This window comes from Enterobacter sp. D2, assembly GCF_034427575.1.
Taxonomy (GTDB): domain Bacteria; phylum Pseudomonadota; class Gammaproteobacteria; order Enterobacterales; family Enterobacteriaceae; genus Enterobacter; species Enterobacter cloacae_M.
In genome coordinates this window covers 1-114,599 of record NZ_JAXQPP010000004.1, presented here as the reverse complement: position 1 = coordinate 114,599, position 114,599 = coordinate 1, and the positions used below count along the sequence as shown (strand labels likewise).

Sequence of the window (114,599 nt, the reverse complement as noted above, 5' to 3'; positions counted from 1 at the left end):
CGTGAAACAGGCGGTTAAGCTGGCGCTCACTCAGCTTAACGTCCTGCGCGAGCCTGGCGGCGTTCAGCGGGTGAGTCAGATACTGTTCGACGATCGTCACCGCCCTGCGCAGCCGTGAATCAGGGATCATGGCGATATTCGCGGGCCGCGGCGTGGCGGCGTCATGCGGAGGAAGGGACAGCCGCCGGGAGGTGGTGGCCGCAATGTCGTCTCCCCCGTGGGCTCGGATAAGCGCCGTTACCAGGGTGAGCGTTGAGATCCCGCCCGGGCAGGTCAGCAAATCGCCTTCGTCGATAAAATCGAGGCCTTGCTCGGCATAAACCTGCGGAAAGCGTTGCGTGAAAACGTCATGGTGATGAGGATGAATCGAGGCGCGGCGCTCGTTCAGTAAGCCTTCCTCCGCCAGGATAAAGCTGCCGGTACCAATACCTATCAGGGGAACGTTGTTGTGATAAGCCTCCGTGAGAAACGCTCTGTCGCCACGGTGCCCCTGGTGAAGGTGCTCCAGGCCTCCACCAATTACCGCAATGTAGTCGAAGTCACCGGGCGGCGCATGGGCGGCCTCCGGCCGCAAGCTGAGCCCTGAGCTGCTCACTACCGGTAAGTCGGGATAAGTGCTTATATGACTGAGTCTAAAGCGTATTTTCTGGCTACGCTTCTGGACGCTGGATGCAATGCGTAACGCCTCTATTAATCCTGAATATGCGAAAAGCGAGAAATGGGGCCACAGGAGTAAACCCATATGCAGGGATTTATTCCGTGCAGGCGTCATTCTGACGCTATCATCAATTATATTTTTCATTAACTTGCCGAAGAATAATTACATTATCGCAACATTATTGTTGCTGTTATATTTTCCTAAGATAGGTCCTGGCTGTTAAATCAAGCATAAATGATGCCCGCAAAAACTTAAAAACATTTCTCCCTGTCGCTATCCGTTTTTTGACGTGTGGCACACATAGGTCGGCAGCGTCCCCAGAATAAATAAATAATTCTCATTCTGCTGTTTCTTAATACGCATATAAATATTCTTATTCGGATAGATAAAAAATAAGGGCTCGTACTTCTCCAGCCAGCTGTCGCTGATGTTGTCGTCCGGAAATTTCATATTGCGTATGGACGTCAGATTATAGACGCTGTCTTTGCGCTCAATCTGAAAGAAAACTTTGCGATTCAGGGTCTTCGTGGGATCGCTTTTCAACCGGCCATTCATGCTGAGTATTCCGCTGTTACCCTCCACGGTGTAATTCAGCCACAGAGAGAGCGTCTCATCACGGTGATGCTGAATAAAGTTCGCCTGACAGGAAAAGGGCTGGATGTAATGGCGATGCCAGAGGTAATACGCCGCCACGACAGCCCCCATCAGCAGGCACAGGCAGAGCGCAACAAGCGTTTGACGGTAGCGAACCATACTAGCGATCCTCTATAAAATAATCGGACATACAGCGGTTGGGTTCCGTCATCGGCCTGTCACAGCGAATGACCGACGCGCGAGGCAGCAGGATGTATCCGCTGACGTACACCCAGGGATAGTTCGCGCACTGGTCCTTAAACGGGGCGGCATAGGCCAGGGCTTTATCCCTGTCGCGCTGCGTTTCAATATCGCGAGAAAAATAGAGCTGACATTCGCCCATCTTCATCGCGAAGCGATACCCGTCGACGAAATAGCTGTCATGCAGCAGGTTATGGCTGATAACGCTCACGCCAGCCAGCATCAGCAATAGCACCAGCGCGCCCGGCAGCCAGAAGCGGCGTATCGGGACCGGCGGGGCGACGGTCTCTTCGCAGACATCCGGAGCAGCACGTTCTTCCTCATCAGCCTGCGGCTGCGTCTCTTTAACGGTGATTTGCGTATCGCTTGCGAGCGTCAGTCCAATCCGCGGGATAGTGACAATCGGATCGGTTTCAAACCCCACTTTCTTCAACCCCTTACGCAGAATAGAAATATTCTGGTAGTAGGTATTAGGCGAAACCAGCATCCCCCGGCGCTGCCAGACAATATCCATGCACTCCTGTTGAGTCACAATACTTCCGACTCTTTCTATTAATAACAACAAACAGCGCCCCGCCGGGGAATTTAATACCACCACCCGGTCAGGATTGTTGAGATCGCGTAATGTGCTGGCCGCTGGATGAAACTCTACCAGGCCATTAATAATGTAATGCTTATGCATAGAATGGGCTAAATACCTCCGGTCAACGCCTGTTGCTCCAGTAGATTCCCTTCACGGTTAACATGCGTATCCCTCGCCTGTGTAAGGATTAATGTGACGGATAAATGCGCAACTGTATATCCTGGCGCCTGGCGAAAATTCTTATTTTTCCTTTCTCTTTATCTGACGGGTCTAAAGTTTTCTTAACCGCTATTTAAAGCCGTCTTGACACTGACAAAACTCGACAAATCCGCCCGTTGAACGGTTTAGCCATCATTGTCTGAATTATTCAGCACCCTTAATTTGTTTTTTTAACAAAAAGGAGAGAGGACGGGCGTTCCCGGCGGGTTTCGAAATTATGCCCCATTCGAAACCTGTCGTCTTAATTAACAATTTCGGCACGGAACTGTTAGTCACCGTCAGTAACAACCCGCGTCGCATGACGTCCCCAGACTATTTCCTTACAAAACATTTATTAAAGCTAACTTTTCAATAAAAACTATCGGTATGATTATTTACAGGCAGATAAGCAAAAACCGGTTCAGCGAGGAGAAATTGACGCTACACCTAAACCGTACTTAAAACAAATTAAGATTAATTCAGGTTACCTCTTTTACGCCCTGAGTATAGTGGGCTCACACCGTGCAATGCTTAATTGCTTCGAAAATACAGGCATCGTTCTGCCAGACAGACGAGTCTCATTACAATTATAAATCGAGGGAATGACATGGCGAATAAGCTCAACAACACACGTCATTTAAATATCGCGCTATTGGGTGGAGATCACTTTGCGCGCCAGGGGATCGCCGCGTTATTAAAAAATATTGTCCCGGCTATGCAGATTACGGCATCGATCGATAATTACGCGGAGATCGAAACGATACTCGCGGCCGCACCTGTAGACGTGATTTTTTTATCCGGCATGGAGAAATATCACGCGGGATATGACTGCCTGAAATATATCAGGAAGATGAAAGTCCTTTATCCCGACGTACTTATTTGCATGTATTCCGCACCGGCAAATTCCTGGCTGTGGATACGCGGTGAAATAGACGCCTATCTCTCGCTGCAGGACCCGCTTTATCACTGGCGAGCCAGCGTATTAAAAATGGTCGATAGCCGTTATCGCCCAATAAAAAAACCCACGGCGTTATCGCTGACGCCGGGTGAATGGAGGGTATTGAAGGAACTGCGAAAGGGTCTGGATATGCGTTACATCGCCGAAACAGAGCAGCTTTCTTACCGTCGTGTCAGCGCGTTAAAAAGCTCAGCGATAAGAAAACTCGGGCTCAGGAACAAGACAGATTTGCTGGTCTTTTTAACCAGTTAGACCTGCTGCTTTCAGAGCAAATCTCGACATAACACCATAATGGAATCAGGACAATGAAAGCTCAATTCAATAATAAAACGCTGCTCGCGATCGCTATCGCGGCATTACTGCCAGCGGGCACGGCCCTGGCTGCCGGCACCAGCGGCGGCACGGTGAACTTTAGCGGCAAAGTGGTGACTTCCGCCTGCGCCATCAGCGCAGGAAGCGCCAACATTGACGTGGATATGGGTGAAGTGCGTACCGCAACGCTGGCGACCGCCGGCAGCGAAGCCAGCACGGCAAAAGCGTTTGCCATCACCCTGGAAGATTGCGAAATCGCCGATACCTCAGCCTCTACGGATGAGAACCCGATTGCCGCCACAACCGTGGCCGTCACCTTCACCGGCACGCCGGACACTTCCGATGTTAATAGCTTGTCCGTCGGGGCAAACGGCAGCGCCAACTCTGCGCAAAACGTGGCTATTCGCCTTTATGACGAGCAGGGCAACGTGGTGAAGCTGGGTGAACCCGCTTCGGCCATCCCTCTGCGTAAGGGTGCCAACACCCTGAACTTCAGCGCGAAATATTACTCGCCGAAGGGCGGCGCCACCGCGGGTGATGCCAGCGCCGTCGCAACCTACACAGTGACCTATTCGTAATCTTCAGACCCGGTCTGCGAGCCGGGCCTGTCTTATCTTTCAGGAGTAACACTATGCGCGTAAACACATGGATTTGCCTGGCGGGCGCGTTATGTTCCTCCGCCGTCTATGCCGGCGGCGTGGGGCTGGGCGCAACGCGATTGGTCTACTCCAGCGCCACCAGCCAGGCCATGATGCAGGTGAGAAACACCCATCCCGACGCCACGTTCCTCATCCAGTCGTGGATGGAGAATGAGAAAGGCGAACGTACCAACGACTTCGCGATCACGCCGCCGCTGTACGTCATGAAACCGGCCAGCGAAAGCGCGGTGAAAATCATGTTTAACGGCAAAGCCCTGCCAGAGGATCGGGAGACGCTCTACTGGATGACGGTCAAAGCCATCCCCCAGCAGGCGAAAAGCGGCGCCGGGAATACGCTGCAGTTTGCATCGGCTAACCGCATCAAGGTCTTTTATCGCCCCGAGGGACTCAGTGAGACCCCGGGAGAGGCGTGGAAAAAACTGGCCGGTGCCTACCGTGCCGGAAAAGTGACGCTCAGTAACCCAACGCCGTACTACCTCACCACCATCAACGTGAAAATTGACGGTATGCCGGTGCAGCCGGTGATGGTGCCCCCGAAAGGCAGCGTGACGCTGGCTGAACGCTTCAGCCACGCGAGCAGCATGAGCTATCAAACCATTAACGATTACGGGGCATGGACCCCCGCCACGCGCGCGTCGTTATCCCAATAATAAAAACAGTAAGGCGTGACCACGTGAAAATAAAAATCCTGTGCGCCACGGTGATCTCCCTGGTGATTCGGCAAGCCGTGGCTGCTGAAAGCGAGCTGCAATTTAATCCCGCGTTCCTCAACGGCGAGAGCGCAAACAGCGCCGATCTCGCCTGGGTCAACGCCGGGAGCGCGTTGCCGCCGGGTGATTACAATCTCAACGTGTATATCAATACGAATTATGCGTTCACGGGTAACGTCACGTTCCGCCTTGCTGAAGACAGCACGGGTGAAGCGCTGCCCTGCCTCACGCCTGAACAATTCGCCGCGCTGGGCATCGATAGCCATCAGGCGAAGGGCGGCGGCCTGCCGCTGGCGCAGCGCTGCATCTTCTTAACGAAGGCGTTTGCGGATACGCAGTTTGACCTGGACCAGAAGACGCTCACCCTGAGCTTCACCGTACCGCAGAGTGCGATGCGAAATTTGCCGCGCGGGTACGTCAGCCCGGAAAGCTGGGAGGCGGGCATTCCTGCCGCGTGGCTGAATTACGTGGTCAATGGCTCGAACAATGAGTATCGCGGCGAGACGCGCACGCGGGAGCAGCAGCTGTTTGCGAGCCTCAACAGCGGCGTCAACCTGGGCGCGTGGCGGCTACGTGATTTCACCACGTGGACCAAAGACAGCAATGAGCTTACCCACGTGCAGACCTGGCTGCAGCGCGATATTCACGCCCTGCGCGCGCAGGTGTATGCCGGGGAAACGTACACCTCGGCGCAGGTGTTCGACTCCGTGGGCCTGCGCGGTATCGCCCTGAAAACCGATGACAACATGCTGCCCGCAAGCCTCAGCGGCTATGCGCCTGAAGTCCGGGGCATCGCGCGCAGCAACGCCACGGTCACGGTTCGTCAGAACGGCAACATCATCTATCAAACCTCCGTCCCGCCGGGGGCGTTTGTGCTGAAAGATCTCTACCCGACCTCCTCGGGAGGCGATCTGGCGGTCACCATTCAGGAGAACGACGGCAGCAAAACGCAATACACGCTTCCCTTTGCCAGCGTGCCGAACCTGGTGCGTAACGGACAGGTGAAATATGCTCTCGGCGCCGGGAAATACCGTCCGACGGGCAATCAGGACGCGCCCTCTTTCGCGCAGGGCGAGCTGTTCTACGGCTGGCGATACGGCCTGACGTTTTACGGCGGGGCGCAGTTTGCCGATCGCTATAACGGCCTGGCCCTCGGGTTTGGGCAAAACCTTGGCCGCTTTGGCGCCTATTCCATCGACCTGACCCACGCCCGCAGCCAGCTGGCGGACGATCGGCACTATACCGGTGATTCGGTGCGCCTACGCTACAGCAAGCTGCTGAACGACATTGGCACGCGGGTTAACTTCTTCTCGCTGCGCTACTCCACGAAAGGGTTTTATACCCTCAGCGACACCACGTACAAAGGGATGTCGGGCGGATCGCCAAAGCAGACGGTGGAAGACGATGGCACCGTCACCACCCATTACGACACCGTGTACAACCTGCGCATGTCGCGCAAGGCAAAAAACCAGCTGCTGCTGTCGCAGCCGATGGGACAATATGGCTCGCTGTCACTGTCGTGGGATCAGCAGACCTACTGGAACACGTCAAATACCACGCAAAGCCTGCAGTTTGCGTGGAACGCCACTTTTCGCAACGTGTCGCTTGGCGTCAGCGTCCAGCGAAGCTCGAGCCTGTATGACGACAAGAAAGATAACATCCTGTCGATGTCGATTTCGGTCCCGCTGGGCAACCCGACGCTGTCGACCCGTGCGCGCTTTACCACGACCCATGCGGACTCCACCGGCACCACCACCAGCACGGGCGTGAGCGGCTACCTGCCGGGTGAGGAGAATCTGTTCTACAGCGTCAACCAGCGCTACAGCTCCCGACAGCACTACGGCGGCGATGCCACCCTGCAGTACGAAGGCGCGTGGGGAGACTACAACCTGGGCTACAGCTACGCCAGCGACTCCCGCAACCTCAGCTACGGCATCAGCGGCGGGGCGGTAGTGCATGAAGATGGCCTGACGCTGAGCCAGCCGCTTGGAAATACCAACATTCTGGTAAAAGCGCCGGGAGCCAGCAACGTCGCCGTGCTTAACCATAAGGGCATCAAAACGGACAGCCGGGGCTACGCGGTGATCCCGTATGCCACGCCGTATCGCGTCAACCAGGTCGCGCTGGACGTGACGACCGCCGGCAATGACGTGGAGCTGGAAAACGCCATCGCCAACAAAACGCCTACCGACGGTGCCCTGGTTCGCGCCACCTTCACCACGCACCAGGGGGCAAAAGCGATGTTTATCGTGCGTCACGGCAACGACGTGCTCCCCTTCGGCACGCTGGTCTCGCTCGATGATGACAAAACCAGCGGCATCGTTGGCGATGGCGGCAGCCTGTATCTCTCCGGTTTGTCAGAGAAGGGCACGCTGAACGCCGTGTGGGGCCGCGGCAGCCGCCAGCGCTGCGCCATTACCTACGCCTTAAACAAGCAGAACTATAACGCCCGCACCGGTCTTTATTCTCAGGAGGTGGTATGTCAGTAACGCTTCGGATCGGCTGCATTGCGCTGCTGCTGGTCTTCACGCTCCCCGTTCGCGGCTACGACGTGCTGGTTTCCGTCACCGGCAATTTGATCGGCAACACCTGCGTGGTAGCGCAGGACTCCGGGGAGCAAAACGTGCCGCTGGGCACCATTGGTATAAAACAGTTCAGCCGCGCCGGGGCCGTGAGCAATATCAAAACGCCCTTCACGCTGAGGCTTGAAGCGTGCGGGCCAACCTTTGCTGGCGTAAAAATTCGCTTCAGCGGTACGCCGGATGATGTCAACCCGCAGCTGCTGAAAATTGCCGACGGTGGCGCTACCGGCGTGGCGGTGCAGATCCTCGATAAAGAGAGCGTACTCATTCCCCTGAATACAAAGACCGCAGCCTACGGAACCGCGGGGGATGACAGCGTACAGATGACCTTCTACGCGCAGCTGGTTGCCACCGCTACGCCGGTGAGCGCCGGTGATGTGTCAGCCCTCGCCACCTGGACAACGGAGTATCTATGATGCGTTTAGCGTTTCTTCTCAGCGGATTACTTTTCTGCGCCAGCGTGCAGGCGCTGGACTGGAAATCGGACATTACGCTCTCCCCTCAGCCGATGACCTACAGCGGGCCGGCGGATTCCGTGGTGCCGGGCAGCATTATCGGCTCGACATGGAGCGCCACCGCCAGCGTGCAGCAGGTGTTCTGGTGCGGGATTGTTTTTACCTGCAACAAAGGCACGCTGCAGCCCAGCAGCAGCGCCATCACGAGCGGTGCGACGGTCACCGTCGACGGGGTGAACTACACCGTTTTTGAGACCGGCGTACCGGGCGTGGGGTATATCATCGGGCTGAAGGATTTTAAGGGAACAAAATACATTCCCCTGCAAACCGGTATCACGCAAAGCTACCCGGCAGAGGGCACCAGCGGGTTTGCTCAGGATCTGGGCTGGTCGGCAAAGGTCACCTTTATTAAAACCGGTGCCGCCCTGAAATCCGGCGTCTATAACATCCCGACCATCAACGCCGCGGTGCTCACCGCCTATAACAACGAGACGAAAACGGCGCAGGTGATTATCAGCCCGACCACCATCACGGTGACCGCCAGCGGGTGTACGGTCGGTAGCAAAAACGCCAGCGTGGCGCTGGGCACCATTGATATTCGCACTCTGCCCACGGTGGGAAGCACGTCGCCATCGGGAACGTTTACCGTCGGCCTGACCTGCGACGCGAACGTGGCGGTTCACGCCGTGATGACCGATCAGACCACGCCGTCGAACACCTCGTCGGTGGTGACGCTGACCGGAGACTCAACGGCGTCCGGCGTTGGGGTGCAGTTTTTCTACAACGGCAGCGGGCCGCTGACGATGGGGCCGGACAGCTCGGCCGCGGGTGCGACCGGCCAGTTCTTTATCCAGAGCACCACGGCGGCGCAGACGCTCACGCTACCGTTCCAGGCGCAGTACATCCGAACCGGTGAACTGGTCCCCGGCTCGGCCAACGCGCTGGCCAGCATTACGTTTTCCTACCAGTAGGGACTATTGCTTCACCCACACCAGCTGGTCAACCCGGAAGCCCAGACTGCGCGCGGTGTTCAGGTAATCCTGCTTCACCGCATCCGGGATGGTCGGCGTGCGCGACAGGATCCACAGGTAATCGCGGTTCGGGCCGCTGACCAGCGCGTACTGGTACTTATCGTCCAGCCTGATCACGTTGTAGCCGCCGTAGAACGGGCCGAAGAAGGAGACCTTCAGCGCGGCAGTGGTCGGTTCGCCGGTAAAGTACGCTTTCCCCTCGCTCTCGTTCCACTTGTTCTTCACCGGATCGTAGCCCCGGTTGAGTACGCTAATACCGCCGTCGCTGCGTTTGCCGTAGGTGGCGGTTACCTGCTCCAGCCCGCGTTCAAAGCGGTTTTCCAGCCGGGCGACTTCGTACCATTTGCCAAGATAGCGGCTGGCTTCGAAGTTGGTGATAGGCTGCACGCCTTTCGGCGGCGTAGGGGATTTACAGGCGACCAGCGTCAGCGCAATGGCAACACCGGTCACAACAGGCCATAGCTTCATGAGAATTCCTTTCATTTGCACGGTTGGATGTTAAGTGTAGTGCACCGTTTCGGCGCTTCATCCCGTTCGGGAAAATTCGTAGTATATTGAGAGTATTCCTCCACTCTGGACACGGACATGGCTTACTCCATCGGCGAATTCGCCAGACTCAGCGGCATCACCGCCACCACCCTGCGGGCGTGGCAGCGTCGCTATGGTTTACTCAAGCCACAGCGCACGGAAGGCGGCCACCGCCAGTACAGCGACGAGGACGTCCAGCAGGCGCTAAAAATTCTCGACTGGGTCAAAAAAGGCGTCCCGATCGGCCAGGTCAAACCGCTGCTGGAACGCCCGACGCCGGGACGGACCAACAACTGGCAAACCCTCCAGCAGAACATGCTGCAACGCCTGCAGGACGGCAAGGTCGAGTCTCTGCGCCAGATGATTTACGACGCCGGACGCGAGTACCCAAGGCCAGAGCTGGTCGCGAACGTGCTGCGCCCGCTGCGCAGCCAGGTCTCGGCCAATGTCGCCGCCGCCATGACCCTGCGCGCGATCCTCGACGGCATCATCATGGCCTACACCTCGTTTTGCCTCGAAGGCGATAAAAAAGCGCCGGGCGATAATATTCTGCTCAGCGGCTGGCACCTGAACGACCCGTGCGAGATCTGGCTCGAAGCCCTAACGCGCACCGGCCAGGGCCACCGCATCGACATCCTGCCGGTTCCGCCTGACGCGCTGGCACCGGAAATTTTCCCGGAGCGTAAATGGCTTCTGGTCACCAGCGGCAAGCTCACCGCCGCGCGGAAAAAGCAGGTGGAGCAGTGGCAGCAGCAGGTATCGCTTGAAGTAATTATCCTCTGATCATTTTCTCCTGCGGGAATCTTCACGAAAAGTTGAATATTTTCCCGCGCCGCAGATGCTAACGTTTTCCTGTGACGTATAACTCCACAGGAAAACACCATGAAAAAAACTGCCCCTCTGCTGATCCTGGCCTCGATGGCCTTTGCCCCTGCCGCCTTTAGCGCCCCTGCCGGCACGCTGAGCGTCCACATTCTCGACCAGCAAACCGGGATGCCGCCATCGGACGTGACCGTTACGCTGGAGAAACAGCAGCAGGACAAATGGACCCCGATCGCCAGCGGCAAAACCGACCACGACGGCCGCATCAAATCGCTCTATCCGCAGGATCAGGACATGCAGCCTGGCGTGTATAAAGTGACCTTCAAAACCGCAGAGTACTTCCACGGCAAAAAGCTGGACTCCTTCTTCCCGGAGATCCCGGTGCTGTTTACCGTGACCCGCACCAACGAGAAGCTGCACATCCCGCTTCTGCTGAGCCAGTACGGTTACTCGACCTACAAGGGTAGTTAAGACGAGTTGATTTTAAAGGAATAAAAAAAATAGTTCCGCTAATACTTGGACAAATTAGTCATGTTGTGTAAGTTTTAATTATATGAACGGGAGGACTACACCATGACAACGAAACCTGTGCTCGGTATTAGCGGATGTTTGACCGGATCCGCCGTTCGCTTTGACGGCGGACACAAGCGTATGGGCTTCGTCATGGATGAGCTGGCCCAGTGGGTGAATTTCAGGCCCGTCTGCCCGGAAATGGCTATCGGTCTGCCGACGCCTCGCCCGGCCATACGCCTGACGCTGACGGACAGCGGCGAAACGCAGCTCCGTTTCAGCAAACCGCCTCATGATGACCTCACGCAGAAAATGGCCGAGTTCACGGCGGACTATCTGCCAAAAATCGGCGATCTGTCGGGATTTATCGTCTGTGCAAAATCCCCAAGCTGCGGCCTGGAACGCGTGCGGCTGTACGATGAAAACGGCAACCGGGGCCGCAAGGAGGGCGTCGGGCTGTTCACCGCCGCCCTTCTTGAAACCTACCCGTGGCTGCCCGTCGAGGAAGACGGTCGGCTGCACGACCCGGTGCTGCGGGAAAACTTTATCGAGCGGGTATTTGCCCTGCACGAGCTAAACACGCTGCGCGCTAAAGGTCTCACGCGACGTGGGCTGCTGGATTTCCACAGCCGCTATAAATTGCAGCTGCTGGCGCACCATCAGGCGGGCTACCGTGAAATCGGCCCGTTCGTTGCCTCGCTGCACGAGTGGGAAGACCTGGACGCCTTCTTCGTGGCGTACCGGGAAAAGCTGATGACCATTCTGAAGAAACCCGCCTCGCGGAAGAATCACACCAACGTGCTGATGCATATTCAGGGGTATTTCCGTAACCAGCTCAACACCCGCCAGCGCGGCGAGCTGCGCGACGTGATCCTGCACTATCGCAACGGACAGTTGCCAATCCTCGCCCCGATCACGCTGCTGAAGCACTACCTGGCCGAATACCCCGACCGGTATCTGATGACGCAAAACTACTTTGATCCCTATCCTGATGATTTGGGTCTGCGTCTGGCAGTCAAGTGATGAAAAAAATGCGAAGGCCCCATTGACCCATAGAGGCCCAAAGCAGTACCCCGTTTAGACGACATCCTCACTGTCGTCTCTTTTTTGCATTTCATCTCAAAGACTGTGATTATATACAGGCCTATTCTGCAAAAAGGGGCCTGCATGTGATCCACACCCTGCACATTCAAAACTACCGCTCCATCCGCGACATGTCGCTGGAGCTGGAGCAGCTCAACATCGTCTTCGGCCCGAACGGCACCGGGAAATCCAATATCTACAAGGCGATACATCTGATGCACAGCGCCGCTCAGGGGCAGTTTTCCCAGGCGCTGGCGAACGAGGGCGGCATTCTGAAGGTGTTCTGGGCAGGCAAAACCCGCAGCGACCAGCTGCGGCGGATGAACCTCGCGGTGGAAACAGAGACCTACGAATACGAGCTGCAGGTCGGGTTTGTGGAGAAGCTGCCCTATCCCTCGCAGTTTCAGCTCGACCCGGTGATCAAAGAGGAGTCCATCTGGCTGAGCGGCCAGCACCGTCGTCCTTCGTCACAGCTGATGAAGCGTAAGAACCAGGCGGTGTTTCTGAACAACGTGCATCACGAGAAGGTGACCCACAGCGGCACGCTGTACGAGAACGAATCGGTATTCGGACAGCTCGGCGAACCACACCTTTACCCGGAAGTGTCGCAGATGCGCGAGTCCCTGCGTAACTGGCGCTTTTATCATGAGTTTTCTGTATCAATCGGCTCGGCGATGCGGGCCCCGCAGGTCGGTTTCCGTTCCCCGGTGCTGGCCAGCGACGGTGCAAACCTGGCGGCCGCGTTTCAGACTATCGTCGAGATTGGCGACGAGCTGCTGCTGATGCGCATCCTCGACCAGGCCTTCCCCGGCTGCGTGTTTTACAGCGACAACGCTGGCGGACGTTTTCGCATGATGATGCAGCGCGAAGGTCTAAGCAGGCCGCTGGAACCGGCGGAGTTCTCCGACGGCACCCTGCGCTTTCTGTGCCTGGCGGTAGCGCTGTTAAGCCCGCGCCCACCGGCGTTTATCGCGTTGAACGAACCTGAAAACAGCCTGCACCCGCAGATGCTGCCCGCGCTGGCGAGCTTAATTGCCGAGGCCAGCCGCTACTCGCAGATCTGGCTCACCAGCCACTCGCCGGAGCTGGCGAAGTTGATTGAGAAGCAGAGGTCGTTTTCGCTGTATCAGCTATCGATGGTTGAGGGGGAGACGAAGGTGGAGAGGCTGGGGTAGTTCTTTATATCTCACTTTCCCTGCCTTCAATGACTATTCTTTCGGTAGCCACCAACGACGAAAATGATTTTCGCCGGGATATGCCTTTGGCGCTTGCTGGCTCGCGATACATGCCCCAATTTATTGTTGCCAGTTTCTGCTGGAAGGATAATCTGTAAATATTAGTTATCAGATGAGAAAATTTAAATGGATATTGCACTTTTCCCTGGTCAAAACGCCCGTGCATGGGCTGAAACAATGATAAATCTTGAAGCCCGGAAGCTTATCAATACTGCGAATATTGTCGGAGGGCAACATCTCAGCGATGGACTCGCACGGATTAAGTTTATGGATGATATTCGGCAGTTTGTGATGCAACAATTTAGCGCTACCCGGGCGGCCAGAAGTCATGAGGAGTGCATGGAATGCCTGAAAAACATCCGGACAGAGAACGAAAGTCTTCTTGATCAAAGCAGAATGCTTCGCTCACGTACAGCTCAGCTTTTTGCTCAGATTGAACTGGTTAAAGAAAATAACAAAGTCGTCGGTTATGTTATCTCGTCGATTAAGGCTTTCAGGATTACAGATTGTTGCAGGTGTAGGTGCAATGATGACAATGAACCCAGTGGGTGCGCTTGCAGGAGCGATTCTGGTTATGGATGGTGCAAATGCCATTTCAAAAGAAATTAACAGAACGCTTCAACATCAACCAAATTCCGAAGGAATGCTGGCAGATGGCGTCATGGATATCGCTCAGTTTATGGGATTTAAACGTGAATCAGCACTGGGAGTATTTAACAGCGTAAGCCTGGCCGCAAGCGTCTATACGGTATTTGGCGCCATCCGAAAACCCGAATCATGGCGTCTGTTTCGCTATCTCCCGCTGGATTTCTACCGCAAGGTTGACGGAATGAATCGCGCAGCGCTCACTATGAAAATTGCCGGCTGGGGTGTGTCTGCAAAAGTCTCGTTTGATTTAATTTCTAATGCGTCTGGCCAGAACTAATGTATTTCTTTCTGTAGCGCCAGGCTTTGTAGGTAATGACCGGCGGTTGAAAAAACCAGACAATCACCAACACGATGAAAAGAGAAATGCCTCCGGAAACAATATTGTAATGCTCAGCGAAAAAAAGAAGCGCCAGAAAAATCAAAGCCACAACCGCAGTAAGAAACAGAACCATGATAAATCGCTTACCTAACTCAAGTACTACCTCGAGCAAGGATGAACCATAACGGCTAATGTTCCGGTTCAGATACGCTAATTCTTTTACGGTGAAACCTGATTCTAGTAACTGCGTTTCAATATTGTTCATGCCACTACCTTTTCTCTGGAAAGTAACGTGGAATATCTTAACCGGAAGAGAGGCGTCTTGTAACCATTCTGATGCATCAGCATTAAACAGCAAAAATCAGGATCACGCTAAAAAGACACTGGCGGCTAAAGTAAAAAAACAAAAGATTACGGGATTTAAGACGCGCTCGTCAGGGACGTTCGTAACCATCAACAAATAGATGCCGCCCACGGCTTTTCACTCCAGCGCAACAGAATTATCATTTTCTGAAGACGGCTGAATGCGAAACGTCTTTCGCCACTCCGCCGGACTGACCCCAAAACGCGCCTTAAACTGCTGTCGCCAGGTGACGGCGGAATTAAATCCCACCAGCTCGGCCACGCGCTCAATCGGCATATTTCCGGCTTCAAGCAGGATCTGGCTGCGCCGCAGGCGTTCGGCGGTCAGCCAGTCGGAGACGCTCATTCCCGTGGCTTTAATAAAATGGCGGGTCAGGGTGCGGCGGCTCATCGAAACCACCTCTGCCAGCGAGTCCAGGCTATGCGGTTCGGTGATGTGCTGCTGAAGATAATCGATCAGACAGTTAATACGTCCGTCGCGGGTATCTTTGGGTACCGGCTGGGCGATGAACTGCGCCTGCCCGCCTTCGCGGTAGGGCGGAACAATCATCCGGCGGGCAATCTGGTTGGCAACCACGCTGCCAAAGCGCTGGCGAATGATATACAGGCAGCAGTCCAGCGCAGCCGCCGTTCCAGCAGAGGTGATGATATTGCCGTCATCCACGTAAAGGGCATTAATATCCAGCTGAACGTACGGGAAAAGCGACTGGAACTGATGCTCGAACTCCCAGTGGGTGGCCGCACGTTTGCCGTCGAGGAGCCCCGCCCAGGCCAGCACAAACGACCCCAGACACAGCCCGACGATTTCCGCGCCGTTGTCTCTCGCCTGCACCAGGCTGTCGAGCAGCGTCTGGGGCGGTCGTTCAAGGACGTGCTGCCAGTAGGGAACGACAACAATATCGGCCTGGCCAATGGCGGTGTAATCCTGCGTGGCGTTGAGGGCAAATCCGTCTTTTGAGGTGAGAAAACCCGGCGTTTCGGCGCAGATCGTCACGTTAAAGCGCTTTTCGCCGGAGACCGAATCGCCAAACAGAATGCAGGGAACGGAGTAGTGGAACGGGCTGAACCCGTCTACCGCGACAATCGCGACGTTGATTAGCGACATCTGTCTCTCCTTTCCCTTTAACGCACTCAGAATATAACGGTTTCGCCATCCTGGGGAATGCTCACCGCGTCACTCACCTGATTGGCTTCAACGTACTCACGCAGCGCGCTGCGGGTCAACAGGCAGTGGTTAATCGCCTCCATATGGATTGCCACAATGTTGGCCTGCGGCAGCAGGAAATGAACGTTGAGCACATCCTCCTGCCCCATAATAATGGGCCCAAAACCAATGACGTGGGCATAGCCCGCGTTCAGCACCACCACGTCCGGCTGGTGCTTTTGCAGGTCGGCCGCCACTTCGTCACGCCAGATGGTATCCCCGGCAAGATAAAGCGTCTTCTCATCGGGATGACGCAGCACCACGCCGCAGGCCTCACCCAGCCGCTCCGCCAGCTCCGGCACGGCGTAAGCGCGATCGGTGCCGTGCTGCCCGCCGTGGGTTTTCGTAATCTGAATATCGCCGAAGAAGGTCGCGTCGGTCATGACCGTCAGGTTGCTGAATCCCTGGCTTCGCAGCAGCGCGGCGTCACGATCGTTTTGCACGTAGATCGGTTTGTCTTTGGCGATCAGCTCCGCCGCGGCGCGATCCCAGTGATCGTCATGGGTATGGGTGACGATCACCGCGTCAGCATCCAGCAGCGTGTTGACGTCAACGGGGAGTTCGACAGTCGGGTTACGGCGTTCGGCATACGCCGTACCGGGAAAGCCCGGATAAGCCCCCTTCGGGGCCAGCATCGGGTCGATTAAAAGACGTTTTCCGGCGTAGGTAATCAGCTGGGTGGCGTTGCGAATATGGGTAATGTTCATGGGCTATCCTCCGGTTGGTGTGATAAGGAGGATAGCCAGCCGTCACAATTGACGCTGTGGGTTAAAGGGCGATTACCGATGGAATCGGGCCAAGTTAAGCAACCCGTTTTCCGTCAGATCGTTTACCAGCCCGGCACCGCCCCGCCGTTAAAGATCGTCTCCGCCGCTTTCGCTACCTCAGGCGATTGATACGACTGGATAAATTCCTTCACGTTCTCCGCGTCTTTGTTGTCTTCGCGCGTCACCACAATGTTCACGTACGGCGAGTTTTTATCCTCAATAAAGACGCTGTCATGCACCGGCGACAGCCCTGTTTGCTGAATATAGGTAGTGCTGATGATGGCGACATCCACTTTCGGGTCGTCCAGCACGCGCGGCAGCTGTGCCCCTTCCAGCTCCATAATTTTCAGCTGTTTAGGGTTGGCGGTAATATCCAGCGCCGTCGGCAGCAGCCCGGTGTCCGGCTTCAGGGTAATGAGCTTCTCCTTTTGCAGCAGCAACAGCGCGCGGCCAAGGTTGGTCGGGTCGTTTGGAATGGCAATGGTCGCCCCGTCCTTCAGGTCAGAGACGGATTTGATTTTGCGGGAATAGCCGGCCATCGGAAAAACAAAGGTGTTCGCCACGGCCACCAGCTTGTAGTTATGCGCCTTGTTATCCTCAGCGAGGAACGGGCGATGCTGGAAGACGTTAGCATCCAGTTCCCCTTGGTTGGTGGCATCGTTAGGCAACAGCGAGCCGCTGAAGCCCACCAGCTCCACGTCCAGGCCATATTTCTCTTTTGCCACCTTTTTGGCAACTTCCGCTACGTCCTGTTCAGCGCCGTTGATGACGCCCACTTTAATGTGTTTGGCATCGCTGCCACTTTGATCGCACCCTGCCAGCAGCAGGCCAGCAAGTACCAGAGCACCCAATCGACGTTTCACAAGACAGTTCCTTTTGCTAAATGTTGTAGTGACTATATCGACAACGAGGCGGTGAAATAAAAACCGAAAAAGAATCAATAAGAAGGATAAGTTATATGCGGGTATTGCCGGGTGGCGCTGCGCTTACCCGGCCAACAGATTCCGAGCTTAAAGCGCTTTCGCCAGGTAATGTCGCTGCATGCCCGGGTACGGATAATCCTGCAAAGACATCTGCAACTGGTACCCCTGTTTTTCATAGAACGGACGCGCCTGGAAGCTGGCGGTATCGACCAGCGCGTGTTTGCAGCCTTTGCGTCTGGCTTCCTCTTCGGCCGCTTTGATAAGCTGACTGCCCACGCCGGATCCGCGCACGGCATCGCTCACCCAGAGAAAGTCGATATTCAGCCAGTCGCCTTTACGCACCCCAATTAGCCCGCCGAGCATGACGCCTTTATCATCCCGCACGTAAACGCCTATATCCCCGCTGAAGGTGGATAGATCCAGAAACTGCGCATTGTAGGCTCTCAGGCCCGTGAGTAACTCTTCTTTTTCCTGCGCCGTAACCGCACGAGTAATGCTCAGCTGCATATTTTTATCTCCTTGTTATCTGTGCCGCTTCACTATCTCACACAGATCTCCTGGAGAAAATTCATACTTTCGGCTGGCGTCGCTACACTGAATGTAACGATATATTTCATGGGAAGCATGTGACTTCTAAAAGGGGGTTGTGATGAAAGCTGCGCACCTGGTCTGCCTGCTGGTTTGTCTGCTCTTCGCCGCGTTTGTCCATGCTCAGGAAAAGGATGACCCCGCGAAAGAGGCGCAAATAAAGCAGCAGGTCCTTAAAGATATTAAGAAAACCTGTACGCCACAGAAAAAGCAGAGCGATAAAGCCTGGCAGGAGATGATTTTGTCGTCCGAGGCCAATCAGCTGCTGATCAAAAATGCCATCACCGCCGTTAAGCGCGACAACCTGGATGCCTACTGGGGGGCGATTGGCCAAGTGGATTGTATGGAAGATTATTGAGTTCCCGCCGGGTGGCGCTGCGCTTACCCGGCCTGGAAAACATTTTTAACGCTTCCGCATGTCCGGAATAATCAAATCCCCGCGCAGAACATAGGACCCGAGCATCTGCGTTTTCTCCGTCAGCCAGCTCACAATCCGCGCCGCCATCGCGTCCATGGAATATTCAATCGCCGGGATCACCGGAATACCCGGCAGGTGCAGCGATCCGGCCAGGCTGAAGACCATGATGTCGTCCGGCACCGATTTGTTAAACGCCTGCAGCTGCGGGATCACCCGCTGGGCTTCCTGCTCGTCTGCCACCAGCAGCGCGTTGAAGTTCAGAGTACTGGCGTTATTAAGCAGCTCCTGTAGCGCAACGGACGAGGAGGTCGCGTCCATAAAGACCAGGCTGCGATTAAAGGGCAGGAAATTTTTCTCCAGCGCGTGCTTGTAGCCGAGCAGCACCTGATCGGCAAAACCGCTGCCGTGGGGGTGGATCAGCGCAATCTGGCGACGCCCCTGGCTGGTGAGGTAGTTACAGGCGGTCTCGGCGGCAAAGGCGTGATCGAACTGGATGCTGTTGGAATTATCAGTCTCCATGCAGTCCACCAGAATGACGTTTTCCATATCCACATCCAGCGGGAAACGGGCGCCAATCACCAGGATGTCATCGCACAGCCCGCAGGAGAGTTCTTCAAGGGCGTGCATCACTTCCGCTTTGCTGTGCGCGAAGCGCAGCAGGAGATGTTTTTGATGCTGGCTGAGCTGTTTTTCCAGCGCGTAGAGATAACCGGTGGTCTGGTTAATGTTTTCCTGCGCGCAAATTACCCCGATACAGCCCGTCGACTGGCTCAGCAGCGACTGGGCAATCACGTTAGGCCGGTAGTTCAGCTCATCCACCGCTTTTAATACGGCCTGACGGCTGGCTTCCTTAACGCCACGCGACCCGCTCAACACTCGCGATACCGTGGCTTTAGACACCCCGGCAAGACGTGATACATCATTGATTGTCGACATCTCTTTCCCCTGGCAGGCTTACCTCGCGCCTGCAAATTCCATGACCGCTTCGGCTCACATTATAGCCAGAACGGAGTATATCCGTTTCCGTTTTCCATGGAAACCGATTTTCCGTTTCCACTCAAAATGATGTCAAAACAGCCAAATTATGTGATGCACATCCGGTTAATTAGCCTCATAAGTAAGGGATCTTGATGGGTATCACACTTCTGTCTTTTATGAATGGAAACCGGTTTCCGTATCATGTCCAATCATCCTCGCAATAACTTTTTACATTTAGAGGATGGTTGTCGATGTTCAGAATTATGCTGTGCTGCTCTGCCGGGATGTCCACCAGCCTGCTGGTCAGCAAAATGATCGATGTCGCGAAAGAACGTGGTTTGCCGGTGAAGATTGATGCGTACGGTGTTTCCGAATTTGATACGCAGTTTCCGCAATACCAGGTTGTCCTTCTCGGACCGCAAGTGAAATACATGTTAAAGACACTCTCAGACAAGGCGGCTACGAAAGGCATTCCGGTGCAGCCCATCGATATGATGGACTACGGCATGCAGCGTGGCGATAAAGTACTGGACTATGCTCTGTCGCTCATCGAAGCGGCACACTAAAAGGTGTTCACATGAGTTCGTTATATCAATCCATGGTCGCGGTGATTGAGCAGTCAATTACCCCGCTGGCCGCGAAGCTCGGTCAGCAAAAGTATGTGATTGCCATCCGCGACGGCTTTACCGCCGCGCTGCCGTTTATGATCATCGGCTCGTTTATGCTGGTGTTCATCTTCCCGCCGTTCTCGGCGGATACCACCAACAGCTTCGCCCGCGGCTGGCTGGATTTCTCCCAGACCTATCGCGAACAGCTGATGCTGCCGTTTAACCTCAGCATGGGCGTGATGACCTTCTTCATTTCGGTGGGGATTGGGGCAAGCCTGGGGCGTCAGTTTAACCTCGACCCGGTGATGTCCGGCCTGCTGGCCTTTATGGCCTTCCTGCTGGTCGCCGCGCCGTATGCCGACGGCAAAATCTCGACCCAGTATCTCTCCGGCCAGGGCATCTTCACCGCGCTGATCACCGCCATTTACGCTACCCGCGTCTACGCGTGGCTGAAGCAGAACAACGTGACCATTCGCCTGCCGAAGGAAGTCCCAACCGGCGTGGCGCGCTCGTTTGAGATCCTGATCCCGGTGATGGTGGTGATCGGTACGCTGCACCCGCTGAACCTGTTCATCGAAGCGCAGACCGGAATGATCATCCCGCAGGCGATCATGCATCTGCTGGAGCCGCTGGTGTCCGCGTCTGACTCCCTGCCCGCGATTCTGCTCTCCGTACTGCTGTGCCAGATCTTCTGGTTCGCCGGTATTCACGGCTCGCTGATCGTCACCGGCATCATGAACCCGTTCTGGATGGCTAACCTCTCCGCAAACCAGGCGGCGCTGGCGGCCGGCGCGGCGCTGCCGCACGTTTATCTTCAGGGCTTCTGGGATCACTACCTGCTGATTGGCGGCGTAGGCTCCACCCTGCCGCTGGCGTTCCTGCTGCTGCGCAGCCGCGTTACCCACCTTCGCACCATCGGCAAAATGGGCGTGGTGCCGAGCTTCTTCAATATCAACGAACCGATTCTGTTCGGCGCGCCGATCATCATGAACCCGATGCTGTTTATCCCGTTCGTGTTCGTTCCGCTGGTCAACGCCTGCCTGGCGTACGGCGCAACCAAGCTCGGCTGGCTGGCGCAGGTCGTGTCGTTAACCCCGTGGACCACCCCTGCACCGATTGGCGCTTCGTGGGCAGCAAACTGGGCGCTGAGCCCGGTGGTGATGTGCCTGGTCTGTATGGTGATGTCCGCGCTGATGTACCTGCCGTTCCTGCGCGCCTATGAGCGTACGCTCATCAAAAACGAAGAGCAGAAGGCCCAGGCAACCGTCGGCGCCGCCGAGACCGCCAGCAATTAAGTCAAAGAGGAAGAGTCATGAAATACGCATTTCCCGATAACTTCTGGTGGGGCAGCGCAAGCTCCGCTCTCCAGACCGAAGGGGCAAGAGAGGGCGAAACCACATGGGATTACTGGTTTGCCCGCGAGCCGAACCGTTTTCACAACGGCGTGGGGCCGCAGCAGACCTCCACGTTCTATCAGCACTGGAAAACGGACATTCAGCTGTTAAAGCAGCTGAACCACAACAGCTTTCGCACCTCGATTAGCTGGGCGCGCCTGATCCCCGACGGTATCGGTGAAGTGAACCCGGAAGCGGTCGATTTTTACAATCAGGTCATTGATGAGCTGAATGAACAGGGCATCACGCCGTTTATGACCCTGTTCCATTTCGACATGCCGATGGCGATGCAGGAGATCGGCGGCTGGGAAAACCGCGACGTGGTGGACGCCTACGCCCGCTATGCGCAGATTTGCTTTGAGCTGTTCGGCGATCGCGTGCTGCACTGGTTTACCTTCAACGAGCCGATCGTGCCGGTGGAAGGCGGTTATCTGTACGACTTCCACTACCCCAACGTGGTGGATTTTCGTCGGGCGGCCACCGTGGCGTATCACACCGTGCTGGCCCATGCGAAAGCGGTGCAGGCCTACCGCGCCGGGCATTACGCGGGGGAGATTGGCATCGTGCTGAACCTGACGCCGTCGTACCCGCGCTCGCAGAACCCGGCGGACGTGAAGGCGGCGCACATCGCGGATCTGATGTTTAACCGCAGCTTCCTTGACCCGGTCCTGCGAGGGGAATACCCGGCGGACCTGGTCGCGCTGCTGAAATCCTGCGATCAATTACCCGCCTGTAAACCGGAAGACGGTTTCCTGATTGCGGAAGGGAAAATCGACCTGCTCGGCGTGAACTACTATCAGCCGCGTCGCGTGAAGTGTCGCGACAGCGCGGTGAACCCGCAGGCGCCGTTTATGCCGGAGTGGTTCTTTGATAGCTACGAGATGCCGGGCCGCAAGATGAACCCGTACCGCGGCTGGGAAATCTACGAGCCGGGTATTTACGATATTCTGGTCAACCTGCGCGACAATTACGGCAACCCTCGCTGCTTTATTTCTGAAAACGGCATGGGCGTCGAAAACGAGCAGCGCTTTATTGAAAACGGCCAGATTAACGATCAATACCGCATCGAGTTTATTTCCGAACATTTAGCCTGGCTGCATAAGGGTATTAGCGAAGGGTGCAATTGTCTTGGCTATCATATGTGGACGTTTATTGATAACTGGTCGTGGTGCAACGCGTATAAAAATCGCTACGGATTTATCCAGCTCGATTTAGAGACGCAGAAACGCACCATTAAGAAAAGCGGAGAGTGGTTTGCCGCCACCGCGTTAAATAATAGTTTTGATAAAGAGTAATGATGATGATCGCATTAGAAGAAGCCGTAATGGAAATTATCGTCAATGCCGGACAGTCCCGCAGCCTGTGCTTTGAAGCACTGCACGCGGCGCGCCAGGGCAACATTGACGAGGCCAAAAGCCTGCTGCGCGAAGCCGACGGCTACGCGCGCCAGGCGCACAAGATGCAGACCAAACTGATCGAGCAGGATGCGGGCGAAGGCCGCCAGCCGATGACGTTAATTATGGTGCACGCGCAGGATCATTTAATGAATTCCTTATTAGCGCGTGAATTATCCGAAGAAATTATTCATTTATATCAGAGATAGTCTATGGCGAAATAATTACTGTAATACCTCTGTACCCTAAATAGAGATCCACTTGTTCTGATGATAGCGACATACTCTGTCAGATCGGAGCGGGATGGTTATTGTCTGAATAAAATTAAACTATATTGAGATAACCATGAATACGATTAAAAAACTTCCATTAACCATGGCGGTTATCGCCGCGCTTTGCCCAATTTCCGTGCTCGCGCAGGAATTCACCCAGGAGCAAATCGACGCCATTGTGGCAAAAGCGGTGGATAAAGCCCTCGCCGAACGTCAGGCTAAAATGGATGCGGCGGTCGCGAAAAAAGCGGACGTGGTGACCGAGCCGCAAAGCGCGGCGCAATCTCCGGATATGGCGATCCCGTTCGGGATTAAATTTACCGGCTATGCCCGCTACGGCGCGCACTTCCAGGCCGCCGATCAGAAATACGTCGCGGTGGACGGCTCGTACAACGGCGCGTCGGCCATTGGTCGTCTGGGCAACGAAGGCAACGGCGGGGAATTCCAGCTCTCCAAGGCCTTTAAGGGTGAAAACGGCGCCATCTGGGACGTTAACGTGATGATCGACCACTGGGGCGACGAAGTTAACCTGAAAAAAGCCTACGCGGGGGTGACCAACATTATGGCCTCCAACCCGAACGCCTATTTCTGGGCCGGTCGTGACTTCCACCAGCGTCCACAGCAGGGCATCAACGATTACTTCTGGATGAACCACGACGGCCAGGGCGCCGGGGTGAAGAACTTCGACATCGGCGGCGTGCAGTTCGACGTGGCCGCCGTCGCGGCGGTGGAATCCTGTAGCCCGGAAGTGATGGAAGATGAAGCCAACCCGTCGCGCATCACCTGTACCGGCGGTTCCGGCACGGGCGACAAAGGCAACTACGCCGCGACCTCAAAAATCCACGGCATGAAGCTCGGCCCGATCGACATGGAGCTGTACGCTAACTACGGCTTTGACTCCAAAGCGGTGGAGAGCGACGAGCGTCTGAACGCGTGGCAGGGCGGCGTGGTGTTGAGCCACACCAACGACAGCGGCGTGAACAAGGTGATCGCCCGCTACTCCGATAACGCGGACAACAGCGTGTTCAACAAAACCGAGGATCTGACCACGGTCTACGCCAGCTTCGAAAGGCTGTACAAATTCACCCAGGCCACGCAGGTGGAGTACATCCTCGCCTTCCACGACTACGACAACAGCCGCGATAAGACCGACAACCGCAAGAACTACAACGCCATCGTGCGTCCGATGCACTGGTGGAACGACGTTCACTCCACCTGGCTGGAAGCAGGCTGGCAGCACGTTGACTACGACAACGGCGGCGACAACAAGGGCTGGAAGCTGACCCTGTCGCAGAATATGTCTATCGCCATGGGGCCGGAGTTCCGCCCGATGCTGCGCTTCTATGTGACCGGCGGCAAAGTGGATAACGAACGCACCGCGCGCGTGAACAACACCAAAGACGAAACGCTCGACGACTTCAACGTCGGCGCGATGTGGGAGGCGTGGTTCTAAGCAAGGTAGAAGCAAAACGGCAACGAGAGTTGCCGTTTTTAGTGTTTGCTCCCTCTCTCCCTGGAAGAGGGCCGGGGTGAGGGCATCAGGCCACACACAACCATGCTATGCTGTTGACCGAATTAACGACAACATCGCAGGGGAGAACATGGGTTCCACACGTAAAGGGATGCTAAACGTCCTGATCGCCGCCGTTTTATGGGGCAGTTCCGGCGTTTGCGCGCAGTACATCATGGAGAAAAGCCACATTTCTTCGCCATACCTGACCATGGTTCGCCTGCTGTTTACCGGCGTGATCCTCCTGACGCTTTCTTTCGTTCACGGCGACAAGATTTTCTCGGTGATCAAACATCGCAAAGACGCCCTCAGCCTGCTGTTTTTCTCGCTGGTCGGCGCGCTCACCGTGCAGCTCACCTTCCTGCTGACGATTGAAAAATCCAACGCCGCGACCGCTACCGTTCTGCAGTTTCTGTCACCAACCATTATCGTGGCGTGGTTCGCGCTGGCGCGGAAAAAGCGCCCTGGCGTGTTTGTTTTATCCGCGATTGTGACCTCGCTTGTCGGGACGTTCCTGCTGGTCACCCACGGCGACCCGACCTCGCTCTCCATCTCGCCTGCCGCGTTGTTCTTCGGTATCGCCTCGGCGTTTGCCGCGGCGTTTTACACCACCTATCCGTCAACGCTGATCGCCCGCTACGGCACATTGCCAATTGTCGGCTGGAGTATGTTGATTGCCGGATTGATATTGACGCCGTTCTACGCCGGGCGCGGGACGACCTTTGTGATTGACGGCAGCCTGCTGCTGGCGTTTTTCTATCTGGTGGTGATTGGTACGGCGCTGACGTTCAGCCTGTATCTGAAAGGCGCACAGACGATCGGCGGGCCGAAGGCGAGCATTCTGAGCTGCGCCGAGCCGCTGAGCAGCGCGCTGCTGTCGGTGATTTTACTGGGCGTGGCGTTCACCCTGCCGGACTGGCTGGGGACGCTGCTGATTGTGTCATCGGTGGTGTTGATTTCAATGGATTCGAGAAGACGGGTTCAGACATCGGCGTAGCCTGATGTCCCCTCACCCCAGCCCTCTCCCCAAAGGGGCGAGGGTGAAAAGACAGCACCGAGCAGTCCCCTCTCCCTGATGGGGAGAGGGAGAAAAGCACTACTTCGCCTTAACCTTCCCCGCCACCAGCAGCGCGGTCAGCAGCATCAGCGTACCGGAAATCACCAGCGGTGAGGTCAGCCCCAGATGGTCGAGCGCCACGCCGCCAATGGCCGCGCCGCAGGTGTTCGCCAGCTGGATCACCGCCACCTGAATCGACCCGGCTTTTTCAGCCTGATCGGCAAGCGAGCGGGTGATCCACGTCGACCAGCCCACCGGCACCAGCGCAAAGGCAAAGCCCCAGATAATCGCGATGGCAGACGCCACCCACTTATCGCTGCCCCACAGCACCAGCACCGCCGCGCTCGCCGCCAGCACCAGCGGCGCACCCGCCAGCACCAACTTCAGGGAGCGTTTCAGGAACTGAGACGACAGCGAGGTGCCGACAAAGCTGGCGATACCGAAGCTCAGCAGCACCAGCGTCAGGCCGTCCACGTCAAAGCCCGCCATGGTCATAAACACCGGGCGGATGTAGGTAAAGAAGGCAAACTGCCCGGCAAAGGCCATAAAGATGGCGGTCATCCCCGCCAGCACGCCGGGGCGCTTCAGCAGCGCGAACATATTCTGTTTGTGGTGCGCCGCTTCGCCCGGCAGGGACGGCAGCGCCTTCCACACCCAAATGATGCAGAGCAGGCCCATCACCGCCGCCGCGTTGAAGACGTTACGCCAGCCGATAATCCCGCCGAGGAAGCTGCCGAGCGGCGCGGCAATCACCAGCGCGATAGAGACCGCACCGAAGATAACGGAAAGCGCTTTTGGCACCGTCCGCGCGGGCACCAGGCGCATGGTGAGCGAGGCCGACATCGCCCAGAAGCCGCCTAACCCCAGCCCCAAACAGGCGCGCCCCAGCAGCAGCAGGGTGAAGCTTTCAGCAAAGGAGACCAGCAGGCAAGAGAGCGTCAGCAGCACGCTGAACAGGATGACCACCCTGCGGCGGTCGATGGTGCCAATCACCTGGGTGATAAACAGGCTGGCGAACATCGCCACAAACGCGGTGACGGTAACGGACTGCCCCGCCACGCCTTCGGAAATGCCCAGATCCTGCGCCATCGGCGTCAGCAGGCTCACCGGCAGAAACTCAACGGTAATCAGGCAGGCGACGCAGAATGCCACGGCGAAAACGGCCGACCAGTTGGGGCGTGAAACCTCTTTGGTCTGCGGTCTGGTCGTGGGCTGGATATGTTCTGTCATGGCGTCACCTGAAGATAAAAACGTGCGGAAAAGTCGCGCAGTTTATCATCAAAAGTGTGACGAATTTAACGTTTAGACAACTTTTGTGATTTTTAGAGGGGATCAGTGCAGGTAAAACACGCCCTCTTCCGGCAGGAAGAGCTGGTTATAGCGCAGCTGGAAGGCGTTAAGCTCCTGCGGATCGGGCTCCATCTCGCGCATAAAACCGAGCGCCAGACGAATTTGCGCATCGGTAATCGGCGCGGCCAGGCGGGCTTTACGCAGCAGGCGGTGCCACGTGTGCAGATTCTCTTCACTGCCGTCGACAATGCAGACCTGCCATATCAGTAGCACCTGCGCGGCGTTTTGCAGATGCGCTTCGTCCGGGCGCTCAAGGTAGCGGATAAACTCATTGCCCGGCATTTTGCCGAACTGATCGATCATCGACTCAACCGGCATCGGGGTGATCCCCAGACGCTCGCTTAAACGTTTGATGGCGCGGCGGGAATCTGAGGTCAGGACGCGAAATCCCACCACAAAAACCACGGCAAGCGTTGCCAGCATTATCCAGACCATGCGTTCTCCTATGAATAGCCGCTCATCATAGCGGGAAACGCAGCGCCTCGACAGCGGGTGGCACCATAATAGTGAACGGAAAAGATGTTGAAGAATTGGGAGAGGAGGAGTTAACCCCGTCGGGGTCAATATAAAAAAGCCCGGCATCACACACCGGGCAAAGAAGTTACCTGCACACTCAGGCTGTTTTTAATTTCTGCGCACGATTCTCACGGCGGATCTTACGTTCTTCCAGCACCGCGACCATCGCCATCAGGACGATACAGCCGATGGCCGCCGCATCCAGCGCCGCGAAGGTGCCCGCCCAGCCGGTGAGGCCGAAAATCGGCGTGCCGTCGGCGATCATCCCCAGGCCCAGCTTGGCGAAGCTGTCGCCGATCAGGTAGGCGAAGGTGCCTTTAATCCCATCGGCGGCGCCGATCGCTTTTTTCGGGACGAAGCCCACTGCCGCCACGCCGATCAGTAATTGCGGACCAAACACCAGGAAGCCGAGCGCGAACAGGGACGCCAGGTAAACGTACTGGTTGCTGGCGTGCTGGTAGACGCCGAGCGTGGCGATAATCAGCGCCAGCGCGACGCAGGCCACCAGCGCGCGACGGCCGTTGGCAAGATCCGAAAGCCAGCCCCACAGCAGCGTGCCGACCAGGGCGCCCACTTCGAACAGAGTGAAGCCCTGAATCGCCACTTCTTTAGAGAGCTTCAGCTCCTGGAAGGCATACACGGTCGACCACTGATCGATGCCGATACGCACCACGTACAGGAAGATGTTTGAGAAGCACAGCAGCCAGATCACTTTGTTTTTCAGCACGTATTCAACAAAGATCTGCCATTTGGACATCTCGTTTTCTTCGGTCTCTTTGTCCTCTTCGCTAATCTCCTCGCCGAACAGCTCTTCGGCTTTGCCGAGGCCGTAAGATTCCGGGGAGTCGCTGCCGTAGCGCAGGCCGATAAAGCCGACGATCAGGGCGATAATCGACGGGAAGATAAACATGCCGATCACGTGGCCGTCGAACAGGTAGTTTGCGCCAAACAGCGCCACGCCAGCCGCACCCGCCCCGCCGAGGTTGTGGGAGATGTTCCACATGCCGAGGTACGAACCACGCTTGCGGCGCGGCGTCCATTTGGTGATGGTGGAGTAGCTGCACGACCCGCCGGTACTCTGGAAGAAACCGCTCAGGGCATAGAAGGCGATCATAAGGAACAGGCTGACGGAGCCCGCGCCCATGCTGGCGCTGAAGCCGAGCATACAGATGGCGGAGAGGATCAGCATAAACGGCAGGAACTGCTTGGTGTTTTTGCCGTCCGCGTAGTAGGAAACGACGGTTTTACCCACGCCGTAGGTGATGGAGAAGCCCAGGCCAATCATCCCCAGCTGCGTCATGCTCAGCCCGTAGGTTGAGATCATGTCGTTCTGCGCGATGTTAAAGTTTTTGCGGATCAGGTACATGGTCAGGTAGCCGATGAAGACCACCAGATAGGACTGCATGAACGGTTTGAACCACATCTTGCGCCGCACGTCGAGCGGCAGATCCAGGGTCGGCTTGCGCACCTGATTTAAGAAGGCCAGCATGACTGAGTTACTCCTGAGCTGATTTTTGCAGCATTGTAAAAATCAGCCGGGAGAGATGCCTGAGACAGCGTCCAGGTAAAACCGGGAAAATTTCTTAGTTTTACGCCATTCGGGCCAGAAAGGTGAGACGCATCACGCTTCGCTCACCTCGCGCGGCGCCTGCGCATGCAGGAAGGGAAGCAGCAGCAGCGCGGAGATCCCCGCCGCGATGGCGATCACCGCGAAGAAACCGCTCCAGTGCCAGACGTCGATCACCCGCGCCAGCGGCCAGCCGGAGAGCGATGCGCCGAGGTAGGCAAACAGCCCGACAAAGCCCGTCGCCGCGCCTGCCGCCTTTTTGTGCGAGCACTCCGCCGCCGCCATGCCGATCAGCATCTGCGGGCCAAAGACGAAGAAGCCGGTGGTGAAGAAGCACGCCGCCTGCATCACGTAGCTGGCGAACGGCATCAGCCACAGCGAGCCGACAGAGAGCAAAATCCCGGCGGCGAAAATCAGGTTCATCGGGCCACGGTTGCCGTTGAACAGCTTGTCCGAGCCCCAGCCCGCCACCAGCGCACCGATAAACCCGCCCAGCTCAAACATCGTCACCGCCGAGTTGGCGGTCACCAGGTCCACGCCGAGCGTCTCGGACATGTACAGGTTGCCCCAGTCGTTGATCGCCGCGCGCACCACGTAAACCAGCACGTAGCAGAGCGACAGCAGCCAGATGTAGGGGTTTTTCAGCACATATTTTGTGAGGATCTCCCTGCGGGTCAGCCCCGCGCCTTCCTGCTGCTGGGCAATCTCCATTTCGTCGTGCCGCCAGTCGCCCACCGCAGGCAGGCCGACGGTTTGCGGCCGGTCGCGCAGGCGCCAGCAGAGAAACAGCCCGGCGACAATCGCGAGGCCACCGGCAATCATCATCCCCGCGCGCCAGCCGTAGTGCAGCGCCGCCGCACCTACCACCATCGGGATCAGCGCCCCGCCGACGTTATGCGCGGTGTTCCAGATTGCCCACCAGCCGCCGCGCTCGTTGCGCGAATACCAGGCGGTGAGCAGGCGGGCGCAGACCGGCGCGCCCCAGCCCTGGAAAAAGGCGTTCAGCGCCCACAGCAGGGCGAAGGCCCACAGCGAGGTGGAGAAGCCAAACAGAATGTTGACCACGCCGGTGGCGATCAGCCCAATGCCCATAAAATAGCGCGCGTTGGAGCGGTCGCTGACGATGCCGGAGAAGAACTTCGACAGGCCGTAGGTGATGTAAAACAGCGTCGCCAGCAGGCCGATATCGGTGCGCGTCATCACGCCGCTGGCGAGGATTTCCGGCGCGGCGGCGTTGAAGCTTTTGCGGGTGAAGTAGAACAGCGCGTAGCCGAGCCAGATGGCCATCAGGATATGGCGACGCCAGTAGCGGTAGCGGGCGTCGATTTCCGCTTTATTGCCAATCGGCGCGGCGCTGGCAGGGGTTTTAAACATGGTAACTCCGTAGCGGCAGGCTGACGCTGACGCGCGTCCCGTGGGTGCAGGAGAGGTTCAGCGTGCCGCCCAGCGCCTTGACGCGCTCCCGCATGCCCGCCAGGCCAAAACCCTTCTGGCCGGAGCCCGGCGGCAGGCCGCAGCCGTCGTCTTCAATTATCAGCTTCAGGCTGTCGTCCTGCTGCCAGCCCTGGATCGTGACCGCGCTGGCGCTGGCGTGCTTGACGATGTTGTTCAGCCCTTCCTGACAGACGCGGAACAGCGTCACGCGCTGGCCTTCGCTGAGCGTAGATTCGTTAATGCGCCAGTCGAGATGGCTCACTATTCCGCGCCTTTCCAGCTCCATCTCGCGCATCAGGGAACGCACCGCCTGCTCCAGCGACAGGTCGTCAAGCTGGCGCGGGCGCAGTCGTCCTAACAGGCGACGAACGGAGTCATAGACTCCCAGCGAAAGCTGTTCGATATGCGCCCCGCCCTGCTTCACGCCCGCATTTTCCGCTGCCAGGCGCTGGACAATGCCCGCCTGAGTGCGAATGGCGGTGATGGTCTGGCCGATATCGTCGTGCAGCTCGCGGGCGACCTCCTGCCGCACGCTCTCTTCGGTTTCCAGCAGACGCTCCGCCAGACGGCGGTTGCGCGCCAGCTCGGTTTGCAGGGACTGGTTCAGCTCGCGCAGGCGCTGAATGCCCGCTCCCAGCAGCAGCCCGGTCAGGCTTTGAGCCAGCAGGGAAAGCAGTAAATCAACAGGATGATCGTGCCAGGTCTGGCTGGCGATCAGTGCGATGGCGTTCATCAGCGTGGCGATCAGCGCCCCCTGCCAGCCGTAGTGCCAGGCCAGGGCGATAATCGGCAGCGCCAGGCAGAACGGCGTGAAGCGTGAAAGCTCGGCGGGCAGGCCAAGCTGGAGCCACAGGCTCACCACAAACAGCAGCAGATACCAGATGAGGTGCCGGGCGCGCCAGTTCACCGGCTGGGAAACCAGCGCCGGGCCGAGCGGCTGCCAGACGGTGCTGGTGAGATAGTGCCAGATCACGAGGCAGGTTGGCGCCAGCGTCAGGCCGCCGGTGAGGGTCAGCAGCAGGGCATTGAGCATCTCCTTCTCGCCGACCCACGGAAGCGACTGCAGCAGCGCGGCGGCAATCAGCGCCGCCCCCTGACGCAGCAGCGTGCGCCAGTCGCGCTGGTGGCGGTAGCGGGAGATGAGGGCAACCGGGAGAAGCGTGAGCAGGCTTCCGGTCATCAATAAGGGCAGGTGCGCGAGGGCCACCTCCTGCGCCAGCCAGACCAGCATCAGCCACTCAGCGCCGAGCAAAACCGGCCAGTAGGCGCGCGGACACTGGAGCATTAAGCCCAGACGCAGGCCGAAGGGAAACAGCAGCACCGCCAGCTCGGGGCGTTCCACCAGGTGCAGGCTGATGCTCCACAGGCAAAACCAGGCGGCGGAGAAGATAAAAAAGCTGGCGACGACGGCGATCAGCCGTGAAAAAGCGGAACTCATTGCCAGCTGTCGAACATGCGGCGCGCCAGCTCGACGTCGTTGCTGACGTTGAGTTTTTCCATCAGGTTGGCGCGGTGGACGTGTACGGTTTTCGGGGACAGATCCAGCTCGGCCGCAATCTCTTTCACCGACATCCCCTGCGCGAGTTTTTCCGCAACCTGGCGCTCGCGTCTGGTGAGCGGATCCTGGCGTCCGGCCGCCAGCTTGATGGCGATATCCGGCGTCAGGTAGCAGCCGCCGGTGGAGACGGTGCGCACGGCGGCGATCAGTTCGTCGGGGCTACAGCGTTTGGAGAGGAACCCGCGCGCGCCCGCGTTGAGCGCCTGCTCGACCAGCGCCGGGCTGTCGTGGACCGAGAGCATAATGGTCGCCATCCCTTTCGGCAGCTGGCTTAACAGCTCCAGCCCGGAGAGATCCGGCATCGAGATGTCGCAAATACAAACCTTCACCCCGCGCCCCGGCAGGCCCGCCAGCGCCTCGCGACCGGAGCCAAACTCGGCCACGACCTGAAAATCCGGTTCGAGGTTCAGAAGCTGGGCAAATCCGGAGCGGACGATAAGGTGGTCGTCGATAAGGGCGATGGTGGTCATGGCGCATTCCTGGCGGGCGGATAAAAAAACGCGCCTACCTTAACGATAAGCGCGCGGGTGTTCAAGCAATGAGCGATTTATTCGAAAAACACCGCAATTTTGTTAAACATGGTGGGATCGGACTGGTTGCGCGCCACTCTGGTGACGTCTTCCAGCTTGTCGATCTGCGCCATCATCTGCTCAAGACGCTGGTCGTCGTTGACCAGTAGCCAGATGCGGCTGTGCTCGCTGCCCTGAATCGGCAGACAGAGAATGCCTTCCACGTTAAACGCACGGCGGGCAAAAAGCCCGCAGACGTGGGTCATGACGCCAGGGTGGTTGCGGACGGTGAGTTCCAGAATGACGTTATCATGTTGTTTCTGCATGGCTTATTCTCCCACCATCTCAGTATTTGCCGCTCCCGGCGGCACCATCGGATACACTTTTTGCTCAGGGTCGATACGCACGTGGATCAGCGCCGGGCCGGGGCGAGAAATCGCGTCCTGCAGCGCCGCGTGGGCATCCTCTTCGGCGTTCAGATCGCAGGTGTGCAGGCCGAAACCGGCGGCAATCTGCATAAAGTTAATCATCCCCGGATAGGTCGCGGCAAACACGCCCTGCTTGTAGAACAGGCTCTGCTGCTGGTGCACCAGCCCCAGCGCCTCGTTGTTCATCAGGATGATTTTCACGTCTAACTGGTTTTCGGCCGCGGTGGCCATTTCCTGAATGTTCATCATCAGGCTGCCGTCGCCGGAGAAGCAGATGACCTTGCGGTCCGGATTCGCCAGCGCCGCACCAACTGCTGCAGGCAGACCGAAGCCCATGGTTCCCAGACCGCCGGAGGTCAGCCACTGGCGAGGACGGTTCAGCGGGTAGGCCTGCGCGGTCCACATCTGGTGCTGTCCCACGTCGGTGGTGATAATCGCGCTGTCGTCCACGCAGGCGGCAACGGCGTTGATAAGACCGTAGTGGCTCAGCGGATCGCCTTCGGTTGGGATGGCGCCCGGGAACTCGCGCTGCAGATCGGCCACCAGCTTACGCCAGTCGGCGCGCTCGGCTGCGTCCGTCTGCGGGATCAGCTGCGCCAGCACCTCGGCCACGTCGCCCTGAATCGCCACGTGCGGCTGCTTGATTTTACCCAGCTCGGCGCGGTCGATATCCACGTGAATGATTTTGGCGTTCGGACAGAACTGCTCGGTTTTGCCAATCGCCCGGTCATCAAAACGTGCGCCCATAACAATCAGCAAATCCGCCTCTTGCAGGATGTAGTTGGTGCTGCGCGCGCCGTGCATGCCCAGCATGCCGAGAGAGAGCGGGTGCGCTTTAGGCAGCATGCCCAGCGCCATCAGGGTCATGGTGGTCGGCAGGTTGGCTTTTTCCGCAAACTGGCGGATTTCATCCGCAGCGTTGATGGCCCCACCGCCCAGATAGAGCACCGGGCGTTTGGCGGCGTTAATCATAGCGGCGGCGTCGCGCACGCTCTCAGCGCTGAATTCCGGCGCGGGGGCACGCTCGCCCGGCTCCGGCAGGACGTCTATCTCGATCTCTGCGGTCTGGACATCCTTAGGAATGTCTATCCACACCGGGCCCGGGCGGCCGGACTGCGCAATGCGGAACGCATCGCTAATAACCTGAGGAAGCTCGCTGATGTCGCGAACTAAATAGTTATGTTTGGTGATGGGGATAGAGATGCCGTAGGTGTCCACTTCCTGGAACGCATCGGTGCCGATCATTGAGGACGGTACCTGGCCGGTAATGCAGATCAGCGGAATGGAGTCGAGACGCGCGTCGGCGATGGCGGTGACCAGGTTGGTTGCGCCCGGGCCGCTGCAGGCCATACAGACCGCCGGTTTGCCCTGCGTACGCGCCATGCCCTGAGCAATAAAGCCTGCCCCCTGCTCGTGGCGCGCCAGCACGTGGCGGATCTGCGTGCTTTGGCTTAACGCATCGTACAGCGGCAGCACCGTGCCACCCGGGATGCCCGCAACCGTGGTGATGCCCTGCCGTTCCAGCAGATGAACGATCAGCTGCGCGCCAGTAAAACGCGTCTTGGTGGATGTTGTGCCCGAACTTGCCATGCTCCAGTCCTTTTCTTCTGGGCCGACGTTCCGGGGAGGGTCCTAAACGAAAAACCCCGCCCGGTTTGCGCCGGCGGGGTTTTGGATTCGTGTGTTGATCCAGTCCCTACGGCGCATTGCCGACGACCACCACCACACGCACGACGACCACTGCGGCTGGTTGCGCAGTTTTTAGTAGGGTCGAAGTGAAGATGGATGAAGTCATTGGGGACCTGTGTTTGGAATCATTGATGGAATTTATACAAACACAGGTTTTCGGGCGTGACAATGGAAATATTTTCATCTGCGCAAAAATGCGTCAGGGATCACGTTTCAGTAGGTTGCTGGCTCATTCCAGGAATCGCTGTAGATGACATTGCCGTCGCAATGCTTCCAGGTGATTTTCTCGTAGCGTATGAGAACCGTTTCAAGGTGTGTTCCGGTGTTTGCGCCGGGATACAGGTCTGGTGTGATTGAGGTTATTTTCACATTCTCCAGGAGGATATTAAAATACTCCTGTTCTAAACCCGCCTCATTAATCTGGTACATCTTAATGGTGGCTGACTGGAGCGTTCTTCCTGTACTCAGCGCCCGAAATAAAACCGGGGTTACACGATCAAATTCCTTCTGAAACATAACGGGCATGTGTATGCGCGTCCCCGTCAATTTCCCGGTATTCCCGTTGACTGGAATGTTAACATTATGAGTGAACGATTTGAGTTCAATTGCACCTTCACGTCCTGACACAAGGCAAGGTCCAACCATGGGAGAACCATTTTCATCTGTTAGAAACAAATAAGCTGGGTTTGACATAAAAAATCCTTTTTATAAATTCAATCGTACTTATCAAAGCGGCCGAAAATTATCGGATGCACAATAATAAACACAACAATAGAAATGAATGTTAGTAATACCCAGTGGTCAGGCACCAACCAAAGGAACAAAGAGGCGCACGCAAAAATATAAACGGGGAATAAAACATCCGAAAACAGAATTGATAGCAGACTCTTAAACATGCCTCTTGTCCTTTAAGTCGTCATAAATTGCATCGAAATCCTTATAGAATCCCATTTGTACTTTCTTAATGAGCTCGGACAGGAAAGGCTCAATAAAGTAGTAAAGCATCTCCAGTTGTGCGGCATAGAGGGTGGCGTAATACTGAGGGTCCAGTGTTTTCAGGCGACGGGTAGCAAGAGCGCACTTCTGGTCTGTTCCAATCAATTGAAGCGCCATGACAACGTTAGGTACGCGGCGTGCAAGCCGTTCGACGACGATTTCAGAGAGCAGGCCTGATTCGGAAAGGGATTTGGCCAGCCCCAATGCTATCGCTAAACGCATGGCCTTGTTTGTTGGTATGTTTTTAACAAGTCCGGTGAATTTTGAATCCATCTTACGAACGAGATTTTGTTCATTTCCATTTTCAGAATCGGTAATAACACGTTCAAAATAAAGGTATAGCATGCGTGCTATTACATCGCGATAACGGTAAAGCGAGAGAATTGAGAGGTACATTCTCTTTTCTTCTGAGAGAAGCTCATCACACACATCGTGATAGCTCGGGATTACGCATGATGAGTACCAACTCACACGCTCCATTCCTGAGTAAATATCAGAACCGATCCCCTTTAATGCTCTCCATGTCCCTGCAACGCCTTGCTGTCCATAAATAGCCAACTGCCTGTCACTCTGGAACTTCATCTTTAAATAATCAGATGCTTGCATAATGTATCCATACAATATTTGCGGCTCTGAAAATATACCCTGGAAAGCGCTGAGTTTCAAACAAGTGAAATTATTTCAACTAAACATTCACGTAAAAAATAAGTTGGCTCACTTTTATTTATTATTGTTATACGCGAAGTAATTAAATTACTTGAGAGGTATTAGTAAGTTATATTAGTTTACACATTAAGTGGTGTTATCTTATAAAATGAATCTAATACCTCTCCATTAAATAGAGTGGTTTAAACGATCCTGGCTAGCCCACTTCGAAGCCAAGCAGCAGAACCCTCGCTCATCGAGCAGTTTTTTATGAGGCAGACCAGAAAACAAAAAACCCCGCCGGAGCGAGGTTTTTATCAGGGTTTTGCGGTTGGTCGCCGCAGAACACACTGTGTTACGTCAACGCAAAAAGTATACGCGATCGAAGACGAACGCGCAATTCCGGCACGGATTTTGACGCTTTTGAGTATGGATCGCCTTCCTGATTTTGTCCAAAAAACACTGTTCATGCATACAGTATTTATCTATACTGAGGGTGTTCACAGTGAGCGAGGGGGCCGCAGTTTTACCGGCGCAAAGAAGTCCTGGCTGAAACGGGTGGTGCCGTCAGTGCCTTAACCCCTGAAGTGAGCACACTGTGTTACGTCAATCCAGGTGCTGGCAACAGGCGGCGGAAAGGTACGCCAGCATCGTGCTCCTTTTAACCAAAAGGAGACGCGTATGAGCGTAGTGGATATGGTGATACTTATCCTCAAACTCATTGTTGCTGTACTGCAACTACTTGATGCTGTCCTGAAATTCCTTCGGTAATTCAGGTTCAAGTCGCACCTGAGAGGGGCGGGCAACCGCCCCTCTTTAATAACGAGGGAATGCTATGTCGCGTCTGTTAATTGAGCCCGTCACACCAGATGAGCCGGGGTATATCGCCCTGAAGGCTGAAAGTATCGCATTGAATTTCAACATGCTGCGCAGGCTGGAAGATAACTGGCAGCGTGGTGAGAACCGCTTTAACGCGCCGGGTGAAAAGCTGCTGGGCGCGTTTCTCAACGGCAGGCTGGTCGGCGTGTGCGGCCTCAACCGCGATCCGTTCAGTCAGCAGCCGCGCGCCGGACGTATTCGCCATCTCTATGTCAGCGAGAAGTGCCGCGGGCTGGGCATTGGCAAACAGCTTTTAACCGTGGTGATGGCCGATGCCAGCATCTGGTTTGATTTCCTGAATACCCACGCACCGGAGAGCGCGTACGGCTTCTATCGCCAGGCGGGTTTTACGCTGGTCTCGGACGAGCCGCGGGTGACGCACCGCCTTTTTTGTGCCGTGTAGCCGGCTGGCAGCATCAGGGTGTGAATGTTACAGTTGAGTGACAATTCACCACCCGATACGCTATGACCATCACCGTTTTTTGCATTTTGCTCTTCGCCGCGCTGCTGCATGCCAGCTGGAACGCCATCGTTAAGGCCGGAACGGACAAGCTCTATTCCGCCATAAGCGTCAGCGGATCCGCCACGGTTATCGCTCTGGTCTTACTGCCGTTTTCCCCACAGCCATCTGCTGCAAGCTGGCCGTTTTTGATCGTCTCCTGCGCCTTACAGGTTGTGTACACCGTGCTGGTAGCGAAAACCTATCAGGTCTCCGATATGAGCCAGACCTATCCGCTGATGCGCGGCACCGCCCCGCTGCTGGTGGCGCTGATCGGCGTGCTGGCGCTCGGCGATCGTCTCTCGTGGCTCGCCTGGTCCGGTATCGGAGTAATTTGCCTGTCAATTCTGGCGATGGCGATGCATGGCCGCATACGGTCACGCAAAGGGATCGGGCTGGCGCTGCTGAACGCCTGCTTTATTGCCGGGTATACGCTGGTGGATGGCACCGGCGTGCGTCTGTCGAACACCGCGCTGGGCTATACGCTGTGGACCTTCTTTATGAACGGCTTCTGCCTGTTGAGTTGGGCAATGGTGGCGCGTCGGCGCGAGGCGTCCAGCTACCTGCGCCTGCACTGGAAAAAGGGGCTGCTCGGCGGAGTGGGAACCATGGGATCTTACGGTCTGGCGCTTTGGGCAATGACGCAGGCGCCGCTGGCGGTGGTCGCGGCGCTGCGTGAAACCTCCATACTCTTTGGGGCACTGATCGCGTTTGTCCTTTTAAAAGAGAAGGTTGCGGGCCTGCGTATCGCGGCGGCGCTGGGTATTGCCGGCGGCGCTATTCTGCTGCGCATGGCGTAAATCACTGGCAACATTAGTTGCCGATCTTGTTTACAAATCCTGCCTTTCCCGGTTTTTTCATTCACCACGACAATGCTTAAATTGTCATCTCTCTGTGGTAGATTCCTCGCGCATTTATGGGAATGCGCAGTCACTTATTCTTCATTTTTCTCTTTTGGCAAAAGTATTCAGCGACATGAAAAAACAAAGGAACGTTAACTTATTGTTGATGCTGGTGTTACTGGTGGCCGTCGGTCAGATGGCGCAAACCATCTACATTCCGGCGATTGCCGACATGGCAAAGGAATTGAACGTCCGCGAGGGCGCGGTGCAGAGCGTGATGGCAGCCTACCTGCTGACCTATGGCGTTTCGCAGCTCTTTTACGGCCCGCTGTCTGACCGCGTCGGGCGTCGCCCGGTGATCCTGGTGGGCATGAGCATTTTCATGGTGGCGACGGTGATTGCCATTACCACGCACAGCCTGACCGTATTGATTGCCGCCAGTGCCCTGCAGGGCGTCGGGACCGGCGTCGGTGGGGTGATGGCGCGAACCTTACCGCGCGATATGTATCAGGGCACCCAGCTCCGTCATGCCAACAGCTTGTTGAATATGGGAATTCTGGTCAGCCCGCTTCTCGCCCCGCTGATTGGCGGCCTGCTGGACACGATGTGGTCCTGGCGCGCCTGCTACGCCTTCCTGCTGGTGCTGTGCGTGATTGTCACCTTCAGCATGGCGCGCTGGATGCCGGAAACGCGCCCGCAGGACGCGCCGCGCACGAAGCTCATCACCAGCTATAAAACGCTGTTTGGCAACGGGTCGTTTACCTGCTACCTGCTGATGCTGATCGGCGGCCTGGCGGGCATTGCGGTGTTTGAAGCCTGTTCCGGCGTGCTGCTGGGCGCGGGTCTGGGCCTGAACAGCATGGTCGTGAGTATTCTGTTTATTCTGCCGATCCCGGCGGCGTTCTTCGGCGCGTGGTTTGCCGGACGCCCGAACAAACGCTTCTCCACCCTGATGTGGCAGTCGGTGATCAGCTGTCTGCTGGCGGGCCTGATGATGTGGATACCGGGGCTATTTGGCGTGATGACGGTCTGGACGCTGCTCATCCCGGCAGCGCTGTTCTTCTTCGGCGCGGGGATGCTGTTCCCGCTGGCGACCAGCGGCGCGATGGAGCCGTTCCCGTTCCTCGCAGGCACGGCTGGCGCGCTGGTGGGCGGTTTGCAGAATATCGGCTCCGGCGCGCTGGCCTGGCTCTCGGCGATGATGCCGCAGACCGGGCAGGCTAGTTTGGGCCTGCTGATGACGCTGATGGGGCTGCTGATTTTACTGTGCTGGCTGCCGCTGGCGTCGCGTGTTCCGCATCACGAGCAGCCGGTTTAACCGCATGATGGCCCGGCTTCTCGCCGGGCTTTTCACAGACGGGCGCAATCATCGCCTGCAACAACGGCTCCGGCGCGGGCCGCCAGGCCCCCTCTTCCCCATCGTAAAACTGGAAATCCGCGTTCAGCGCATACGGGATTTTCGCCTTTTGCAGCTCGCAGGCCATAAAGGTGGAGAACGCCATTTGCGAAGCGGTTGGCGTGAGGTGGTTTGACTCTCCCACGCCCCAGCCCCCGACCCAGCTAACGTGCCCGGTTTTTTGCTGCCAGCGCAGCGCGGTATTGATGCGATTATGGATAGCCGCTTTCTCCGCCGCCGTGCCGGACGTCCACGGGTATTTACCGCTATTTTTCAGCGGCCCCCACGGGAAAATATGCCACTCCGCCAGCAGGTAGTTTTGACTGTGCGCGGGCAGCTTCAGGCTGGATAAATCCTCCGGCGCGGCGCGCAGGCGTGGCGCAACAAAGATCATGCGCTGCGGGTCCATGTCGTGGATCGCTTTAATGGTTTTTTCATACACGCGGTTTAGCGACGCGAGGTTGTGGTTAAGCTTGTCGGCCGGCTCATAGATGAGATCAAAACCCAGCAGCGGATAGCTCTGACCGAAATAGTGCGCCACGGCAATCCACCAGTTGATCGTCTCTTTCTCGTTATCGGCTTTCGGGTCGTTTTTATATTCATCAGCCTGATAAGCAATTATCGGGATCACGCCATACTGCTCGCAGGCTTCTACCAGCTTGCGCAGGTGAATTAACCGCGCTTCCGTCGGCTCATCGGCCACGCGGATGCGCACGTGGGTAATGCCTTTTGCACGAAAATCGCGGACCACCAGCGGGTCGAATTCACGTATGCCGCGCTCGGTGCGCGCCCAGTCCACATCCATCCCGACGCCCAACTGCTGCGCATAACGGGCAGCCGTCAGCGGCGGCTCAGCGGCCATCGCCCAGCCGGAAGAGATCAGTAATGCACAGGCAATAAAAGGCTTTAACACGGTTTACCCTGGATAAATCGAAAGCATTACCTGTATTTAGCACGCTTTTTCACATTTCGTGTAGAGCGAAAGCGTAATAATTCTTCAACCTGCCAGTTCTCTCAGCCAGCCGATAAAGGCGTCTATTTTCGGCCACTGACGACCGGAAAGCGTCGAGATATAGTAGTGCTGATGGCATCTCAGGGTCTTTTCACCAAACGGGGCGATAAGCTCGCCCCGTTCAAGCCGTTTCTGCACCAGCCGCTTTCTGCCCATCGCGACGCCGACGTGGTTGATGGCCGCAATAATCGCTAAATCGGAACGATCGAAACCAATGCCCGACGATGGCGGCATATTCACCGCAAAGTGTTGCGCCCAGCTCAGCCACTCATCCGTCCCGGAATCGTTGCTCCAGGCCTGACGGTCGTGCAGCAGCGTGCAGTGGCTGAGGTTATCGGGGTTTTTCAGCAGTTCATACTCGCGGGCATACTGCGGTGAGCAGACGGGCAAAATCTCCTCGTCCATCAGGAAGTGATGAGAGAGGTGGTTTGGCGGCGTATCGTCGAAATAGAGCGCAAGATCGACGCCCGTTCGCTGCATATTGACGTAATCATTGCCGGTCAGGATGGTGAGTGAAATCGACGGATAGCGGCGGGTAAAGTCCCCCAGCATGGGCACCAGCCAGCACTGGGCGATCGACGGCCGGGAGTAGACCGTCAGCGTGCCGGACAGCGCCTGGTTTTTGATATCCAGGATCTCCTGATTCAGGGTATCGAGGGATGATTTCAGCGTCCAGTAAACGCGCTTTCCCTCCTGCGTCAGCTCAACTTTACGGTGCGAGCGGACAAACAGCTGAATGCCCAGCTCCTCTTCCAGCAGGTTGATGCGGTGGCTCACCGCGCTGGGGCTGAGCGACAGCTCCTCCGCCGCCAGGGCGAAGGACTCATGCCGGGCGGCCACTTCAAAGGTATACATTTTCGACAGCTGCCAGCCGTTTAACAGGCGGTTTCTGGCTTCATTCGCATCGGTCATCACAATTCTCACGTGGGTTTTCTGCGCTCAGCATACCGCTCAAGGGTGAATTTATGTGAACCTAATACAAATTAAGTGCGCTTTTTAGAGCGCAGTCACTCAGTTGATCCAATCTGGCTCACCTGAACGCCAATTTATATCGTTTGTCAGCCCACGCCGTTTTTTCGTCCAATACCCACAGATGACATAAGGGTGAGGTGAGATATGGGATCTCAGGTCTGGGTTGTGGCAACGCTGCTGGTCAGCATTGTGTTGATTGTTTTAACCATCGTAAAACTGAAGTTTCACCCGTTCCTCGCGCTGCTGCTGGCGAGCTTTTTCGTCGGCGCGATGATGGGGATGAGCCCGCTGGATATGGTGAACGCCATCGAGAGCGGAATTGGCGGTACGCTGGGCTTCCTGGCGGCGGTGATTGGTCTGGGCACCATTCTCGGCAAGATGATGGAAGTCTCCGGCGCGGCCGAACGCATCGGGATCGCACTGCAGCGCTGCCGCTGGCTGTCGGCGGACGTGATTATGGTGCTGGTGGGCCTTATCTGCGGGATCACGCTATTCGTGGAAGTGGGCGTGGTATTGCTGATCCCGCTGGCGTTTTCCATCGCCAAAAAGACCAACACGTCGCTGCTCAAGCTGGCCATTCCGCTCTGTACCGCGCTGATGGCGGTGCATTGCGTAGTTCCGCCGCATCCGGCCGCGCTGTTTGTGACCAATAAATTAGGCGCGGACGTCGGAACGGTCATTGTCTACGGTTTGATGGTGGGCCTGATGGCCTCGCTGGTCGGCGGCCCGCTGTTCCTGAAACTGCTCGGCAATCGTCTGCCGTTTAAACCGGTTCCGGCGGAATTTTCAGACCTGAAGGTGCGGGAAGAGCACACCCTGCCGTCGCTGGGCGCCACGCTGTTCACGGTGCTGCTGCCGATTGCCCTGATGCTGGTGAAAACCATCGCCGAGCTGAATATGGCGAAAGAAGGCACGCTGTATACGCTGCTGGAGTTTATCGGCAACCCGATCACCGCGATGTTTATCGCCGTGTTTGTCGCCTACTACCTGCTGGGGATACGCCAGCATATGGGCATGGGCACGATGCTGACGCATACCGAGCACGGCTTCGGCTCTATCGCCAACATTTTGCTGATTATCGGCGCGGGCGGCGCGTTTAACGCCATCCTGAAAACCAGCGGACTGGCGGACTCGCTGGCGCATATTCTCTCGAACCTGCACATGCACCCTATCCTGCTCGCCTGGCTGGTGGCGCTGGTGCTGCATGCCGCCGTCGGCTCCGCGACGGTGGCGATGATGGGCGCCACGGCGATAGTCGCGCCGATGCTGCCGCTCTACCCGAACGTGAGCCCGGAGATCATCACCATTGCCATCGGTTCCGGTGCCATTGGCTGCACGATCGTGACCGATTCTCTCTTCTGGCTGGTGAAGCAATACTGCGGCGCTACCCTGAACGAGACCTTCAAATACTATACGACGGCGACGTTTATCGCCTCGGTGCTTGCACTTGGCGGCACATTCCTGCTTTCCTTCATTATCTGAGCGCGAAGAGACGTATTATGGAAAACGCAACTATCACTACTTTAACCGCACAGTTTCCTCTGGTTGAGGATCTGATTGCTCTGAAAGAAACCACCTGGCTTAACCCGCGCACCACGACGCTTGCAGAAGGGTTGCCGTACGTCGGGCTGACCAAAGCCGACGTGGACGACGCGCACGCGCGCCTCAACCGCTTCGCGCCGTACCTGGCGAAAGCCTTCCCGGAAACGGCGGCAACGGGCGGGATTATCGAATCCGAACTGGTTGCCATCCCGGCGATGCAAAAGCGGCTGGAGAAAGAATCTGCGAAGTCTATTCCCGGCACGCTGCTGCTGAAAAAAGACAGCCATCTGCCGATCTCCGGCTCGATCAAAGCGCGCGGCGGCATCTATGAGGTGCTGACCCATGCGGAAAAACTGGCGCTGGAAGCCGGGTTGCTGAGCGTTGAAGACGACTACAGCGTTCTGCTGGAACCGCGCTTTAAGGACTTCTTCAGCCAGTACAGCATTGCGGTAGGCTCAACCGGCAACCTTGGGATGTCCATCGGCATTATGAGCGCCCGCATCGGCTTTAAGGTGACGGTGCATATGTCTGCCGACGCCCGCGAATGGAAGAAAGCCAAACTGCGCAGCCACGGCGTCATCGTCGTGGAATATGAGCAGGATTACGGCGTGGCGGTGGAGCAGGGACGAAAAGCGGCGGAAAGCGATCCGAACTGTTTCTTCATTGACGATGAAAACTCCCGCACCCTTTTCCTGGGCTACGCCGTTGCAGGCGAGCGGCTAAAGGCGCAGTTTGCCGAACAGGGCCGCGTGGTGGATGCCGATCATCCCCTGTACGTCTACCTGCCGTGCGGCGTTGGCGGCGGCCCTGGCGGCGTGGCGTTTGGCCTGAAGCTGGCCTTTGGCGATAACGTCCACTGCTTCTTCGCGGAGCCAACGCACTCCCCGTGCATGCTGCTCGGCGTCTACACCGGCCTGCACGATGAGATCGCGGTGCAGGATCTGGGCATTGATAACGTGACGGCGGCGGACGGTCTGGCGGTAGGGCGCGCCTCCGGCTTCGTGGGCCGCGCGATGGAGCGCCTGCTCGACGGGTTCTATACGCTCTCCGATCAGAGCATGTACGACATGCTCGGCTGGCTGGCGCAGGAGGAGGGCATTCGCCTGGAGCCGTCGGCGCTGGCGGGGATGGCCGGTCCAGTGCGCGTTCATTCGCATACCAACGTTACCCACCTGGTTTGGGCGACCGGCGGCGGGATGGTGCCGGAAGACGAGATGGCGAAGTATCTGGCGAAAGGGAAGTAATTATGCCGGGTGGCGGCTGCGCCTTACCCGGCCTACGGTTCGCGGCAGTTGCAGGCCCGGTAAAGCGTAGCCGCCACCGGGCTTACAGGCTCAAAATTTGCTGAATATGAGTTACCGCAAACAGCAGCGACAGCGAGAGAACAGCGAGCGCGATCAGGAACTTATCCCGCACCGCCTTCGGCTGTACAAAATCGTTCTGCGCCACGTCCATCAGGTTACGGCTGCGGGTATAGCGCCATAAAATAATGGCCACCAGCGCCAGCACAATAATGGAAATCCAGAATGGCACCCCTGTGCGGTGCCAGTTGTGCTTGATCGCCAGGGCAATCAGCGCGCCATACCCCAGCAGCGTGCGCAGCCAGGCGAGCGACGTCCGCTCCGGCTGCAGGCCGGGGTCCGCTTCGCGCCGCGCTTTGCGGCTATCCGCCATAGAACACCAGCACCATCACCACGCCCGCCACCGTCAGCAGAATCGTGCTGATAATCAGCAGCCCGCGCGTATAGGGCAGATCCTGCTTCAGACGCATCGCCTTCTCATTGCGCAGCCAGCGCAGGTAGCCGTAAATCGCCAGCACGCCCGCAAACAGGCACAGCAGCAGCGCCAGCACTTCGCGAATCAGCGGCGTGGCGAAATCGGGCGCGAGCTGATCGAGACCCACCCCTGCGGCAAGAAAGCCCAGCGCGGTGCGGATCCACGCTAAAAAAGTGCGTTCATTAGCCAGAGAGAAGCGGTAGTCCGGCGCTTCGCCGAGGCGGGAAATTTTCATGAGGGTTCCTTGTCGTGCTCCAGGCAGGCTTCAGCATAGCGTAAATCGACAAGGACAAGGAGACCGGCATCGGGCGATGCCGGTCAGGACGATTAGTGCAGCTCTGGCCAGTAGTCCTTATTGGCCGCGATCAGGTCATCCAGAATCGCTTTCGCGACGGACGCGCTCGGCACGGTTTTCGACAGGGTGATCGCCTGCCAGAGTTTCTGGTACGAGCGCTGCTCCCAGGCATCCACCACCAGTTTTTCCACCGCCACCTGCTGGCTCATCAGCCCTTTCTGGAAGTGCGGAATATCGCCCACCGTGAGCGGCTCCGGCCCGTTATGGCCAACCAGGCACGGGATCTCCACCATCGCGTCGGCATCAAAGTTATGGATGGCCCCGTTGTTAGGCACAATCAGCAGCATCCGCTCCTGGGTGTTGAAGGCAATCGCCGTCGCCAGATCGACGATGTACGACGCATGTTCGTCGATTTCCAGCTCACCGGCGGCGGAGTGACCGGCTTCAATAATTGCCCGGCAGGCGCTGAACACATGCTTTTCACGGTGATCCATGACCTCATTGGCGCGGGTGCGTTCCGGATTGGAGTGCGCGACCACATAGTCCGGGAACAGGTAATACTTCAGGTAGGTGTTCGGCATGGTATCCGGATCAAGCGCCTGTACATCTCTGGCCTTGGCAAAGGTATCGTTCCAGCTCGCTTCGGTATGCGCATCTTCCGAAGGCGGCACATAGCCGTTTTTCGCCACGTATTCGCGCAGTTTCGGCATCAGATCGTTGCCGTTGAGATCTTCAATCGACGTCCACCAGCCGAAGTGGTTCAGACCGTAGTAGCGCACGCGCATCTCTTTGCGGTTTTTCAGGCCGACAATCTGCGCCATGCGCCCTTCAATGCCGATCGGCATATCGCAGATGTTGAGGATTTTGGCGTTCGGACGCAGGCGACGCGTGGCTTCCGCGACAATCGCCGCCGGGTTGGAGTAGTTCAGCATCCACGCGTTCGGGGAGTACTGCTGCATATAATCCACCAGCTCCAGCACGCCGCCGATCGAGCGCATGCCGTAGGAGATGCCGCCCGGTCCGCAGGTTTCCTGGCCCAGCACGCCGTGGCGCAGCGGGATTTTTTCATCTTTTTCGCGCATCGGGTATTTGCCCACGCGGATATGCGCCATCACAAAATCCACATCGGTAAACGCCGCTTTAGGGTCGGTGGTGTAGCTGAATTCGATCTCCGGCGCCTGCTCCCTGAGGATGATTTTGCACGCTTCGGCGATGGTTTCCTGACGTGCGCCGTCGTTGTCATAGAACTTCAGCGCGCGCAGCGGGAAACGGTCACGGTTGGCTAACAGCATCAGGACGATACCAGGCGTAAAGGTGCTGCCGCCGCCTGCAATGACAACTGAGAATTTTTTCATGATATAGCCTCTGTCAGGGTGGTTTGTTCATTTGTTAAAGGAGTTTTCATCAACGATTCCAGCTGGTCGCGCACCTGAGGAACGTGCAGGCCGACAATCACCTGAATGCCGTTGCCGCGTCGCACCACGCCGTGGGCGCCGAGGGCTTTGAAGACGTCATCGCTTTGGGTTTTCGCCATATCCACCAGCGCAATGCGCAAGCGGGTGGCGCAGTTGTTGATGCTTTCGATGTTGGCCGCGCCGCCGAGCGCCTGCAGGAATCCGGCGGCCTGCCCGACCTGCTGGCTGGCCGCGGCCGGGACGGTGGTTTGCCCGCGCGCCGCCTTATAGTCGGCCTTGCTGTAGAGTTTGATTTCGCTCTCTTCCCGGCCCGGCGTTTTCAGGTTCAGACGTTCGATCAGCGTTTTGAAGACCGCGAAGTAGATGCCGGTGAAGCAGACGCCGATGCCGATCTGGGTGAATACCGTCGAGGCGTGGTTATGAAACATTGGGATCCAGTTTTGCGGCAGGAACTGGTCCAGCAGGCCGCCGCCCATGTTCCCGACCACGCCAAAGGCGTACATCACCGTTGCCATAGTCGCCGCCAGCACCGCATGGACGGCAAACAGCAGCGGCGAGATAAACAGGAAGGTGAACTCAAGAGGTTCCGTGATGCCCACCAGCACGGCGGTGAGCGTGGCCGGCACCAGCAGCCCCGCCACCTTGACGCGGTTTTCCGGCGACGCGGTGTACCAAATCGCCAGCGCAATCCCGACCGAGCCAAACACTTTTGAGTTGCCGTGCAGCGCGAACCCGCCTTCCGGGAAGAGGGTTTTCAGCGGCAGGGTGCTCTGGCTGAACTCCTGCAGGTGCTGTGCCCAGTAGACCTGAATCCCGCCTTCCACCGCCGCCGGGCCGAAGATGAACGGACCGTAGACGAAGTGGTGCAATCCGGTTGGGATCAGAATGCGTTCCAGGAAGGTATACACCCACACGCCCAGCGCACCGGCGGAGCGCAGAAACGCCTGCAGGGACTCAATGCCCATCTGTACTTTTGGCCAGCCCAGCAGCGTCAGCCAGGCGCAGGGGATCATGACGAAGAACGCGAGGATAACGACAAACGAGCTGCCCTGGAAAATCCCCAGAAAGACCGGCAGCGGCTTGTCGAAGTAGCGGTTGTGGATGGCGGTGACGATACCTGAGATCACAATGGCGCCGATGATGCTGGTATCGAGCGTTTTGATGCCGGCAATCATCGCCAGCCCGCTACCCGCCGTCGGCTCGGCGGAGAAGTCGACGCCGAAGAAGTGGCCCCAGGTCATCCCCATCGCGTTAATGAAGTAGTTCCAGGTCAGAAAGCTAATCAGCACCGCCAGACAGGCTCGGCCCTGCGCCTGCTTCGCCAGGCCAATCGGTAAGCCAACGGCAAAAATCAGCGGCATATTGCGAAACACCGCCCAGCCGCCCTCTTCAATGATGTGAACAATCTGCGCGAAAAGATGATCGGGGGCCGTTAGCGCTTCGCCGACAAACAGCGGGTTGCGAAGCATGATGGCGATTCCCACCACGATCCCGGCGAACGGAAACAGCAACACCGGGGTAAACATGGCACCGCCAAAACGTTGTATTTGACTGAGCATTTTTAAATCCTCATGAAACAACCTGTAGGGGTAGAGGCCTTTATGGTTTTTTGCTGGCCTGAGGTGAGCATAAGAACTTACTGATGCGCGAACATGGCGTGCCGCTGCGATTCGTGATCGCATTCATGGTTTTATTTTGACCAATCAGGTCTACTTTTTGAGGTAAACATGGACATGTCAGGACACAATCCACGCTCTGATAAGGGCAGAGAGGTCTACTGGTGATCTACAAATCTATCGCCGACAGATTGCGGCTGCGGCTGAATTCGTCGGACTACAACATCGGCAGCCCGCTGCCCGGCGAAAAGGCGCTGGCGCAGGAGTTCGGCGTGGCGCGAATGACCATCCGCAAGGCGCTCGATCTGCTGGTGAGCTGGGGGCTGGTTGAGCGGCGGCACGGCAGCGGAACCTTTGTCTCGCGCAAAGACGTTCACCACGAAACCACCAACCTGACCGGGCTGGTGGAGGTGCTGCGGCAGCAGGGAAAAGAGGTGCAGAGTAAGGTCTTACAGTTTGAAGTGATGCCCGCCCCGCCCGCTATCGCCAGCCAGCTGCGGATTCAGGTGGATGAGCGGATCTACTTTTCCCGGCGGGTGCGCTACGTGGACGGGAAGCCGCTGATGCTGGAGGACAGCTTTATGCCGGTGAAGCTGTTCCGCAATCTGTCGCTGGCGCATCTTGAGGGGTCTAAGTTTGATTACATCGAGAAGGAGTGCGGGATCACTATCAGCGGCAACTACGAGAGCCTGACGCCGGTGCTGGCAGATAAAACGCTGGCCGGTTATATGAACCTGCCGGAACAGACGCCGCTGCTGCGAATTACGTCTCTCTCCTACAGCGACAGCGGCGAGTTCCTCAATTATTCCGTAATGTTCCGAAATACCAGTGATTACCAGGTGGACTACCATCTGCGGCGCATCCACCCGGAAGATTTACTAGCTCATCCCCCAGAACAGCACCGCCAGTAGCTGCGGGGTGATGATGCGCAGGAACATCACCAGCGGATAGACGGTGGCATAGGAGAGCGCGGCCGCACCGCTGGTGGCGTGCAGGTTGTTGGCAAAAGCCAGCGCGGGTGGATCGGTCATGGAGCCCGCCAGCATCCCGCACAGCGTCAGGTAGTTCATTTTGGCGAACATCCGCGCCAGTATTCCCACCGTCAGCAGCGGGATCGCCGTGATAAAGATACCGTAGCCTACCCAGCTCATCCCTTCGCCCTTGACCAGGGTATCGACAAAATCCCCGCCGGACTTCAGCCCGACCACCGCCAGGAACAGCACGATACCCAGCTCGCGCAGCGCCAGGTTGGCGCTCGGTGGCATAAACCAGTAAAGCTTCCCGATACAGCCGATACGCCCGAGGATCAGCGCCATAATCAGCGGTCCACCCGCCAGGCCCAGCTTGAGCGCCACCGGGAAGCCCGGCACGTACACAGGAATAGAACCGAGCAGCACGCCGAGCCCGATACCGATAAACACCGGCAGCATCTGCACCTGCTGCAGCTTTTGCTGGGCGTTACCCACCATATCCGCCACGGCGTCGATGGACGACGGGCGCCCGACCAGGTTGAGGATATCCCCGAACTGCAGGCTGGCCTCCGGGCTGGCGACCAGTTCAACACCCGCACGGTTAAGGCGAGAGATCACCACGTCATAGCGCTCTTTTACCTGCAGATCGCGTATTTTCTTGCCAAGAACGTGTTCGTTAGTCACCACAACGCGTTCCACGCGCATATCGGTGCCGCGGGTTGAGAGCGAGGTATCCACTTCCTGGCCAATCACCAGCCGCGCGTTGTTTAAATCTCCGGGCTGGCCGACCAGGTGCAGCAGATCGCCCTGCTGAATGACGGTGCCGGGGCCAGGCACCATCAGCATATCGTCACGCTTGAGGCGGGAGCAGATGATATTGGCGCTGTTCAGAATCGGCACGTCCTGAATCGCCATATTGTTCAGGTTGGGGTTATCGACCCGAATGTTGATGGTTTTAATTGGCATATGGCCGTTGGTGAGCGTGGTTTCATGGTCCTTCGCCTCTTTGTCGACGTTAATGCGAAACAGGACGCGCACCAGCCACATGGAAAGCAGAATGCCGCAAATCCCAAACGGATAGGCCATGGCGTAGCTCATCCCCATCTGGTCGACAATGCCGGGTTCGATACCCAAATCGCGCAGGATTTGCTGCCCGGCACCGAGCGCAGGCGTGTTGGTAACCGCCCCGGAGAAAATGCCCAGCACCACGGGGAGCGGGATATCGAAGATTTTGTGCAGAATTGCGGTGACCAGCCCGCCCATCACCACAATGCCGAGGGCAAACAGGTTGAGCCGTAAACCGGAAACCCGAAGTGAGGCGAAAAAGCCCGGTCCCACCTGAATACCGATGGTATAAACGAAGAGGATCAGGCCGAACTCCTGGGTAAAGTGGAGCATTTCGGCGCTGAGGACCAGCCCGAGCTTGTCGGCGAAGTGCCCGACAAAAATGCCGCCAAACAGTACCCCGCCTATCCCAAACCCGACGCCGCGGATTTTGATATTACCTATCCACAGGCCAACAACAGCGACCAGGGCCAACACGCTGACGGTTAACGCGATATCACTCATGACCCACTCCCTTAGCATAACCTTAGTTATGCTAAGGATTCTCTCAGAGCCGGGGGCGGTTGTATGGGTGATGGCGCACAAAAAAGCCCTGCCGGGGCAGGGCTTTATCTTTTCACCCTCTCCCACAGGGAGAGGGCCAGGGTGAGGGCATCAGCCCGCACAGTGCTAACTGTTCAACGCCGGCCGCTCGCTAATGGCGATACGCTGCGGCGCGATGGCTTCCGGCACGTTGCGGATCAGGTCGATATGCAGCAGACCGTTGGTAAACGTTGCGCCGGACACTTCCATATGGTCTGCCAGGGTAAAGCTCAGGCTAAACGGCTGATTAACCAACCCCTGATGCAGCCATTTGGTCTCGGTCTCTTGTTTTTCCGGCGACCCCTTCACGGTCAGGCGAGTGCCTTCAAGCTGGATGTCCAGATCGTCCTGGCGGAAACCGGCCAGCGCAAGGGTAATGCGATAGTGGTTATCGTCGCTTTTTTCGATGTTGTACGGCGGAAACGTCTGTTGCTCGGTGGTGCTTTGCAGGGCGTTAGCAAGTTTGTCAAAACCAATCCACTGACGCAGCAGGGGGGATAAATCATAGTTACGCATACTAAATCTCCTTCTGAGAAGCGAGTTCGGCACAGTGTAATTTTGTGCACAGTTATTCCTGCAAATCCTGATGGATTCGCATATGCTCCCGTTACGGCAAGCAAGTTCGGGTGGGCCGCTCACGCGACCCGCGTAATTAGTTAATTTCGATACGGCGCGGTTTTTTCTCTTCCGGAATCACACGTTCCAGTTCGATAAACAGCAGACCGTTAACCAGGTTCGCGCCTTTAACGTGAATGTTCTCGGCTAACTGGAATTTGCGTTCAAAGTTGCGCTCGGCGATGCCCTGATAGAGGTAGGTACGTTCTTTCTGCTCGGCCGTATGGGAACCTTTCACCACCAGCAGGTTGTCCTGCGCGGTGATCTCCAGTTCGTTTTCTGCAAAACCGGCGACGGCAATGGCGATGCGGTAGTGGTTTTCGTCAACCAGCTCAACATTGTATGGAGGGTAGCCGTTGCTCTGGCTTTGGTTATTTTCTAAATGGTTAAACAGGCGGTCAAAACCAATTGCAGAACGGTATAGCGGAGAAAGATCGAAGTTACGCATAAATAAAACTCCTGAAATCAGCGAGAAATTGTAGCCTTCCACCATGGACAGGCCTTTGCGCCCCCGAACACCCATCAGGCGAGTTCGTTATCGGGCCACATTCTTAAAATGGGTCTGCAATCGGGCTTTTCAAGAACGACAGCTGCACTTTTTTTTGCACTTTCCTGCATCTCGCTTAGACTGGGACAACAGCACAAAGGGTTAAATTGCGATGGCTGCCACAGTGCGGGGTTATAGAGCTATCCATTTTGGATAAGGCTCGCTATAACCCTGAGTTGCAGGTCTATGCAGTGCCATTAACGATGACTGAGTGATGATGAAAAATGTTCTGATAAAGCTGACGACGTTCAGCGGGGTAGTTTTACTTTGCGGGTGTTCGAGCGTGATGTCTCACACCGGCGGTAAAGAAGGAACATATCCGGGGACGCGCGCCAGCGCGGCGATGATCTCCGATGACGATACAAACTGGGGCACCAAATCCCTGGTTATCCTGGATATGCCGTTTACGGCCGTGGCGGATACGCTTCTGCTGCCGTGGGATATGTTTCGTAAGGACAACTCCGTACGCTCGCGTGTAGAGAAAAGCGAGCAGGAAAATCTGGCGACAAACGCCGTCATCCCGCCCGCTGAAATGCCTCCACGCTAGTACTGCGCGGTTTCCGTCACCCAAAGCTGACGGAAACCGGCTGTCTCCTCCATCCACGCAATAACGCGCCCGTCAGGGGAAAACACGACCGCATCAGCAGACGGCGGGTTGCCGTGATCGGACGTCAAAAACGTCACCTCTCCGGTCTGTGCGTCGCAGCAGGCGATCCGATTTTCGAGCACAAACCCCAGACGATCGCCCGCAGGATGCCAGTTAAATGCTGACTGAATATCGCTCCCGGTACGCGTCAACTGGCGCGGCTCGCCTCCCTCAGGAGAGATCAGCCACAGCTGCACAATGCCGTTATCATCCCGCATCAGAAACGCAATCTGTGTCCCCTGCGGGTTGCAGCGAACCCAGTGACGCGGCACGTTCACCAGGCCCGGGTACGCCCTCTGATGCGTGAAGGTCAAACGACGCTGCTTCACACCCGCAGGCGGCGCTGGCAGGGTCTCCGTCGTGCCCTGTAGCGGCGCATCGCCCGCATGCTTCCAGCCCTGCTCGTCTTCCGGCAGATTTACGATAAACAGTTCCGGGACTTTTTCACCCTGCTCAGACAGGGTGTCGCCGATGAACGCCAGCCTGTCGTTGCCCACCCAGCCCTCTTCGTAGGCGCGGTTAATCTCGTCGCTGCCCGGCTGCGGGTTGGGCGTCGTGCGGCTGACCAGCACGCTCCAGAATGTACCTGAATATTCGCGCGGATGGTTCCCGCGCGGGTTCACCGGGCCGTAAGGCGCAGCCACGCCGACGTTGCGTAAATCAAGTTTAGGATCGCGTTCGTGCAGAACATGGTCGTTATAGGTAAAGCTGACGAGCTGCCCGTTTGGGCTGAAGACATGGACGTGGCTGCCGCCGCGCAGCGCGCCTGCGGTGTAAGGCGCTGTGATATCCATCGCGTCCAGGTTGCTCACATGACCGTTTTGCGCAACCACTCCCTGACGATGATGAAAATCGTAGTGCCAGTCTGCATCCGGGTTTTTCGGGCCGTGGATAAAGACATATTTCTCTTCTGCAGGATGAACGGTCACCACGCCGACATGCGCGCCGTCAGTCGCGCGATAAACCACCTCTACCTCACCCGTCGCGACATTGACCCGCTCGATGGTTTCACCGGTGAACGACGCACCGGACGGGCGCACGTCGTAGACCAGCCACTGGCTGTCCGGCGTCCAGGTATTGATGTTGGTCAGCTGGTGGTTGCGGGAAGCGAAGGTGATTTGTTTCATGAGGATACCCTGATGCACGGTGAATGCATCAGGGTAAAACATCCGCAGAGATTAGCCTACTCGTTTCACGTCGCCCACCAGCAGGATGTAGGAGAGTGCCCCGATCAGCGCCACGGCAGAAATATAGACCAGCGCCGGGCCGAAGCCGTAGTCCTGCGCCAGGTAGCCGATGACCAGCGGTACGGTGATCCCGCCCAGCCCGCCGACAAAGTTGAACACGCCGCCGGTCAGGCCAATCAGCCGCATCGGCGCAAGGGACGACACCAGCGACCAGGTGATAGAGGCGAAACCGTTACCGAAGAACGCCACCGCCATCAGGGTCATAATCCACACCGGATCGTTGGTGTAGTTGGCACCCATGATGCAGGTTGAGATCAGCAAGCCGCAGATGATCGGCGTTTTACGCGCCACGCCCAGCGAGTAGCCTTTTTTCACCAGCTTATCGGCCAGCCAGCCGGAGAGCAGCACGCCGAAGAATGCTGCGAGAAACGGCACGGTGGTCATAAAGCCCGCCTGCAGCGCCGCGATCCCCTTCTCCTGGGTCAGGTAGTTCGGGAACCAGGTGAGGAAGAACCACAGCGTGGAGGTCACCGCGAACTGGCCCAGATAAACACCCACCAGCTTACGATGGAAGACCAGCTTCCAGTCCGCTTTGGTCAGCGGCTGGCGCGCCTCTTTTTTCACCGGCGCATCGCCGTCCACCAGGCCACCGCCGTCGCGGATGTAGTCCAGCTCGGCTTTGGTGATGCTTTTGGTCAGACGCGGCGGCTGGTAAACCTTGAACCAGATCAGCGACCAGATAATGCCAATCCCACCCGTGACGATGAATACCCAGTGCCAGCTCAGCAGCTCCTGGATCCAGATCAGCAGCGGCGTCAGGAACGCCAGGCCGACAAACTGCCCGGAGGTGTAAAAGCCAACGGCGGACGCGCGCTCGTGTTCCGGGAACCAGCTAGTCACCATACGGTTGTTGGTCGGAAACGCGGGCGCTTCGAACACCCCGGTGATGGCGCGCAGGCCAATCAGCGACATCAGCCCGGTCGCGAAGCCCTGGAACAGGGTCGCCACTGACCAGCCGAAAATGGCAATGAAATAGGTCAGACGTGAACCCACGCGGTCAAGGAACCAGCCGCCCGGGATCTGACATAAAGTATACAGCCAGGCAAACGCCGAAAAGACGTAGCCCATTTCCGCTTTGGTGATGCCAAACTCTTCCTGGATATGGGCCGATGCCACGGCAAGGTTGGCGCGGTCTACATAGCAAATGACCACGGTAATAAAGATCATAATCAGCGTCAGGTAGCGGCGACGCCCGGTTTTTGTAGCGGTAACTGGAATATCCATCGCAATCTGTCTCCAGATTTTGGGCATAGCGAAGCCGCTCACCATGCCCTGTAATTTACAGAGGGTTATATTTTTGTATGTATGATTTTTGCCCGGAGGCTTATCGGGTCTACGGGATGGCGATTACCATTCCGCTACGCTGCCGTCCTCATGACGCCACAGCGGGTTACGCCAGTCTGGCGCATTTTTACTCAGCTCAATGACTTTGGCTTCGTCAATTTCTACGCCAAGGCCCGGCTTCGTTAACGGTTTAAAGAAACCGCCTTCCATGCAGAAGTCTTCTTTATTTTTCACAAAATCGAGCAGTTCCGCGCCCTTGTTATAGTGAATCCCCATGCTCTGTTCCTGGAACACCGCATTGCGGGAGACAAAGTCGACGTGCAAACAGGCAGCCAGCGCGATCGGGCCTAGCGGGCAGTGCGGTGCCAATGCCACATCGTAAGCCTCTGCCATCCCGGCAATTTTGTAGCATTCAGTTATGCCGCCCGCGTGAGAGAGGTCCGGCTGCAGGATGGCAATGCCGCCCGCTTCAAGCACGCGTTTGAACTCGAAGCGCGAGAACATACGTTCACCCGCCGCGATAGGGATGTGGGTCTGTTCAGCCAGTTTCGGGTAGTACTCGGCCTGCTCGGCCAGCACCGGCTCTTCAATAAACAGCGGACGATACGGCTCCAGCTCTTTGATCAGAACTTTGGCCATCGGCGCGCTGACGCGGCCGTGGAAATCCAGGCCAAACTCAATCTCGTTGCCGAAGGCTTCACGGATTTGCGCCACGGTGTTCACCGCCCGGTCTACCGCGCGCGAGTTGTCGATAATGCCCATCTCTTCGCAGCCGTTGAGCTTGAAAGTGTCGAAGCCGATGTTGCGCAGCTGCGTGATGCCATCAATCACTTCCGCAGGACGGTCACCGCCGACCCAGCTGTAGGCTTTGATTTTGTCGCGCACCAGGCCGCCCATCAATTGCCAGACCGGCGCGTTCAGCACTTTGCCTTTGATATCCCACAGCGCCTGGTCGATGCCGGCGATGGCGCTCATCAGGATCGGCCCCCCGCGGTAGAAGCCCGCGCGGTACATCATCTGCCAAAGGTCGTTAATGCGCGCCGGATCCTGACCAATCAGGTATTCACCCAGCTCGTGCACCGCCGCTTCTACGGTACGCGCCCGCCCTTCAATCACCGGTTCGCCCCAGCCCACAACCCCTTCATCGGTTTCGATTTTCAGGAACATCCAGCGCGGGGGTAAACGGTACGTGGTGAGTTTGGTTATTTTCATTTCACTGCCTCTCGATACGCTTTCACAAATGCTGCCGCCTGCTGTGCGGTACGCTCCACGGACTGTCCGGCACGATAAAGATCGCTGCCCAGCCCCGCGCCCACACAGCCAGCGCTCATCCACTGGCCCAGGTTTTCTGGCGTTACGCCGCCTACGGCAAAGATCGGCACGCTGGCGGGCAATACCGCTTTCAGCGCTTTGATGTAGTCCGGACCAAAAGCCGATGACGGGAAAATTTTGAGCGACTGTGCGCCTGCTTCGAGAGCAGTAAAGGCTTCCGTGGCGGTGGCGCAGCCCGGGCAGACGGTCATGCCGTGCCCCACCGCGCGGCGGATCACCTCTGGCTGAATGTTGGGCGTGACGATAAGCCTGCAGCCCATTTCCGCCAGCCGATCCACCTGCTCAGGCTGTAACACGGTGCCTGCGCCAATCAGCGCCTTATCACCAAAGGCCTTCACCACGGCCGGAATGCTTTTTTCCCACTCCGGAGAGTTAAGCGGGATTTCCACCGCGTCGAACCCGGCGTCAATAACCGCGCCGACGTGGGCTAACGCCTCATCGGGCGTGATGCCGCGCAAAATCGCGATAAGGGGAAGATCAGTTTGCCACTGCATGAGCGATGCTCCTTATTCCTGCCTGAAATGCCGTGTCGCCGGATATCGTTAAAACATCGCGCCCCACGGCGCGAAACGCCTGCTCGTAGCGCGACGTCAGCGATGCGCCTGCGACAATGGCGATGGCCTGCTCGTGCGCGATGAAATCACGCATGCTGGCAACCTCAGCGCCAATCAGCAGGCCGGAAAGAAACTCGCTGACCTGCTCGCGCGGGAGATTTCCCAGCACGTGCGAGGCGCGAACCTCAAAAAGGTGCGGCAAGACATCAGGAGAAGCGATCCCACGTTCAAGCCCGGCAGCAAACGCCTCTGCCGAGGCTTCCTGCTCAGGTAAACCGGCCCCAACCAGCGAATGGTTGAGCAGCAAATGGTGCAGCTCGCCGGTCATCACGGTGCGAAAGTCGTGGATTTGCTCAGCGTCAGCCTGGACCCACTTGCAGTGCGTTCCGGGCATGACGTAGACAGAAGAAGGAGAAAGCGCGCGCGCACCAAGCAGCTGCGTCTCTTCGCCGCGCATCACGTTGTGGTTGTCGTCGCGAGAAACGCACAAGCCGGGAATAATCCAGATATTGTCGCCAACGGACGTTAACTGCTCACCAATAGCGGAAAAATGGGCGGGAACCGGCAGGTAAGGCGCGATTTTCCACCCTACGTTGCTGCCGACCATACCCGCCATCACTACCGGCGTGGCGCTGTCGCGCCAGTTTTGTGTGACCTCTGCTAACACCGCCTCGGGGGATTTACCGTTCAGGCGCGTCACGCCTGCTTCTGATTGCCTGCTTTCCAGGCACTGCTCGCCCTCATACAGCCAGGCGCGCAGATTGGTCGATCCCCAGTCAATTGCGATGTAGCGAGATGTCATGTGATTTCCTTCAGCCTTCGTGTCGAGCTGGCAATCATGGTAAGTGCCGCCTGCTCTGCCGCATCGCCGTCCTGATGCCTTATCGCATCGAACAGCGCTTTATGTTCCTGGAGCGTTTTCGGCATGTTGGCCTCATCGCCCATCCAGGTACGTTCAAATACTGCTCGCTGTAGCGAGCTGATCGCTACGCTAAGCTGCTGTAATACCGGGTTATGCACCGACTGCAGCACCGCTTCGTGGTAGCGAATATCTGCCTCGTTAAACGCCTCCCGGTTCTGGTTATTGGCGATCATGTCGTTTAAAGCCGACTCGATCTGGGCCAAATCGCCGGAAGTTGCGCGTTCCGCCGCCCAGCGGGCGATGGCCGGTTCAACCAGGTTTCGGACTTCGCTCATCGCGCCGATAAGCCGCGGGTCGTAGTCATTTTCCAGCACCCACTGCAGCACGTCGGTATCGAGGTAGTTCCACTGATTACGCGGGGCAACAAACGCGCCGCGATAGCGCTTCATTTCAATCAGCCGCTTCGCCATCAGCGAGCGGAATACTTCCCGGATGATGTTGCGCGAGGTTTCAAACTCCTCACACAGTTCGGCCTCTGCCGGCAGCGGCGAACCGGGAACGTATTTGCCACCCACAATCTGGGTGCCCAGCGTGATGACGATGCGATCGGTTTTATTGAGTGTCATGGAGAGTCCTTGTGCTCTGTATGTCCATCACTACTTTACCGCGACCGCTGAATTTCACCTCACTTTTGCAGTACAAACGTGAGGGAGTTCGTCTTTGTCATGGCCGTAATGTAGTACAATCATTTAATGATGTACTACAATCAAGATCACAAAAAGAACAATTCAATAAATTCAGCGCAAAAAAAAGCCCCGGTTGATAACCGAGGCTGATGATTAAAAATAAGCGTTACTGCAGCACAAACTTCTCGATCGCGTAAGCAACGCCGTCTTCCAGGTTGGATTTTGTCACGAAGTTGGCCACTTCTTTCACGGATGGAATGGCGTTATCCATCGCCACGCCCATACCGGCGAATTCGATCATCGCGATGTCATTTTCCTGGTCGCCCAGCGCCATGATCTCTTCCTGTTTAATGCCCAGCGCATCGGCCAGTGATTTGACACCGGTGCCTTTATTGACGCGTTTATCGAGGATTTCGAGGAAGTACGGCGCACTTTTCAGCACGGTGTACTTCTCTTTTACCTCCGCCGGAATGCGCGCAATCGCTTTATCCAGGATCTCCGGCTCGTCGATCATCATCACTTTCAGGAACTGCGTGGCCGGGTCCATTTTCTCCGCTTCACAGAACACCAGCGGAATGGTCGCAACGTATGATTCATGTACCGTGTAGTAGCTGATATCGCGGTTGGCGGTATAGAGCGTATTGCGATCGAGCGCGTGGAAGTGGGAACCCACTTCACGGGACAGTTTTTCCAGGAACAGATAGTCATCGTAGCTCAGCGCGGTTTGCGCAACCGTACTGCCGTCAGCGGCTTTCTGCACCAGCGCGCCGTTATAGGTGATGCAGTAGTCGCCCGGCTGATTCATGTGCAGCTCTTTCAGGTAGCTGTGTACGCCCGCATACGGACGCCCCGTGGTCAGGACCACATTCACGCCCTTTGCGCGCGCCGCGGCGATCGCGTTTTTAACGGCTGGAGAGATAGTGTGATCTGGCAGCAGCAGCGTGCCGTCCATGTCGATTGCGATGAGTTTGATAGCCATGAGTTCCCCGGAATAAATGAGTGCTGCCTCATGCTAACGCGATTAAGCACACAAAAATAGAGCTATATTGCGCAACAGGAATGCCCCTTTTACGTTTATTCCGGGGAACAAAGGCTTACTCGCGGGTGAGAACTATTTTACCGAACGCGCCGCGATCGAGGTGTTCAAACGCCTGTTCAAGCTCGTTAAAACGGTAGCGATGCTCGATCACCGGCTTCAGCCCCGTGACGTCAACTGCGCGGACAAAATCTTCCAGCGCCCGGCGATGCCCCACGCCAATCCCCTGAATGACGGGGGATTTCAGCAGCAGTTCGCCAGCAGAGAGCGTAATCTCCGTCCCGGCCAGCACGCCAATGACGGAGATATGTCCGTGAACGGCAACGGCGCGCAGGGAATGCTTCAGGTTCTCTCCGCCTACGGTTTCAATAATATGGTCGATGCCGCGATCCTGCGTGAGCGCCAGCGTATTTTCCGCCCAGTCGCCTTTCAGACGGTTGATGCCCTGGCTGGCTCCCAGCTTTTTGGCCAGCGCCAGCTTTTCATCACTCCCCGAGGTGACAAAAACCTCAGCCCCGTGCGCTTTTGCGATTTGCAGGGCGAATATCGCCACGCCGCCCGTGCCCTGCACCAGCACCGATTGCCCGGCGCGCAGCTGGCCGCGTTCCACCAGCGCAAACCAGGCGGTAAGCCCTGCGCAAGGTAAGGTGCTGGCCTCGGCGTCATCCAGAGTCTCCGGGGAGGCCACCAGCGCGCCTTCATTCACAATCACATACTCGGACAGCATGCCCTGAAAGTATCCGCCGGACGTTTTATAGGGCAGATTGCGCGCGTCCGCCTGCGGCTTACCGTCGATCCACTCAGGGAAGAAGGTTGAGATGACGCGCGCGCCGGGCTGGAAGCGCGTGACGCCTTCACCAATGCTGTCCACCACGCCCGCCATGTCAGATGCCGGGGTAAACGGGAAGGAAAGCGGGATCGGCATTGTGCCTTCAACAACCATTTTATCGCGATAGTTAAGCGCAACGGCATTTACGCGCACGCGCACTTCACCCGGGCCCGGCTGTGGGACGGGCGCCTGAGTCAGCTTGAGGTTCTCGCGCCCGAGGGCATCCATGGACCAGCGTTGCATTGTCTCTGTCATTTAATTTCTCCTGCCATCAGATGAGCTTTAGTCCTGACAGTCTACCGTTGACTAAAGGTCGCCAGTGGCGATAAGTTTTCTCTTTATTGACGCCATAACAGATACAATCGATGACCGATACGCTGAAGGACATTCCTGTTTTTGTGGCCGCCGTTGAGGCGGGAAGTTTTGCGCAGGCTGCCATTCGTCTGCATTTGTCACGCTCGGCGGTCGGAAAAAGCATCGCTCGCCTTGAACAACGGCTGGGGGTACGTCTTTTTCAGCGCACCACCCGCAGCCAGAGTCTGACCGATAACGGCGCCCTTTTTTATGAACGCTGCCTGCGCGCGCTGGAGGAGATTCGGAGTGCGGAATCGCTGCTTGAGACGGGGAAACAGCAGGTCAGCGGTCGCCTGCGCATTTCCATGCCGGTGCTGTTTGGCCGCCAGTGTGTCGCCCCGCTGCTGATAGCGCTGGCTCAGGAACACCCCGGGCTTGAGCTGGAAATGTCATTCAGCGACCGCGTGGTGGATCTGGTCGAGGAAGGGTTTGATATGGCGGTGCGTAACGGCACGCTTCAGGACAGCAGCGTGCTGGTCGCCAAAAAGCTGGGAGAACACCGCATGGTGCTGTGCGCCGCGCCGGAGTATCTGCTGAAGAAAGGCCAGCCACAAAGCGTTAATGATTTATCCCAGCATACGGCCATTAACTATTTGAGCGCAGGCAGAGTGTTATCCTGGCAGCTGATGGATAACGAAGGAAAGTCGCACACCTTTACGCCCCGATCGTCGCTCAATATGGATGATTTGCAGGCGATCTGCGACGCTGCGCTGGCCGGACACGGCATTGCATGGCTGCCCTGCTGGATGGTCGTCAAAGATATTCACCAGGGTAAACTCGTCCCGCTCTTAAAGCAGGCACCAGATGTGCATTTCAACGTTCATGCCGTGTGGCAGCAGACGCCGCATCTGCCGCTGAGGGTAAGAATAGCGATAGATACTCTGGCGAGCCGTTTACCGTCCGTGATGTCGCTGGATATGCCTGCGCCCACAAAAAAGCCGCGCTAAAAGCACAGGTTAACGATCTGATTCATACAGGCAAACCTGCTTACCAGGCGAAAATCTGCTTATAACAGTGAAGTACACATCCCGGCTACGTTCTGACGTCCACAACTCCCCGGCGGGAGCTTTTCTCGCAAAGGAATAGCCACGCGAAACAAGGTATTGTTTAAGTGCAGCGGTATCAGATACCCCGCTAAAGCACACGCCAGCGGTTTCCGGCTGTCCATTTGCAGCAGAGTGGCTGAAGGTATAATCCGGTGAAAGGCGTGGTACCTGCTTAATCGATTCTGGGGTGTAAAGATGATAGCGAACCCTATCTGATTCACGGTATGTCATCTCAGGCTCATACGGCAAAAGGAGGTATATGACCGTGACAATCACGATGGCCAGCCCTGAGAATATGGCTAACTTTTTCATGCTCAACGTCGTCCTGAGTGGGTAAAGAAGGAATGATATGTGTGCCGTTATCGTTAAGAATACGAACAATGTCTGAACTGAAGTTATCAAACGGCGTTACCCACTTCATAAAGCGGGGAAGCGAGCCTTTATAGGGTTCATGCCGGATATTTAGGTCATCAGGGTCGGGAAACATCAGTGGAAGAAAACCCCGGTTCTTGAAATTACCGATCGGTCCGTAATGATCCCAGCGGCGTAGTGCGCTTTCACGGCTGACAGGCCTCAACTGAGCCCGGTAATCCGAAGGAATCAGCGCCCTGTAAAAACCGAGCAGATCCGACACCAGGTCTTCTCCGCTGAACCCGCTATCGGTGTACCAGCTGAAAAAAGCGCGAGACTGGTAATTTTCAAAATTTCTCGCGGTATCCATCATCATGGCCAGGGCAATGCTGTTAATTTCTGACATCGAGCGCCCACGTTTTATTTCCCAGCGAACAAACTTACCCGTTCCGGCAAGTCCTTTCCCGATATTCATTCTCTGATTGTATGCAATCGTGTAATAAGGTCTGCCACTGGCTTCGCCGCTGCTGAAATCAGCCAGAAGCAGGGAAATATCTTCGCCCCTGGCATGCCCCAGGTCAATCCAACCGAGGACCTCACTGTAGATGAGGCCACTGCGGGTCGTTACCTGCCATTCATCGGCCCCGATAATATCGCTCCTGCTGCTCATTCGGTGTATTCCTTTTTCCGTAACGATTTCAACTCTAACAGACCACCATACTCTTCGTCAGGGTATGTTCGGGATATATTCTCCTGGTAGAGGGTTATGCCAATGAGATCGACTTTGTTCTATTGATACACCAATTTAAGCAAAAAAAGAGAGGGACATCGTGCCCCTCTCTTTTTGTTCTTAACCGACTGCATTCTTTATGAGATGTCATTTCATTTGAAATGAGACCCCACAATAACAACCGTTAAATATCGATATTTGCCGCTTTCAGGGCGTTCTCTTCGATGAAGGCACGACGTGGTTCAACCGCATCGCCCATCAGGGTCGTGAACAGCTGGTCTGCAGCAATCGCATCTTTAACGGTGACGCGCAGCATGCGGCGGCTTTCCGGATCCATGGTAGTTTCCCACAGCTGCTCCGGGTTCATTTCACCCAGACCTTTATAACGCTGGATCGCAAGACCACGACGAGACTCTTTCACCAGCCAGTCCAGCGCCTGCTCGAAGCTGGTTACCGGCTGACGACGTTCGCCACGTTCGATGAACGCATCGTCTTCGATCAGGCCGCGCAGCGTCTCGCCGAGCGTACAGATACGACGGTATTCCGGACCGGTCACAAACTCATGTTCCAGCGGGTAGTCGGTGTCAACGCCGTGGGTACGCACGCGAATAATAGGCTCGAACTGCTTATCGGCGTTCTGCTGGATATCGCATTTCCACATGCTGCCGTGCTGCTCTTTCTCGTTGAGATCGGTCACCAGGGCGTTCACCCAGCGGGTTACGGTCTGCTCGTCGCTCAGATCGGCTTCGGTCAGGGTTGGCTGATAAACCAGCTCCTTCAGCAGCGTTTTCGGATAGCGGCGTTCCATACGCGTGATCATTTTCTGCGTCGCGTTGAACTCGGACACCAGACGCTCCAGCGGCTCGCCGGCCAGTGCAGGGGCGTGCGAGTTCGCATGCAGGGTTGCGCCATCAAGGGCGATTGCGATTTGGTACTGATCCATCGCTTCGTCGTCTTTAATGTACTGTTCCTGCTTGCCTTTCTTCACTTTGTACAGCGGCGGCTGGGCAATGTAGACGTGGCCACGCTCAACGATTTCAGGCATCTGACGATAGAAGAAGGTCAACAGCAGCGTACGAATGTGCGAGCCGTCGACGTCCGCATCGGTCATGATGATGATGCTGTGGTAGCGCAGTTTGTCCGGGTTGTACTCATCACGGCCGATGCCGCAGCCCAGCGCGGTAATGAGCGTCGCCACTTCCTGAGAAGAGAGCATCTTGTCGAAGCGCGCCTTCTCAACGTTGAGGATTTTACCCTTCAGCGGCAGGATAGCCTGGTTCTTACGGTTACGGCCCTGCTTCGCAGAACCGCCCGCGGAGTCCCCTTCCACGAGGTACAGTTCGGACAGCGCCGGGTCGCGTTCCTGGCAGTCAGCCAGTTTGCCCGGCAGGCCTGCTAAGTCCAGCGCGCCTTTACGACGGGTCATTTCACGGGCTTTACGCGCCGCTTCACGGGCACGCGCCGCATCGATAATTTTACCCACCACGATTTTCGCGTCGGACGGGTTTTCCAGCAGGTATTCGCTCAGCAGTTCGTTCATCTGCTGTTCAACCGCCGATTTCACCTCGGAAGAGACCAGCTTGTCTTTGGTCTGTGAGGAGAACTTCGGATCCGGCACCTTCACGGAGACAACGGCAATCAGGCCTTCACGGGCGTCATCACCGGTAGCGCTGACTTTCGCTTTCTTGCTGTAGCCTTCTTTGTCCATGTAGGCGTTTAGGGTACGGGTCATCGCCGCACGGAAGCCTGCAAGGTGCGTACCGCCGTCACGCTGTGGAATGTTGTTGGTGAAGCAGTAAATATTTTCCTGGAAACCGTCGTTCCACTGCAGCGCCACTTCCACGCCGATACCGTCTTTTTCGGTGGAGAAATAGAAGATATTCGGGTGAATAGGCGTTTTGTTCTTGTTCAGATACTCAACGAACGCCTTGATACCGCCTTCGTAGTGGAAGTGGTCTTCTTTGCCGTCACGCTTGTCGCGCAGGCGAATAGAGACGCCGGAGTTCAGGAACGACAGTTCACGCAGGCGTTTCGCCAGGATGTCGTACTCGAATTCGGTGACGTTGGTGAAGGTTTCGAGGCTCGGCCAGAAACGCACCATGGTACCGGTTTTGTCGGTATCGCCAGTAACGGCCAGCGGTGCCTGCGGCACGCCGTGCGTATAGAGCTGACGGTGGATCTTGCCTTCGCGCTGGATAACCAGCTCCAGCTTCTGCGACAGGGCGTTAACCACGGAGACGCCTACGCCGTGCAGGCCGCCGGAAACTTTATAGGAGTTATCGTCGAACTTACCGCCTGCGTGCAGCACGGTCATGATCACTTCCGCGGCAGAGACGCCCTCTTCCGGGTGAATACCGGTTGGGATGCCACGACCATCATCGGTGACGGAGACGGAGTTATCCGCATGGATGGTGACCACGATGTCTTTACAGTGACCCGCGAGCGCTTCGTCGATAGCGTTATCTACCACCTCGAATACCATGTGGTGCAGACCGGTGCCGTCATCCGTGTCGCCGATATACATACCCGGGCGCTTACGCACCGCATCCAGCCCTTTCAGGACTTTGATACTGGAGGAGTCATAAGAATTCGACATCAACGTTTCTCGCTCATTTCAACTTGGGTTAATCCGTTATTTTACCCTTTTCCACGGTAAACATCTTCGAATTTTCGTCCGACATGTCTATAACGTGTTCAGCGCTAATGGCGCTGACGAAAACCTGCGACTGCGTGGCTTTTAAGCGGCTGGCAAGCAGCCCGCGCCGCGCGTCATCAAGTTCCGAGGCAAAATCATCTATCAGGTACAGGCAGCGTCTTCCGCTCTCGCGGGTGAGAAACTCTCCCTGTGCCAGGCGCAGCGCACACATCAGGAGCTTGAGCTGCCCGCGCGACAGCGTGTCTTCCACCGGTGCACCGTCGGCACGAATGCGGAAATCCGCCTTGTGCGGGCCGTGCGCGGTGTAGGTCAACATGCGGTCGCGCTCGAAGCTTCTCTCTAACACCTCGGCATAATCCGTCTCTTTCTCCCAGCCGCGCTGGAAGGAGAAGGTGAGAGAGAATTCAGGTAAAAACTGTTTGCAGGTGTCGGCCATATCTTCGGCGATACCTGCGCTGTATTCGGCACGCCAGTTGCTGATTTGTTCCGCGAGAGGGATTAACTCCATGTCCCACGGACGCAGCTGGGCGTAACGGGTAACCTGGCGCAGTGCAGCGTTACGCTGCTTGAGCAGACGCTTCAGGTTGCTCCAGGCGTTAAAGAAACCGGCTTCGTTGTGAAAGCATCCCCAGTCGAGGAATGCTCTTCTGTATTTGGGGCCGCCGTTGAGTAAAGTAAACCCCTCCGGCGTAATCAGCTGCATTGGCATCAGCAGCGCCAGCTCCGCCACTTTATGGCCGTCGGTGCCGTCGATGCGCACCTTACTGTCGCCCTGCTTGTCTTTGGTCAGGCCGATGGCGGTTTCCCGCCCCGCCCCCTGCAAACGCCCGTGCAGGACAAAGGATTCCTGCTCGTGGCGAATGACGCGACCAATCTGCAAACTGCGAAACGCCCGACCGTGGCCGAGCGTATAGATGGCCTCAAGCACGCTGGTTTTGCCGCTGCCGTTTGCGCCAACCAGGAAGTTAAAGCCAGGGGATAAAGCGAGATCCGCGCTTTCGATATTGCGAAAGTCGCGGATCAACAGACGGGTGAGCGACATTACAGTCTCATTGGCATGACAACATAAGCAGCCGACTGTGATGCGGCATCTTCAATCTGTACGCTTGAAACGGAGTCGGTCAGCAGAATGCGCACGTTCTCGCACTTCAGCGCATTCAGCACATCCAGCACGTAGCTGACGTTAAAGCCGATTTCCATCTCGGTTCCGGCGTAGGTGACGTCCAGAATTTCTTCTGCCTCTTCCTGCTCCGGGTTGTTAGCGGTGATTTTGATCTGGTTTTCACTCACGTACAGGCGCACGCCGCGGAATTTCTCGTTTGAAAGAATGGCCGCACGGGCAAAGGCCTGCTTGAGGCTGTCGCAGCCTGCTTCCAGCGTTTTGTCCGGATTCTTCGGCAATACGCGGCGATAATCAGGGAAACGACCGTCAACCAGCTTCGAAGTGAAGACAAAATCGCCCACGTGTGCGCGGATATTGTTGCTGCCGATCTGCACGCGCAGCGGCGTGTCGCCGCCGTCGAGCATACGCATCAGCTCAATCACCCCTTTACGCGGCACGATCACCGAATGGTTTGGCAGCGCGTCGCCAATCGGCATAGAACAAACCGCCAGACGGTGGCCGTCGGTGGCTACGGTACGCAGCTCTTCACCTTCGGTTTCGAACAGCATGCCGTTTAAGTAGTAACGGACGTCCTGATGCGCCATGGAGAACTGCGTGGCTTCAATCAGACGCTTCATCGTCGCCTGCGGCAGGGTGAATTCAACTTCGCTCTGCCAGTCGTCAAGGTTCGGGAAGTCCGCAGCAGGCAGCGTGGAGAGCGAGAAACGGCTGCGGCCAGAGCGCACCAGCATACGGTCGCCTTCCAGCTGCACGGCGATTTCAGCGCCTTCCGGCAGCCCGCGGCAGATATCAAAGAATTTACGTGCCGGAACCGTGGTCGCGCCCGCGTCGTGCGGCTGCGTCAGCGTAACGCGCGCGATCATTTCCATTTCCAGGTCTGTACCGGTCAGCGACAGCGTACCGTCCGCGACCTGAAGCAGCAGGTTTCCGAGAATAGGCAGCGTTGGGCGGCCACCTAATGGGCCACTCACCTGTTGCAGCGGTTTTAATAAATGTTCACGTTCAACGGTAAATTTCATAGCGTCACGATGATAATGTTCTGATTAGATTGGAAAAATCTTCTTTTATGTCGTGGCTTTCTTCGCGTAACTGCTCAATCTTGCGACAAGCGTGCAGCACGGTCGTATGGTCACGGCCACCAAACGCATCCCCGATTTCCGGCAGACTGTGGTTGGTTAACTCCTTTGCCAGCGCCATCGCCATCTGACGCGGACGCGCCACCGAGCGGGAACGACGTTTAGACAGTAAATCTGCCACTTTGATCTTGTAGTACTCAGCCACTGTCTTTTGAATATTGTCGATAGTGACCAGTTTTTCCTGCAATGCCAGCAAATCGCGCAGCGCTTCACGCACAAAATCGATAGTGATCGCACGACCGGTGAAGTTGGCATTGGCGATAACGCGGTTCAGCGCCCCTTCCAGCTCACGCACGTTGGAGCGCAGACGCTTGGCAATGAAGAACGCCACTTCGCCCGGCAGGCGAATGTCGTTTTCATCGGCTTTCTTCATCAGGATCGCGACGCGGGTTTCCAGCTCCGGTGGCTCGATCGCCACGGTCAGGCCCCAGCCGAAGCGGGATTTCAGACGATCTTCAACGCCGTTGATCTCTTTTGGATAACGATCCGAGGTCAAAATGATCTGTTGATTGCCTTCCAGCAGGGCATTGAAGGTGTGGAAAAACTCTTCCTGCGATCGTTCTTTATTCGCAAAGAACTGGATGTCATCGATGAGCAGCGCGTCAACGGAACGATAGTAGCGTTTAAACTCTTCGATCGCATTGTTTTGCAGGGCTTTTACCATGTCCTGAACGAAGCGTTCGGAGTGCATATACACCACTTTGGCATTGGGCTTGCGCGCCATAATACCGTTACCCACCGCATGCAGCAGGTGCGTTTTACCCAGACCCGTGCCGCCATATAGGAACAGCGGGTTGTAGGCCCCACCAGGGTTATCAGCAACCTGACGAGCCGCCGCGCGCGCCAGCTGGTTCGACTTACCTTCAACGAAGTTATCGAACGTGTGTTTCACGTTAACGTTAGAGCGGTAGGTTGGCTCAGCCGGTGCAGGGACATTATCCCAGCCCTGACGAGCGGGTGCGACGCGAGGGGCCGGAGCAGGAGCGGCCTGAGCGGGCGCTGCTACGTTCACGGTTTCACGAACGGTTTGGGTGACCGGCTTTGTGCCCACTTCAAAGCGCAGCTGCGGGGCATCTGACCCGCAGAAATCGTTCAGCAGTCCATTGATGTTATTAAGGTACTTGTCCCTTACCCAATCGAGCACAAAACGGTTTGGCGCATACAAAGCCAGCGTGTTATCGCTCAGTTCCGCCTGCAACGGGCGGATCCACATACTGAATTCTGTGGCTGGTAACTCATCCTGCAATCGGGCAAGACACTGCTGCCAAAGCGAAAGTGACACGGCGGACTCCACTCGAACAATAAAAGAAAACTATTGAATATTCATGATTGTTGGCGCACATCGACATGACCCTGTGTAAAGGGGGACGTGCGAATTGCTATCTGCAATTTATCCTGACCAGGATCCTGGGATCCCGATCGGGACCGCGGATCATAGCCTAAACTGAGCCAGAGATCTTCTGTTTCTCACAGATTCTTCCCGATTTATCCACAGGAAGATCCGGAACCGAATAAGTGTAAACGATCCTGGCACCAGTGCCCCACGATTTAGTCCGCATATTGGAAAAATTAATGAGCACAGACAATTTATTGCTTAAATGATCTAACGAAGATCCGGGACGATCCTTGCGCTTTGTTGGCGAGGCCGTATAATCCTCGACCCGGCGCGTGATGCTCATCTTCCTGCGTCGTCCGTTGCTCATTTTCCACGCGAAAACGTGCGGAAATACGCGGGAAATAAGGAAAGAGAATTGACTCCGGAGTGTACAATTATTACAATCCGGCCTCTTTAATCACCCACGCTGAGGCGTTAGTCGTTCGAAACTCGTTCGGGTATACGCAAAAGTCAGTGAATTTATTCAAGTTTAGGTAGAAATCGCCATGAAACGCACTTTTCAACCGTCTGTACTGAAGCGCAACCGTTCTCACGGCTTCCGTGCTCGTATGGCTACTAAAAATGGTCGTCAGGTTCTGGCACGTCGTCGTGCTAAAGGCCGCGCTCGTCTGACCGTTTCCAAGTAATAAAGCTAACCCCTGAGTGGTTAAGCTAGCATTTCCCAGGGAGTTACGTTTGTTAACTCCCGCTCATTTCACTTTCGTCTTCCAGCAGCCACTACGGGCTGGCACGCCGCAAATCACCATCCTCGGCCGCCAAAATTCGCTGGGGCATCCCCGCATCGGTCTCACAGTCGCCAAGAAAAATGTTAAGCGTGCGCATGAACGCAATCGGATTAAACGTCTGACGCGTGAAAGCTTCCGTTTACGTCAGCACGAACTGCCTTCAATGGATTTCGTGGTGGTGGCGAAGAAAGGGGTTGCCGACCTCGATAACCGTGCTCTCTCGGAAGCGTTGGAAAAATTATGGCGCCGCCACTGTCGCCTGGCTCACGGGTCCTGATAGCCCTCATTCGGGTCTATCAACGCCTGATTAGTCCGCTACTCGGGCCGCACTGCCGTTTCACACCAACATGCTCAAGCTACGGAATTGAGGCATTGCGCAGGTTTGGAGTGATAAAAGGCAGTTGGTTGACGGTGAAACGCGTATTAAAATGCCACCCTTTACACCCAGGTGGAGACGACCCCGTCCCCCCAGGACCCTTTGATACCAGAGAACACTAACGATGGATTCGCAACGCAATCTTCTTATCATCGCTTTGTTGTTCGTGTCTTTCATGATCTGGCAGGCATGGGAGCAGGATAAAAATCCTCAACCCCAGCAGCAGACCACGCAGACTACGACCACCGCAGCGGGTAGCGCCGCCGACCAGGGCGTACCGGCCAGTGGCCAGGGGAAACAGATTACGGTTAAGACCGATGTGCTTGAGCTGACAATCAACACCCGTGGTGGTGATGTTGAGCAGGCGCTGCTGTTGACCTACCCGAAAGAGCTGAAGTCTAACGAACCGTTCCAGTTACTGGAAACCACGCCTGAGTTTATCTACCAGGCGCAGAGCGGCCTGACCGGTCGTGATGGCCCGGATAACCCGGCTAACGGTGCGCGTCCACTGTATACCGTCGAGAGCGACACCTTTGTGCTGGCTGATGGTCAGAACGAACTCGCGATCCCGATGACGTATACCGACGCCGCAGGCAACACCTTCACTAAAACCTTCACCCTGAAGCGCGGTGAATATGCGGTGAACGTGGGCTACAGCGTACAGAACGCCAGTGCGAAACCGCTGGAACTGTCTACCTTTGGCCAGCTGAAGCAGTCCATCAATCTGCCGTCTCACCGTGACACCGGAAGCAGCAACTTTGCGCTGCATACCTTCCGTGGCGCGGCGTACTCCACGCCAGACGCGAAGTATGAGAAATACAAATTCGACACCATTGCGGATAACGAAAACCTGAACGTTAGTTCCAAAGGCGGTTGGGTTGCGATGCTGCAACAGTATTTCGCTACGGCCTGGATCCCAAACAACGACGGTACGAATAACTTCTATACCGCGAACCTGGGCAACGGTCTTGCAGCCATCGGCTACAAATCTCAGCCGGTTCTGGTTCAGCCGGGTCAAACCGGTAAGATGGCAAGCACCCTGTGGGTCGGCCCGGAAATTCAGGACAAAATGGCCGCTGTTGCGCCGCACCTGGATCTGACCGTCGATTACGGTTGGTTGTGGTTCATCTCTCAGCCGCTGTTTAAGCTGCTGAAGTTCATCCACAGCTTCCTGGGTAACTGGGGCTTCTCCATCATCGTTATTACCTTCATCGTTCGTGGCATCATGTACCCGCTGACTAAAGCGCAGTACACCTCCATGGCGAAGATGCGTATGCTGCAGCCGAAGATTCAGGCTATGCGTGAGCGTCTGGGCGATGACAAACAGCGTCAGAGCCAGGAAATGATGGCCCTGTATAAAGCAGAGAAAGTAAACCCACTGGGTGGCTGCTTCCCGCTGCTGATTCAGATGCCAATCTTCCTTGCGCTGTACTACATGCTGATGGGTTCCGTTGAGCTGCGCCACGCGCCGTTCGCACTGTGGATCCATGACCTGTCCGCACAGGACCCGTACTACATCCTGCCGATCCTGATGGGCGTGACGATGTTCTTCATCCAGAAGATGTCGCCGACCACCGTGACCGACCCGATGCAGCAGAAGATCATGACCTTTATGCCGGTCATCTTCACCGTGTTCTTCCTGTGGTTCCCGTCAGGTCTGGTGCTGTACTATATCGTCAGCAACCTGGTGACCATCATCCAGCAGCAGCTGATTTACCGTGGTCTGGAAAAACGTGGCCTGCATAGCCGCGAAAAGAAAAAGTCCTGATTCGGTAAGTTAACGCTAAAATAAGGGCGGTCGATTGACCGCCTTTTTTATTTGTATTGAACGAGACCAACCATGAGCCATAACGACACTATCGTCGCCCAGGCAACCCCACCGGGACGCGGTGGTGTAGGCATTCTGCGTATCTCCGGCCTGAAGGCGCGCGAGGTGGCCGAAGCGGTGCTGGGTAAACTGCCAAAGCCGCGCTACGCTGATTACCTGCCGTTTAAAGATACCGACGGCACGCCGCTGGACCAGGGCATTGCGCTGTGGTTCCCCGGCCCGAACTCTTTCACCGGCGAAGACGTGCTGGAGCTGCAGGGCCACGGCGGCCCGGTTATCCTCGACCTGCTGTTAAAACGTATCCTGACCCTGCCTGGCCTGCGCATTGCGAAGCCGGGCGAGTTCTCCGAGCGTGCCTTCCTCAACGACAAGCTCGACCTGGCGCAGGCAGAAGCGATTGCAGACCTGATCGACGCCAGTTCTGAACAGGCGGCCCGCTCCGCCCTGAACTCGCTGCAGGGGGCATTCTCCGCCCGCGTAAATCACCTTGTGGAAGCACTTACTCACCTCAGGATCTACGTGGAAGCGGCTATCGACTTCCCGGATGAGGAGATCGACTTCCTCTCTGACGGTAAAATCGAAGCGCAGCTCAACCAGGTGATGGCCGATCTCGACGCCGTTCGCGCCGAAGCGCGCCAGGGCAGCCTGCTGCGCGAAGGGATGAAGGTGGTGATTGCCGGACGCCCTAACGCCGGGAAATCAAGCCTGCTGAACGCCCTGGCGGGCCGTGAAGCGGCGATCGTCACCGACATTGCCGGAACCACCCGCGACGTACTGCGCGAGCATATCCATATCGACGGCATGCCGCTGCACATCATCGACACCGCCGGCCTGCGCGATGCCAGCGACGAGGTTGAGCGCATCGGTATCGAACGTGCCTGGCAGGAGATCGAGCAGGCCGACCGCGTGCTGTTTATGGTGGACGGCACCACGACCGACGCCGTTGACCCGGCTGAGATCTGGCCAGACTTTATCGCCCGTCTGCCGGCTAAACTGCCCATCACCGTGGTGCGTAACAAAGCGGACGTCACCGGCGAAACGCTGGGCATCAGCGATGTGAATGGTCACTCACTGATTCGCCTGTCGGCGCGTACCGGTGAAGGCGTTGACGACCTGCGTAACCATCTCAAGCAGAGCATGGGCTTTGATACCAGCATGGAAGGCGGCTTCCTGGCGCGTCGTCGTCACCTGCAGGCGCTGGAAGAGGCGGCAAACCACCTTGTTCAGGGTAAAGCGCAGCTGATCGGCGCGTGGGCGGGTGAACTGCTGGCGGAAGAGCTGCGTCTGGCGCAGCAGAATCTGAGCGAGATCACCGGGGAGTTTACGTCGGACGATCTGCTGGGACGGATTTTCTCGAGCTTCTGTATCGGTAAGTAAGGCCCGATCGCTGATGGTGATTTCCTCCAGGGAAATCACCATTGTCCAAATGGCAACTCGCCTAATCCCTTTTCACCCCCTATCCTGCATGCCTGCATCTATGGGGGGTTTATGGCGCGTTTTCTGTTTTGTAGTTTCGCTTTAGTTCTGCTTTATCCGTCCGGCATTGATATGTATCTGGTGGGATTGCCGCACATCGCCCGCGATCTGGGCGCCAGCGAAGCGCAGCTGCACATCGCGTTTTCGGCCTACCTCGCGGGAATGGCGTCGTCTATGGTCTTTGCCGGGAAGATCGCGGATAAGGCAGGCCGTCAACCCGTCGCGATAAGCGGCGCCATCATTTTTGCCCTGGCCTCTCTTCTCTGCTCACAGGCGCAAAGCAGCACCTTGTTCCTGGCCGGACGGTTTATCCAGGGCATTGGCGCCGGTGGCTGCTATGTCGTCGCGTTTGCCATTTTGCGCGATACCTTAAGCGCCCAGCGTCGCGCTAAGGTGCTTTCGATGCTGAACGGTATTACCTGCATTATCCCGGTGCTGGCCCCGGTCGTGGGATATCTGATCATGCTGAAATTCCCGTGGCAGAGCCTGTTCTGGACCATGGCGGCGATGGGCGCGCTGGTGTTTATCCTGTCTATCGCCGTGCTGAAAGAGACCCACCCGGGCTCGCAGAATACCGGTCATACCGCAACTATTCACCCAGCCGAGAAGCTGCTTAACCGCTTTTTCCTCAGTCGTCTGGCCGTGACCACGTTAAGCGTGGCGGTGATCCTGACCTATGTAAACGTTTCCCCGGTTTTACTGATGGAGACCATGGGCTTCGATCGGGGTGAGTATTCAATGGTGATGGCATTAACCGCCATGGTCAGTATGGCAGTCTCGTTCTCCACCCCGTTTGCGCTAAATGTTTTCAGCCAGCGCACGCTGATGCTGACCTCACAGGTTTTATTCCTCACGGCTGGCGCGATCTTGGCAACCACCAGCTCGCATGCGGTGATGCTGGCGGGTATTACCCTTATTTGTGCCGGGTTCTCGGTTGGCTTTGGCGTGGCGATGAGCCAGGCGCTTGGCCCTTTCTCGCTGCGGGCAGGCGTGGCAAGCTCGGTGCTGGGAATTGCGCAAGTCTGCGGCTCGTCGCTGTGGATTTGGCTGGCGGCGGTCATCGGGCTTAACGCGCTGAATATGCTGATCGGGGTTCTGATTGGCTGTAGCATACTGTGCATCACCTTACTTATGGTCATCCAGCCCGCGGCGCATTATGAAGAAGCCCATCAGCAGTCTCGATCTTAACCTGTTGCTGTGCCTGCAGCTTTTGCTGCAGGAGCGCAGCGTCACCAAAGCGGCGAAGCGGATGAACGTGACGCCGTCTGCGGTGAGTAAATCGCTGGCCAAGCTGCGTGACTGGTTTGACGACCCGCTGTTTGTCAAAACGCCGCTGGGGCTGCTGCCGACCCCGCTGACGGTAAGCCTCGAGCAGGATTTGGCTGACTGGATGCAAATCGGCAACCAGATCCTCGATAAATTTCACCATGATTCCCCGGGCGGGCTAACGTTCGTGCTGGCCGCCGAAACGCCGTTGATGCTGATCCGCTTTAACGCCCTGCTGGAGCAGGTGAACCAGCGCTATCCGCAGGCTACGGTGAAGATGCGTCACTGGGATTATGACTCGCTGGACGCCATTACGCGTGGAGAGGTGGATCTGGGATTCACCGGACGCGAAACGCACCCGCGATCGCGTGAATTGCTGAAGCTAATGCCGTGGTTCATCGACTATGAGATCCTGTTCAGCGACCGTCCGTGCGTGTATCTGCGTGAGGATCACCCCGCGCTACAGGACGAATGGAATCTTGAGACCTTCCTGCGCTACCCGCACATCAGCATCTTCTGGGAACGCAGCGACACCTGGGCACTGGACGAAGTGCTAAAGGAGATGGGTCGGGAGAGAAACATTGCCATGAGCGTGCCGGGCTTTGAGCAGTCGATGTTTATGGCGGCCCAGCCCGGTCACAACTATATCGCCACGGCTCCGCACTACTGTCATCACTACAATCAACTCCACCAGCGGAAGCTGATCGCACTGCCCATTCCCATTGACGAAGCGCAGGCTGAAAAGCTTACCGTTCCCTTCACGCTGATCTGGCATAAACGGAACAGCCATAATCCGAAAATCCTCTGGCTGCGGGAAACCATCAAGGCGCTGTACGGTGCCAGCGATCCAATTTTTGCCTAAGAAAATGTAAAGTTCGGTCCTGAGGCTTCTCTTACTCCCATTTACTGATTAAAACAGGAGTCAAGTTAAGCGATAATCATGTAACCGTTTAACCGATTACGACCATTATCAAGGAGCGAAAAATGGCTACGCACTTTGCAAGAGGGATACTTACGGAAGGACGTCTCGTATCGGCAAGAATTTCTTCAGCCTGTCACAGTGAAGCACTCACTCTTCCGGAACACCGCAGAACGCGGTTTTTAGCGTCCAGAGCGCTTCTCGCAGAACTGCTGTTTATGCTGTACGGCACCAGCGAGCTGCCGGACATCATTACCCAACCCGAAGGCCGCCCGGTCTTTGCCGACCCGGATCTCCCTCGTTTTTCGATTGCCTACGCGGGCAATATCATTGGCGTCGCGCTGACCACCGAAGGGGATTGTGGGCTGGATATGGAACTTCAGCGCGCGACGCGCAGCTTCCATGGCGGTAATGCGCATGAAGACTATCCGCTCTCCAGCAATGAGAAGCTGTGGGTACGCAACCAGAACGATCCTGTCGAAGCCCGAGCACAGCTCATTACCCTGCGCCAGAGCATTCGCAAGCACTGTGGATGCGCCTCAGACGACGCCAGCATGCTGCAACTGCTTCCAGGCTCCGGACGTCTGCGCGCCACTCAGGCCACGCTGGTAGAGGCGCTCAGCGACGCAGAGGATGTGCTCATTTGGTCCATTGCGGTTACCCCCGCCATCGAACGCATGAAAATCTGGGAATTTGACAGCCAACAGGGATGGCGTAGCCTTCCTGATGTGCCCGAGCGCGCCAACGAGCCCGCCGCACGCCTGATGCGTTTAACCAGTTTACCGGCAGAAAAAGCATTCACCCTTAGCTGATCCGATCAGGGTCATCATGATGAAACAGGAGTAATCATGTCTGATACGTTGAAAGTAGTTACGTTACTGGGAAGCCTGCGCAAAGGTTCATTTAACGGGATGGTTGCCCGCACGCTGCCACAGCTGGCACCGGCAGGAATGGAAATTAGCGCCCTGCCGTCTATTGGCGATATTCCGCTGTATGACGCTGACGTACAGCAGGAAGAGGGTTTTCCGCAGAGCGTTGAGGCGCTGGCGGAGCAGATCCGCCAGGCCGACGGCGTGGTCATCGTCACGCCGGAGTATAACTATTCGGTTCCGGGTGGTCTGAAGAATGCCATCGACTGGCTGTCCCGTTTACCTGAGCAGCCGCTGGCAGGTAAGCCGGTGCTGATCCAGACCAGCTCAATGGGCGCGATTGGCGGCGCGCGCTGCCAGTATCATCTACGCCAGATCCTGGTATTCCTGGATGCGATGGTCATGAACAAGCCGGAATTTATGGGTGGTGTGATTCAGAACAAGGTCGACCCGCAAACGGGTGAAGTGGTGGATCAGAGCACGCGCGATCATCTGTCTGGCCAGCTGACGGCGTTTGGGGATTATATTAAGCGGGTGAAGGCGTAAGCTTATTGCGGCCTGATGCCCTCACCCCAGCCCTCTCCCACGGGAGAGGGTGCAAACACTAAAGCCCTTTTCTTCGAAAAGGGCTTGCTGTTTATTTGGCATCAATAAACACAATCTTCAGCACAAACAGCAGCGCCACAACAATCACGCATGGGCTGAGGTCGCGGAAGCGGCCGGTACCGATCTTCATTACGCAGTAAGAGATAAAGCCCAGCGCGATACCTTCGGTAATCGAGAAGCTGAACGGCATCATCACGGCGGTAATAAACGCCGGCACCGCTTCGGTTAAATCATCCCACTTCACGCGAGACAGGCTGGAGGTCATCAGCACCCCCACATAGATCAGCGCGCCGGCTGCCGCATACGGTGGAACCATACCCGCCAGCGGAGAGAGGAAGATCACCAGCAGGAACAGAATACCCACGACCACCGCCGTCAGGCCGGTACGGCCTCCCACGGACACGCCGGAAGACGATTCAATGTACGCGGTAACGGACGAGGTTCCGATAAAAGCACCGGTCACAGAGGAGACGCTGTCCACAAACAGCGCCTGCTTCATGCGCGGGAATTTGCCTTTTTCATCCGCCAGGCCCGCTTTGTCGGTCACGCCAATCAGCGTGCCGGAGGAGTCAAACAGGTTGACCAGCATGAAGGAGAAAATCACGCCCGCCAGGCCCAGGTTCAGGGAACCCGCCAGATCGACATGACCAATCACGGTAGAGACGCTCGGTGGCGCGGAGACAATACCGTTATAGTGAACGTCGCCCAGCATCCAGCCCAGCAGGGTGGTGACCACGATGGAGACCAGCACCGCCGCGTGAATATTGCGGGAAGCCAGGATCGCGATGATAAAGAAGCCCAGCACGCCCAGCAGCACGTTATGAGAGGTCAGGTGACCGATGCTCACCAGCGTATCCGGGTTCGCCACGATAACGCCGGCGTTTTTCAGCCCCATCATCCCGATGAACAGACCGATACCGCTGGTGATGCCCACGCGCAGACTCACGGGAATGTTTGCAATCATCCAGTAACGCACGCGGAAAATGGTCAGCAGCAGCAGGCCAACCGCGCCCCAGAAGATGGCGCCCATGCCAACCTGCCACGGCAGCCCCATCGCCTGAACAACCACGAATGCGAAGAACGCATTCAGGCCCATCGCCGGTGCCAGCGCAACCGGCAGGTTAGCGAACACACCCATCAGAATGCTGCCAAGGGCCGCAATCAGGCAGGTGGTTACAAAGACGGCGCTGGTATCCATGCCAGCAACGCCCAGAATTTGAGGGTTCACAAAAACGATATAGACCATCGTCAGGAAGGTGGTGAAACCAGCGATCACTTCGGTGCGTGCCGTTGTGCCGTGCTCGCGCAGTTTAAAAACGCGCTCAAGCAGACCCTGACCAGACGTCTGGGTAGTGTGTTGTTGACTCATCATCAATTCCGAACAAGGAGGGAAAATTCGTCGCTATCCTATACCAAAATGCGACAATAGTGGCGGTTACGTGATACTTTTTTCATTGATTTTGCTTATACGGCAACGATTGCGTCCCGGCGAACTGCCGTACGTAAACGTTAAACTTGTTAAAAGGGAAAGGCATGTCCGGAATTGAAGCGGTATTTTTCGACTGCGACGGTACGCTGGTCGACAGTGAGGTCATTTGTTCCCGCGCGTATGTCACTATGTTCAAGGAATTTGGCATTACGCTGGAGCTCGAAGAGGTGTTTAAACGCTTTAAGGGCGTGAAGCTCTACGAGATCATCGACATCATTAACCGGGAACACGGTGTGGATCTGGCGAAAGCCGATCTGGAACCGGTGTACCGCGCCGAGGTCGCACGCCTGTTTGATTCGGAGCTGGAGGTCATTCCGGGCGCAAACGCGCTGCTGGATGCGATGACGGTGCCTGTCTGCGTCGTCTCTAACGGCCCGGTCAGCAAAATGCAGCATTCGCTGGGCAAGCTTGAGATGTTGCACCATTTCCCGGAAAAACTGTTCAGCGGCTACGATATCCAGCGCTGGAAGCCAGACCCGGCGCTGATGTTTCATGCGGCAAAAGCAATGAACGTCAACGTAGAGAACTGCATTCTGGTGGATGACTCGTCTGCGGGCGCGCAGTCAGGGATTGATGCGGGGATGGAGGTGTTTTACTTCTGCGCCGACCCGCACAACAAGCCGATCGATCATCCGAACGTGACGACCTTTACCGATCTGGCGCAGTTGCCAGCGCTGTGGAAGGCACGCGGGTGGAATATTACTCGCTGAGTTTCCCCCCTCATCCCGACCCTCTCCCCAGGGGAGAGGGAGAAAACCGAATTGTCCTCTCTCCCTGTGGGAGAGGATTAGGGTGAGGGTAAAATCACTCTTTCGGATCTTTACCCGCCAGCAGTTTGTCCAGCTCGTCGCCGCCCACGTGACGGAAGTCCTGACCTTTCACGAAGTAAAAGATGTATTCGCAAATGTTCTGGCAGCGGTCGCCGATACGCTCGATGGAGCGCGCGCAGAACAGGGCGGTCAGTACGCTTGGGATCGTACGGGAATCTTCCATCATGTAGGTCATCAGCTGACGCACGATGCCTTCATACTCCTGGTCGACCTTCTTGTCTTCACGGTAGATACGCACCGCTTCGTCAAGATCCATTCGCGCAAAGGCATCCAGTACGTCATGAAGCATCTGTACGGTGTGGCGGCCCAGCGACTCCAGGCTGACCAGCAGCGGCTGGTGCTGCTGAGAGAACTTCTCCAGCGCGGTGCGGCAGATTTTATCCGCAACGTCGCCAATACGTTCCAGCTCGGCGATGGTTTTGATGATCGCCATCACCAGACGCAGGTCGCTCGCCGTCGGCTGACGCTTCGCGATAATGCGCACGCAGGCCTCGTCGATAGCGACTTCCATCATGTTGACGTTTTTGTCGCCTTCAATGACGCGCTTCGCCAGCTCGCTGTCCTGATTGTGCATTGCAGTAATCGCATCAGAAAGCTGCTGCTCGACCATGCCGCCCATGGTCATTACCTGGGTGCGAATGCTTTCCAGCTCTGCGTTGAACTGGCCGGAAATGTGTTTATTAAGATTGAGGTTGTCCATGGTTTCTCCACATGCACTAAGGCAAATCAACCGTAGCGGCCAGTAATATAATCTTCGGTTTGTTTCTTCGCGGGCCTGGTGAACAGCGCGTCCGTATCGCTGAACTCAATCAACTCGCCCAGGTACATAAACGCCGTGTGATCGGAACAACGTGCAGCCTGCTGCATGTTATGGGTCACGATAACCACGGTGTAATCCTGCTTCAGCTCGGTGATCAGCTCTTCAATACGGCCGGTTGAGATCGGGTCCAGCGCTGAACACGGCTCATCCAGCAGCAACACTTCCGGGCGAATAGCAATACCGCGCGCAATGCACAGACGCTGCTGCTGACCGCCGGAGAGAGAGTAACCGCTCTGGTGCAACTTATCTTTGGTTTCGTTCCATAATGCGGCCTTGGTCAAAGCCCACTGCACGCGCTCGTCCATATCGGCACGGGAGAGTTTTTCAAACAGACGCACGCCAAAGGCGATGTTGTCATAAATTGACATCGGGAAAGGCGTGGGTTTCTGGAACACCATCCCCACTTTGGCGCGCAGCAGGGCGATATCCTGAGCCTGGGTCAGAATGTTTTCACCGTCCAGGATGATTTCACCTTCAGCGCGCTGCTCCGGATAGAGCGAATACATTTTGTTAAAGGTACGCAGCAGCGTGGACTTCCCACAACCTGACGGACCGATAAATGCCGTGACCTGGTTCTTCGCGATATCCAGGTTGATGTTCTTCAGGGCATGGAATTTGCCGTAGTAGAAGTTCAAATCACGAACCTGAATCTTACCCGGGGCAGTATCAACCATACTCATTGACTCATTTCCTCATTCGGCGCCGCGAGCTGCCGCGCCGTAAAAAATTAACCGTGTTTCTTCTTCGCGAAAATGACGCGCGCCAGAATGTTCAGCAACAGTACGCAAAGGGTAATGATCAGCACCCCGGCCCAGGCCAGCTGCTGCCATTCCGCGAATGGGCTCATCGCAAATTTAAAGATCGTCACCGGCAGGTTGGCGATCGGTTGCATCATGTCCGTGCTCCAGAACTGGTTGGAGAGGGACGTAAACAGCAGCGGCGCCGTTTCACCCGCGATACGCGCTACCGCCAGCAGGATACCTGTCATGATCCCGGAGACGGACGCCTTCAGCGTAATCGCAGAGATCATCTTCCATTTCGGCGTACCCAGCGCATAAGCCGCTTCACGCAGGCTGTCCGGCACCAGTTTCAGCATGTTCTCGGTGGTACGAATAACAATCGGCACCTGCAGCAGCGCCAGCGCAATGACGCCCGCCCAGCCGGAGAAGTGTTCCATCTGCGCCACCACCACGGTGTAAACAAACAGACCCACGACGATAGACGGGGCTGAGAGCAGAATGTCGTTGATGAAGCGAATCACTTCAGCCAGCCAGGATTTACGCCCGTATTCTGCCAGGTAGATGCCCGCCATGATGCCCAGCGGCGTGCCGAAGACCGTCGCCCAGAGGATCAGCAGGCCGCTGCCCGCCAGGGCGTTCGCCAGGCCACCACCCGCCGTGTTCGGCGGCGGCGTCATTTCGGTGAACAGCGACAGTGACATGCCGTCAATCCCGCGAACGACCGTCGAGAAAAGGATCCAGACCAGCCAGAACAGGCCGAATGCCATCGTCGCCATAGAGAGCGACAGGGCAATACGGTTTTTCACGCGGCGTCTGGCCTGCATTTTGCGGCGGGATTCCGCCAGTTCAGCGGTTGCTTGCATTTCGAGAGTTGCCATTAGCGTGCTCCCTCATTTTTAGCGAGGCGCATAATCATCAGCTTGGAAATCGCCAGAACAATGAAGGTGATAACGAACAGAATCAGACCCAGCTCCATCAGCGCCGCCACGTGCAGCCCCGATTCCGCTTCCGCAAATTCATTCGCCAGCGCCGAGGTAATACTGTTACCCGGCATGTAGAGCGACGCGCTGTCGAGCTGGTAGGTGTTACCGATGATAAAGGTGACCGCCATGGTTTCACCCAGCGCACGACCTAAACCCAGCATCACGCCCCCGATCACCCCGTTTTTGGTGAACGGAAGGACAATGCGCCAGATAACTTCCCAGGTGGTGCAGCCGATGCCGTAGGCCGACTCTTTCATCATCACCGGCGTTTGTTCGAAGACATCGCGCATGACCGCCGCAATGTAAGGAATAATCATGATGGCGAGGATCACACCTGCCGCCAGAATGCCAATACCGAAAGCCGGGCCAGAGAACAGGGCCCCCACAAACGGAATAGCGGAAAGCACGTTACCGACCGGTTCCTGGAAATACGTTGCGAACAGCGGAGCAAAGATGAACAGACCCCACATGCCGTAAACGATACTTGGAATAGCCGCCAGCAGTTCGATGGCAATACCCAGCGGGCGTCGCAGCCAGCCCGGCGCCAGCTCCGTCAGGAACAGGGCAATACCAAAGCTCACCGGAACCGCAATCAGAAGGGCGATGAACGAGGTCACCAGCGTGCCGTAAATCGGCACCAGGGCACCGTAGATGTCGTTCGGCGCGTCCCACTCTTTGGTCCACAGGAAGGAAAAACCGAATTTCTGGATGCTCGGCCATGAGGAGAAAATCAGAGACACGATAATGCCGCCCAGCAGCAATAGCACAATCAGCGCAGCCAGTTTCACCAGCGCGCTGAAAATCATGTCACCTTTTTTACCCGGAGGGTTAAATGCAGGCTTGGTTGCAGCCATAAATTACTCTTCTGTTTGAGACGTTTTTACGAATATGCCCGGTGGCGCTAACGCTTACCGGGCCTACAGCTTAAACCGTAGGGCGGGTAAGCGCAGCGCCACCCGCCATCTTCGTTAAATATATCCTGTTAGTACAGCGCTTTACCGCTGCTGTCTTTCACGTTGGTTTTCCATGCAGCGCGAATCTGCTCAACCACGTTGTCCGGCAGGGTGGCGTAATCCAGAGCGTTAGCCTGTTTGCCGCCGTTTTTGTACGCCCAGTCGAAGAACTTCAGCACTTCGGCGCCCTGCTCAGGTTTCTTCTGCTCTTTGTGAACCAGGATGAAGGTGGTAGAGGTGATTGGCCACGCACCTTCGCCTTTCTGGTTAGTCAGATCCTGCGCGAAGGATTTGCTCCAGTCAGCGCCTTTCGCGGCGTTAGCAAAGTTCTCTTCGGTTGGGCTAACCGGTTTGCCGTCGGCTGAAACCAGTTTGGTGTAGGACAGATTGTTCTGCTTGGCGTACGCATACTCTACGTAACCAATTGAGCCAGGCAGACGCTGTACGAACGCGGCGATACCGTCGTTACCTTTACCGCCCAGACCGGTTGGCCAGTTAACGGTAGAGCCGGAGCCGACTTTAGATTTCCACTCTTCGTTCACTTTTGCCAGGTAGCTGGTGAACACGAAAGAGGTACCGGAACCATCCGCGCGGCGAACCACGGCGATGTTCTGAGAAGGCAGCTTCAGGCCTGGGTTGAGTTTAGCGATCGCTTCGTCATCCCATTTTTTGATTTTGCCCAGGTAGATGTCACCCAGCGTTTTGCCGTCCAGCACCAGCTCACCCGACTTCACGCCCGGCAGGTTGATGGCCAGGACCACGCCACCGATCACGGTAGGGAACTGGAACAGGCCTTCCTGAGCCAGTTTGTCATCAGACAGCGGAGCGTCTGATGCGCCGAAATCAACCGTGTTCGCGGTAATTTGTTTAACGCCACCGGAGGAGCCGATACCCTGATAGTTAACCTTGTTACCGGTTTCTTTCTGGTAGGTATCCGCCCATTTGGCATACACCGGCGCAGGGAAGGTTGCACCAGCGCCAGTCAGGCTTGCTTCTGCAAATACAGAGAACGCGCTCAGAGATAAGGTCGCGGCGACAACAGTTGCGACAGTGGTACGCATAACTTTCATAATGTCTCCTGCAAGATTTTCGTAAATCGTTGTTTAGTGGCTACGATGAGCAAAATAGGACAAACAGGTGACAGATAAATGTACGAATTATGACAGTTTTATGACAACGTAAATTTCACTTAAAAATAAGCAAAAGAAAGCTTATTTTTCATCGCGTTAGACGCTTTTATGACAAGGCGTTTTCAGAAATATTTTCTTTATGTGACACTGAAAAAAGTAGCTGAAGATGACAAATTGTCATTATTAAAAACGAGAAAGGATTGATGAAGAACAAGCCGGGCAGGATAAAAAAGCTCCACCCGAAGGTGGAGCCTGAAGGGATTATTCTACGGTAACCGATTTCGCCAGGTTACGCGGCTGGTCAACGTCGGTACCTTTGATCAGCGCAACGTGATAGGCCAACAGCTGCAGCGGAACGGTGTAGAAGATTGGTGCAATCACCTCTTCCACATGCGGCATCTCGATGATATGCATGTTGTCGTTGCTGACAAAACCGGCATCTTTGTCGGCGAAGACGTACAGAACACCGCCGCGGGCGCGCACTTCTTCGATGTTAGACTTCAGTTTTTCCAGCAGTTCGTTGTTTGGTGCCACAACGATGACCGGCATATCCGCGTCAATCAGCGCCAGCGGGCCGTGCTTCAGCTCGCCAGCCGCATAGGCTTCAGCGTGAATGTAGGAGATCTCTTTCAGCTTCAGCGCGCCTTCCAGCGCAATCGGATACTGATCGCCACGACCCAGGAACAGGGCGTGATGTTTGTCGGAGAAATCTTCCGCCAGCGCTTCGATGCGTTTGTCCTGAGACAGCATCTGCTCAATACGGCTCGGCAGCGCCTGCAGGCCGTGAACGATGTCGTGCTCAACGGACGCATCTTCACCTTTCAGACGCGCCAGCTTCGCCACCAGCATCAGCAGAACGGTCAGCTGAGTGGTAAACGCTTTGGTAGAGGCCACACCGATTTCGGTGCCCGCTTTGGTCATCAGCGCCAGATCGGACTCACGCACCAGCGATGAGCCAGGAACGTTACAGATAGCCAGAGAGCCCAGGTAACCCAGCTCTTTAGACAGACGCAGCGCTGCCAGCGTATCCGCCGTTTCACCAGACTGGGAAAGGGTGATCATCAGGCTGTTACGACGCACCGCGGATTTGCGATAGCGGAATTCAGACGCGATTTCCACATCGCACGGCACGCCCGCCAGGGATTCAAACCAGTAGCGAGAAACCATACCGGAGTTGTATGAGGTGCCGCAGGCCACGATCTGAATATGCTCGACCTTGCCGAGCAGTTCGTTCGCGTTTGCGCCCAGCTCGCTCAGATCCACTTCACCGTGGCTGATGCGCCCGGTCAGCGTGTTTTTGATGGCGTTTGGCTGCTCGTAAATCTCTTTCTGCATGTAGTGACGGTAAGCGCCTTTGTCGCCCGCGTCGTACTGCAGGTTAGATTCGATCTCCTGGCGTTTTACCTGCTCGCCTTTGGTATCGAATACGGTCACGCTGCGACGGGTCACTTCCGCGATATCCCCCTCTTCCAAGAAGATAAAGCGACGGGTAACCGGCAGGAGCGCCAGCTGGTCAGAAGCGATGAAGTTTTCGCCCATGCCCAGACCGATAACCATCGGGCTACCGGAACGCGCTGCCAGCAATGTGGACGGATCGCGGGAATCCATGATCACCGTACCGTACGCACCGCGCAGTTGAGGGATAGCACGCAGAACCGCATCACGCAGCGTGCCGCCCTGCTCCAGCTCCCAGTGCACCAGGTGAGCAATCACTTCGGTGTCAGTTTCAGAGACGAAGGTGTAGCCGCGCGCTTTCAGTTCTTCGCGCAGCGGTTCGTGGTTTTCGATAATGCCGTTGTGCACGACCACGATGTGTTCAGACACATGCGGGTGCGCGTTACCTTCAGACGGTTCGCCGTGCGTCGCCCAGCGGGTGTGAGCAATACCGGTCCCACCGTGCAGCGGATGTTCTTCCGCGGCCTGGGCCAGCATCTGCACTTTACCGAGACGACGCAGACGGGTCATATGACCTTCTGCATCGACGACAGCCAGACCGGCTGAGTCGTAACCACGGTATTCCAGACGACGTAAACCTTCGAGAAGGATTTCAGCAATATCACGCTGCGCAACTGCGCCAACAATTCCACACATAATTTTAGATTCCGAATTTAGGCATTATGCCTGCGTTGTCGCTGACCTGTATTTACCCTTTCCGGGCGCCCCGAGCCTTGTAGAGAGTGGGGTTATTTTTATGGGTACTGCTTATGGGGGGAAATATATATTTATCTCCTCTCCCGGGTTTGCCTGATGACGGCTACGCCTATCAGGCCTACTCAATCGTAGGGCGGGTAAGCGTAGCGCCACCCGCCTTGTTGTTACTTTTTCTTCTCCGGGCGTTTCCAGCCCTGCTTGCTGACCTGCGGAACGCGGCTTAACACCAGCTCGTTCTCGGCCACATCGCGCGTAACGGTTGTTCCCGCGGCAATGGTCACCCCGTTACCCACGGTAACAGGCGCCACCAGCTGCGTATCGGAGCCAACAAACACGTCGTCACCGATGATGGTTTTAAACTTATTCGCGCCGTCATAGTTACAGGTAATAGTCCCTGCACCAATATTCACGTTATTGCCAATTTCCGCGTCGCCCAGATAGGTCAGATGACCGGCTTTCGAGCCTTTACCCAGACGCGCTTTTTTCATTTCCACGAAGTTACCCACGTGAGCGCCTTCCAGCAGCTCAGCGCCCGGGCGCAGACGCGCAAACGGGCCGATGGTGCATGCCGCATCCAGACGGGCATCTTCCACCACGCTGTACGGGCTGATTTCGCAGTCGTCGCCGATGACGCTGTTTTTAATCACGCAGCCGGCGCCAATTTTGACGCGATTGCCCAGCGTGACGTGACCTTCGAGGATAACGTTCGTATCAATTTCAACGTCACGCCCGTGAGATAACGAACCACGCAGATCGAAACGCGCCGGATCGCGCAGCATCACGCCCGCAAGCAGCAGTTTTTCGGCCTGCTCGGACTGATAAATACGCTCAAGACGGGAAAGCTGCAGGCGGTTGTTCACGCCGTCCGTTTCGCTGATGCGCGCCGGATGAACGGCGGCAATTTCACGCCCTTCGTGGTACGCCATCGCAATGATGTCGGTGATGTAGTATTCACCCTGCGCGTTGTTGTTGTCGAGTCTGGACAGCCAGCGCTTCATATCCGCGCCGTTGGCAATCAGGATACCGGTGTTGATCTCCTGAATCTGGCGCTGTTCGTCGCTGGCATCTTTGTGCTCAACAATACCCGTGACGTTGCCGTTTTCACGGGTGATGCGGCCATAACCGCTTGGATCGTCCAGCACGACGGTCAACAAACCGATGCCGCCCTGCGGTTTGGCTTCACGCAGGCGAGTCAGGGTTTCAACGGAGATCAGCGGGACATCGCCGTAGAGCATCAAAATGTCTTCGTCATCTGCAAAGAAAGGCGCAGCCTGCTGCATCGCATGGCCTGTGCCCAGCTGTTCGGCCTGAAGCACCCAGTTGAGCCTGTCATCGCTCAGCGTCTTTTTAAGCAGATCGCCGCCGTGGCCGTAGACCAGGTGGACCTGACTGGCACCCAGTTCGTTCGCTGCATCAATGACATGCTGCACCATTGGCTTTCCTGCAAGCGTGTGGAGCACCTTAGGCAGATCGGAATACATGCGGGTCCCTTTGCCAGCGGCAAGGATCACCACGCTCATCGCACTGTTTGACATACGCATCCTGACGGTAGTTTGAGTGTGAAGTAAAAACGTTTGATGCTTAAAATTCTACATCTTTTTCATCATGAATTAAGGCCGAAAAAAAAAGCCAGCCTGGTATCCAGACTGGCTTTTGTGCTTTTCAAGCCGGTGTTACATCGCTTTTTTGGTCAACTCGATAACGCGCAGTTTCGCGATCGCTTTGGCCAGCTCCGCAGACGCCTGAGCGTAATCCACGTCACCATGAGAGCTGTTAATGTGCTCTTCAGCCTTACGCTTCGATTCCAGGGCTCGCGCTTCGTCGAGATCCTGGCCACGGATAGCGGTATCGGCCAGAACGGTCACACTGCCAGGCTGCACTTCAAGAATGCCGCCGGACAGATAGATAAACTCTTCGTGACCGAACTGTTTAACGATGCGGATCATACCAGGCTTAATGGCGGTGAGCAGCGGTGCGTGACCCGGGAAAATACCCAGTTCACCTTCACTACCCGTTACCTGGATTTTCTCGACCAGACCAGAGAACATTTGTTGCTCTGCGCTGACGACGTCCAGGTGGTAAGTCATTGCCATATCACCCTCCGATTAAGGCGTTAAAGTTTTTTGGCTTTTTCCACGGCTTCTTCGATGGAACCAACCATGTAGAACGCCTGCTCTGGCAGGTGGTCGTATTCGCCTTCCATAATGCCTTTAAAGCCACGGATGGTGTCTTTCAGGGAAACGTATTTACCCGGAGAACCGGTGAATACTTCCGCAACGAAGAACGGCTGGGACAGGAAGCGCTGGATCTTACGCGCACGTGCTACCACCAGTTTGTCTTCTTCAGACAGTTCATCCATACCCAGGATGGCGATGATGTCTTTCAGTTCCTGGTAACGCTGCAGCAGGGACTGTACGCCACGCGCGGTGTCGTAGTGTTCCTGACCCACAACCAGTGGATCCAGCTGACGGCTGGTGGAGTCCAGCGGGTCAACGGCCGGATAGATACCCAGAGACGCGATCTGACGGCTCAGTACCACGGTTGCGTCTAAGTGAGCAAAGGTGGTTGCTGGAGATGGGTCAGTCAAGTCATCCGCAGGTACGTATACCGCCTGAACGGAGGTGATAGAACCGGTTTTGGTAGAGGTGATACGTTCCTGAAGAACACCCATCTCTTCCGCCAGCGTAGGCTGATAACCTACCGCTGAAGGCATACGACCCAGCAGTGCAGATACTTCCGTACCGGCCAGGGTGTAACGATAGATGTTATCAACGAACAGCAGAACGTCACGGCCTTCGTCACGGAACTTCTCAGCCATCGTCAGACCGGTCAGCGCAACGCGCAGACGGTTTCCTGGTGGCTCGTTCATCTGGCCGTAAACCAGGGATACTTTGTCCAGAACGTTGGAGTCGGTCATTTCGTGGTAGAAGTCGTTACCCTCACGAGTACGTTCACCTACGCCCGCAAACACGGAGTAACCGGAGTGCTCAATCGCGATGTTACGGATCAGCTCCATCATGTTTACGGTTTTACCAACACCCGCACCACCGAACAGACCAACTTTACCGCCCTTCGCGAACGGACACATCAGGTCGATAACTTTGATACCGGTTTCCAGCAGTTCCTGAGAGCTGGACAGCTCTTCGTAGGAAGGTGCTGCGCGGTGGATAGCCCAACGCTCTTCTTCACCGATGTCGCCTTTCATGTCGATTGGCTGACCCAATACGTTCATGATACGACCCAGTGTTGCTTTACCTACCGGGACTTCAATCGGGTGCTCAAGGTCTTTAACTTCCAGACCACGACGCAGACCGTCGGAAGAACCCATCGCGATGGTACGCACGATACCGCCGCCGAGCTGCTGCTGAACTTCCAGCACCAGGCTCTCGTTACCATTCTGTACCTCAAGCGCGTCGTACACGCGTGGTACGGCGTCCTGAGGGAACTCGACGTCCACCACGGCGCCGATTACCTGGACAATCTTTCCAGTAGCCATCTTGAATCCTCTACGTAATTCGTAAACCTGGTTAAACCGCGGCGGCCCCCGAGACGATCTCGGTGAGTTCCTGAGTAATGCTGGCCTGACGAGCTTTGTTGTAAACCAACTGCAGCTCTTTAATCAGGCTGCCGCCATTATCGGTCGCGGCTTTCATCGCCACCATTCGTGCGGCCTGCTCGCTGGCCAGGTTTTCTACAACGCCCTGATAAACCTGAGATTCAACGTAACGACGCAGCAGGGTATCCAGCAGCGGTTTCGGATCGGGTTCATACAGGTAATCCCAGGCTTTTTGCTTCAGCTCGTCATCTTCTGATGCCGGTAACGGCAGCATCTGAGTGAGCGTTGGAACCTGAGACATGGTGTTAATGAATTTGTTGCTGACAACGTACAGTCTGTCCAGACGGCCTTCATCATAGGCCTGCAACATCACTTTAACCGGGCCGATCAGTTCGGACAGGGACGGGTTATCACCCATACCGGTCACCTGAGCGACAATGTTGCCACCAACGGAGTTAAAGAAAGAGACGCCTTTAGAGCCGATCATTGCGATATCGCACTGAACGCCTTTTTCAGACCATGCTTTCATATCCGCCAGCAGTTTTTTGAACAGGTTAATGTTCAAGCCGCCACACAGACCACGGTCGGTCGACACCACCAGGTAGCCCACGCGCTTAACGTCGCGTTCTTCCAGGTAAGGGTGCTTATATTCCAGATTACCGTTTGCAAGGTGACCAATCACTTTGCGCATGGTTTCTGCATAAGGACGGCTGGCCGCCATGCGATCCTGCGATTTACGCATTTTGGAAGCGGCGACCATCTCCATCGCTTTAGTGATCTTTTGCGTGTTCTGGACGCTTGCGATCTTACTACGTATCTCTTTTGCGCCGGCCATGAGCTTCTCCTCAATGCCAGGCGGCTTGTCCTGAGACAAGCCGCCGGACGATTACCAGGATTGGGTTGCTTTGAAGGAATCGAGGATAGCTTTCAGCTTGCCTTCGATTTCGTCGTTATAGCCACCGGTCTGGTTGATCTCTTGCATCAGCGGAGCGTGATCACGGTCGACGTAAGCCAGCAGAGCGGCTTCGAAGCTACCGATTTTCGCCAGTTCCACATCTTCGAGGTAACCGCGTTCAGCCGCGAACAGTACCAGGCCCTGCTGAGCAACAGACATTGGTGCGTACTGTTTCTGCTTCAGCAGCTCGGTCACTTTCTGACCGTGGCTCAGCTGTTTACGGGTTGCTTCGTCCAGATCGGATGCGAACTGAGAGAACGCAGCCAGTTCACGATACTGTGCCAGCGCGGTACGGATACCACCGGACAGTTTCTTGATGATCTTGGTCTGAGCAGCACCACCAACACGGGATACGGAGATACCCGGGTTAACCGCCGGACGAATACCGGAGTTAAACAGGTTGGTTTCCAGGAAGATCTGACCATCGGTAATGGAGATTACGTTGGTCGGAACGAACGCAGAAACGTCACCCGCCTGGGTTTCAATGATCGGCAGAGCGGTCAGAGAGCCCGTTTTACCCTTCACTTCACCTTTGGTGAAGTTCTCGACGTATTCCGCGTTAACGCGGGAAGCACGCTCCAGCAGACGAGAGTGGAGGTAGAATACGTCGCCAGGGAACGCTTCACGTCCAGGTGGACGACGGAGCAGCAGGGAAACCTGACGATAAGCAACAGCCTGTTTAGACAGGTCATCGTATACGATCAGCGCATCTTCACCGCGGTCACGGAAGTATTCGCCCATTGCGCAACCGGCGTATGGTGCCAGGTATTGCAGTGCAGCAGATTCAGACGCGGTTGCTACCACAACGATGGTGTTAGACAGTGCGCCGTGCTCTTCCAGTTTACGAACCACGTTAGAAATGGTGGACGCTTTCTGGCCAATAGCCACGTACACACATTTGATGCCGGAGTCACGCTGGTTGATGATGGCGTCGATAGCCATCGCGGTTTTACCGGTCTGACGGTCACCGATGATCAGTTCACGCTGACCACGACCGATTGGGATCATGGCATCAACGGACTTATAACCTGTCTGAACAGGCTGATCTACGGACTGACGGTCGATAACGCCTGGTGCGATAACTTCGATTGGGGAGAAGCCATCGTGCTCAACCGGACCTTTACCGTCGATTGGCGCACCCAGGGTGTTAACAACGCGACCCAGCAGGCCACGGCCAACCGGCACTTCCAGAATACGGCCAGTACACTTAACCTTCATGCCTTCGGCGAGGTCAGCGTATGGACCCATCACAACTGCACCTACGGAGTCGCGCTCCAGGTTCAGTGCGATAGCGTAACGGTTACCCGGCAGGGAAATCATCTCACCCTGCATACAATCGGCCAGGCCGTGGATGCGGATAACACCGTCACTTACAGAAACAATAGTACCTTCGTTGTGAGCTTCACTCACAACACTGAACTGAGCAATGCGCTGCTTGATCAGTTCGCTGATTTCGGTGGAATTCAGTTGCATGCTCCAGTCCCCTTAAGACTGCAAGACGTCTGCAAGGCGTTCAAGACGGCCGCGTACGCTGCCATCAATGACCATATCACCCGAACGGATGATTACGCCTGCCATTACAGACTTATCGATTTTGCAATTCAGCTTAACTTTGCGTGACAGACGTTTTTCCATCGCGGCGGTGATTTTCGCAAGCTGTTCATTACTCAGTTCAGTCGCAGAAGTCACTTCGACTTCAGCGGTTGCTTCACTAAGGGCACGTAAGTGCTCAAACTGCTCGAGAACATCCGGGAGCACACGGAGACGACCATTTTCTGCCATCACCTTAATCAGGTTCTGGCCGTTGGCATCCAGTTGCTCTCCGCACACGGCGATAAACGACGCGGCGAGAGTTTCAGGTGCTAACGCACCGGAAAGCAACTCAGCCATTTGTTCGTTTTTCGTCACCTCAGCGGCAAACGCCAGCATATCCTGCCAGCGATCGACATTTTGGTGTTCGACAGCAAAGTCAAAAGCTGCTTTGGCGTAGGGGCGAGCTACCGTAACAAATTCAGACATCAGCCCCTCCCTCCTTACAGTTCAGCGACAAGTTTGTCCACGATGTCGCTGTTAGCAGCTTCATCCACGGAACGTTCGATGATCTTCTCGGCGCCAGCAACAGCCAGAATCGCAACCTGCTTACGCAGTTCTTCACGAGCACGTTTACGCTCAGCATCAATTTCTGCCTGAGCCTGTGTCACGATCTTAGTACGTTCCTGTTCTGCTTCAGCTTTGGCTTCGTCCAGGATCTGAGAACGGCGTTTGTTAGCCTGTTCAATGATTACCTGAGCTTCAGCTTTCGCTTTTTTCAGCTGGTCTGTCGCGTTGGCCTGTGCAAGGTCCAAATCTTTCTTAGCGCGTTCTGCAGAAGCCAGACCGTCAGCAATTTCTTTCTGACGTTTTTCGATGGCAGCCATTAAAGGCGGCCATACATACTTCATGCAGAACCAGACAAAGAGAATAAACGCGATGGCCTGGCCGAGGATTGTTGCGTTCATGTTCACAGCACAATACCTCTTTAATTTCTGTGGCTTAGGGTTTTAAAACTACTACTACGCGACAGCAAACATCACGTACAGACCCAGACCTACAGCGATCATTGGGATAGCATCCACCAGACCCATAACGATAAAGAACTGAGTACGCAGCAGAGGAATCAGATCAGGTTGACGCGCTGCGCCTTCCAGGAATTTGCCCCCGAGGATGCCGATACCGATCGCAGCACCGATAGCCGCCAGACCCATCATCACAGCGGCAGCCATGTACAGCAGATCCATATTCAGGTTTTCCATGACAGTCTCCAGTTTGTTTCAATTAAAACGTAGTAGTGTTGGTAAAAAATCAGTGCTCTTCAGACGCCATCGACAGATAGACGATCGTCAGAACCATGAAGATAAAGGCTTGCAGCGTAATGATCAGGATGTGGAAAATGGCCCATGGCACATTCAGAATCCACTGTGACCACCACGGCAGAAGACCCGCGATCAGAATGAAAATCAGCTCACCCGCATACATGTTGCCAAACAGTCGCAGACCCAGTGAAACAGGTTTGGACAGCAGGCTAACGCCTTCCAGGATCAGGTTGACCGGAATAAACGCCCAGTGGTTGAACGGCTGCAAGGTAAGCTCTTTCACAAAGCCGCTTACGCCTTTCATTTTGATGCTGTAGAAAAGAATCAGGATAAACACGCCCAGCGCCATCGACAGGGTGATGTTCACGTCCGCAGACGGTACAACACGCAGCGCAGGCAGGCCGAAGATATGCTCGCCGATAAACGGCAGCAGATCGATTGGCAGCAGGTCCATCAGGTTCATCAGGAAGACCCAAACGAACACGGTCAGGGCCAGCGGAGCAATCAGCTTGCTCTTACCATGGTACATGTCTTTGACGCTGCCATGGACGAAGCCGATGATCATTTCGATGAAGGTCTGGAATTTCCCTGGTACACCGCTGGTCGCTCGTTTAGCAACACCGCGGAACATGGCCAGGAACAGAAGACCCAAAACCACCGAGAAGAACATGGAGTCGATGTTGATCGTCCAGAAGGTGGCCGGGGGGTTATGTGGATCCACCAGCGAGAATGTACGCAGGTCCAGCTGAAGGTTATTCAGATGGTGACCTATGTAATCCTGCGGCGTCATATTTTCTGAAGCCATGATGCCTTTTACCCTTTGTTATTGATTACAGCTGGAGCCAGAACTTGTACCACCAGCACCAAAACCCACGTTGCTATCAGCGGCATGAAGACCACTTTCAAAACCGCCAGCGCCATCACCAGTAGAGCAAAGGTCAGCAACACCTTACACACTTCGCCGAGGGCGAAGGACCAGGCCACGCGGCCTTTGGCGGGTGTATGCGCCTGATGACGCCAGGCAAAAATCATAAACAACACGTTTGGCAGCACAACCGCCAAACCCCCGCACACGGCGGAGATGCCCCAGAAGGGGTCTTTGAGGCTAAACAGCAGTCCACTTGCTATCACAGCCAGAAACTGAATGAACAGAAGCTTACGAGCAACGTTTCTACTCAAGAGCGACACAGACATCACGTTTTTACTCCTGCTCCCTTCGAGGTATGCCGCGTGTCGTATAAAACGTCCTTTAAGGCTCAGAGTCAAGCATCAAAAAGCGGTCAAATTATACGGTGCGCACCCGTGATTTCAAACATTAAGTAGCGAAAAGGTGAATAAATGTTTAAATATTTTTCCCCACCGCTATTTTTTAACTTTCGCTGAAAGCGTCAACCTTCGACCAAAACTGCAAACAGCGCGAAAACGTTGGCGATAAAGCGTGCACGAGATCACAAAACACACATTTGCGATAAGGTTGTATTTATCAAAGGCGCAAATCGCATAAATTTAACTTTATGAAATTAAAAGCAAAACGTCGTAACTATTTTCAAAACAGCCCAGTACACAATAAAAACGTTTTATTGACATTCTTAATAAACAATTAACATTGCGTTCTGGTTACTGCCTCCCACTTTTAGCAGACTTATATTTTCACAGATGACTATCTTCTCGGTGAATAAAAGTGGCCAGGTTAACCTGAAGAAAAACCTTAGTGAAAAAGAGGTTAAAAGCTCACCGGTAAATCCCCGGTAGTTGTGCTGTTTTTTAACATGCGAAGAAAAGCACAAATTCCACATTTTTTATTAATTTTTTAAAAATTGTTTGGCTTAATTATCACCAGATGACGCTCCCCATCGAGCTGAGGAATGTGTAATTTCTCGATGGATTCAACAGCAAAACCGTCCGGGAGCTGTTCAATCTCATCGCCTGGCAACTGCCCTTTCAGCGCATAAAAGCGGCCATTCTCTGCCGGCAAGTGCTTACACCAGCTCACCATATCATTGAGCGAAGCAAACGCGCGGCTGATAACACCGTCAAACGGCGGCTCTGCCGGGAACTCCTCTACCCTGCTCTGCACGGGCGTGATGTTTTCAAGCTTCAGCTCATGCTGTACCTGACGTAAAAAGCGCACGCGCTTGCCAAGGCTGTCCAGCAGCGTGAAGTGGCTCTCAGGGCGAACAATCGACAGCGGAACGCCCGGTAAACCAGGTCCCGTACCCACGTCGATAAAACGCTCACCTTTCAGCCACGGGGCAACCACGATGCTATCGAGAATATGGCGTACCAGCATCTCGTTGGGGTCACGTACTGAAGTCAGGTTGTACGCTTTGTTCCATTTGTTCAGCATATCGACATAGGCCACCAGCTGATTTTTCTGGTGATCGGTGAGCGAAATACCTGCCTGATCCAGCAGACGAGAGAGTTTGTTGAGCACGGTGAATACCTGTTGGAAAACTTAGGTGGCGGGTGGCGCTTCGCTTACCCGCCCTACGGGTTCATCAGGCCCGGTAAGCGCAGCGCCACCGGGCAATGTTCTGGGCATTACGCGCTGCGGCGCAGCATGCCCTGCTTTTTCAGCCAGACCAGCAGGATCGAAATCGCTGCAGGCGTGACGCCGGAGATACGGGATGCCTGGCCGATCGATACCGGTTTGTGATCGTTCAGCTTGGCGATCACTTCGTTGGAAAGGCCCGTCACCTGGCGGTAGTCCAGCATTTCCGGCAGCAGCGTGTTTTCGTTACGCTGCTGTTTTTCGATCTCATCCTGCTGACGCGCGATGTAACCTTCGTACTTCACCTGGATCTCAACCTGCTCTGCCGCTTCAGCGTCTTCCAGCCCCGGCGCGAAGGCGGTCAGTTTGACCAGGTTCTCGTAGGTGACTTCAGGACGGCGCAGCAGATCTTCCCCGCTGGCTTCACGCGACAGCGGCGCGGTTAAGTGAGCGTTTACTTCGGCGGCGGTTTCCGCCTGCGGATTCACCCAGGTGGTTTTCAGGCGCTGACGTTCCTGCTCAATGCGCTCCAGCTTTTCGTTGAAGCGCGCCCAGCGTTCGTCATCGACCAGACCCAGCTCGCGGCCCATTTCGGTCAGACGCAGGTCGGCGTTATCTTCACGAAGCATCAGGCGATATTCAGCGCGAGAGGTAAACATACGATACGGCTCTTTGGTACCCAGCGTGCAGAGATCGTCAACCAGCACGCCCAGATACGCCTGAGAACGGCCAGGTGCCCAGCCCTCTTTCTCAGCGGAGAAGCGCGCGGCGTTCAAACCGGCAAGCAGGCCCTGCGCAGCCGCTTCTTCGTAGCCGGTAGTGCCGTTAATCTGCCCCGCGAAGAACAGACCGTGGATGAATTTGCTTTCCAGGGTTGGCTTCAGGTCGCGCGGATCGAAGAAATCGTACTCAATAGCGTAGCCGGGACGAACGATTTTCGCATTCTCCATCCCCTGCATTGAGCGAACAATTTGCATCTGTACATCGAACGGCAGACTGGTGGAGATGCCGTTCGGATAAATTTCATTTGAGGTCAGCCCTTCCGGCTCCAGGAAGATCTGGTGCTGGTTACGATCGGCGAAGCGCATCACTTTGTCTTCGATCGACGGACAGTAGCGTGGGCCGATCCCTTCGATCACGCCGGCATACATGGGGCTGCGATCGAGGTTATTGCGGATCACGTCATGGGTTTTCTCGTTGGTATGCGTGATGTAGCACGGTACCTGCTGCGGATGCTGAGCCGCATTGCCCATGAACGAGAACACCGGCATCGGATTATCACCGTGCTGTTGCGCCAGCACGCTGAAATCAATGGTGCGCGCATCAATACGCGGCGGCGTACCGGTTTTCAGGCGGCTGACGCGCAGCGGCAGTTCACGCAGACGGCGAGACAGGGGAATAGACGGCGGATCGCCGGCACGGCCACCGCTGTAGTTATCCAGACCGATATGAATTTTACCGTCCAGGAATGTGCCCACGGTCAGCACCACGGCTTTCGCACGGAATTTGAGACCCATCTGGGTCACGGCACCTACGACGCGATCGTTCTCAACGATAAGATCTTCAACCGCCTGCTGGAAGATCATCAGGTTCGGCTGGTTCTCCAGGGCGGTACGCACAGCCTGACGGTAAAGTACGCGGTCTGCCTGAGCTCGGGTCGCACGCACGGCGGGACCTTTACTCGCGTTTAGTATCCTAAACTGGATGCCAGCATGATCGATCGCTTTCGCCATCAGGCCGCCAAGTGCATCCACTTCTTTTACCAGGTGTCCTTTCCCAATGCCGCCAATCGCCGGATTACAGGACATTTGTCCCAGCGTGTCGATATTGTGTGTCAAAAGCAGGGTCTGCTGACCCATACGCGCTGCGGCCATTGCGGCCTCAGTGCCTGCATGACCCCCGCCAATGATGATGACGTCAAAAGGATCCTGATAAAACATGGTGGTCTGCCTCGCGTAAAGCGGTATGAAAATGGATTGAAGCCCGGGCCGTGGATTCTACTCAACTTTAGTCTTTCGAGAAAGCATTGGGATCCTGGGCTATTAAAAAGAAGATCTTTTTATTTAGAGATCTGTTCTATTGTGATCTCTTATTAGGATCGCGAACCTGTGTGGATAAGTCCAATCTCACAAAGAAGATCATGCAGTTAGAAAGGATCGTTTGCTGTGAATGATCGGTGATCCTGGACAGTATAAGCTGGGATCAGATCGCGACTTTATACACAGGTCAAAAACGATACAACAGTTGTTCTTTGGATAACTACGGGTTAATACGAGCTTTTAACCAGAGTTATCCACATCTGTTCGCGCGATATTTAATCGTTTTTGAGTAAATTTTTCCATTCCGCGAGCCAGATCTCGGCTGGATCCTCCGGAATGTCATGATCGAGGATGTTGATCTTGAGCGTTTCACCCAGCTGTTTTGCTCCACAAGAGGTTACAGCGGCTTCAACTTTCTCTATTGCCCCGCAAAAGGTGTCATATTCACGACTGCCGATCCCCACCGCGCCAAAACGGACGTTTGACAGGTCGGGCTGCTGTTCCAGCAGTTCGTCATATAAAGGTTGCAGGTTATCCGGCAGATCGCCCGCGCCGTGCGTGGAGGTGATCAGCAGCCAGACACCGTCAGTCGGGAGATCTTCAAGCAACGGACCGTGCAGGGTTTCCGTGGAAAAGCCCGCATCTTCCAGCTTTTCAGCCAGGTGTTCCGCTACGTATTCCGCACCACCAAGGGTGCTGCCGCTGATAAGGGTAATGTCCGCCATTGATCGCTCGCCCAGATAAAGAGACGGTCATTGTACGCTGTGAACGAGCTGGGATCTACCTGTGGAAAATGTGGGAATGAATTTGCCCGATCACGGGCGGATGGTACGCATGATCGGGTTTTGCAGGGAGATCAGCGTCTCGGTGGACTGAATTTCATCGATTGTTTGGATCTTGTTGATAAGTACCTGCTGGAGGGCGTCGATGGATCGGCACATGACTTTAATAAAGATGCTGTAATGCCCGGTGGTGTAATACGCCTCGGTGACTTCATCCAGCGCGTTCAGCTTCGCCAGGGCGGAAGGGTAATCTTTGGCGCTTTTAAGAATGATGCCGATGAAGCAGCAGACGTCGTAACCCAGATGCTTAGGACTGACGTCAATGCGTGCGCCGGTAATGATCCCCGCCTGCTTCATCTTCTCTACGCGGACGTGAATGGTTCCCGGGCTGACACCAAACTGTTTTGCCAGCTCGGCGTAGGCGGTACGGGCATTGGCCATTAACGCCTCCAGAATGCCGCGGTCGAGATTGTCGATCTGATAATTTTCCATAGCTTTTTCTTATGAAGATTAATGAATCACTCTATTCTAGCGTTTAAATTTATCGAATCAAAAGTGAAGGTGGCTTTTTGTTGATGAGTTATTGAATATGATGCCATTTCTGTTGCTTAATCAATATCAACAGGACGCAGGAGTATAAATAATGAAAACCGCTTACATCGCAAAACAACGCCAGATCAGTTTCGTAAAATCCCATTTTTCCCGCCAGCTGGAAGAGAAGCTTGGCCTTATTGAAGTTCAGGCGCCGATTCTGAGCCGCGTGGGTGACGGGACGCAGGATAACCTCTCTGGATGCGAAAAAGCGGTACAGGTAAAAGTGAAAACGCTGCCAGACGCTCAGTTCGAAGTGGTTCATTCCCTGGCGAAGTGGAAGCGTCAAACTCTGGGACAACACGACTTCAGCGCGGGCGAAGGGCTCTACACGCACATGAAAGCCCTTCGTCCCGATGAAGACCGCCTTTCTCCGATTCATTCCGTTTACGTTGACCAGTGGGACTGGGAGCGCGTAATGGGTGATGGTGAACGCCACGTCGGTACGCTGAAATCCACCGTTGAGGCGATCTACGCCGGGATCAAAGCAACCGAAGCGGCCGTGAGCAAAGAGTTTGGTCTGGCACCGTTCCTGCCGGATACGATCCACTTTGTCCACAGCCAGGAGCTGCTGAGCCGCTTCCCGGATCTCGATGCTAAAGGTCGCGAGCGAGCGATCGCTAAAGAATTAGGTGCAGTATTCCTGATCGGTATCGGCGGCAAACTGTCTGATGGCAAACGCCACGACGTTCGCGCGCCGGATTATGATGACTGGAGCACTGTAGGTGAGGGCGAATTTGCCGGGCTGAACGGCGATATTCTGGTGTGGAACCCGGTACTGGAAGACGCATTCGAGATTTCATCTATGGGGATCCGCGTGGATGCCGACGCGCTGAAGCGCCAGCTGGCGGTCACCGGTGATGAAGATCGTCTCAAACTCGAGTGGCACCAGGCGCTGCTGCGCGGTGAAATGCCTCAGACGATCGGCGGCGGTATCGGCCAGTCCCGTTTAACCATGCTGCTGCTGCAATTACCCCATATCGGTCAGGTTCAGTGTGGCGTCTGGCCGCAGCAGGTACGTGAAAGCGTCGGTTCTCTTCTGTAATTAACGCTGCCAGCGTCTGAGCAGGCGGCTACGCAACCCGGTATCAAAGCGCCAGATATGATCGAAGATGCGCATGATGCCGGGTTTTCCATGAGCGGACATCGCCACCGCATGAAAACGGTGCTGGTGCACCCGCTGTAATTCCTTCACCTTATTCACCACGTCATCCGGCAGCCGCTGGGCAATAAAATCGGAAATCACCACCGCGTCAGCGTCGTACCAGTCGCCGCCCTGCATACGCTCCACAATACTGCGGAAGCAGCTGGCCAGATCCGTGCCGCCGCGAAAGCGCTGGCTCAGAAAGCGGATTGCCTGCTCGATCCCCTGCTGGTTCGTCAGCTCATAGCCCACCACCTCGCTGGAGAAGAGCATGATGAAGCAGCGACGGCGATCGGCGAGCGCCACGCGCATCAGTGCCAGACAGAACGCCTTCGCGCACTGCTCGTTAAACCCGCCCATCGAACCGGACGTATCCACGCAAACAATGAATGGCCCGCGCGGCTGTTCATCAAAATCCTGATGGACGACCGGCCGTTGGCTGACTTTCTCGCGCCAGGCTTCACCGTGCAGTCGGTAGGTGAGAAGCTGTTTTTCAACCAGCCGACGATAAAACTCATACTCCAGCTCGGTCATCCCCAGCGTGCTTAGCTCGGTCGGCAGCAGGCGTAAGATGTCGTCGCTCTGCTGGAGCCCGTCGACCTGCTCAGGCACGGTAGCCGGTTCGCGCACCAGGGTGCGGAAGGTTTCCATCGGGGCATCTTTCTTTGGGACCGATTTTGCCTCCCTTGAGCGCCCCAGCTGTTCTGCAAGCTTCATCAGCTCGGGCTGCTGCGTTAGAAAGTCGCCGTACTTCACGATCAGCTGGTAGTCACCGCGCTTCAGCTGCCCGGCGCTCATGTCCCACAGACGTCCGGCGGCGTTTTCATTTTCTACCAGCACCTCTTCAAGCTGGCCGCTCAGCGTCATACGTTCCTGAACTTCGCTGAGCAGCTGTTCACGCTCTTCATCCAGCAGCTGCTGGTTCAGCGTTGTGGCCTGAACCACCAGGCTGAGGCGCCAGCGCTGTAAGAAGAGGGTATGCAGTGCGGGTGTAAAGGTGGCGTTATCCGTGACCAGCGCCCGGGCCTGGCTGGCAAACGGAGAGTGGACGTTATCGAGCAACGTCAGGGTTTGCGGGAGCTGGACGATAAACTGCGACGTGGAGAGCCGCTGGCACTGCTGATAGCAGGCCACCTCTTCCGTTAACTCAGGCGGAACTTCGGTCTCCCTGAACCGCTGACGCAAATTTTCCCGCCAGCGGGGCAGATCGTCCGTCATCGCCTTTTTTAGCTTCGGAAATTTTTCAAAAAACGCCGCCAGCTGCGGCGACGCCAGAAGGGTAATGACCACTTCTTCGATCAACCCCTCCTCGCTGACGGCCAGCATGACGTTAAGCGTATCGAGCGTTAGCATTGACGCGCCTGTTTGATCTGCGCGCTGACGTCCTGCAGGCTGGCTTCGATGCGACCTAACCAGTCGCTATGAATAAAGAGGCATTTTTGCTGCTCGCTAAAGCGGGTGTGCTGCTGATGCCATTCGGTATCCAGCGCTTCCAGCTGCTGCTTGATCTCTTCCGGCACGCTATCTGAAGCGGTTCCCGGCAGCGCAAGACGCGATCCCTGGAGGCTGACGTCGCGGATCACCAGGTGCTGGCTGCTGTCCACTTCCATATTCAGCGGCTGCGCGAAACCAATGCCGTTGAGTTTTCCTCGGATCTCTCCGCCCTTATCCAGCCACTGCGCCAGCGCCTCGCGCTCAATCGTAATGTGCACCACCTGCATATCATGCAGTTTAAGCGGCTGCTGGAGCAGCAGCGTTAGCGTTGTGCCGGTCAGATCCGCGGGAAGCTCGTAGTGCGGTTTGCGGGCGAACATGCCCCCAAGGCGATTCACTTTCAGCGCGGTTTTATCACTTTGCTGCTGCTGGAGCTGGATGCGCCGCTGGGCAATCGCCCCCAGCTGGTTGAGCATTGCCTGCTGTGCCCAGGCGTGTCCGGTCATCAAAACGTCAAGCTGCTGCTGCATCAGATTCATGCCTTCTGCATCGTGCCAGAGGCAATCTTTCAGCAGGATCAGATCGATTGGCGCAACGGCATCACGGCCGCTGAACAGGGCGCTCGCCTGCAGCAGGCGGATCGCTTTTTTCCACCGGCGATCGGAGACATAGGGCGCTGAAGGGATGAGATCAAGCTGCTGGCGCAGCAGATAGATCAGCTCGAAGACGGCGTCAGGCAGTTTGATTTTGCCGATATCCTGCTGCCACTGGTGATACTCCTCATCCGTCACCTGTAGCGAAGCGGATACCGGGTTTTCACTTTCATCCTGCTGGCTGACCAGCATGGAGCGGAAGTTGGACTTATCCTGCACTTTGTCCAGCCACAGACGGATAAGCATACGGTCATACAGCGCTTCCAGACTGCTGTCGGCTTCAGGCAGTTCGTTAGAGGCGGCCACCAGCAGGCGCATCGGGATTTTCTCTTCACTGGCGCCGTTACGGAATCGACGTTCGTTTATCGCCGTGAGGAGGGTGTTTAGAATAGCCGGCCCCGCTTTCCAGATCTCATCGAGAAAAACAATCTCAGCCTCCGGAAGATACCCTTCAGTCAGACGCTGATAGCGCCCCTCGTCTTTCAATGCCTGAATGGAGAGCGGACCAAAAACTTCTTCTGGGGTGGAAAACCGGGTCATGAGATATTCGAAGGCGCGGGCGTTCTGAAAAGCAAATTTTAGCCTGCGGGCAATAAGGCTTTTGGCAATGCCCGGCGGTCCCAGCAAAAACACGCTCTCACCGCTCAACGCCGCCAGTAAGCAGAGGCGGATAGCGTGGCTACGCTCGAAAAGGCCTTTCTCCAGCGCGCTGCTGAGGCGGGAAATTCTTTCTGCTAATAAATGTGAGTGAGCCATAATAGTTTTGCATCCTTTCGCCGTCGTGGCGGCCAATTGAAGCGAGTATAGACGTTTCAGTCAGGGCTGGTAATAGACTGAAGTGCGGCGCAATTTTCTTTGCGCTACATTAATGCGGTTGCATTTAGGGGTACGATTTTGCAATGAATCGTGCATACTGTGCGCTTTTTGTGGGCCAAGGGACCGGGAACACATTTGTTATTTAAACGAAAAGACTAGTCTATGAGCACTGATAATAAGCAATCATTACCCGCAATAACGCTTGCGGCGATCGGGGTTGTCTACGGTGATATCGGCACCAGCCCGCTTTATACGCTTCGTGAATGTCTGTCCGGCCAGTTTGGTTTTGGTGTTGAACGCGATGCCGTGTTTGGCTTCCTGTCCCTCATTTTCTGGCTGCTGATCCTGGTGGTTTCCGTTAAATATCTCTCCTTCGTTATGCGTGCTGATAACGCAGGTGAAGGTGGGATCCTGACCCTGATGTCTCTTGCCGGACGTAATACCTCGGCCAGGATGACCTCTGTACTGGTCATTATCGGCCTGATTGGCGGCAGTTTCTTCTACGGGGAAGTGGTGATAACGCCGGCTATCTCGGTGCTGTCGGCGATTGAGGGGCTGGAGATTATCGCTCCGCAGCTTGATTCATGGGTGGTTCCGCTGGCCATTATTGTCCTGACGCTGCTGTTCATGATCCAGAAGCACGGTACAGGGCTGGTGGGCAAACTGTTCGCGCCGATTATGCTGGCCTGGTTCCTGATCCTGGCGGCGCTTGGTTTACGCAGCATTATCGCGAACCCGGAAGTGCTGCATGCGCTGAACCCTTATTGGGCGGTGCATTTCTTCCTCGAATACAAAGTGGTTTCCTTCGTGGCGCTGGGGGCCGTCGTGCTCTCCATCACCGGTGTGGAAGCGCTGTATGCTGACATGGGCCACTTCGGGAAACTGCCTATCCGCGTGGCATGGTTTATTGTGGTACTGCCGTCGCTGGTGCTGAACTACTTCGGTCAGGGCGCGCTGTTGCTTAAAAACCCGGAAGCGATCAAGAACCCGTTCTTCCTGCTGGCGCCCGACTGGGCGCTGGTGCCGATGCTTATCCTGGCGACGCTGGCGACCGTCATTGCCTCCCAGGCGGTGATTTCCGGCGTGTTTTCTCTGACGCGTCAGGCCGTGCGTCTGGGGTATCTCTCGCCAATGCGCATCATCCATACCTCAGAGATGGAGTCGGGCCAGATCTACATCCCGTTCGTTAACTGGCTCCTCTATTTCGCTGTTGTTATTGTTATCGTCAGCTTCGAGCACTCCAGTAACCTGGCGGCGGCGTACGGTATTGCGGTAACCGGTACGATGGTGCTGACATCGCTGCTCTCCACCACGGTGGCGTACCGAAACTGGCACTGGAATAAATTCCTCGTGGCGATGATTCTGGTGGGCTTCCTGTGCATTGACGTGCCGCTGTTCTCCGCGAACCTCGACAAGATTGTCTCCGGCGGCTGGCTGCCGCTGACGCTGGGTCTGGTGATGTTCATCGTCATGACCACCTGGAAAAGCGAGCGTTTCCGCCTGCTGCGCCGCATGCACGAGCACGGCAATTCTCTTGAGGCGATGATCGCTTCTCTGGAGAAATCCCCGCCGGTCCGCGTGCCGGGCACGGCGGTGTATATGTCTCGTGCTCTGAACGTCATCCCGTTCGCGCTGATGCATAATCTCAAGCACAACAAAGTGTTGCACGAGCGCGTGATCCTGCTGACGCTGCGCACCGAAGATGCGCCTTACGTTCACAACGTGCGTCGCGTGCAGATTGAGCAACTGTCTCCGACCTTCTGGCGCGTGGTGGCAAGCTACGGCTGGCGCGAAACGCCAAACGTGGAAGAGGTGTTCCACCGCTGCGGCCTGGAAGGGCTGAGCTGCCGGATGATGGAGACGTCGTTCTTTATGTCGCACGAGTCGCTGATCATCGGCAAGCGACCGTGGTATCTGCGTCTGCGCGGAAAGCTGTACCTCATCCTGCAGCGTAACGCCCTGCGCGCGCCTGACCAGTTTGAGATCCCGCCTAACCGCGTGATTGAGCTGGGAACGCAGGTCGAGATCTAATCCCTTCTGAAAATGCCGGGTGGCGCTTCGCTTACCCGGCCTACCAAACCCCTCGCCAACCCACAATAATTGTCTCTGCATTTCACTTAGCGAAACGTTTCGACGTCGATCACAAATCTGTTACGTCATGATGGTTTTCTGAACATTCTTGAGATTAAACTGACGTCAGCGAAACGTTTCGCTAGTGGAGCAAGAAAATGAAGAAAGGCACGGTACTCAACTCAGAAATCTCATCGGTTATTTCCCGTCTTGGGCATACCGATACGCTGGTGGTTTGCGATGCAGGCTTACCGGTTCCGCGCAGCACAACCCGTATCGATATGGCGTTAACGCAGGGTGTACCCTCGTTTATGCAGGTACTGGAAGTCGTGACGGCGGAGATGCAGGTTGAGGCAGCCATTCTCGCGGCGGAAATCAAACAACATAATCCGCAACTCCACGAAACGTTGCTCAGCCATATTGAGCAACTGCAACAACACCAGGGAAACACCATAGAAATTCGTTACACGACGCACGAACAGTTCAAACAACAAACCGCAGACAGTCAGGCGGTGATTCGCAGCGGGGAGTGTTCCCCGTATGCGAATATCATTCTCTGTGCTGGCGTCACCTTCTGAGGCCATCATGGACGCATTACTGCAACTCAAAGGGATCGATAAGTCGTTCCCGGGCGTAAAAGCCCTCTCCGGCGCGGCGCTGAACGTCTACCCCGGGCGCGTGATGGCGCTGGTGGGCGAAAACGGTGCCGGCAAATCCACCATGATGAAAGTGCTGACCGGTATCTATCAACGCGATGCCGGTTCACTCGTCTGGCTGGGGAAAGAGACCACCTTCAATGGCCCAAAATCCTCTCAGGAAGCGGGCATCGGTATTATTCACCAGGAGCTGAACCTGATCCCGCAGCTCACCATTGCTGAAAACATCTTCCTCGGCCGCGAGTTTGTTAACCGGTTCGGCAAAATCGACTGGAAAACCATGTACGCCGAAGCGGACAAGCTGCTGGCGAAGCTGAACCTGCGCTTTAAGAGCGACCGCCTGGTCGGCGATCTCTCTATTGGCGATCAGCAGATGGTGGAAATTGCCAAGGTGCTGAGCTTTGAGTCGAAGGTCATCATTATGGATGAACCCACCGACGCTCTGACCGACACCGAAACCGAATCCCTGTTCCGCGTGATCCGCGAGCTGAAGTCGCAGGGGCGCGGGATTGTCTATATCTCTCACCGCATGAAAGAGATCTTCGAAATCTGCGATGACGTCACCGTCTTCCGCGACGGGCAGTTTATTGCCGAGCGCGAAGTCGCCACGCTGACCGAAGATACGCTCATCGAAATGATGGTGGGACGCAAGCTCGAAGATCAGTATCCGCATCTGGATAAAGCGCCGGGTGAGATCCGCCTGAAGGTGGACAACCTCTGCGGCCCTGGCGTGAACGACGTGACCTTTACCCTGCGCCAGGGCGAGATCCTGGGCGTGGCTGGCCTGATGGGTGCCGGGCGTACCGAGCTGATGAAAGTGTTGTACGGCGCACTGCCGCGCACCAGCGGTTATGTCACCCTAGACGGTCATGAAGTGGTCACCCGCTCTCCGCAGGATGGCCTGGCGAACGGCATCGTCTATATCTCTGAAGACCGCAAACGCGACGGCCTGGTGCTGGGGATGTCGGTTAAAGAGAACATGTCCCTGACCGCGCTGCGCTATTTCAGCCATAGCGGCGGTAGCCTGAAGCATAAAGATGAGCAGCAGGCGGTGAGCGATTTTATCCGCCTCTTTAACGTCAAAACCCCGTCGATGGAGCAGGCGATTGGCCTGTTGTCCGGCGGTAATCAGCAAAAAGTGGCGATTGCGCGCGGGCTGATGACGCGCCCGAAAGTGTTGATCCTCGACGAGCCAACCCGCGGCGTGGACGTGGGCGCGAAGAAAGAGATCTATCAGCTGATTAACCAGTTCAAGGCCGACGGTCTGAGCATCATTCTGGTCTCTTCCGAGATGCCAGAAGTATTAGGCATGAGCGATCGCATTATCGTCATGCATGAAGGGCATCTCGGCGGTGAATTCACTCGCGAGCAGGCCACCCAGGAAGTTCTGATGGCTGCCGCTGTGGGCAAGCTTAATCGCGTGAATCAGGAGTAAGAAGATGACTACCCAGGCTGTTTCTGGTCGCCGCTATTTCACAAAGGCATGGCTGATGGAACAAAAATCGCTGATTGCCCTGCTGGTGCTGATCGCGATTGTATCGACCATGAGCCCGAACTTTTTCACCGTTAATAACCTGTTCAACATTCTGCAGCAAACATCGGTGAACGCCATTATGGCGGTCGGCATGACGCTGGTGATTTTGACCTCAGGTATCGATCTGTCCGTCGGTTCCCTGCTGGCGCTCACCGGCGCGATCGCCGCTTCGATTGTCGGCATTGAAGTCAACGCGCTGGTGGCCGTGGCCGCGGCCCTGGCGGCAGGCGCGGCGATTGGTGCCGTAACCGGCGTGATTGTAGCAAAAGGCCGCGTTCAGGCGTTTATCGCTACGCTGGTGATGATGCTGCTGCTGCGCGGTGTGACCATGGTGTACACCAACGGCAGCCCGGTCAATACCGGCTTTACCGATAACGCCGATCTGTTTGGCTGGTTCGGTATTGGTCGCCCGCTGGGTGTTCCGACCCCGGTCTGGATCATGGCTATCGTCTTCCTGGCGGCGTGGTACATGCTGCACCACACCCGTCTGGGTCGTTATATCTACGCGCTGGGCGGTAACGAAGCGGCAACGCGCCTGTCCGGTATCAGCGTTAATAAAGTCAAAATTATCGTTTACTCCCTGTGCGGTCTGCTGGCATCGCTGGCAGGTATCATCGAAGTGGCGCGCCTCTCCTCCGCGCAGCCAACGGCAGGGACGGGTTATGAGCTGGATGCTATCGCGGCAGTGGTTCTGGGCGGTACGAGTCTTGCGGGCGGTAAAGGTCGCATTGTTGGGACATTGATCGGCGCACTGATTCTCGGTTTCCTGAATAATGGTTTGAATTTGTTAGGTGTTTCCTCCTATTACCAGATGATCGTTAAGGCAGTGGTGATTTTGCTGGCGGTACTGGTAGACAACAAAAAACAGTAACTGACGACACTACAGGACATCTTAGATATGAACATGAAAAAATTGGCTACCCTGGTTTCTGCTGTCGCGCTGAGCGCAACCGTAAGTGCTAACGCCATGGCGAAAGACACCATCGCGCTGGTTGTCTCTACCCTGAACAACCCGTTCTTCGTCTCCCTGAAGGACGGTGCGCAGAAAGAAGCGGACAAACTTGGCTACAACCTGGTGGTGCTGGATTCACAGAACAACCCGGCGAAAGAGCTGGCTAACGTTCAGGACTTAACCGTTCGCGGCACCAAAATTCTGCTGATCAACCCAACCGATTCTGATGCCGTCGGTAACGCCGTTAAAATGGCAAACCAGGCGAAAATTCCGGTGATCACTCTGGACCGCCAGGCAACGAAAGGCGAAGTTGTTAGCCACATTGCGTCTGATAACGTGCTGGGCGGTAAAATCGCCGGTGATTACATCGCGAAGAAAGCCGGCGAAGGCGCGAAAGTTATCGAACTGCAGGGGATTGCCGGTACGTCTGCAGCCCGCGAGCGTGGTGAAGGCTTCCAGCAGGCAGTGGCTGCACACAAATTCAACGTGCTGGCCAGCCAGCCGGCAGACTTCGACCGCACTAAAGGTCTGAACGTTATGCAGAACCTGCTGACCGCGCATCCTGACGTGCAGGCCGTGTTCGCACAGAACGACGAAATGGCGCTCGGCGCGCTGCGTGCCCTGCAGACCGCAGGTAAATCTGATGTGATGGTTGTCGGATTTGACGGCACGCCGGATGGTGAAAAAGCAGTAAACGATGGCAAACTGGCTGCGACCATCGCTCAGCTGCCTGAGCAGATTGGCGCCACTGGCGTTGAAACTGCCGACAAAGTGCTGAAGGGCGAAAAAGTTCAGGCCAAATACCCAGTTGACCTGAAGCTGGTCATCAAGCAGTAAAAGGCGAATCAGGCAGTCGCTGGCTGCCTGAGGGACACCAATAAAGAAAAGTGTGGCATACGCCGCCGGGTAACACCGGTGGCGCTCTCAGATGGACAACCCAACCATGAAAACCGCAGGCAACCTCGTCGTCCTTGGCAGTATCAATGCCGATCACATTCTTAACCTTGAATCGTTCCCTGCACCGGGCGAAACCGTCACGGGTAACCAGTATCAGGTGGCATTTGGCGGTAAAGGTGCCAACCAGGCCGTCGCTGCCGGACGTAGCGGGGCGAATATTGCGTTTATCGCCTGCACGGGTGATGACGATACCGGTGAGCGAGTACGCAAACAGCTGGCGAGCGACAACATTGATATCGCACCGGTCAGCGTGGTTGCAGGGGAATCGACCGGCGTGGCGCTGATTTTCGTCAATGCTGAAGGTGAGAATGTCATCGGTATTCATGCGGGTGCTAACGCTGCGCTGACGACGGAGCGCGTAGAAGCGCAACGTGCCATCATCGCCGGAGCGGAAGCCCTGCTCATGCAACTGGAGTCACCGGTTGAAAGCGTGCTGGCCGCCGCGAAAATTGCGCATGAAAATCATACCACTGTCGTACTTAACCCGGCCCCAGCCCGTGTATTATCAGACGAGCTGCTGGCGCTGGTGGATATCATTACGCCGAACGAAACCGAAGCCGAAAAGCTGACGGGCATTCGCGTAGAAAATGATGACGATGCCGCGCGAGCCGCGCGTGCACTGCATGATAAGGGCATCGGCACCGTGATTATCACCCTTGGTAGCCGTGGAGTGTGGGCAAGCGTCAATGGCGAAGGCCGTCGCGTGCCGGGCTTTAAGGTCAAAGCGATTGATACCATCGCAGCGGGAGATACCTTTAACGGTGCACTTGTCACCGCGCTGCTGGAAGGCAAGAGAATGGATGACGCTATTCGCTTCGCACACGCTGCTGCCGCGATTGCGGTGACGCGCAAAGGCGCCCAGCCTTCCGTTCCGTGGCGTAAAGAGATCGATGAATTCTTAAGTCAGCAGGGGTAACGCTTGGCCACAATGAAAGATGTCGCCCGCATGGCGGGCGTTTCTACCTCGACGGTCTCCCACGTTATAAACAACGATCGCTTCGTCAGCGAGGCGATTCGGGAGAAAGTTGAAGCTGCGGTAAAAGAACTCAACTATGCGCCGTCTGCGCTGGCGCGCAGCCTTAAGCTCAACCAGACGCGCACCATCGGTATGCTGATCACCGCCAGTACCAACCCCTTTTATTCAGAACTGGTTCGCGGCGTGGAGCGCAGCTGCTTCGAGCGTGGCTACAGCCTGGTGCTGTGCAATACCGAGGGCGACGAGCAGCGCATGAATCGTAACCTGGAAACGCTGATGCAAAAACGCGTCGACGGACTATTGCTGCTCTGCACCGAAACGCACCAGCCCTCGAAAGAGATCATCCAGCGCTATCCTTCGATTCCCACCGTGATGATGGACTGGGCGCCGTTCGACGGAACCAGCGATCTCATTCAGGATAACTCCCTGCTGGGCGGTGATATGGCGACTCAGCACCTGATTGATAAAGGACACACTCGCATTGCCTGTATTACGGGGCCGCTGGATAAAACTCCGGCGCGTTTGCGTCTGGAAGGGTATCTCTCCGCCATGGAACGAGCGGGGCTTGCCATTCCTGATGGCTATCGAATCACCGGTGATTTTGAATTTAACGGCGGTTTCGAGGCGATGCAGAAACTGCTGGCGCTAAAGCCGCGTCCGCAGGCGGTGTTTATTGGTAACGACGCGATGGCGTTTGGTGCCTACCAGGCGTTGTATCAGGCGGGGCTACGCGTGCCTGATGATATGGCGGTCATTGGCTATGACGATATCGAACTGGCCAGCTACATGACGCCGCCGTTGACCACGATCCATCAGCCAAAAGATGAACTGGGCGAGCTGGCCATCGATGTGTTGATTCACCGTATGGCGCAGCCCACGCTGCAACAGCAACGCCTGCAGCTTACTCCTGTTCTGATGGAACGCGGTTCGGTTTAGCTTTCTCTTTGTGACGCTCTTTAATCAGGTTTCGGCCATCTTTCGGTTTTAACAGCATAAAGACCAGCGCCGATACCACGGTAAGTGCGCCCATGGTGATAAAGGTATAGTGGAACTGCTCAACGGTATTTGCGCTGTCAAAACCTTCATAAAACCGCAGCACCGCTGCACTCACGGCAACCCCTAAACTGATCGACAGCTGTTGCGTTACCGCCAGCACGCTGTTGCCGCTGCTGGCGTTCTCGTCAGTCAGGTCGGCGAGGGTGATGGTGTTCATCGACGTGAACTGCGTCGACATCGCCATACCCAACACAAACAGCGGCAGGATCAGCATCCAGACGGGTAACGCGGCGGATTGCAGCGAGAACTGCGCAATCATCAGACCGATAAAGACCGTCACGCCAACCAGCGTCTTACGATAGCCAAACCAGCGCAGCACCTTTGTCACGGTTGATTTTGCCAGAATTGAGCCCATTGCCGTGGGCGCCATCATGCAGCCAGCAATCAGGGCCGGGTAGCCGAAACCCACCTGCAGCATCAATGGCATCAGGAACGGTACGCAACCCGTCCCCAGACGAGACGCAATGTTTCCTGCAATCCCAACGGAAAACGTTCGGGTGTTAAAGAGCCCCAGGGAAATTAACGGCGTCGGGTGACGGCGCGCGTGACGTATATAAAGAAGGAATAACAGAATACCGCAGAGGATAACGGAGAGCGCTAACCACGTCGCGACGATCTTCTCGCCAAACAGCTCCATTCCGCTGGAGAATAACACCAGGCTCAGGCCAAACAGGAAAAAGCCTCCCATGTCGAAGCTGCGCCTTGGCGTGGTGAAGTTCGGCATATATTTGCGGGCATACAGCAGCCCCGCAACGCCAATTGGAATATTAATCAGGAAGATCCAGTGCCAGCTTGCCCAGGTGACAAACACGCCACCGAGTACCGGGCCAAGAATCGGGCCAACCAGGCCCGGCATGGTGACGAAGTTGAGCACGGGAAGCAGTTCGCTCCTGGGGTAGGCTCGCAGCAAGGCAAGACGCGCCACTGGCATCATCATCGCGCCGCCAATGCCCTGCAATACGCGGAAGATAACCAGCTCCGTTAAGGATGAGGAGAGCGCACAGGCCAGTGAACCGAGCGTAAAGAGCGTTACGGCCAGCATGAAAACTCTGCGGGTGCCAAAGCGGTCGGCCAGCCAGCCGCTGACCGGAATTAACATTGCGACCGTCAGGGTGTAGCTGATGATGGCGGACTGCATCGCCAGCGGGGAGCGGTTAAGGCTTTGCGCAATAGCGGGAAGCGCTGTGTTGAGGATGGTGGCATCCAGTGCCTGCATAAAAAATGCCATGGCTGCAATCCACGGCAATCCGGCCATGCTGCGCGCTTTTTTCGTTGTCATTTATTTACCTGCTGGTGGGTTGGCGCGGCCAGCAGTGCCTGGCACGCACTCAGGGCTCGCTGCCCGTCGCTTTCCTGGATGGCATCTACTATCGCCTGGTGCAAATCCAGTTTTACCACTTCGTTTTGTGTAATAGAGGTAAAGTAGGTGTGATACACCGAATGAAATAAAGAGGCAAAAGAGGTGAGAAACGGATTGGCGCTCATCATATAGATGTGTTCATGCCAGGCCATATCAACCTCAACCCAGCGTTCGCGGTTGAAGTGCTTTTTCAGGAACACCATCTCTTCCATCAGCGCGTTAAGCTGTGCTTTCTGCTCTGCAGTTCCTAGCGTGGCGGCAAGCAGACATGCCTGAGGTTCAAGGCTGCTGCGCATCACCAGAAAGTGATCGACGACCTGGTGAAAGTTATCTTCCGTCATCCACCAGGAGAGCAGCTCCTGATCGAGAAAATTCCAGTTACTCTGTGGCATCACGCGTGTGCCAATGCGAGGGCGTGGAAGCACCATGCCTTTTGCCGTCAGGGTTTTCACCGCTTCGCGAACGGCGGTACGGCTCACCCCAAACTGCTCACCCAGCTCCATCTCACCCGGCAGGATGCTGCCCGGGGCATATTTACCCGCTAAAATCCGCTGAGCCAGCTTTTCTGCCAGCACGTACGACAGGTTTTTTTGGGCGGCCAGCTGTTGTGCGCTTAATGGCATCGCTTTTATTCCTTAAAGATTCATGCTGATAATTATGCCACCTCGAATGTGATTGTGGTTGCAGATACATCAAATAGAACAATTTGTAGCTCGATTTCACCTCTGTTGGTGAAAAAAAACGCGGATGGAAACTTTTTTTTAATTTCCTCTTGTCACGTCGGAATAACTCCCTATAATGCGCCTCCACTGACACGGAACAACGGCACACACGCCGCCGGGTCAGCAGAGAAAAGCAAAAATAATCGCTTGACTCTGAAGCGGGAAAGCGTAATATGCACACCCCGCGCCGCAGCGAAAAGCGAAGCGGCACTGCTCTTTAACAATTTATCAGACAATCTGTGTGGGCACTCAAAGTG

The 114,599-nt window shown here is 56.1% G+C and carries 115 protein-coding genes and 1 other annotated feature (1 of these 116 running past the window's edge); of the genes, 46 read left to right on the top strand and 69 right to left on the bottom strand.

Going from position 1 to position 114,599, the window contains the following annotated elements:
* From SPG90_RS18155 to SPG90_RS18145, 3 genes are all read right to left on the bottom strand, one after another.
* Positions 1–742, bottom strand: partial view of a GlxA family transcriptional regulator gene (locus tag SPG90_RS18155; protein ID WP_063409705.1) — the 5' portion only. Its footprint begins 197 nt before the window's first position; 742 of the gene's 939 nt are visible here — the first part of the coding sequence; the start codon lies at positions 740–742; the stop codon falls past the left edge of the window.
* Positions 743–931: 189 nt separating this feature from the next.
* Complete coding sequence (locus tag SPG90_RS18150; protein WP_023309865.1) at positions 932–1,411, bottom strand: hypothetical protein; 480 nt, start codon at positions 1,409–1,411, stop codon at positions 932–934.
* Between the two features lies 1 nt (position 1,412).
* Complete coding sequence (locus SPG90_RS18145) at positions 1,413–2,174, bottom strand: winged helix-turn-helix domain-containing protein (protein WP_047173164.1); 762 nt, start codon at positions 2,172–2,174, stop codon at positions 1,413–1,415.
* Between the two features lie 706 nt (positions 2,175–2,880).
* Between SPG90_RS18145 and SPG90_RS18140 the strand changes: the two genes are divergently transcribed.
* Genes SPG90_RS18140 through SPG90_RS18115 form a run of 6 tightly spaced genes read left to right on the top strand, consistent with a single transcriptional unit; the run spans position 2,881 to position 8,920 of the window.
* Positions 2,881–3,483, top strand: a complete 603-nt coding sequence (locus tag SPG90_RS18140; protein ID WP_023309863.1) for a helix-turn-helix transcriptional regulator — start codon at positions 2,881–2,883, stop codon at positions 3,481–3,483.
* 53 nt (positions 3,484–3,536) lie between these two features.
* The gene (locus SPG90_RS18135; RefSeq protein WP_023309862.1) at positions 3,537–4,121 is read left to right on the top strand and encodes a fimbrial protein; all 585 of its coding nucleotides are present in this window, start codon (positions 3,537–3,539) and stop codon (positions 4,119–4,121) included.
* Between the two features lie 53 nt (positions 4,122–4,174).
* A complete protein-coding gene (locus SPG90_RS18130; protein WP_248169705.1) occupies positions 4,175–4,852 on the top strand; it encodes a molecular chaperone in 678 nt (225 codons plus the stop codon).
* Positions 4,853–4,875: 23 nt separating this feature from the next.
* Complete coding sequence (locus SPG90_RS18125; protein WP_163354516.1) at positions 4,876–7,401, top strand: fimbria/pilus outer membrane usher protein; 2,526 nt, start codon at positions 4,876–4,878, stop codon at positions 7,399–7,401.
* Positions 7,392–7,910 carry a fimbrial protein gene (locus SPG90_RS18120; RefSeq protein WP_163354517.1) on the top strand — a complete coding sequence of 173 codons (519 nt, stop codon included), beginning with the start codon at positions 7,392–7,394 and terminating at the stop codon, positions 7,908–7,910. Before SPG90_RS18125 ends, SPG90_RS18120 begins: the two co-directional genes overlap by 10 nt.
* A complete protein-coding gene (locus SPG90_RS18115) occupies positions 7,910–8,920 on the top strand; it encodes a fimbrial protein (RefSeq protein ID WP_322408270.1) in 1,011 nt (336 codons plus the stop codon). Before SPG90_RS18120 ends, SPG90_RS18115 begins: the two co-directional genes overlap by 1 nt.
* A gap of 3 nt (positions 8,921–8,923) precedes the next feature.
* Here the strand turns inward: SPG90_RS18115 and SPG90_RS18110 are convergent, their stop codons facing one another.
* Positions 8,924–9,448: a lipocalin family protein gene (locus SPG90_RS18110; RefSeq protein WP_008500115.1), complete on the bottom strand. Its 525-nt coding sequence runs from the start codon at positions 9,446–9,448 to the stop codon at positions 8,924–8,926.
* A gap of 117 nt (positions 9,449–9,565) precedes the next feature.
* Between SPG90_RS18110 and SPG90_RS18105 the strand changes: the two genes are divergently transcribed.
* The 5 genes from SPG90_RS18105 to SPG90_RS18085 all read left to right on the top strand — a co-directional run bounded on the left by SPG90_RS18105 (position 9,566) and on the right by SPG90_RS18085 (position 14,083).
* A complete protein-coding gene (locus SPG90_RS18105) occupies positions 9,566–10,291 on the top strand; it encodes a MerR family transcriptional regulator (RefSeq protein WP_111964278.1) in 726 nt (241 codons plus the stop codon).
* Between the two features lie 99 nt (positions 10,292–10,390).
* Positions 10,391–10,801, top strand: coding sequence for a hydroxyisourate hydrolase (gene uraH, locus SPG90_RS18100; protein WP_033147068.1), 411 nt, complete (start codon positions 10,391–10,393; stop codon positions 10,799–10,801).
* A gap of 102 nt (positions 10,802–10,903) precedes the next feature.
* Positions 10,904–11,863 carry a YbgA family protein gene (locus SPG90_RS18095; RefSeq protein ID WP_047173159.1) on the top strand — a complete coding sequence of 320 codons (960 nt, stop codon included), beginning with the start codon at positions 10,904–10,906 and terminating at the stop codon, positions 11,861–11,863.
* A gap of 146 nt (positions 11,864–12,009) precedes the next feature.
* Positions 12,010–13,098, top strand: a complete 1,089-nt coding sequence (locus SPG90_RS18090) for an AAA family ATPase (protein ID WP_126303931.1) — start codon at positions 12,010–12,012, stop codon at positions 13,096–13,098.
* A gap of 442 nt (positions 13,099–13,540) precedes the next feature.
* Positions 13,541–14,083 carry a DUF4225 domain-containing protein gene (locus tag SPG90_RS18085; protein ID WP_322408261.1) on the top strand — a complete coding sequence of 181 codons (543 nt, stop codon included), beginning with the start codon at positions 13,541–13,543 and terminating at the stop codon, positions 14,081–14,083.
* On the opposite strand, the gene SPG90_RS18080 is transcribed toward SPG90_RS18085, so the two are convergent.
* The 5 genes from SPG90_RS18080 to SPG90_RS18060 form a co-directional block, all read right to left on the bottom strand.
* Positions 14,061–14,390 carry a hypothetical protein gene (locus tag SPG90_RS18080; protein WP_023309852.1) on the bottom strand — a complete coding sequence of 110 codons (330 nt, stop codon included), beginning with the start codon at positions 14,388–14,390 and terminating at the stop codon, positions 14,061–14,063. The two genes, SPG90_RS18085 and SPG90_RS18080, sit on opposite strands and share 23 nt — an antisense overlap.
* Positions 14,391–14,606: 216 nt before the next feature.
* Positions 14,607–15,593 carry a GlxA family transcriptional regulator gene (locus SPG90_RS18075; protein ID WP_045354685.1) on the bottom strand — a complete coding sequence of 329 codons (987 nt, stop codon included), beginning with the start codon at positions 15,591–15,593 and terminating at the stop codon, positions 14,607–14,609.
* Between the two features lie 26 nt (positions 15,594–15,619).
* On the bottom strand, positions 15,620–16,399 hold the full coding sequence (locus tag SPG90_RS18070; RefSeq protein WP_047743238.1) for an MBL fold metallo-hydrolase: 780 nt from the start codon (positions 16,397–16,399) through the stop codon (positions 15,620–15,622).
* A gap of 122 nt (positions 16,400–16,521) precedes the next feature.
* Complete coding sequence (gene nlpA, locus SPG90_RS18065; protein ID WP_023309849.1) at positions 16,522–17,322, bottom strand: lipoprotein NlpA; 801 nt, start codon at positions 17,320–17,322, stop codon at positions 16,522–16,524.
* 147 nt (positions 17,323–17,469) lie between these two features.
* Positions 17,470–17,889 (bottom strand): GNAT family N-acetyltransferase, encoded by a 420-nt coding sequence (locus SPG90_RS18060; RefSeq protein ID WP_045400413.1) that lies wholly within the window; start codon positions 17,887–17,889, stop codon positions 17,470–17,472.
* A gap of 142 nt (positions 17,890–18,031) precedes the next feature.
* On the opposite strand from SPG90_RS18060, the gene SPG90_RS18055 reads away from it, so the two are divergent.
* A complete protein-coding gene (locus tag SPG90_RS18055; RefSeq protein ID WP_023309843.1) occupies positions 18,032–18,328 on the top strand; it encodes a YicS family protein in 297 nt (98 codons plus the stop codon).
* 45 nt (positions 18,329–18,373) lie between these two features.
* On the opposite strand, the gene SPG90_RS18050 is transcribed toward SPG90_RS18055, so the two are convergent.
* Positions 18,374–19,324: a LacI family DNA-binding transcriptional regulator gene (locus SPG90_RS18050; RefSeq protein WP_126303935.1), complete on the bottom strand. Its 951-nt coding sequence runs from the start codon at positions 19,322–19,324 to the stop codon at positions 18,374–18,376.
* A 293-nt stretch (positions 19,325–19,617) separates the two neighbouring features.
* Here SPG90_RS18050 and SPG90_RS18045 point away from each other — a divergent pair, with 293 nt between their 5' ends.
* The 6 genes from SPG90_RS18045 to SPG90_RS18020 all read left to right on the top strand — a co-directional run bounded on the left by SPG90_RS18045 (position 19,618) and on the right by SPG90_RS18020 (position 25,541).
* On the top strand, positions 19,618–19,932 hold the full coding sequence (locus SPG90_RS18045) for a PTS sugar transporter subunit IIB (protein WP_126303937.1): 315 nt from the start codon (positions 19,618–19,620) through the stop codon (positions 19,930–19,932).
* 11 nt (positions 19,933–19,943) lie between these two features.
* A complete protein-coding gene (locus SPG90_RS18040; protein WP_039260375.1) occupies positions 19,944–21,269 on the top strand; it encodes a PTS sugar transporter subunit IIC in 1,326 nt (441 codons plus the stop codon).
* A gap of 17 nt (positions 21,270–21,286) precedes the next feature.
* On the top strand, positions 21,287–22,663 hold the full coding sequence (locus SPG90_RS18035; protein WP_045400416.1) for a glycoside hydrolase family 1 protein: 1,377 nt from the start codon (positions 21,287–21,289) through the stop codon (positions 22,661–22,663).
* 5 nt (positions 22,664–22,668) lie between these two features.
* Positions 22,669–22,971 carry a PTS lactose/cellobiose transporter subunit IIA gene (locus SPG90_RS18030; RefSeq protein WP_029741865.1) on the top strand — a complete coding sequence of 101 codons (303 nt, stop codon included), beginning with the start codon at positions 22,669–22,671 and terminating at the stop codon, positions 22,969–22,971.
* A 136-nt stretch (positions 22,972–23,107) separates the two neighbouring features.
* The gene (locus SPG90_RS18025) at positions 23,108–24,487 is read left to right on the top strand and encodes a carbohydrate porin (RefSeq protein ID WP_322408260.1); all 1,380 of its coding nucleotides are present in this window, start codon (positions 23,108–23,110) and stop codon (positions 24,485–24,487) included.
* Between the two features lie 148 nt (positions 24,488–24,635).
* Positions 24,636–25,541 carry a DMT family transporter gene (locus SPG90_RS18020; RefSeq protein ID WP_045400419.1) on the top strand — a complete coding sequence of 302 codons (906 nt, stop codon included), beginning with the start codon at positions 24,636–24,638 and terminating at the stop codon, positions 25,539–25,541.
* A gap of 99 nt (positions 25,542–25,640) precedes the next feature.
* Here SPG90_RS18020 and nepI read toward each other — a convergent pair whose 3' ends face one another.
* The 11 genes from nepI to SPG90_RS17965 all read right to left on the bottom strand — a co-directional run bounded on the left by nepI (position 25,641) and on the right by SPG90_RS17965 (position 36,254).
* Positions 25,641–26,831: a purine ribonucleoside efflux pump NepI gene (gene nepI / locus SPG90_RS18015; RefSeq protein ID WP_126303939.1), complete on the bottom strand. Its 1,191-nt coding sequence runs from the start codon at positions 26,829–26,831 to the stop codon at positions 25,641–25,643.
* Between the two features lie 102 nt (positions 26,832–26,933).
* Positions 26,934–27,386: a DUF1198 domain-containing protein gene (locus SPG90_RS18010; protein ID WP_023309835.1), complete on the bottom strand. Its 453-nt coding sequence runs from the start codon at positions 27,384–27,386 to the stop codon at positions 26,934–26,936.
* 178 nt (positions 27,387–27,564) lie between these two features.
* The gene (gene uhpT, locus SPG90_RS18005) at positions 27,565–28,956 is read right to left on the bottom strand and encodes a hexose-6-phosphate:phosphate antiporter (protein WP_023309834.1); all 1,392 of its coding nucleotides are present in this window, start codon (positions 28,954–28,956) and stop codon (positions 27,565–27,567) included.
* A gap of 132 nt (positions 28,957–29,088) precedes the next feature.
* Positions 29,089–30,408 carry an MFS transporter gene (locus tag SPG90_RS18000; RefSeq protein WP_126303941.1) on the bottom strand — a complete coding sequence of 440 codons (1,320 nt, stop codon included), beginning with the start codon at positions 30,406–30,408 and terminating at the stop codon, positions 29,089–29,091.
* Positions 30,401–31,906: a signal transduction histidine-protein kinase/phosphatase UhpB gene (gene uhpB / locus SPG90_RS17995; RefSeq protein WP_126303943.1), complete on the bottom strand. Its 1,506-nt coding sequence runs from the start codon at positions 31,904–31,906 to the stop codon at positions 30,401–30,403. Before uhpB ends, SPG90_RS18000 begins: the two co-directional genes overlap by 8 nt.
* Positions 31,903–32,496 (bottom strand): transcriptional regulator UhpA, encoded by a 594-nt coding sequence (uhpA, locus tag SPG90_RS17990; protein ID WP_047173150.1) that lies wholly within the window; start codon positions 32,494–32,496, stop codon positions 31,903–31,905. Before uhpA ends, uhpB begins: the two co-directional genes overlap by 4 nt.
* A 77-nt stretch (positions 32,497–32,573) precedes the next feature.
* The gene (gene ilvN, locus SPG90_RS17985) at positions 32,574–32,861 is read right to left on the bottom strand and encodes an acetolactate synthase small subunit (RefSeq protein WP_033144334.1); all 288 of its coding nucleotides are present in this window, start codon (positions 32,859–32,861) and stop codon (positions 32,574–32,576) included.
* 3 nt (positions 32,862–32,864) lie between these two features.
* Complete coding sequence (ilvB, locus tag SPG90_RS17980) at positions 32,865–34,553, bottom strand: acetolactate synthase large subunit (RefSeq protein ID WP_045354668.1); 1,689 nt, start codon at positions 34,551–34,553, stop codon at positions 32,865–32,867.
* A gap of 106 nt (positions 34,554–34,659) precedes the next feature.
* On the bottom strand, positions 34,660–34,758 hold the full coding sequence (ivbL, locus tag SPG90_RS17975) for an ilvB operon leader peptide IvbL (RefSeq protein ID WP_057979964.1): 99 nt from the start codon (positions 34,756–34,758) through the stop codon (positions 34,660–34,662).
* Between the two features lie 107 nt (positions 34,759–34,865).
* Complete coding sequence (locus SPG90_RS17970) at positions 34,866–35,345, bottom strand: Hcp family type VI secretion system effector (RefSeq protein ID WP_126303945.1); 480 nt, start codon at positions 35,343–35,345, stop codon at positions 34,866–34,868.
* Positions 35,346–35,540: 195 nt separating this feature from the next.
* Entirely contained in the window at positions 35,541–36,254 is a 714-nt protein-coding gene (locus SPG90_RS17965) for a hypothetical protein (RefSeq protein WP_126303947.1), read from the bottom strand.
* A gap of 309 nt (positions 36,255–36,563) precedes the next feature.
* On the opposite strand from SPG90_RS17965, the gene SPG90_RS17960 reads away from it, so the two are divergent.
* The 5 genes from SPG90_RS17960 to emrD all read left to right on the top strand — a co-directional run bounded on the left by SPG90_RS17960 (position 36,564) and on the right by emrD (position 39,831).
* Positions 36,564–36,872, top strand: a complete 309-nt coding sequence (locus SPG90_RS17960; protein WP_164554888.1) for a hypothetical protein — start codon at positions 36,564–36,566, stop codon at positions 36,870–36,872.
* A gap of 102 nt (positions 36,873–36,974) precedes the next feature.
* The gene (tisB, locus tag SPG90_RS17955) at positions 36,975–37,064 is read left to right on the top strand and encodes a type I toxin-antitoxin system toxin TisB (RefSeq protein WP_023309830.1); all 90 of its coding nucleotides are present in this window, start codon (positions 36,975–36,977) and stop codon (positions 37,062–37,064) included.
* A 64-nt stretch (positions 37,065–37,128) separates the two neighbouring features.
* Positions 37,129–37,575 carry a GNAT family N-acetyltransferase gene (locus SPG90_RS17950; RefSeq protein WP_023309829.1) on the top strand — a complete coding sequence of 149 codons (447 nt, stop codon included), beginning with the start codon at positions 37,129–37,131 and terminating at the stop codon, positions 37,573–37,575.
* A 62-nt stretch (positions 37,576–37,637) separates the two neighbouring features.
* Positions 37,638–38,471: an EamA family transporter gene (locus SPG90_RS17945; RefSeq protein ID WP_023309828.1), complete on the top strand. Its 834-nt coding sequence runs from the start codon at positions 37,638–37,640 to the stop codon at positions 38,469–38,471.
* Positions 38,472–38,646: 175 nt separating this feature from the next.
* Positions 38,647–39,831, top strand: coding sequence for a multidrug efflux MFS transporter EmrD (emrD, locus tag SPG90_RS17940; RefSeq protein ID WP_126303949.1), 1,185 nt, complete (start codon positions 38,647–38,649; stop codon positions 39,829–39,831).
* On the opposite strand, the gene SPG90_RS17935 is transcribed toward emrD, so the two are convergent.
* Both SPG90_RS17935 and dsdC read right to left on the bottom strand, forming a co-directional pair.
* Entirely contained in the window at positions 39,734–40,822 is a 1,089-nt protein-coding gene (locus tag SPG90_RS17935; RefSeq protein WP_239631631.1) for a cellulase family glycosylhydrolase, read from the bottom strand. The two genes, emrD and SPG90_RS17935, sit on opposite strands and share 98 nt — an antisense overlap.
* 84 nt (positions 40,823–40,906) lie before the next feature.
* Positions 40,907–41,833: a DNA-binding transcriptional regulator DsdC gene (gene dsdC / locus SPG90_RS17930; protein ID WP_322408259.1), complete on the bottom strand. Its 927-nt coding sequence runs from the start codon at positions 41,831–41,833 to the stop codon at positions 40,907–40,909.
* A gap of 204 nt (positions 41,834–42,037) precedes the next feature.
* Here dsdC and dsdX point away from each other — a divergent pair, with 204 nt between their 5' ends.
* Complete coding sequence (dsdX, locus tag SPG90_RS17925) at positions 42,038–43,375, top strand: D-serine transporter DsdX (RefSeq protein ID WP_023309824.1); 1,338 nt, start codon at positions 42,038–42,040, stop codon at positions 43,373–43,375.
* Positions 43,376–43,392: 17 nt separating this feature from the next.
* Complete coding sequence (gene dsdA, locus SPG90_RS17920) at positions 43,393–44,679, top strand: D-serine ammonia-lyase (protein ID WP_045354657.1); 1,287 nt, start codon at positions 43,393–43,395, stop codon at positions 44,677–44,679.
* Positions 44,680–44,761: 82 nt separating this feature from the next.
* Here dsdA and SPG90_RS17915 read toward each other — a convergent pair whose 3' ends face one another.
* The 4 genes from SPG90_RS17915 to SPG90_RS17900 all read right to left on the bottom strand — a co-directional run bounded on the left by SPG90_RS17915 (position 44,762) and on the right by SPG90_RS17900 (position 48,480).
* On the bottom strand, positions 44,762–45,109 hold the full coding sequence (locus tag SPG90_RS17915) for a DUF202 domain-containing protein (protein WP_023309822.1): 348 nt from the start codon (positions 45,107–45,109) through the stop codon (positions 44,762–44,764).
* On the bottom strand, positions 45,099–45,446 hold the full coding sequence (locus tag SPG90_RS17910; RefSeq protein ID WP_023309821.1) for a YidH family protein: 348 nt from the start codon (positions 45,444–45,446) through the stop codon (positions 45,099–45,101). Before SPG90_RS17910 ends, SPG90_RS17915 begins: the two co-directional genes overlap by 11 nt.
* A 92-nt stretch (positions 45,447–45,538) precedes the next feature.
* Entirely contained in the window at positions 45,539–46,861 is a 1,323-nt protein-coding gene (locus SPG90_RS17905; protein WP_023309820.1) for a 6-phospho-alpha-glucosidase, read from the bottom strand.
* Positions 46,858–48,480 carry an alpha-glucoside-specific PTS transporter subunit IIBC gene (locus SPG90_RS17900; RefSeq protein ID WP_126303955.1) on the bottom strand — a complete coding sequence of 541 codons (1,623 nt, stop codon included), beginning with the start codon at positions 48,478–48,480 and terminating at the stop codon, positions 46,858–46,860. Before SPG90_RS17900 ends, SPG90_RS17905 begins: the two co-directional genes overlap by 4 nt.
* Before the next feature lie 221 nt (positions 48,481–48,701).
* Between SPG90_RS17900 and SPG90_RS17895 the strand changes: the two genes are divergently transcribed.
* Positions 48,702–49,448, top strand: a complete 747-nt coding sequence (locus tag SPG90_RS17895; RefSeq protein WP_063440101.1) for a GntR family transcriptional regulator — start codon at positions 48,702–48,704, stop codon at positions 49,446–49,448.
* On the opposite strand, the gene SPG90_RS17890 is transcribed toward SPG90_RS17895, so the two are convergent.
* The 3 genes from SPG90_RS17890 to ibpA form a co-directional block, all read right to left on the bottom strand.
* A complete protein-coding gene (locus SPG90_RS17890; protein WP_126303957.1) occupies positions 49,416–51,077 on the bottom strand; it encodes a putative transporter in 1,662 nt (553 codons plus the stop codon). The two genes, SPG90_RS17895 and SPG90_RS17890, sit on opposite strands and share 33 nt — an antisense overlap.
* 165 nt (positions 51,078–51,242) lie before the next feature.
* Positions 51,243–51,671: a small heat shock chaperone IbpB gene (gene ibpB, locus SPG90_RS17885; protein WP_023309816.1), complete on the bottom strand. Its 429-nt coding sequence runs from the start codon at positions 51,669–51,671 to the stop codon at positions 51,243–51,245.
* A gap of 136 nt (positions 51,672–51,807) precedes the next feature.
* Entirely contained in the window at positions 51,808–52,218 is a 411-nt protein-coding gene (gene ibpA / locus SPG90_RS17880) for a small heat shock chaperone IbpA (protein WP_008500162.1), read from the bottom strand.
* Positions 52,212–52,283: a sequence feature (ROSE (Repression Of Heat Shock gene Expression) occurs in the 5'-region of heat shock genes and acts as an RNA thermometer to modulate expression.), on the bottom strand. (Overlaps the previous gene by 7 nt.)
* A 248-nt stretch (positions 52,284–52,531) precedes the next feature.
* Here ibpA and SPG90_RS17875 point away from each other — a divergent pair.
* Positions 52,532–52,864 carry a YceK/YidQ family lipoprotein gene (locus SPG90_RS17875; protein ID WP_024907391.1) on the top strand — a complete coding sequence of 111 codons (333 nt, stop codon included), beginning with the start codon at positions 52,532–52,534 and terminating at the stop codon, positions 52,862–52,864.
* Here SPG90_RS17875 and SPG90_RS17870 read toward each other — a convergent pair.
* The 8 genes from SPG90_RS17870 to SPG90_RS17835 form a co-directional block, all read right to left on the bottom strand.
* A complete protein-coding gene (locus SPG90_RS17870) occupies positions 52,861–54,090 on the bottom strand; it encodes a DUF3748 domain-containing protein (RefSeq protein WP_047635108.1) in 1,230 nt (409 codons plus the stop codon). The genes SPG90_RS17875 and SPG90_RS17870 overlap by 4 nt on opposite strands.
* A 51-nt stretch (positions 54,091–54,141) precedes the next feature.
* Positions 54,142–55,479, bottom strand: coding sequence for an MFS transporter (locus SPG90_RS17865; protein WP_080298643.1), 1,338 nt, complete (start codon positions 55,477–55,479; stop codon positions 54,142–54,144).
* A gap of 78 nt (positions 55,480–55,557) precedes the next feature.
* A complete protein-coding gene (gene dgoD / locus SPG90_RS17860; RefSeq protein ID WP_045400449.1) occupies positions 55,558–56,706 on the bottom strand; it encodes a galactonate dehydratase in 1,149 nt (382 codons plus the stop codon).
* Positions 56,703–57,320 (bottom strand): 2-dehydro-3-deoxy-6-phosphogalactonate aldolase, encoded by a 618-nt coding sequence (locus SPG90_RS17855; protein ID WP_126303959.1) that lies wholly within the window; start codon positions 57,318–57,320, stop codon positions 56,703–56,705. The genes dgoD and SPG90_RS17855 overlap by 4 nt, the downstream gene beginning before the upstream one ends.
* Entirely contained in the window at positions 57,304–58,182 is an 879-nt protein-coding gene (locus SPG90_RS17850; protein WP_126303961.1) for a 2-dehydro-3-deoxygalactonokinase, read from the bottom strand. Before SPG90_RS17850 ends, SPG90_RS17855 begins: the two co-directional genes overlap by 17 nt.
* On the bottom strand, positions 58,179–58,868 hold the full coding sequence (gene dgoR, locus SPG90_RS17845; protein ID WP_003861109.1) for a D-galactonate utilization transcriptional regulator DgoR: 690 nt from the start codon (positions 58,866–58,868) through the stop codon (positions 58,179–58,181). The genes SPG90_RS17850 and dgoR overlap by 4 nt, the downstream gene beginning before the upstream one ends.
* Before the next feature lie 226 nt (positions 58,869–59,094).
* Positions 59,095–59,907: a sugar-phosphatase gene (gene yidA, locus SPG90_RS17840; RefSeq protein ID WP_023309809.1), complete on the bottom strand. Its 813-nt coding sequence runs from the start codon at positions 59,905–59,907 to the stop codon at positions 59,095–59,097.
* 115 nt (positions 59,908–60,022) lie between these two features.
* Positions 60,023–61,048: a zinc-dependent alcohol dehydrogenase family protein gene (locus SPG90_RS17835; RefSeq protein ID WP_126303963.1), complete on the bottom strand. Its 1,026-nt coding sequence runs from the start codon at positions 61,046–61,048 to the stop codon at positions 60,023–60,025.
* A 110-nt stretch (positions 61,049–61,158) separates the two neighbouring features.
* Between SPG90_RS17835 and SPG90_RS17830 the strand changes: the two genes are divergently transcribed.
* The gene (locus tag SPG90_RS17830) at positions 61,159–62,094 is read left to right on the top strand and encodes a LysR family transcriptional regulator (protein WP_126303965.1); all 936 of its coding nucleotides are present in this window, start codon (positions 61,159–61,161) and stop codon (positions 62,092–62,094) included.
* Positions 62,095–62,431: 337 nt separating this feature from the next.
* On the opposite strand, the gene SPG90_RS17825 is transcribed toward SPG90_RS17830, so the two are convergent.
* From SPG90_RS17825 to dnaA, 5 genes are all read right to left on the bottom strand, one after another.
* Positions 62,432–63,214: a hypothetical protein gene (locus tag SPG90_RS17825; RefSeq protein WP_241238615.1), complete on the bottom strand. Its 783-nt coding sequence runs from the start codon at positions 63,212–63,214 to the stop codon at positions 62,432–62,434.
* 244 nt (positions 63,215–63,458) lie between these two features.
* On the bottom strand, positions 63,459–65,870 hold the full coding sequence (gyrB, locus tag SPG90_RS17820; RefSeq protein ID WP_045400464.1) for a DNA topoisomerase (ATP-hydrolyzing) subunit B: 2,412 nt from the start codon (positions 65,868–65,870) through the stop codon (positions 63,459–63,461).
* Between the two features lie 28 nt (positions 65,871–65,898).
* Positions 65,899–66,972: a DNA replication/repair protein RecF gene (gene recF, locus SPG90_RS17815; RefSeq protein WP_126303967.1), complete on the bottom strand. Its 1,074-nt coding sequence runs from the start codon at positions 66,970–66,972 to the stop codon at positions 65,899–65,901.
* Positions 66,972–68,072: a DNA polymerase III subunit beta gene (gene dnaN, locus SPG90_RS17810; protein ID WP_023309804.1), complete on the bottom strand. Its 1,101-nt coding sequence runs from the start codon at positions 68,070–68,072 to the stop codon at positions 66,972–66,974. Before dnaN ends, recF begins: the two co-directional genes overlap by 1 nt.
* A 4-nt stretch (positions 68,073–68,076) precedes the next feature.
* Complete coding sequence (gene dnaA / locus SPG90_RS17805; protein ID WP_010426558.1) at positions 68,077–69,471, bottom strand: chromosomal replication initiator protein DnaA; 1,395 nt, start codon at positions 69,469–69,471, stop codon at positions 68,077–68,079.
* 599 nt (positions 69,472–70,070) lie between these two features.
* Between dnaA and rpmH the strand changes: the two genes are divergently transcribed.
* From rpmH to SPG90_RS17760, 9 genes are all read left to right on the top strand, one after another.
* Positions 70,071–70,211 carry a 50S ribosomal protein L34 gene (rpmH, locus tag SPG90_RS17800; protein ID WP_000831330.1) on the top strand — a complete coding sequence of 47 codons (141 nt, stop codon included), beginning with the start codon at positions 70,071–70,073 and terminating at the stop codon, positions 70,209–70,211.
* Positions 70,212–70,227: 16 nt separating this feature from the next.
* Positions 70,228–70,587 carry a ribonuclease P protein component gene (gene rnpA, locus SPG90_RS17795; protein WP_032640303.1) on the top strand — a complete coding sequence of 120 codons (360 nt, stop codon included), beginning with the start codon at positions 70,228–70,230 and terminating at the stop codon, positions 70,585–70,587.
* Entirely contained in the window at positions 70,551–70,808 is a 258-nt protein-coding gene (gene yidD, locus SPG90_RS17790; RefSeq protein WP_001307474.1) for a membrane protein insertion efficiency factor YidD, read from the top strand. The genes rnpA and yidD overlap by 37 nt, the downstream gene beginning before the upstream one ends.
* Positions 70,809–70,810: 2 nt before the next feature.
* The gene (yidC, locus tag SPG90_RS17785; protein ID WP_045400466.1) at positions 70,811–72,454 is read left to right on the top strand and encodes a membrane protein insertase YidC; all 1,644 of its coding nucleotides are present in this window, start codon (positions 70,811–70,813) and stop codon (positions 72,452–72,454) included.
* 72 nt (positions 72,455–72,526) lie between these two features.
* Positions 72,527–73,891 (top strand): tRNA uridine-5-carboxymethylaminomethyl(34) synthesis GTPase MnmE, encoded by a 1,365-nt coding sequence (mnmE, locus tag SPG90_RS17780; protein ID WP_021242672.1) that lies wholly within the window; start codon positions 72,527–72,529, stop codon positions 73,889–73,891.
* Between the two features lie 111 nt (positions 73,892–74,002).
* The gene (locus SPG90_RS17775) at positions 74,003–75,178 is read left to right on the top strand and encodes an MFS transporter (protein WP_126303969.1); all 1,176 of its coding nucleotides are present in this window, start codon (positions 74,003–74,005) and stop codon (positions 75,176–75,178) included.
* Entirely contained in the window at positions 75,147–76,118 is a 972-nt protein-coding gene (gene yidZ / locus SPG90_RS17770; protein WP_029741480.1) for an HTH-type transcriptional regulator YidZ, read from the top strand. Before SPG90_RS17775 ends, yidZ begins: the two co-directional genes overlap by 32 nt.
* A gap of 122 nt (positions 76,119–76,240) precedes the next feature.
* Positions 76,241–76,987: a phosphopantetheinyl transferase gene (locus tag SPG90_RS17765; protein WP_322408258.1), complete on the top strand. Its 747-nt coding sequence runs from the start codon at positions 76,241–76,243 to the stop codon at positions 76,985–76,987.
* Positions 76,988–77,023: 36 nt separating this feature from the next.
* Positions 77,024–77,590 carry an NADPH-dependent FMN reductase gene (locus SPG90_RS17760; protein WP_023309798.1) on the top strand — a complete coding sequence of 189 codons (567 nt, stop codon included), beginning with the start codon at positions 77,024–77,026 and terminating at the stop codon, positions 77,588–77,590.
* Positions 77,591–77,681: 91 nt separating this feature from the next.
* On the opposite strand, the gene adeP is transcribed toward SPG90_RS17760, so the two are convergent.
* Positions 77,682–79,019: an adenine permease AdeP gene (adeP, locus tag SPG90_RS17755; protein ID WP_023309797.1), complete on the bottom strand. Its 1,338-nt coding sequence runs from the start codon at positions 79,017–79,019 to the stop codon at positions 77,682–77,684.
* 164 nt (positions 79,020–79,183) lie between these two features.
* Here adeP and yieH point away from each other — a divergent pair, with 164 nt between their 5' ends.
* Positions 79,184–79,849 carry a 6-phosphogluconate phosphatase gene (yieH, locus tag SPG90_RS17750; RefSeq protein ID WP_023309796.1) on the top strand — a complete coding sequence of 222 codons (666 nt, stop codon included), beginning with the start codon at positions 79,184–79,186 and terminating at the stop codon, positions 79,847–79,849.
* A gap of 94 nt (positions 79,850–79,943) precedes the next feature.
* On the opposite strand, the gene phoU is transcribed toward yieH, so the two are convergent.
* From phoU to asnC, 20 genes are all read right to left on the bottom strand, one after another.
* Positions 79,944–80,669: a phosphate signaling complex protein PhoU gene (phoU, locus tag SPG90_RS17745; protein ID WP_008500182.1), complete on the bottom strand. Its 726-nt coding sequence runs from the start codon at positions 80,667–80,669 to the stop codon at positions 79,944–79,946.
* A 26-nt stretch (positions 80,670–80,695) separates the two neighbouring features.
* A complete protein-coding gene (pstB, locus tag SPG90_RS17740) occupies positions 80,696–81,469 on the bottom strand; it encodes a phosphate ABC transporter ATP-binding protein PstB (RefSeq protein ID WP_010426574.1) in 774 nt (257 codons plus the stop codon).
* Between the two features lie 47 nt (positions 81,470–81,516).
* Positions 81,517–82,407: a phosphate ABC transporter permease PstA gene (gene pstA, locus SPG90_RS17735; protein WP_047173129.1), complete on the bottom strand. Its 891-nt coding sequence runs from the start codon at positions 82,405–82,407 to the stop codon at positions 81,517–81,519.
* Entirely contained in the window at positions 82,407–83,366 is a 960-nt protein-coding gene (pstC, locus tag SPG90_RS17730; RefSeq protein ID WP_023309793.1) for a phosphate ABC transporter permease PstC, read from the bottom strand. Before pstC ends, pstA begins: the two co-directional genes overlap by 1 nt.
* Positions 83,367–83,494: 128 nt before the next feature.
* Positions 83,495–84,535, bottom strand: a complete 1,041-nt coding sequence (pstS, locus tag SPG90_RS17725) for a phosphate ABC transporter substrate-binding protein PstS (RefSeq protein WP_008500186.1) — start codon at positions 84,533–84,535, stop codon at positions 83,495–83,497.
* Between the two features lie 321 nt (positions 84,536–84,856).
* A complete protein-coding gene (glmS, locus tag SPG90_RS17720) occupies positions 84,857–86,686 on the bottom strand; it encodes a glutamine--fructose-6-phosphate transaminase (isomerizing) (RefSeq protein ID WP_023309792.1) in 1,830 nt (609 codons plus the stop codon).
* 224 nt (positions 86,687–86,910) lie between these two features.
* Entirely contained in the window at positions 86,911–88,281 is a 1,371-nt protein-coding gene (glmU, locus tag SPG90_RS17715; protein ID WP_047173128.1) for a bifunctional UDP-N-acetylglucosamine diphosphorylase/glucosamine-1-phosphate N-acetyltransferase GlmU, read from the bottom strand.
* Positions 88,282–88,419: 138 nt separating this feature from the next.
* Positions 88,420–88,839 (bottom strand): F0F1 ATP synthase subunit epsilon, encoded by a 420-nt coding sequence (locus tag SPG90_RS17710; RefSeq protein WP_003862360.1) that lies wholly within the window; start codon positions 88,837–88,839, stop codon positions 88,420–88,422.
* A 20-nt stretch (positions 88,840–88,859) separates the two neighbouring features.
* Complete coding sequence (gene atpD / locus SPG90_RS17705; protein ID WP_003862362.1) at positions 88,860–90,242, bottom strand: F0F1 ATP synthase subunit beta; 1,383 nt, start codon at positions 90,240–90,242, stop codon at positions 88,860–88,862.
* Positions 90,243–90,273: 31 nt separating this feature from the next.
* Positions 90,274–91,137: a F0F1 ATP synthase subunit gamma gene (gene atpG, locus SPG90_RS17700; RefSeq protein ID WP_008500191.1), complete on the bottom strand. Its 864-nt coding sequence runs from the start codon at positions 91,135–91,137 to the stop codon at positions 90,274–90,276.
* Positions 91,138–91,188: 51 nt separating this feature from the next.
* Complete coding sequence (gene atpA, locus SPG90_RS17695; protein WP_006808751.1) at positions 91,189–92,730, bottom strand: F0F1 ATP synthase subunit alpha; 1,542 nt, start codon at positions 92,728–92,730, stop codon at positions 91,189–91,191.
* Positions 92,731–92,742: 12 nt separating this feature from the next.
* Positions 92,743–93,276 carry a F0F1 ATP synthase subunit delta gene (gene atpH / locus SPG90_RS17690; RefSeq protein ID WP_023309790.1) on the bottom strand — a complete coding sequence of 178 codons (534 nt, stop codon included), beginning with the start codon at positions 93,274–93,276 and terminating at the stop codon, positions 92,743–92,745.
* Positions 93,277–93,290: 14 nt separating this feature from the next.
* Positions 93,291–93,761, bottom strand: a complete 471-nt coding sequence (gene atpF, locus SPG90_RS17685; protein WP_014072436.1) for a F0F1 ATP synthase subunit B — start codon at positions 93,759–93,761, stop codon at positions 93,291–93,293.
* Positions 93,762–93,809: 48 nt separating this feature from the next.
* Positions 93,810–94,049 (bottom strand): F0F1 ATP synthase subunit C, encoded by a 240-nt coding sequence (gene atpE / locus SPG90_RS17680; RefSeq protein WP_000429386.1) that lies wholly within the window; start codon positions 94,047–94,049, stop codon positions 93,810–93,812.
* A 49-nt stretch (positions 94,050–94,098) separates the two neighbouring features.
* Positions 94,099–94,914, bottom strand: coding sequence for a F0F1 ATP synthase subunit A (gene atpB / locus SPG90_RS17675; RefSeq protein WP_023309789.1), 816 nt, complete (start codon positions 94,912–94,914; stop codon positions 94,099–94,101).
* Between the two features lie 8 nt (positions 94,915–94,922).
* Entirely contained in the window at positions 94,923–95,303 is a 381-nt protein-coding gene (gene atpI, locus SPG90_RS17670) for a F0F1 ATP synthase subunit I (protein WP_008500194.1), read from the bottom strand.
* A 616-nt stretch (positions 95,304–95,919) separates the two neighbouring features.
* The gene (gene rsmG, locus SPG90_RS17665; RefSeq protein WP_023309787.1) at positions 95,920–96,543 is read right to left on the bottom strand and encodes a 16S rRNA (guanine(527)-N(7))-methyltransferase RsmG; all 624 of its coding nucleotides are present in this window, start codon (positions 96,541–96,543) and stop codon (positions 95,920–95,922) included.
* A 107-nt stretch (positions 96,544–96,650) separates the two neighbouring features.
* Positions 96,651–98,540, bottom strand: coding sequence for a tRNA uridine-5-carboxymethylaminomethyl(34) synthesis enzyme MnmG (mnmG, locus tag SPG90_RS17660; protein WP_014072433.1), 1,890 nt, complete (start codon positions 98,538–98,540; stop codon positions 96,651–96,653).
* Positions 98,541–98,914: 374 nt separating this feature from the next.
* The gene (gene mioC, locus SPG90_RS17655; protein ID WP_023309786.1) at positions 98,915–99,364 is read right to left on the bottom strand and encodes an FMN-binding protein MioC; all 450 of its coding nucleotides are present in this window, start codon (positions 99,362–99,364) and stop codon (positions 98,915–98,917) included.
* Positions 99,365–99,454: 90 nt separating this feature from the next.
* Positions 99,455–99,913 (bottom strand): transcriptional regulator AsnC, encoded by a 459-nt coding sequence (gene asnC, locus SPG90_RS17650; RefSeq protein ID WP_023333916.1) that lies wholly within the window; start codon positions 99,911–99,913, stop codon positions 99,455–99,457.
* Positions 99,914–100,064: 151 nt separating this feature from the next.
* Between asnC and asnA the strand changes: the two genes are divergently transcribed.
* Positions 100,065–101,057, top strand: coding sequence for an aspartate--ammonia ligase (asnA, locus tag SPG90_RS17645; protein ID WP_047173125.1), 993 nt, complete (start codon positions 100,065–100,067; stop codon positions 101,055–101,057).
* Here the strand turns inward: asnA and viaA are convergent, their stop codons facing one another.
* On the bottom strand, positions 101,058–102,509 hold the full coding sequence (viaA, locus tag SPG90_RS17640; RefSeq protein ID WP_045400472.1) for an ATPase RavA stimulator ViaA: 1,452 nt from the start codon (positions 102,507–102,509) through the stop codon (positions 101,058–101,060).
* The gene (ravA, locus tag SPG90_RS17635) at positions 102,503–103,999 is read right to left on the bottom strand and encodes an ATPase RavA (RefSeq protein WP_047173123.1); all 1,497 of its coding nucleotides are present in this window, start codon (positions 103,997–103,999) and stop codon (positions 102,503–102,505) included. Before ravA ends, viaA begins: the two co-directional genes overlap by 7 nt.
* A gap of 222 nt (positions 104,000–104,221) precedes the next feature.
* On the opposite strand from ravA, the gene kup reads away from it, so the two are divergent.
* The 7 genes from kup (at position 104,222) to rbsR (ending at position 112,140) form a co-directional block, all read left to right on the top strand.
* Complete coding sequence (gene kup / locus SPG90_RS17630) at positions 104,222–106,090, top strand: low affinity potassium transporter Kup (protein WP_023309781.1); 1,869 nt, start codon at positions 104,222–104,224, stop codon at positions 106,088–106,090.
* Between the two features lie 197 nt (positions 106,091–106,287).
* Positions 106,288–106,707 (top strand): D-ribose pyranase, encoded by a 420-nt coding sequence (gene rbsD, locus SPG90_RS17625; protein ID WP_003862392.1) that lies wholly within the window; start codon positions 106,288–106,290, stop codon positions 106,705–106,707.
* 7 nt (positions 106,708–106,714) lie between these two features.
* Positions 106,715–108,220, top strand: a complete 1,506-nt coding sequence (gene rbsA, locus SPG90_RS17620; protein ID WP_045354605.1) for a ribose ABC transporter ATP-binding protein RbsA — start codon at positions 106,715–106,717, stop codon at positions 108,218–108,220.
* A gap of 4 nt (positions 108,221–108,224) precedes the next feature.
* Positions 108,225–109,190 carry a ribose ABC transporter permease gene (gene rbsC / locus SPG90_RS17615; RefSeq protein WP_006808742.1) on the top strand — a complete coding sequence of 322 codons (966 nt, stop codon included), beginning with the start codon at positions 108,225–108,227 and terminating at the stop codon, positions 109,188–109,190.
* 27 nt (positions 109,191–109,217) lie between these two features.
* Positions 109,218–110,108: a ribose ABC transporter substrate-binding protein RbsB gene (gene rbsB, locus SPG90_RS17610; protein ID WP_010426610.1), complete on the top strand. Its 891-nt coding sequence runs from the start codon at positions 109,218–109,220 to the stop codon at positions 110,106–110,108.
* A 106-nt stretch (positions 110,109–110,214) separates the two neighbouring features.
* On the top strand, positions 110,215–111,144 hold the full coding sequence (gene rbsK, locus SPG90_RS17605; RefSeq protein ID WP_032662107.1) for a ribokinase: 930 nt from the start codon (positions 110,215–110,217) through the stop codon (positions 111,142–111,144).
* Between the two features lie 3 nt (positions 111,145–111,147).
* The gene (gene rbsR / locus SPG90_RS17600) at positions 111,148–112,140 is read left to right on the top strand and encodes a ribose operon transcriptional repressor RbsR (protein WP_072162366.1); all 993 of its coding nucleotides are present in this window, start codon (positions 111,148–111,150) and stop codon (positions 112,138–112,140) included.
* Here rbsR and mdtD read toward each other — a convergent pair.
* From mdtD to SPG90_RS17585, 3 genes are all read right to left on the bottom strand, one after another.
* Positions 112,106–113,539 (bottom strand): multidrug transporter subunit MdtD, encoded by a 1,434-nt coding sequence (mdtD, locus tag SPG90_RS17595; protein ID WP_047173122.1) that lies wholly within the window; start codon positions 113,537–113,539, stop codon positions 112,106–112,108. The genes rbsR and mdtD overlap by 35 nt on opposite strands.
* Complete coding sequence (locus tag SPG90_RS17590; protein ID WP_023309775.1) at positions 113,536–114,243, bottom strand: FadR/GntR family transcriptional regulator; 708 nt, start codon at positions 114,241–114,243, stop codon at positions 113,536–113,538. The genes mdtD and SPG90_RS17590 overlap by 4 nt, the downstream gene beginning before the upstream one ends.
* Before the next feature lie 170 nt (positions 114,244–114,413).
* Positions 114,414–114,599: hypothetical protein (locus tag SPG90_RS17585; RefSeq protein ID WP_322408257.1), on the bottom strand; the 186-nt coding region annotated here is incomplete at its 5' end.

Coding starts and splice junctions, on each gene's coding strand:
- SPG90_RS17760 (WP_023309798.1), top strand. CDS start 77,024: ATGTCTGATACGTTGAAAGTAGTTACGTTACTGGGAAGCCTGCGCAAA.
- SPG90_RS17900 (WP_126303955.1), bottom strand. CDS start 48,480: ATGCTCAGTCAAATACAACGTTTTGGCGGTGCCATGTTTACCCCGGTG.
- recF (WP_126303967.1), bottom strand. CDS start 66,972: ATGTCGCTCACCCGTCTGTTGATCCGCGACTTTCGCAATATCGAAAGC.
- yieH (WP_023309796.1), top strand. CDS start 79,184: ATGTCCGGAATTGAAGCGGTATTTTTCGACTGCGACGGTACGCTGGTC.
- atpI (WP_008500194.1), bottom strand. CDS start 95,303: ATGTCTGTGTCGCTCTTGAGTAGAAACGTTGCTCGTAAGCTTCTGTTC.
- asnC (WP_023333916.1), bottom strand. CDS start 99,913: ATGGAAAATTATCAGATCGACAATCTCGACCGCGGCATTCTGGAGGCG.
- SPG90_RS17765 (WP_322408258.1), top strand. CDS start 76,241: ATGGCTACGCACTTTGCAAGAGGGATACTTACGGAAGGACGTCTCGTA.
- SPG90_RS18040 (WP_039260375.1), top strand. CDS start 19,944: ATGAGTTCGTTATATCAATCCATGGTCGCGGTGATTGAGCAGTCAATT.
- SPG90_RS18140 (WP_023309863.1), top strand. CDS start 2,881: ATGGCGAATAAGCTCAACAACACACGTCATTTAAATATCGCGCTATTG.
- atpD (WP_003862362.1), bottom strand. CDS start 90,242: ATGGCTACTGGAAAGATTGTCCAGGTAATCGGCGCCGTGGTGGACGTC.
- tisB (WP_023309830.1), top strand. CDS start 36,975: ATGAGCGTAGTGGATATGGTGATACTTATCCTCAAACTCATTGTTGCT.
- SPG90_RS18120 (WP_163354517.1), top strand. CDS start 7,392: ATGTCAGTAACGCTTCGGATCGGCTGCATTGCGCTGCTGCTGGTCTTC.
- ivbL (WP_057979964.1), bottom strand. CDS start 34,758: ATGACTTCATCCATCTTCACTTCGACCCTACTAAAAACTGCGCAACCA.
- SPG90_RS18110 (WP_008500115.1), bottom strand. CDS start 9,448: ATGAAGCTATGGCCTGTTGTGACCGGTGTTGCCATTGCGCTGACGCTG.
- SPG90_RS17965 (WP_126303947.1), bottom strand. CDS start 36,254: ATGCAAGCATCTGATTATTTAAAGATGAAGTTCCAGAGTGACAGGCAG.
- mdtD (WP_047173122.1), bottom strand. CDS start 113,539: ATGACAACGAAAAAAGCGCGCAGCATGGCCGGATTGCCGTGGATTGCA.
- dsdA (WP_045354657.1), top strand. CDS start 43,393: ATGGAAAACGCAACTATCACTACTTTAACCGCACAGTTTCCTCTGGTT.
- dsdX (WP_023309824.1), top strand. CDS start 42,038: ATGGGATCTCAGGTCTGGGTTGTGGCAACGCTGCTGGTCAGCATTGTG.
- ibpA (WP_008500162.1), bottom strand. CDS start 52,218: ATGCGTAACTTCGATCTTTCTCCGCTATACCGTTCTGCAATTGGTTTT.
- rpmH (WP_000831330.1), top strand. CDS start 70,071: ATGAAACGCACTTTTCAACCGTCTGTACTGAAGCGCAACCGTTCTCAC.
- rbsB (WP_010426610.1), top strand. CDS start 109,218: ATGAACATGAAAAAATTGGCTACCCTGGTTTCTGCTGTCGCGCTGAGC.
- uhpA (WP_047173150.1), bottom strand. CDS start 32,496: ATGACCACCATCGCCCTTATCGACGACCACCTTATCGTCCGCTCCGGA.
- yidD (WP_001307474.1), top strand. CDS start 70,551: ATGGCGCCGCCACTGTCGCCTGGCTCACGGGTCCTGATAGCCCTCATT.
- ravA (WP_047173123.1), bottom strand. CDS start 103,999: ATGGCTCACTCACATTTATTAGCAGAAAGAATTTCCCGCCTCAGCAGC.
- nepI (WP_126303939.1), bottom strand. CDS start 26,831: ATGACAGAACATATCCAGCCCACGACCAGACCGCAGACCAAAGAGGTT.
- SPG90_RS18010 (WP_023309835.1), bottom strand. CDS start 27,386: ATGGTCTGGATAATGCTGGCAACGCTTGCCGTGGTTTTTGTGGTGGGA.
- atpH (WP_023309790.1), bottom strand. CDS start 93,276: ATGTCTGAATTTGTTACGGTAGCTCGCCCCTACGCCAAAGCAGCTTTT.
- SPG90_RS17960 (WP_164554888.1), top strand. CDS start 36,564: ATGAGGCAGACCAGAAAACAAAAAACCCCGCCGGAGCGAGGTTTTTAT.
- SPG90_RS18045 (WP_126303937.1), top strand. CDS start 19,618: ATGTTCAGAATTATGCTGTGCTGCTCTGCCGGGATGTCCACCAGCCTG.
- SPG90_RS18075 (WP_045354685.1), bottom strand. CDS start 15,593: ATGTCGCTAATCAACGTCGCGATTGTCGCGGTAGACGGGTTCAGCCCG.
- atpA (WP_006808751.1), bottom strand. CDS start 92,730: ATGCAACTGAATTCCACCGAAATCAGCGAACTGATCAAGCAGCGCATT.
- ilvB (WP_045354668.1), bottom strand. CDS start 34,553: ATGGCAAGTTCGGGCACAACATCCACCAAGACGCGTTTTACTGGCGCG.
- dnaN (WP_023309804.1), bottom strand. CDS start 68,072: ATGAAATTTACCGTTGAACGTGAACATTTATTAAAACCGCTGCAACAG.
- SPG90_RS17875 (WP_024907391.1), top strand. CDS start 52,532: ATGATGAAAAATGTTCTGATAAAGCTGACGACGTTCAGCGGGGTAGTT.
- uraH (WP_033147068.1), top strand. CDS start 10,391: ATGAAAAAAACTGCCCCTCTGCTGATCCTGGCCTCGATGGCCTTTGCC.
- SPG90_RS18060 (WP_045400413.1), bottom strand. CDS start 17,889: ATGCAGCTGAGCATTACTCGTGCGGTTACGGCGCAGGAAAAAGAAGAG.
- SPG90_RS18105 (WP_111964278.1), top strand. CDS start 9,566: ATGGCTTACTCCATCGGCGAATTCGCCAGACTCAGCGGCATCACCGCC.
- SPG90_RS17870 (WP_047635108.1), bottom strand. CDS start 54,090: ATGAAACAAATCACCTTCGCTTCCCGCAACCACCAGCTGACCAACATC.
- rbsK (WP_032662107.1), top strand. CDS start 110,215: ATGAAAACCGCAGGCAACCTCGTCGTCCTTGGCAGTATCAATGCCGAT.
- adeP (WP_023309797.1), bottom strand. CDS start 79,019: ATGAGTCAACAACACACTACCCAGACGTCTGGTCAGGGTCTGCTTGAG.
- ibpB (WP_023309816.1), bottom strand. CDS start 51,671: ATGCGTAACTATGATTTATCCCCCCTGCTGCGTCAGTGGATTGGTTTT.
- SPG90_RS18000 (WP_126303941.1), bottom strand. CDS start 30,408: ATGTTTAAAACCCCTGCCAGCGCCGCGCCGATTGGCAATAAAGCGGAA.
- SPG90_RS18135 (WP_023309862.1), top strand. CDS start 3,537: ATGAAAGCTCAATTCAATAATAAAACGCTGCTCGCGATCGCTATCGCG.
- SPG90_RS17830 (WP_126303965.1), top strand. CDS start 61,159: ATGACCGATACGCTGAAGGACATTCCTGTTTTTGTGGCCGCCGTTGAG.
- atpG (WP_008500191.1), bottom strand. CDS start 91,137: ATGGCCGGCGCAAAAGAGATACGTAGTAAGATCGCAAGCGTCCAGAAC.
- SPG90_RS17775 (WP_126303969.1), top strand. CDS start 74,003: ATGGCGCGTTTTCTGTTTTGTAGTTTCGCTTTAGTTCTGCTTTATCCG.
- SPG90_RS18115 (WP_322408270.1), top strand. CDS start 7,910: ATGCGTTTAGCGTTTCTTCTCAGCGGATTACTTTTCTGCGCCAGCGTG.
- SPG90_RS17850 (WP_126303961.1), bottom strand. CDS start 58,182: ATGACATCTCGCTACATCGCAATTGACTGGGGATCGACCAATCTGCGC.
- emrD (WP_126303949.1), top strand. CDS start 38,647: ATGAAAAAACAAAGGAACGTTAACTTATTGTTGATGCTGGTGTTACTG.
- SPG90_RS17890 (WP_126303957.1), bottom strand. CDS start 51,077: ATGAGTGATATCGCGTTAACCGTCAGCGTGTTGGCCCTGGTCGCTGTT.
- glmS (WP_023309792.1), bottom strand. CDS start 86,686: ATGTGTGGAATTGTTGGCGCAGTTGCGCAGCGTGATATTGCTGAAATC.
- pstS (WP_008500186.1), bottom strand. CDS start 84,535: ATGAAAGTTATGCGTACCACTGTCGCAACTGTTGTCGCCGCGACCTTA.
- dgoD (WP_045400449.1), bottom strand. CDS start 56,706: ATGAAAATAACCAAACTCACCACGTACCGTTTACCCCCGCGCTGGATG.
- SPG90_RS17855 (WP_126303959.1), bottom strand. CDS start 57,320: ATGCAGTGGCAAACTGATCTTCCCCTTATCGCGATTTTGCGCGGCATC.
- SPG90_RS17710 (WP_003862360.1), bottom strand. CDS start 88,839: ATGGCAATGACTTACCACCTGGACGTCGTCAGCGCAGAGCAACAAATG.
- uhpT (WP_023309834.1), bottom strand. CDS start 28,956: ATGCTGGCCTTCTTAAATCAGGTGCGCAAGCCGACCCTGGATCTGCCG.
- asnA (WP_047173125.1), top strand. CDS start 100,065: ATGAAAACCGCTTACATCGCAAAACAACGCCAGATCAGTTTCGTAAAA.
- ilvN (WP_033144334.1), bottom strand. CDS start 32,861: ATGCAGAAACAACATGATAACGTCATTCTGGAACTCACCGTCCGCAAC.
- SPG90_RS18050 (WP_126303935.1), bottom strand. CDS start 19,324: ATGTCGACAATCAATGATGTATCACGTCTTGCCGGGGTGTCTAAAGCC.
- pstC (WP_023309793.1), bottom strand. CDS start 83,366: ATGGCTGCAACCAAGCCTGCATTTAACCCTCCGGGTAAAAAAGGTGAC.
- dsdC (WP_322408259.1), bottom strand. CDS start 41,833: ATGACCGATGCGAATGAAGCCAGAAACCGCCTGTTAAACGGCTGGCAG.
- SPG90_RS17945 (WP_023309828.1), top strand. CDS start 37,638: ATGACCATCACCGTTTTTTGCATTTTGCTCTTCGCCGCGCTGCTGCAT.
- SPG90_RS18025 (WP_322408260.1), top strand. CDS start 23,108: ATGAATACGATTAAAAAACTTCCATTAACCATGGCGGTTATCGCCGCG.
- SPG90_RS18095 (WP_047173159.1), top strand. CDS start 10,904: ATGACAACGAAACCTGTGCTCGGTATTAGCGGATGTTTGACCGGATCC.
- kup (WP_023309781.1), top strand. CDS start 104,222: ATGAGCACTGATAATAAGCAATCATTACCCGCAATAACGCTTGCGGCG.
- SPG90_RS18020 (WP_045400419.1), top strand. CDS start 24,636: ATGGGTTCCACACGTAAAGGGATGCTAAACGTCCTGATCGCCGCCGTT.
- SPG90_RS18130 (WP_248169705.1), top strand. CDS start 4,175: ATGCGCGTAAACACATGGATTTGCCTGGCGGGCGCGTTATGTTCCTCC.
- SPG90_RS18145 (WP_047173164.1), bottom strand. CDS start 2,174: ATGCATAAGCATTACATTATTAATGGCCTGGTAGAGTTTCATCCAGCG.
- phoU (WP_008500182.1), bottom strand. CDS start 80,669: ATGGACAACCTCAATCTTAATAAACACATTTCCGGCCAGTTCAACGCA.
- dgoR (WP_003861109.1), bottom strand. CDS start 58,868: ATGACACTCAATAAAACCGATCGCATCGTCATCACGCTGGGCACCCAG.
- SPG90_RS18080 (WP_023309852.1), bottom strand. CDS start 14,390: ATGAACAATATTGAAACGCAGTTACTAGAATCAGGTTTCACCGTAAAA.
- SPG90_RS17970 (WP_126303945.1), bottom strand. CDS start 35,345: ATGTCAAACCCAGCTTATTTGTTTCTAACAGATGAAAATGGTTCTCCC.
- uhpB (WP_126303943.1), bottom strand. CDS start 31,906: ATGAGTTCCGCTTTTTCACGGCTGATCGCCGTCGTCGCCAGCTTTTTT.
- SPG90_RS17825 (WP_241238615.1), bottom strand. CDS start 63,214: ATGAGCAGCAGGAGCGATATTATCGGGGCCGATGAATGGCAGGTAACG.
- yidC (WP_045400466.1), top strand. CDS start 70,811: ATGGATTCGCAACGCAATCTTCTTATCATCGCTTTGTTGTTCGTGTCT.
- atpB (WP_023309789.1), bottom strand. CDS start 94,914: ATGGCTTCAGAAAATATGACGCCGCAGGATTACATAGGTCACCATCTG.
- SPG90_RS17905 (WP_023309820.1), bottom strand. CDS start 46,861: ATGAAAAAATTCTCAGTTGTCATTGCAGGCGGCGGCAGCACCTTTACG.
- rbsC (WP_006808742.1), top strand. CDS start 108,225: ATGACTACCCAGGCTGTTTCTGGTCGCCGCTATTTCACAAAGGCATGG.
- pstB (WP_010426574.1), bottom strand. CDS start 81,469: ATGAGTATGGTTGATACTGCCCCGGGTAAGATTCAGGTTCGTGATTTG.
- SPG90_RS18055 (WP_023309843.1), top strand. CDS start 18,032: ATGAAAGCTGCGCACCTGGTCTGCCTGCTGGTTTGTCTGCTCTTCGCC.
- SPG90_RS17910 (WP_023309821.1), bottom strand. CDS start 45,446: ATGAAAATTTCCCGCCTCGGCGAAGCGCCGGACTACCGCTTCTCTCTG.
- SPG90_RS17835 (WP_126303963.1), bottom strand. CDS start 61,048: ATGACAGAGACAATGCAACGCTGGTCCATGGATGCCCTCGGGCGCGAG.
- viaA (WP_045400472.1), bottom strand. CDS start 102,509: ATGCTAACGCTCGATACGCTTAACGTCATGCTGGCCGTCAGCGAGGAG.
- gyrB (WP_045400464.1), bottom strand. CDS start 65,870: ATGTCGAATTCTTATGACTCCTCCAGTATCAAAGTCCTGAAAGGGCTG.
- rbsA (WP_045354605.1), top strand. CDS start 106,715: ATGGACGCATTACTGCAACTCAAAGGGATCGATAAGTCGTTCCCGGGC.
- yidA (WP_023309809.1), bottom strand. CDS start 59,907: ATGGCTATCAAACTCATCGCAATCGACATGGACGGCACGCTGCTGCTG.
- glmU (WP_047173128.1), bottom strand. CDS start 88,281: ATGTCAAACAGTGCGATGAGCGTGGTGATCCTTGCCGCTGGCAAAGGG.
- mnmE (WP_021242672.1), top strand. CDS start 72,527: ATGAGCCATAACGACACTATCGTCGCCCAGGCAACCCCACCGGGACGC.
- rbsD (WP_003862392.1), top strand. CDS start 106,288: ATGAAGAAAGGCACGGTACTCAACTCAGAAATCTCATCGGTTATTTCC.
- SPG90_RS17590 (WP_023309775.1), bottom strand. CDS start 114,243: ATGCCATTAAGCGCACAACAGCTGGCCGCCCAAAAAAACCTGTCGTAC.
- SPG90_RS17915 (WP_023309822.1), bottom strand. CDS start 45,109: ATGGCGGATAGCCGCAAAGCGCGGCGCGAAGCGGACCCCGGCCTGCAG.
- SPG90_RS17950 (WP_023309829.1), top strand. CDS start 37,129: ATGTCGCGTCTGTTAATTGAGCCCGTCACACCAGATGAGCCGGGGTAT.
- pstA (WP_047173129.1), bottom strand. CDS start 82,407: ATGGCAACTCTCGAAATGCAAGCAACCGCTGAACTGGCGGAATCCCGC.
- yidZ (WP_029741480.1), top strand. CDS start 75,147: ATGAAGAAGCCCATCAGCAGTCTCGATCTTAACCTGTTGCTGTGCCTG.
- atpE (WP_000429386.1), bottom strand. CDS start 94,049: ATGGAAAACCTGAATATGGATCTGCTGTACATGGCTGCCGCTGTGATG.
- SPG90_RS17865 (WP_080298643.1), bottom strand. CDS start 55,479: ATGGTGAGCGGCTTCGCTATGCCCAAAATCTGGAGACAGATTGCGATG.
- SPG90_RS18070 (WP_047743238.1), bottom strand. CDS start 16,399: ATGAACATTACCCATATTCGCAACGCCACCCAGCTGATTACCTACGCC.
- SPG90_RS18035 (WP_045400416.1), top strand. CDS start 21,287: ATGAAATACGCATTTCCCGATAACTTCTGGTGGGGCAGCGCAAGCTCC.
- mioC (WP_023309786.1), bottom strand. CDS start 99,364: ATGGCGGACATTACCCTTATCAGCGGCAGCACCCTTGGTGGTGCGGAA.
- SPG90_RS18150 (WP_023309865.1), bottom strand. CDS start 1,411: ATGGTTCGCTACCGTCAAACGCTTGTTGCGCTCTGCCTGTGCCTGCTG.
- SPG90_RS18030 (WP_029741865.1), top strand. CDS start 22,669: ATGATCGCATTAGAAGAAGCCGTAATGGAAATTATCGTCAATGCCGGA.
- mnmG (WP_014072433.1), bottom strand. CDS start 98,540: ATGTTTTATCAGGATCCTTTTGACGTCATCATCATTGGCGGGGGTCAT.